We start from the raw sequence: 113,265 nt of genomic DNA, 5'->3' as shown, positions 1-113,265 counted from the left end.
GTTCGATCTGCTTGTTGGTCACGTCGGGGCTATGTTGGGTCGACACGACGATGGTGTCGATCCGGACCGGTTTCCCGTTCTTGTACTCCACGGTGACCTGGGATTTTCCATCGGGACGGACCCAAGGGAGGATGTTTTTCTTCCGGACTTCGGCTAGCCGCTTGGTGAGCCGATGGGCGAGGACGATCGGCATAGGCATGAGTTCGGAGGTCTCGTCGCTGGCAAAGCCAAACATCAGTCCCTGGTCGCCGGCGCCACCGGAATCCACGCCCATGGAAATGTCGCCGGACTGTTGGTGAATGGCAGTGAGGACGGAACAGGTATGGTAGTCGAAGCCCCAGGCGGCGTCGCAGTAGCCGACGTCTTTAATGACCTCGCGAATGATATCGGGAATCTCGACATAGGCTTTGGTGGAAATTTCACCCGCCACGAAGGCAATGCCGGTTGTGAGCATTGTTTCGCAGGCGACCCGGGCAAACTTATCTTTTGCGATGATCGCATCCAGGATTCCGTCGGAGATCTGGTCGGCGATCTTGTCGGGATGTCCTTCTGTCACAGACTCTGATGTGAACAGGTAGTTAGTTCTCATTGGCTCCTCAATGGTCGGTTGGCGATAACCCACGTATTACCATGGAATACTAGTATGAGCGCGCCTCCTTTGTCTATTTCTTTCATATCCTGGATATGTCTAGCGCGGCATCGCACAGGCTTGCTTGACACCCCTTTTCGGGCACTTGTAAGATCACCGCGCTTTGCAACTCTCGCCTCTTTTCTCTGCGACGCCATAAGGGCGCGTCTGGGATTGGCCTTCTCTCCCCGGGCCACGATCGTTCTTCTGTGTAAGGCCGCGTATCCAACGAGCGGTGACAGGCTGTGCCTCGTGATGAGAAAGGGATTGTCAATACGATGAATGGTCAGTCGGACGCGATTCCCGAACGACAGAGCCCCCGATCCCCCGCTCCAAGGCTGGGATGGGAGGAGTTCTCCCGCGAACTCGTCGAGTTCTTCGCCTCGATCAAGCTGGCGATGTTCCTGTTTCTGTTCATCGCCATCACTGCCACGATCGGGACGGTGATCCAACAGAACGAACGGCCGGAATCCTATATTCAAGAGTACGGAGAGAATACCTATCGGTGGTTTCTCCGGCTGGGGTTCATCGACGTCTATCACACCTGGTGGTTTACCAGTCTCCTCGGGCTCCTCTGCGTCAACTCGCTTACCTGTTTCTATAAGCGATTCCCCGGTGTTTGGCGGTCGATGAAACAAGACCGGGTCAGCGTATCGCTGGACTTTGTGAAGGGGATGAAGCAGCAGGCTGAGGTCTCGATCGCAAGCAGCAAGGAAGTCGTGTCCCAGCAGTTGGCCCAGCATTTTATCGAAAAGGGCTACAAGGTCCTGGCGAAAAATGACCCGGGTGAGGTGACGATCTATGCGACGAAAGGGGTCCTGGGACGCGTCGGCGCGCATATGGCGCATTTGAGTGCGACCGTGATTATCGTCGGTGGTCTGATCGGCACCTATTACGGTTTCCAGGAGTTCGGGGTCTGTCTCGAAGGGCAGACCTACCATATCCCGCGGGGCAACTTCGACATCAAGGTCGATAAATTCTGGATCGACTATCACGAGAACGGGTCCGTGAAGTCTTACAACAGTACTCTGACTGTTATTGACGGGGGCAAGTCGGCTGTTACCAAGACCATCTCGGTCAACGATCCCCTCGTCTACAAAGGCATTTGGTTCTATCAATCCAGTTACGGGGATTCCTGGGATCAGGTCGAGGTGGCGCGGGTCAACATTAAGGATAAAGCGACGGACAAGGTCCTCAAGACCGTCGATCTGGAGTGGCACAAGGAGCAGGCGGTTGCGGATCTCGATCTGAAGCTATCGATCACCGATTTCGTGGCGGACTTTGCCTTCAATTCGACGGAGAAGAAGGTATTTTCCAAGACCGTGGAACATGCGAATCCCGCGATTAGATTGGCGGTGAATGAGCGGAGCTCGGTCCAGTCGACGCCCTGGGTGTTCTATCAGTTCCCGGACCTCTTCGATATTAAAGAGTCGAAATACCAGTTCGAATTGGTGGCGTACAAGCCGAAGAAATTTACCGGTCTTCAGATCGCCAAGAATCCCGGAATCAATATCGTCTGGACCGGCTCGACCATGATCGTGGTGGGGATTACCCTCTCGTCCTTTATCTTCCACCGCCGGATCTGGATGAAGATCGTTCCGGCTCCGGAGGGGGTGACGGTCTATGTCGGCGGCACGACGCACAAGAGCCAGATCGACTTTCAGCGGGAGTTTCGAAAGCTGACGGAGAAGCTCCGCACCTTCTCGGCCTCTCCAGTGTAAGCCGTGACGCGATGAGGCTCTGGTTGAGTAGTCAAACTGCCGCTGTATTGAGTATGATGACAATTGGTACGTTGGCCTGAATCGATCGCGGAGGACACGATGGTCCGATCCCTGTTTCTGTTCGACATGACGTTTTGGCTCTATCTTGCCGCGCTGACCCTCTATATTGCCTATCTCTTTGCGCGCCGTCCGGCGATGGCCTTGGCTCCTGCCGGTCACTCAACGGATAACTTCGATGAACGCGACGGAGCCTGGGCTACGCAGTTGGGTCAGATCGCCACCTTGATTACGGTGTTCGGGTGGATTGTGAATACCGGTGCCCTGTTCACGCGAGCCTTCGAGCGGATGCAGACGTCAGGAACCTTTGCCCCCTGGTCCAATCAGTTCGAGGCGATGGCCTATGTGTCCTGGGCGATCATTCTGGGCTATGTGCTGTTGGAGTTGCGCTACAAGATCAAAGCCATCGGCGCCTTTGTGGTGGGCATCGGGTTCATTGCGATGGGTGCGGCGTCGCTGTTGCCCTATCGATATCAGACGGCCGAACCGCTCGTGCCGGCGTTGAATAGCTATTGGATTTATATCCATGTGTCGATCACGCTGACCAGCTATGCGGCATTTGCGATGGCCGGGGGCCTGGGCGTGATGTACCTCTTTAAGGAGCGGGCGGAACGACGGGGGAGCACCTCCCGCTTCTACGCCGCCTTTCCGGATCTCGAGACCATCGATGAGTTAGGTTATAAAGCCATTACGGTCGGTTTTCCCTTGCTGGCCTTCGGCATTATCCTTGGGGCGATGTGGGCCAACTATGCATGGGGCGGTTATTGGAGTTGGGATCCGAAAGAGACCTGGTCTCTGATCGTCTGGCTGATCTACGGAGCCTACATCCATGCCAGGATGACGCGCGGGTGGGAGGGGCACCGTGCCGCTGTCTATGCGATCTTCGGCTTCTTGATGGTCGTCTTTTGTTTTTGGGGTGTGAACTTCTTGCTCTCAGGCCTCCATGCCTATGCATAAGATTTCTGTGGTTGCCTCACATTCAGGTCACCATGACTGAACCATCGATCTCTACATCTTCTGTTGCCTCGCCTGCGTCAGGAGGCTCACGCCTCTTGATCGTCTTGGTCGGCGCCGCCATTCTCGCGGTGGTGTTCGGAATCGTGTGGATGCAGAGCGCTCAGTATGAGCTGTTGACGGTGGGGAAGCCGGCGCCTGACTTTGTCCTGACCGATCTGAACGACAAATCCCAGAAGCTCTCGGACTTTCGCGGCAAGGTGGTGTTTCTGAATTTTTGGGCGACCTGGTGCAAACCCTGCCGTGAAGAAATGCCTTCGATGGAAGTGCTCCATAAAAACTTCGAGAAGGACGGCCTGGTGGTTCTGGCGGTCAGCATCGATCGCGTGACGACGACTAAAGACATTCCTCCGTTCATCAAGGGCATGAATCTGACCTTCCCTGTCTTGATCGATTCCTGGGGAAAGACCGATAAGCCCTATAAACGTATGGGCGTACCGGAAACGTTTATCATCGACCAGCAGGGCGTCATTCGAGAGATTGTGATCGGGCCGCGGGACTGGACAAGACTCGATAGTCTGCAAGTGTTGACCAAGTTGCTCAATGTGACTCCCAAAGCCGCCGATGCTCAATCATTGGATGGTGGAGCGAGGAAGGGATGATGAGGTTGGTCATTGTTGGAATCGTGGCCATGCTGATGGTTACGCTGGTGGGGATCGGTGGGGCGGCAGCGCCGGATATTCTGCCGGTTGCTGAACGCAACGCCGTGAAGCTGGGTGAGCCAGCCCCGAACTTTCGCCTTCGAGATTTGAACGGCCAGATGGTTTCACTGTCTGACTTGCGTGGCAAAGTGGTGTTGTTGAATTTTTGGGCAACCTGGTGCGGCCCTTGCCGGGTGGAGATGCCGGCGATGGAAGAGCTCTACCGGACATTTTCACGGAATGATTTTGAAATTCTCGCTGTGTCTACCGATGCGCAAGGCGCATCGGTCACCAGGCCGTTTCAGCAAGAGAACCACCTGACGTTCCCCATCCTCCACGATGCCGATTATCGTGTAGGCTTGACCTATGGGGCCAGGAGTCTTCCTATGACCTTTATGGTCGACCGGCAAGGAATTGTCAGACACCAAATTTTTGGCGCGCGCGACTGGGCAGCGGCGGAGGCACATCAGCTGGTGCAGATGTTGATGAAGTCCTAGCAGGATGCTGAAACAGTCCGTCAGCATCGTTCTCGCATCGCTCAGAGGCTCAACGTACCACAAGGGTACGCCTCGCCTCTTCGCTCGCTGCGGCCTTGCTGAGCGGACTGTTTGAGCATCCTGCGTGGATTTCGCCTGTTGTTTCAAATAGGCAGATCAGTAAATTTTCGGCGCACTCATAGCGTATTTTCGTAGCCTGCTAGGAGCCTGTCAGACATTGTCGCAATCGATCACGAATATTTCTCTTGTGGCGGCCTTTTCGGCCGGCTTGCTGTCGTTTGTGTCGCCCTGCGTGCTTCCACTGGTTCCCTCGTACATTTCCTACATTACCGGGCTCTCCATCGAACAACTCACCGATTCGACGGTGCGATCGAAGTTTAAGAAATCCATCGTCGTCAATGCCCTGTTGTTTATCGCCGGATTTACCACTGTCTTCGTATCTTTTGGCGCCTCTGCCAGCTTCATCGGACAGGCGTTGATTACCTATCAAGATCACATTCGACGGATCGGCGGAATCCTGATCATCATCTTCGGTCTCTACTTATTGGGGATCTTGAATATCAGCTTTCTGAAGATGGAACATCGTTTCCAATTCAGAAGCCGGCCGGTTGGGTATGTGGGGTCGTTCTTGATCGGTATCGCGTTTGCCGCAGGCTGGACGCCCTGCGTCGGGCCGGTGCTCGGGACTATCTTATTGTATGCCAGCACCACTGATTCGTTGTTGAACGGGGTCTTGTTGCTGACGAGTTATTCGATGGGATTGGGATTGCCGTTGTTTCTTACGGCCCTGGGAGTCGATCGATTTCTCGCCTATTTCAAGCAGGCGCGCCTGTATTTGTGGGGAGTTTCGACCGTGAGTGGGGTGTTGCTCATCATCGTGGGCGTCATGATTTATGCCAATACCCTCACGATGATTACCGGATTTTTAGAACGGCAGGGAATTGGTTGGTACCTCGGTCAGTGATCAGAATGCCAGACTACCAACGTAGGGCAGACTGCGTCAGCGGAGCTCCTCTTCCAGCGTCGACTCCCGGTAATCTCAATCCAAATCTCAGCACTCAGAACTGAGGCCTCAGCACGCAGGGGTTAGACGGTCTTCTTCCAATGTCAACGCTGTCCAACGTCAACGTCTACGATGCCTTGGTTGTCGGTATGGGGCCGGCTGGCGCCACCGCTGCCTATCAGTTGAGTCGAGCCGGGCTGTCTGTCCTCGGACTCGATAAGGCGACGCATCCACGATACAAGGTTTGCGGTGGCGGGTTGTCGGCCAGGATAGACGGCATCCTGGAAGACGATTACAAGTCGGTCGTTGAGCAGACGATCTACGGCATACAGTTTTCTTACCGCGGCGCGGACCCCTTCTTCCTCGATTCCTCCAGCCCGATCGCTTACATGGTTATGCGTGACCGGTTCGACTGTTTCCTTGCGGAGAAAGCGAGGCGAGCGGGCACCGAGGTGCACGAAGACGAGCTGGTGATGTCTTGCCTGCAGCTTCCAGACGGCGTTGAAGTGACGACGGATCGTGGCCGGTATGTGGCGAAGGTTCTGATTGGGGCGGATGGGGCGAATAGCATGGTGGCGCAGCAGTTATTCCCGGGACGCCGGAGCCGCCGGATGGCGGCCTTGGAGAGTGAAGTCCCGATCGGAATCGCACCCCAGTATCCCGGCACCGGTCGTGCGCTCATCGATATCGGTGCGACGCCCGCAGGGTATGCCTGGATTTTTCCGAAGCAGGAACGGCTCTCCATCGGCGTGGGGGATCTTCGCGGAGGGCTCGCGAGTCCGAAGAAGGTGTTCGATCAGTTCGTGCAGCATGAGCAGGGATTGGCTTCATGGAAGGTTCCGCATCCGACCGGCCATCCACTCCCGGTCTTCAGTGAGTATGGCGAGGCCGATCGGGAGTCAGTCGGATTAGTGCGAGGCCGCGCCTTACTGGTGGGAGATGCGGGGCATCTGGTCGATCCCTTATTCGGCGAAGGCATTTATTACGCAGTACGGTCGGGGCAGCTGGCCGCAGAATCGATTCTGAACCAGGTCAAGGATTCGCGATATTCGCTGGCCGAGTACGAAGATGCCGTCAGGCATGAGATTTACGAGGAGTTTCTGGTGGCGGCTCGTGTGGCGAGTGTTGTCTATTCGTATCCGCGTTTCTGCCACCACCACCTGCCCCGTTATCAACACATCGTCATGCTCTATTACGACGTACTCCGTGGGCGTGAAACCTACCGTACGTTTTATGCCAAGGCGAAGAGTCTGATCAAATTATCCCTCAAGGACTTGCTCCTCGAAGCCGTTTCGTTCCGTTGAGCGCATCGTAGCGGACCGCATTTTCTGCTGTTGGATCACGAACGACAATCAAGAGATGTGGAAGTCTGCTGAGAGCGAAATGTTGATTGCTTCGATGCTGCTCGGATCAGCACCAAGCGCCGAGGCGGCAGGTCACAAACGATTGGCCTAACCCCAATGCCGAGGCAGAAGGAAGGCGGAAGGATCCGGTCGGGACAGAGGGGAGGAGTCCTGCCGCAAGGCTGAGTTGGTTTCCCGATGAAGCGGTGGTCGGTGAACTCACAGATGGCGCGGGCTCGGTTTGTTTCGCCAAAAGTGGAGCAGACTTTCCGTTGCCAATTTTCGCGAGCAAGCTCTTTCCCTCGCCTGCATGCACGTTGGCCGGGTACTTTTCTGCCAAGAGAGTTAGTTGTTCACTGGCCCAATCGTCTGCACCCAAGTCATGGTAGCTGAGCGCCAGGAAGTACAAGGCGTCTGGTGCGACCGACTTGTCGGGATACAGCTTCATGATTTGTTCGAAGCGATGTGCGGCGGCCAGATAGGAGCCCCGTCGATAATAGAATTGCCCCACGAAGAGATGCATCTGCGCGAGGAGATCGTGGCATTCCTGGATCTTCTGGAGTGCTTGTCCGTCGTACCGGCTGCCTTGAAAGTCTTTCCGCAGCCGATCAAAGGCTTCGATGGCTTTCTGGACTGGGTCCGGGTCGCGATCGATCCCCTTGGCCCGTTTCATCTGGCTTTCTCCGATCCGGAAGGCGGCATAGGAGGCGAGGGTATGGGTGCGATGGAGATCGAGGAAGTGGTTATATTCCACGATGGCTTCCGTGTATTCCTCTTTCTCGAAGAACGCTTCGCCTCGCTTCATGATGACGTTGGGGTCGTAATTTTTCTCGATCGTGTCGCCTAAGAAGATCTGCTCGTCGGTCCCGCTCAGGGCTTTCTTAGCCGTATCTTGGGGCTTGGGTGTACTGGAGCAGGCCGTGATGATGCAGAAAATGGCTGTGCAAAGGCCAAGAGCCGTTGCCAGCCGTGGTGCAATCGTGAAGCTGGGAAATGAGCGTATCATGACTGCTTCAAAATGTAGCAGGAGTGCGGGTTGAATGCAACGATTCGAGCATGCGAGTTGACCCCTGTGGCACCGAGACCTATAATCCCGCCATTCTTGCAGTGACCCGCACAGTACAGATACCTATGATACGGACAAGGATTATTGGGACGGGCTCGTACCTCCCTGAACGGGTGGTGACGAATCGCGAGGTGGGGGCGTCGTTGGGTATTGAGCCTGACGCGGTCTCTCGCCTGACAGGGATTCAGGAGCGTCGTTGGGCCGCGGCATCCCAAGCCTCCTCCGATCTTGCCGTGGAAGCCGCCAGGCAGGCGCTTGAGGCTGCAGGACTTCCGGTTTCTGACGTAGGGGCGATCGTGCTGTCGACGACCTCTCCCGACTCGGTTTTCCCCTCGACGGCGTGCCATGTTCAGCGGATGCTGGGTTGTCCCGCGATACCGGCATTCGATGTGGCGGCTTCCTGCTCAGGCTTTCTTTATGGACTCTCGATGGCCGATGCGATGATTCGGAGCGGTCAGATCAAGACCTGCTTGGTGGTCGCCGCCGAGGTAAAGTCTCGTTTCCTCGATCCTGCTGACGGCGATACAGTGCTGTTATTCGGCGATGGAGCCGGTGCGGTGGTGCTGCGGGGGGAACCGGAGGTGGGTCACCCGAGCCGGGGGCTTATGGGGCTCCGCCTCCATGCGGACGGTGCCCAGCATGGTTTGATTTCCATCCCCGCAGGTGGGTCGCGCCTGCCGACGACATTGGAAACGGTTGAGGCGAAGCGTCATACGTTGCGGATGCAAGGGGCACCGCTTTTTCGTTTGGCGGTCAAACGATTGGAGCAGGCCATCCTCGAGATCGTGAAAGAATGCGGTGTCGATATTCACGATCTCGCGCAGCTGGTCTTGCACCAAGCCAACGGGCGAATTATCAGCCAGCTGACGAAGCGGCTGGGAGTTTCGCCGGAACGAGTTTGTTCCGTGATCGGGCAGTATGGTAATACCTCGTCGGCATCAGTGCCGATCGCGCTCGACTACGCAGTCCGCTCTGGGAAGATTGTGCCCCACGACCTTGTCTTGCTGGGCAGTTTTGGCGGTGGTGTGACGTGGGCGGCCGGGTTGGTTCGCTGGTAAGGGCTGTCGATGTCTGGCGTGACGGCGTTGCCTGTGCCGTGAGAAACGCCGATTGTATCTGAACTGAGGAGCGTCGCGATGTTATTTGGATTGATCCCTCGAGAAGAAGCGTTCTTTGAGCTGTTCAAAAAGGCCGCACATAATATGATCGAGGGAAGCCGCCTTCTAAAGGTCATGATGGAGGATTTTCGGTCTCCCATCGAACAAGCCAAGGGGATTAAAGACGTTGAACATGTTGGAGATAGCATTACGCACGATATTGCGTTTCGATTGAACAAAACCTTTATTACGCCGATCGATCGGGAAGACATTCATGACCTTGCGAGCGCGCTCGACGATATTCTGGATGTGACGGAGGCGATCGCCGATCGCTTCGTGTTATACAAGGTCACGAAGCCGACGCCGATGGCGGTCAAGTTGGCCGATATTTTGTATCAGGCCTCTGTGGCCGTGGGGAGTGGCGTGGATCGCCTGGGGCTCGCGCATCCGGAGCTGAAAGAATGCAGCGTGCGGGTGAACAGCTTGGAAAACGAGGCCGACCGAGTGTCCCGCGATGCGATATCCGCCCTCTTTGAAAAAGAAACCGATCCGATTGCCGTGATCAAGTGGAAAGAGATTTACGAGAACTTCGAAGCGGGAACCGACCGTTGCGAAGACGTCGCGAATATTCTTGAGCGGATCGCGCTTAAACACCACTAAGCTGCAACGATGAGTAATATCACCAGGGCATTTTCAGCTCAGCACTCAGGACTCAGCACTCAGGACTCGGCACATAGCACTCAGCGTCGGCGGTGCCATGCCTGAATTGACCGGAATGTTGCTTCTTGTCGTGTTGTTGGCGCTCCTGTTCGATTTTTCGAACGGGTGGCATGACAGTGCCAATGCCATTGCGACGGTCGTCTCGACGAGAGTCGTGAGCCCGCTCGTGGCGGTCATGGCAGCCGGCGTCCTCAATGTCGCCGGGGCGTTCATGTCCACGGCGGTCGCCAAGATGGTGGGGTCTGGGATTGTGAACCCGACCATGGTCACTCAAGAAATGGTGGCGGCGGCGTTGGCCGGTGCGATCTTGTGGAATCTCTTCACGCTGTTGCTGGGATTGCCGACGAGCTCGTCCCACGCCTTGATCGGCGGACTGGTCGGGGCTGCAGTGACCCATGGCGGATGGGATATGGTGAAGTGGTCTGGGCTTCGTCCGGTAATGGAAGCCATGGTGCTTGCGCCGTTCTTTGGTTTTGCGATTGGGTTTACCTTGATGGTGCTCATCAGCTGGGTCTGCTTTCGTGTGACGCGAAGTGTGGCCACTCGACTATTCAAACGGCTGCAGCTCGTTTCTGCCTGCTTCATGGCGTTCAGTCACGGAGCCAACGATGCGCAGAAGGCCATGGGCATCATTACCTTGGCCTTGCTCTCTGCCGGGCAGATTCCTTCCGGCGAGGTGCCTGGTTGGGTGATCGGCGCCTGTGCGGTGGCGATGGGATTGGGGACGGCGGTGGGCGGCTGGCAGATCGTCCGTACGTTGGGAATGGGGATCGTGAAGCTGGAACCGGTGCATGGGTTTGCGGCAGAGACCGGTGCCGCGGCGGTGTTGCTCGTGACCGCGCACATCGGTCTGCCGGTGAGCACCACGCAGACCATTACGACGTCGGTCATGGGGGTCGGCGCGATCAAGCGACTTTCGGCGGTGCGCTGGGGCGTCACGACGAGAATTCTTTACGCCTGGGTGTTCACGCTTCCTGGCGCGGCGCTTCTCGCATCGCTCATCTATCTTCTCATGGTCAGGCTTCACTAGACCGGCTGATTGATCTGTTGGATTGGCAACCGGACGACAAAACGGCTGCCGGTCGGGGCATTGGCTTCGACCCATACCCGTCCCCCCAATCCCTCGACGATATGCTTCACGATTGCCAGGCCAAGGCCTGTGCCTCCCATCTCGCGCGAGCGTGCTTTATCCACTCGGTAAAATCGTTCGAAAACGCGGGGTCGATCCTGTTCAGGAATGCCGAGACCGGTATCGGTCACGCTCAGCTCCACGGCTGTGACAATCGTGGGCCGTTCGAGATCGTCAGCAACCGGGTGAGCCGCCACCGTAATGGTCCCGTTCCCTGGGGTATATTTGACCGCGTTATCGAGCAAGTTCGACAGGACTTGCATCAGCCGGTCCTCATCGCCGAGCACAGCTGGCAGATCCTGGGCTACAAAGGTGAGGAGCCGGTGCCCCTTCTTGTCCGCTAACGGCTTGATCATGGCCAGCGTCCGTTCAATGACCCGCTGGATCTGTAATGGTTCTCGTTTGAAGAGAATCTGTCCCGATTCGATCTTCGAGAGCTGGAGGAGGTCTTCCAGGATCAGGTTCAGCCGGTCGCTTTGCTTGAGAATAATCTCGAGAAATTTCGTGCTGGTCCCAGGATCGTCTTTGGCCCCGTCGAGTAAGGCTTCGATATAGCCCTTGATCGACGTAAGCGGAGTCCGTAGCTCGTGGGACACGTTCGCGACGAAATCTTTCCGGATATTCTCCAGGCGTCGTAACTCGGTAATGTCGTGAAAGACCAGCACGGCGCAGGCTTCATTCTCGCGATCGCAGGCCGTGACCGAGGCCTCGATATGGAGACAGCGGCCGCTGGGCTGTAAAAGGATTTCATCTTCCTCGTTGATGCGTTTCGTCAAGACTGTTGAGACGAGTGTGTCCAGTTGCGGATGTCGAAAGACATCGGAGCAATGGTGCCCCCGTGCATCCATTCGACTGACGTCGAACATTCGCTCCAGCGCCGGATTGACTTGCAGGACGCGGCCTCGGCAGTCCAGGACCATGACGCCCTCGACCATTGAGGTCAGCATGGCCAAGAGCTGGGCCCGGTCTTCGGACAGCTCGTCGATCTTGGCCCGCAGTTGGTCCGTCATCTGGTTGAGCGTATCGGCGAGGAGGCCGACTTCATCCCGTGATCCCGTCCTGATGCGGACTGTGTGGTCACCATTGGCGAGCTGCCGCGCGGCGATGGCAATATCGGACAGGGGTTTTGTGATGCTGCGCGCGAGCCCCACACTCAGCGCGACGGCAATCAAGAAGGCAATGCCAAAGGCAAGGGCCAAGTTCCGGTGTAACTTAGCCACCTCATGATCGAAGGTGGTCATCGGTAGTCCCAGCCGTAAGAAGCCGGAGGATTTCGTCTGGTTTGTGCTGCCGATGCCGATGGCCAGGTACAGGGTGCGTTCACCGGTGGTGTGACTTGTGCGCAGATCTGTTCCCCGTCCGGTGGCCACAGCTTGCTGAATTTCCGGACGCGCGAGATGGTTCTCCACCGTCGAGAGGTTACTGTCCGAGACGGCGCTGTCGGCCAGCACCCGGCCATCCAGCGCGACGACGGTTACGCGGGCGAAGGCCCTCGCACCGAGATCCCGAACGGCTGCCTGTAATTGCGGGGTCGAAGCCAGCGTCCCTGCTTGCGTCAAAAACGGCTGCAGCCCGTAGGCGACGAGGCTGGTTCGAGTCTCCAGTATCTGGACGGACTGAACGATCTCTTGTTGTTCAAGTGAGCGAACCGCCAATGTCCTGGCGATGAGAAGTCCACAGGAGAGGACCAGCAGGGTCCCGATAGTGACCTTCCATCGGATGGAGAGGGTCATGCCGAACCATCCAACTCTTTGAGCTTATAACCCAGGGATTTAACCGAAACAATCGCCTCGTTGAGCGAGGGAAGCTTCTGCTTGAGTCTTCGGATATGGACGTCGACGGTCCTCGTCGTGCCGTAGTAATCGTAGCCCCAGACGGTGTTGAGCAGGATGTCTCGGGTCAGGACTCTGCCGGGATTGCGCAGAAGATGTTCGAGTAGGCCGAATTCTTTTGCCGTGAGCGGGACTTCTGTCTTGTTCACGGTGACTTCGTGTCGCGCGAGGTCCATCACCAGATCGCCGTACTGGTATCTGGCCGGGCTCTCGTCCGGTTTACGGTCGAGCCGGCGAAGGAGAGCTTTAATACGGGCGACGAGTGTCTTCGGGCTGAAGGGTTTGGTCACGTAGTCGTCGGCCCCTAGTTCCAGCCCGACGACGGTATCCGATTCTTCGGCTTTGGCGGTCAACATGATGATGGGGAGCATGGCGGTTTCCGGAGCCGACCGCAGCCGTTTGCAGACCTCGAGGCCGTCGATTTCAGGCAGCATCAAGTCGAGGACGACTAGGTCGGGCTTCTCTTGTTTCGCGTACTGAAGACCTTCCGTGCCGGTTTTGGCTGCAACCGTTCGAAAGCCTTCTTTCTCCAAATAGAGTTTGACCAGTTGGAGAATGTCGTGCTCATCTTCAACGATGAGGATTTTTTTGCTGGCCGGGTTGGACATAGTGAGTCGCGTGAGCCTACGGGGGAGAAGGCATCCTGTCAAGACGGGAGGAGAAGAGGGATCGGGCCCATTGGGTTGACGGAACCCGCTGTGCTGACGTAAGGTGGGCGGCAGTCGTCTGCAAGTATATGGGCACGAATGTGGTCATGTACGTATGAAGGAAAGGTCGCCGTCATGAAGATCTATCTCACGAATCCACGCGGGTTTTGCGCCGGAGTCGACCGGGCGATCGATATCGTCGATCTCTCGCTCAAGAAGTATGGGGCACCGATCTACGTGCGGCACGAAATCGTCCATAGTCGGCATGTCGTGAACTCGCTTCGCGACAAGGGCGCCGTGTTTGTGGAGGAATTGGGGGAAGTGCCGGAAGGTTCGGTGGTGATTTTTAGTGCCCACGGTGTTGCCAAGTCGGTCTGGGACGAAGCGAATCGGCGGGGACTGCATGTGATCGATGCCACCTGTCCGTTGGTCATCAAAGTGCATAACGAGGTCAATCGCGACTATACGCAGGGGTACGATCTCATTCTGATCGGCCATGCCGGCCACCCAGAAGTGATCGGGACGCTCGGGCAGATTCCGGACAAGTTCCATCTGGTCTCTTCGGTAGAAGATGTCAAGAATCTGCAGGTCGATCAAACGCATGACCTTTCGTACGTGACACAAACGACGTTGAGTGTCGATGAATGCCGGGATATCGTCGGGGCGCTCCATGAACGGTTTCCGCATATCAAGGGACCTCACCAAGAAGATATCTGTTACGCGACACAGAATCGGCAGAATGCGGTGAAGGAGCTGTCCTTGCTGGTGGATGTCATCCTGGTCATCGGTTCTCCCAATAGTTCGAACTCCAACCGGTTGCGAGAGCTGGGGGAGCGGTGCGGGATTGCGTCCTACTTGATCGATGCCGCCTCCGACATCAACCCTGAATGGCTCGCCAATGTGAAAGCGATCGGGATTACGGCTGGCGCCTCGGCTCCGGAGGTCCTGGTTGAAGAGGTCGTGACCTACCTCAAGACTTTTGGGCCTGCCGAGGTCGAAGACCTGACGGTGATCGAAGAGGACGTTGAGTTTCTCCTCCCTAAGGAACTGATTACCATCGAGTCTTCCAACCGATCTGTCGAGGCGTAGGCGGGGTAATCGTTCCGCAGTCCCCTTGGCCCACTCCCTAAGCATTGTAGGTCCCTCTCTCCAGTCCTACCACCGGCAGTGTTTTTCTTTGATTTTTTCCGGTGGCCTGTGTTACAAAGCCGGGCATTCTTTCCCTGTGAGTTTTTTCGATACACGCTACCGAAGGAGTCGCCGATGTATTTGAAATCCCTTGAAATGGCGGGGTTTAAGTCGTTCGCGGAGGCCCGGATCGAATTTCCCGATGGCGTCACGGCTATTGTGGGGCCCAACGGAAGCGGAAAGAGTAATGTCGTCGATGCGATTCTCTGGGTACTCGGGGAACAGAGCACCAAGGCTCTGCGCAGCGAGAAGATGGAAGATGTGATTTTTAACGGGACCGAGATGCGCAAGCCTCTTGGCCTGGCCGAAGTATCCCTCGTGATCAGTGGCCTGGATCGGATCAATGTGGATCCCTTGTCCGGGCTTTCCAGCCAGCTGTCTGAATATCAGGAACTCATGATCACGCGCCGCCTGTACCGCAATGGCGACAGTGAATACCTCATCAATAAAACCGTCTGCCGGTTGAAGGATGTCCGGAGCATTCTGCTTGATACCAGGGCCGGGACCAAAGGGCACACGGTGATCGCCCAGGGGCAGATCGATCAGATTCTCAACGCCTCACCGCAAGACCGGCGCGAGTTGATCGAGGAAACCGCCGGGATCGTTCGTTATAAAAAGCAGAAGGCCGAAGCGTTACGCAAGTTGGATGCGACACAGCAGAATCTCTTGCGCGTGCGGGACATTATTGCCGAAGTGAAGAAGCAGTTGAATTCGCTTGAGCGTCAAGCCCGGCAGGCACGGTCCTATCAGACATTGCATCAGGAGGCCAAATCGCTGGAGATTCAGCTGCTCACGAATGAGTATCGCGTGCTTCGAACGACGATCGCGGAAGTCGAGGAGGAACTGCAACAGCTGGGGGATCGCGAGTCCGAACAGGTTGCCGGTTTGGCACGTTTGAGCGCAGAGCTTGAGCAGATCAAATTCGCGATGGCCACGGCGAGCGAGGCGATCGGGCAGCGGCGCGAGGAACTGTCGAAAGTTGAACAGCAACAGGCGCAGGCCTTGACGGCCGCAGAAGTCGAGCGTAATCGCGGTGAGCTCTATGTGCAGCAGCAGAGCCAGGGCGGGCAGGAGCTTGAGCGCCTCACCCAGGAGCAAACGCAGGGGACGGCGGAAATTGCGGCTCTGGAGGGTATGCTGGTCGCGCTCGAACGTGAATGTGCGGAGCGTGAGCAGGCTTTCGCGGCACTTGAGCAGGAGATGAAAGAGCTGGTTCATCAGCGTACTGCGGCCCTGGCAGAGGAAGAGCGAGGGCGCCGGGACGTCCTGAACCTGGCGGTATTGGTCGCCAATACCGAGCAGACACTGGTTCAATTGGCTGCTCGCATTCAAGAGGCGACGGACCGTGAGGTCCGTCTGGCCCGCGAGCGGGAAGACTTTCAGCTGCAGCATGTCACGACAACGGACAAGCGTGAGGCGCTCAAGCAGGCCTGCCAGGAGGCAGAGCAGTTGGTGGCCGATCTGCGTAGGCAGAAGCAGGGCGTCGAAGAGGAAAATGAGCGCGTCGCGGCCGAATTGGTCGAGGTCGATCAGTTGGTCCTTCGCCAGTCGGAAGAGTTGGCGGCGGTGGACTCTCATCTCCGGGCGTTGGAAGGTGTGCTGCAGGAAGATATGGGCTATGGGCGGCGCGGCGATGAAGAATCGACGGCGCTCAAAGCTTGCAGCGGAGTCCGCGATGCCATTGCCGAGTGGTTGGCTGTGCCTGCAGGATGGGATCGGGCTGTGGAAGCGATTTTAGGCGAGCGGGTCAGGGGCTGGTTCGTCGATAGTCCCGTCGCCGCTTGTGACGCGATTGAATTTCTCAAGGGGAAAGATCTCGGGCGGGGCACATTTATTCCCCAGCATCCTCGATGGACAGCTCGGGATGCAGGGGCTCAACAATGGTGGGCTGCTGTGCAGGGTCAGTCTGGTGTGGTGGGCCGTGCAGTCGATTTAATCCCTGTTCAGGGCGAACGTGAAGCGGCTCGCAACTATCTCTTCGACCGGATCGTATTTATCGAAACGCTCCAGGATGCGACAGCATTGTGGTCTCAGTTATCCATCGGGGCTCCCGATGGACCGGTTCTCGTCACCCGTGCAGGAGAAATCCTAGATGCGGCCGGGACGATTACCGGTGGACAGGTCAGTGCGACGGGAGGTGTGTTGCAACGGCGACGAGAGGTCTTGCAGCTGGATGCGCAGCGTCTGTCGCTGACGGGATCTGTCGACGAGGGCAAGCAGCGGCGGGAGCGATTGCTGGCGCAGGGGCAGGAGTTGCGCGAACAGGGCCGGCAACTCGTCGAGTCGCTTCGCGACGCAGAAATGCGCGGGCTCTCCTTGCAAAAAGATGAAGCAGGGCTTCAGCACGTGCTGGGCAATCTCTCCCAGCGAATCGATACGTTGATGAGTGATGCACAGCGAGGCTCGGCGGAGGTGGAGCGGCTCATGCATGACACGCGTTCCTCCGAAGCACAGCTCGCGCAGTGGATGGCAGAGAAGGCCGGCCAGGAAGGCGAGCTCACTCGTGTGCGTGAACGGGTGGGACAGATCGATCAGGACAAGCAGGGGCTTCAGGAGCGATTCACCGAGGCGCAGTTGGTCGCGCAGGATCTCAGGACGACTCGCGAGCACCATCGGCGCGACCTCCTCCGGATTGAGCAGGAGCAACAGGACGCGATCGCACGGATCGAGATCGTGACGCGCCATGTCGAAGGGCTGACGGTCTCGATCGAGCAGAGCCGAGCTGAACGGGAACATCAAGAAACGCGTTGTCGTGAGTTCGGCGAATCGGCCGCCCAGGTGAAGGCCCAGTTGGTCGAATTGCAAGAATCTCAGGCGGAGGATATGGCGGCGGCCCAGCAGCTCGATGCCGGGTTAGAGGAAGTTCGTCGTGCGGTGTCGTCTCTTCGTGAGTCCCGCTTGGCGGTGGAGGTCAAGAAAGCAGAAGTCCGGATGCAATTGGGGACGGTCGAGTCTACGCTCGCTGGTACGTACCAGGTCGATCTCGCGACGCTGCTTGATGCGCCGGTTGGGGAGATAACGGCCGAACAACTGTCGCTTGGCGAGGCGCCGATTCCGGAAGGCCGTTCAGCCGTGAATGAGATGGCGATGAGGGAGCAACTGCAGAAACTTCGCGAGAAACTCGATCGCCTGGGGCCGATTAATTTGGCCGCGATTCAGGAGCATCAAGAATTGGATCAGCGGTATCAATTTCTCACGACGCAGGAACAAGATCTCTCCACCTCAATCGGCTCGCTCAAGGAAATCATTCAGCGGATCAACCTCACCACGAAGGATATGTTTGCCAGCACCTTTGCCGAGCTCCAGCAGAAATTCAGCGAAGTGTTCGTGAAGTTCTTTCCTGGGGGCCGGGCCGAGCTGCAATTGGTCGAGGTCCCGGCGGATGAGACGACAGAGAACCGTGGGCAACAGGATCCCGGCGTCGACATCGTGGTGCAACCGCCGGGGAAACGCCTGAAGAGTATGACCATGCTCTCGGGTGGTGAGAAGACCTTAACGGCGATGGCCCTGCTCTTCGCGAGTTTTCTGATCAGGCCGACGCCGTTCTGTATCCTCGACGAAATCGATGCTCCGCTGGACGAAGAGAACATTGGGCGCTTTACCAGCGTCTTGCGGGAACTCTCCGCGAGTGCACAGTTCATGGTCATCACGCACAACAAGCGGACGATGGCCATTGCAGACTCCTTGTTCGGGGTCACGATGGAAGAACCGGGTATTTCAAAAATCGTGTCGGTGAGACTGGGGAACTTGCAACCGGTCTAAGCAGAACAAAGTAGCTAAAACATGCGTACTTCAGAGGACTTCCGCCTCTCTGTTTCTTGACTCGGGGTAGGGTGTCTGTTATATACCCACAACGGGTAGTACTACGGGCATACGGCTCGTAGTTCGAGCTCATACGGGGACGACGCGAGTCATTCGTATTGTCCCATCCACCAGCAGCTTTCCACAGAACAATATAATGAATCTGATTCGAGCGTTTCTGGATCGTCTATCGGATAGTCTCTTCGTCTCCGTGCCGGAGAAGTTGGGGATGGCGACTGAGTTGTCCAAGGCTCTACCGCTGCGTCTGGTGTCGGACAAACCCATGATTTCAACCCCAGTCGATCCTGCGATGCGCCGCCCACCCAGCCATTCCGTGAGTCCGGTGGATGCGCTCGACGACGCGGTTCGGCGGAGTCAAGCCTGGTTCTTGTCCAAACAAGATGCATCCGAAGGCTATTGGGTTGCGGAGCTTGAAGCCGATACGACCTTGACCTCTGAGTACATCATGTTGCGGCGGTTTCTCGATCGGGTCGATCCGGAGCGCGAACGCAAGGCGGTGCGTTACCTCCGCGCCATGCAATTGCCCGATGGTGGCTGGCCGATTTTCTACGGTGGCCCTTCGGAGATCAGCGCCTCGGTCAAAGCCTATTTCGCCTTGAAGTTGAGCGGTATTTCAGCCGAGGAGCCGTACATGCTCCGCGCCCGCGACTGTATTCATGCCAAAGGCGGCGTGGTCTGTGCGAATGTCTTCACGAAAATCACCCTGGCCTTGTTCGAACAGTACGATTGGGAAGGCCTTCCGAGTATGCCGCCGGAGATCATGCTCCTGCCGAAGCGGTTCTACTTCAGCATCTATGCGATTTCCTATTGGTCGCGTGCCGTCCTGATTCCCCTGTTGGTGGTGTTTGCGAATCAGCCCGTCTGCCGTATTCCCAAAGAGCAGGGGATCGACGAACTCTATGTCTTCCCCAGGGCGGAGATTCGCTATCGCGACGTGCCACCGTTCAATAAGGATCAACGGTGGTTCACCCCGCATAATTTCTTCGTCCAATTGGACGGGGTGCTCAAACTCTACGACCGGATGCCGCTGAGTTGGTTGCGCGAGAAGGCCTTGCATAGGGCGGCCACCTGGATGTTGGACCACATCAAGGGCAGTGGCGGGTTAGGGGCAATCTATCCGGCCATGGCGAACTCGATCGTGGCGCTTCGCTGCCTCGGGTATCAGGTCGACGATCCTTTGGTCCGGAAGGCATTCCAGGAAATTGAATCGCTGGAAGTCTATAGCATCGTGTCGATCGGCGATCAGCGCGTCGAAGCCCTACATCTCCAGCCGTGCCACTCTCCCATCTGGGACACGGCATTACTCATGAATGCTTTTATTGAAACTGGCATGCCGCAGGACCATCCCTCGCTCCAGAAAGCGGCTGCATACTTGGCTTCCCGCCAGACGAAAACGGTTGGAGATTGGAAGTTCTCGGCCCCCAACGCAGAACCGGGAGGTTGGTACTTCCAGTTTGAGAACGAGCTCTATCCCGATGTGGATGACTCGGCCGTTGTGTTGATGGCGTTGTCGAAAGTTCGAATGGCTCAGACGTCTGAACTGCAAGAGTCTATTCAACGGGGAACGAACTGGGTGCTCGCCATGCAAGGGTCCGATGGCGGCTGGGGCGCGTACGACAAGGATAATAATCGTATCGTGTTCAACTATATCCCCTTTGCCGATCACCATGCCTTGCTCGATCCGAGTACGTCAGACCTGACTGGACGTTGCCTCGAGATGCTTGCAGCGCTGGGCTACGATCAGACACACCCCGCTGTGGGGCCGGCTCTCCGGTTTCTGAGGCGAGAGCAGGAAGCCGATGGTAGTTGGTATGGCCGGTGGGGCGTCAATTACATCTATGGTACCTGGTCCGTTCTGGCAGGGCTGCGGGCGATCGGGGTGGATCTTTCGGAGCCCTATATTCAGCGTGCGGTCGCTTGGCTTGAGTCGAAACAGAATCCCGATGGCGGCTGGGGCGAGTCCTGTCATTCGTACGGCGACGATCCTGCGTGGAGCGGGAAGGGAGACAGCACCCCGTCTCAAACGGCTTGGGCCATCATGGGCCTGATGTCGGCCGGGATGACCGATGCCTTTAGCGTCGCTCGAGGTATCCAGTATCTGCTTCGCCATCAACTGAAGGATGGCTCGTGGGAAGAGGTTCGCCATACAGGCACCGGTTTCCCTCGGGTGTTTTATCTCCGCTATCATTGGTACTGCCAATATTTCCCGCTGTGGGCCTTGGCCATGTACCGGAACTTACGGACGCGCGGACACATGCGGGCTGATGAAGTGCGTGAGCAGGTCTTGGCATCCGGGTGCCATCGAGCCGACCGTTGATCGCTCCGCTGGCCTCCGCCATGTCGCGGGGTTGCCTCGCTGAGGATCGTTGATGTATCCCATCGCCATCTTTGTTGCGACTCGCTGGGAACTCCAGGCGGTTCAGCAGGCAATCGTCACGGATCGTGTTACGACCGTTGCCGGAGTCCGCTGCCGGATTGGGCAGCGTGGGCAGCGCACCTACTGGCTCATTCAAACCGGCGTCGGTCCCGCTGCGGCCAGCGCGGTTGCTGACGATGTGTTGAAGGCGCAGCCGATGTCGTTGGTCATTTCTACGGGTTTTGCCTGCGCGCTGATACCGGCTCAAGTAGGAGACCTCATCGTTGGAACCGCCGTGTCGTCCGTGCCGAGTGACGGAGCGGGTGCGATGGGGCATGACTCGATGTTGTGTGATGAGGCTGTGCGCTCAGGTCTTCTCGCCGTGGCACAGGATGCAGGGATGGTCGTGCGAGTGGGCAAGATTGTGTCCGGATCGACAGTGGTGTGGCAGTCCGAGGAGAAGCGCCGGCTGCGTCGTTTGACTGACGCGACGGGGCTCGATATGGAAAGCGCCGCGTTGGCATCGGTGGCTCGTAAACGGGGTGTACCGATGGCCATCGTGCGGACGGTTTCCGATCTCGTGGATGAAGATCTCCCTCTTGACTTCAACCTCTTTCTCAGGCCCACTGGCTGGATGAAAGGTATGTGGGCGCTCATCCGCCACCCCACTGGTTTCGCAGGGCTGAATCGGCTGCGAATACAGAGCCGAGTGGCAGCGGATCGATTGACCGAATGGTTTCAACTTTATGCGAAGTCAGACATCGAATCTTCTCGCTTGTCTAGGTAACTGATGACGAATGTGATTGAACAGCTGGGTGTGCGGGCCATCCTCCGTATACAGGAGATGGGTCGCATGTTGTTATTTGTGCTGTCGGCCTGTGCCTGGCTGGTGCGGCCTCCCTTTCGATTCCATCAAATTATGAAACAGCTCCACTTCATCGGGTATAAATCCGTGTTTGTCGTCGTGCTGACGGCGGGTTTTACGGGGATGGTGCTGGCGCTTCAAGGCTATTACAGCTTGCGGAAGTTCGGCTCCGAGGGGTTACTGGGTTCTGCGGTGGCGTTGAGCATGATCCGGGAGTTGGGCCCGGTGCTGGCGGCGTTGATGGTGACAGCGCGGGCCGGTTCAGCCATGACTGCCGAGATCGGCATCATGCGGATTACGGAGCAGATCGATGCGCTCGATACGATGGCGATCAACCCGATGCAATATCTGATCGCACCGAAATTGGTGGCGGGCGTGATCGGGGTGCCGTTGCTCGTGGCGATCTTCGATGTGGTCGGTATCTATGGCGGATCCCTCGTCGGAGTGGATTTGTTGGGCGTGAGCGAAGGGGCCTACTGGAACTCGATCGAATCGGCTGTGGAATGGAAAGATATCTACGGCGGTATTCTCAAATCGATCAGCTTCGGGCTGATCATCAGTTGGATCTGTTGCTATAAAGGATTCTACACGAGACAGAGTGCCGAGGGATTGGGGAGTGCCACGACGGAAGCCGTGGTCTTGTCGTCGGTGCTGATCCTCGTATGGGACTATTTTCTCACCTCGGTCTTGCTCTAAATACCCATGATCAAGCTCGTTGGCGTTGAAAAAAAGCTGGGCGGACAACCGGTGTTACAGGGCGTTGATCTCACGATCCCCGTCGGCAAGTTGACGACCATTATTGGCCGCAGTGGAGAGGGAAAGAGTGTGCTCCTCAAGCACATGATCGGGCTGATGCAGCCGGATCGCGGTGAGGTATGGGTCGGCGATGTGGAGATATCCAGGCTGTCGGGCACACGATTGAACGATGTGCGGAAGCGTTTTGCCATGCTGTTTCAGGGGGCCGCACTGTTTGATTCTCTTTCGGTCTTCGAGAACGTGGCCTTCCCGTTGCGTGAAAAATTGCGCATGAAGGGCTCGGCGGTGACCAAACGGGTTGAGGAAAAGCTCGGGGAAGTCGGGCTGGCGGGGATGGGACACAAGTTTCCTGCCGAGTTGAGCGGGGGTATGCGAAAGCGGGCAGGATTGGCACGGGCGTTGGTCATGGAGCCGGAAATCATTCTCTTCGATGAGCCCACGACCGGGCTGGATCCGTTGATGGCGAAATCGATTCACGACTTAATTGTCACGATGCAGCGGCGGTTCGGCTTTACGGCGGTGATGGTCAGCCATGAAATTCCGGAGATCTTCGGGATTTCCGATTGGGTAGCGATACTTCGGAAAGGCAAGATTGCATTGATGGCCCCGGCCGCTGAGTTCCAGCGGACCACCGATCCGGAGATTCACGAATTTATTTCAGTCGGTGGGACTGTGGCGTTGCCTGGATCGCTCGTTGGGTGAGAGGGGGAGTACTAAGGATGGAAAAAGCCAAGCTAGAGATGGTGGTCGGTGTGTTCGTGCTCGTCGGCATCTTGTGCCTCGGGTATCTGGCGGTCAAGCTCGGGAAACTCGAGTTGGTCAGCGGCGACGTCTACGAGGTCGACGCGCAGTTCAATACGGCCTCGGGGCTTAAGCCAGGCTCGACGGTCGAAATCGCCGGAGTCGAAGTCGGTCGGGTCCGCGGGATTGTGCTCAAAGAGGATCGCGCGATGGTGAAGTTGGCGGTCAATAACACCGTCAAGCTCTACACCGACACGATTGCCTCTATCAAAACGCGGGGCATCATCGGAGAGAAATTCCTCGCGCTGTCTCCGGGAGGGGGTGGCGATCCGCTCAAGCCGGGGGATACGATACGCGATACTGAATCGGGCCTCGATCTTGAGGAGTTGGTGAGTCAGTATGTGCATGGCAAAGTGAACTGATCATCCGATCGTAGAGAACAGGCGGGCATTTAGCAGGGGGGAGGAGTATCCATGGAGATCAAGGGGTCTGCCGGTCGATCAGCGCAGAGATGGAGTTGGGCCAGGGCCGCGAGTGGGATGGCCTGTCTACTGTTGTTGCTCAGCGTTGTGGCAGTCCAGCCGGCAGTCGCCGGCGGCGCGACTGAGGCCATGAAGAGCACCATCGACGAGGTGCTCAGGGTCATCCAGGACAAGGAGCTGAAACAACCGGCAAGAGCTGAAGAGCGCCGGAAGAGATTGGAGCAGGTTGTCGGGGACCGGTTCGATTATCCTGAAATGTCGAGACGGGCGCTCGGGGCTTCCTGGAATACGCTCGCCGATAAAGACAAACAAGAGTTCGTTGCCCTGTTCCAGACGCTCTTGACGAACTCCTATGCCGACAAGGTCGAGACCTATTCCGGTGAGGGGGTGCAGTACCTCAATGAACGGGTCGATAAGGAGTTTGCCGAGGTGCGGACGAAGGTGCTGACCGGTAAGACGGAAATTCCTCTCGATTACCGCTTGCTCAACAAGGGTGTGGAGTGGCGAGTCTACGATGTGGTGGTGGACGGCGTGAGTTTGGTGAGTAACTACCGTGGGCAGTTCACGAAAATTCTTCGCTCCTCAAGTTATGCCGACTTGATCGATCAGCTCCGCAAGAAGTCCGATAAGATTAAAGCCCCGTAGAGATTTCCAGGAACTCCATGACAAGCTTGCGCGGCTGTATCGCCGTTGCCCTCCTGTTTCTTGCGGCGAATGCCATCTCGTTGCCTGAGTCCGTACGAGCCGACGTTCAATACTTCCCGGTTCCGTCCGTGTCGACCAGCAAGAACGATGGGAACGATGTCGGGCTGATCACGCCGATATTGATTACAGATCCCGATGGGGAGTTGAAATATATCGTCGCGCCGATGGTCGTTCGCAACTCCATCGTGGGGACGCGCGGGGCGCTCAATCTGTTTCGGTACGAACCGGGTGGGCGTGAGATTCGTTTCATCGGCTCCTTCACGGAGCGGATCGAGCGGAAACTGGTCTTCAGTTATGCCGATCCAGCCTTCAGCCAGGGACGCTACTCCCTGAATTTCGGCGCCTCGTTTTTCAAAAATGCCACCTCTCGTTTTTTTGGGGTAGGAGAAGCGACCTCTGAGCCGCAACAGACGAACTATACGGCGCGTGAGGGGCGAGTGAATTGGCGATTCGGGGTCTATGCCAACGAAGTGACCCAGATTGCCGTCGGCCAGCGTGTCCGCGACGTGCGCTTGCAGAAGGGCGCCACCGATCTTCCCTTTACCGGTGACCGATTTTCGACGGTGGATGGCGTGCAGGGCGAGTCGATCATTCTCGGCCACCGGGCGACGTTCTATTACGATACACGCAATAATTTGGTCACGCCTACCGATGGGATGGCCGTGACGGCGTATGCCGAGGTCAATCAGAATATCCGCAACGGCGATCATCCCGTCTATTCCCGCTACGAAGTCGAGGTGAAGAAACTGTTCCCGAGCGAGTCGAAGCGCGCAATTCTCGTCGTGCGTGCGGACCTCCAGGCGACCATTGGGACACAGGTTCCGTTCTTCGAGCAAAGTTCATTGGGTGGGCAAAACAATTTGCGTGGATTCGGCGTCGACCGCTTCATCGACAAGCATCTCGTGTCGCTCAGTATCGAGGAGCGGATTCATTTGGCGAGGACGAGGGTTGCGGGCGTTATCGCGGATTTCGAAGTCGCGCCGTTTCTGGATACCGGACAGGTCTTCAATGATTATAAGGATGTCAGTTTTAAGAGTTATCGCATGACTCCTGGTGTCGGATTCCGCGGCATCGTGCGACCCAATGTCGTCGGGCGTGTCGATTACGGCTACAGCCGGGAAGGCGGCGCGATCTATGCTGGGTTGGATTTCCCCTACTAACCGTGACGGCCGTTGCGCAGGAGTTCGACTGCGTTGGCCGGTCTCCGGCGTCGAGAACGCGGATTTCATCACTGGTGGGTCGGAAGACTGTACGGCCTCGACGGTCCTCACTCATCGATTCGAGTCATGAGTGAGAGGGGAAGTGCGGAATGTCGGCTGGCTAACCGCTTGACAACATGGGGGTTCCATGTGAAAATCCGAACTGTTAACCTGTAAGCTGCTACGTTGCTTCGCCAGTGCGTATCCGACCCAGCTCGTTCTTACAGACCCATGCATTCATGCAAAGGAGCATCTGCTATGTCGATCTTGAAGACCATTCACAGCCCTGCTGATCTGAAACGGCTCTCACCGGCGCAGTTTCCTGTCTTGTGCCAGGAACTGCGGGAACAGATTATCGGCGTGGTCTCTAATGTCGGAGGGCACCTGGCCTCGAACCTCGGAGTGATTGAACTGACTGTCGCGTTGCACTATCTGCTCGATACGCCACAAGATAAAATCGTCTGGGACACCAGCAATCAAGCCTACGCACATAAGCTCCTTACCGGGCGCCGGGAGCAATTTCATACGCTCCGTCAGTACGGGGGAATGAGCGGCTTCACCAAGCGCGAGGAGAGTGTCTACGATACGTTCAATGCAGGCCATGCTGGTACCGGCGTGTCCGCCGCCTTTGGGCTGGTCGCTGCCCGTGAGCAATTGGCGCAGCATCACAAGGTCGTCTGTGTCGTCGGAGATGGCGCCATGACCGCCGGTATGACGCTGGAAGGTCTGCACCATGCTGGAGGGTTGGGGAAAGACTTCCTGGTCATTCTGAACGACAATCAAATGTCCATTTCGAAGAATGTCGGAGCCATTTCCTCATATTTGAACCGGACCTTCACCGGAGAGTTTTATACCAAGATGCGCGAGGAAACGGGGCAACTGTTGGGGAAGATTCCCCATATCGGGCAGGATATGCAGAAGTGGGCTCGCCGGGCAGAAGAATTGGCCAAGGGTGCGATCCTCCCCGGGCTGCTTTTTGAAGAGCTGGGGTTTAGATATGCCGGACCGATCGACGGCCATAACTTTGAGCATCTGCTTCCGACCTTGGATAATGTGTTGAAGATGAGGGGGCCCGTGTTGCTCCATGTCATCACGAAAAAGGGATTGGGCTATGAGCCTGCGGTGAACAATCCGGTTTGGTTCCATGCCTGTCCGCCTTTTGTGCGGGAAACCGGGGCACCGGCCAAGAAAGCGGCTCGACCGTCTTATACGCAGATCGCTATCGAATCATTAGTGAAGCTGGCCCGTCACGATAAGCGCATCGTCGCGATTACGGCTGCGATGTGTGAAGGGACCGGCCTGAATATCTTCGAGAAGGAATTTCCGGACCGAATTTATGATGTCGGTATTGCCGAACAACATGCGGTGACGTTTGCGGCTGGTCTTGCGACGCAGGGCCTCCGCCCGGTGGTGGCCATGTATTCCACTTTCTTGCAGCGGGCGTACGACCAGGTGGTGCACGATGTTGCGACCCAGAATCTTCCGGTGACTTTTTGCATCGATCGCGGCGGGTTAGTGGCGGAAGACGGGACGACGCACCACGGGGCGTTCGATTATGCGTTCCTGCGCCACATGCCGAACATGGTGGTCATGGCGCCGAAGGATGAAAATGAGTTGCAGCATATGCTGAAGACCTGCGTCCAGCATGACGGCCCCGCTTCGGTGCGGTATCCTCGAGGGCTGACCCTGGGCGTGACGATGGATCAGGAACCTAAGGCCTTGCCGATCGGGAAAGGTGAGCTCTTGCAGGAAGGCACAGATGTCGCAATCGTCGCGATCGGTGTGTCGGTCTGGCATGCGGTGACGGCCGCAAAACGGCTTGAAGCAGAAGGTATTTCAACAGCGGTCGTGAATGCGCGTTTTGTGAAGCCGTTGGATCAGGATTTGATCGTTGGGGTCGCGAAGAAAGTTCGCTATGTCGTGACCGTTGAAGAAGGCAGTAGAATGGGCGGGTTCGGTTCAGCAGTACTCGAAGCCCTGTCGGACGGCGGCGTGACGGATGTGAGAACGAAGGTTCTCGGGCTGCCTGATTGGTACATTGAGCAAGGACCACAAGACTTTCTGCGCGAGCGGTATGGGTTGACGGCGGAAGGTATCTATCAGAGCGTGAAGGAATTGATCGGTCAGGCGCAGGCTCCTGCGCGAGAGCAGCGCACGCTTGCCACATTGGCCGATCGGTTGCCGCATGGAGACGAGCAGGGAAGCTAAGCTAAGCTAAGCTAAGCTAAGAGGAAGACAGTAAAGAAGACACGATGCATATTACTAGACGGAAAACCAGGCAGATCACGGTTGGCAAGCTCAAGATCGGCGGAGATGCGCCCGTGTCCGTGCAGTCGATGTGTTCGACTGACACGCGAGATGTCGCAGCGACGATCGCGCAGATCCGCCAGCTAGAGGCTGCCGGTTGTGAAGTGATTCGTGTGGCCGTGCCGGACGACGAAGCGGCGGCAGTGCTGCCCAAGATCAAAGCGGCGATGACTGTGCCGTTGATCGCGGATATTCACTTCGACCATCGGCTGGCATTGAAAGCCGCCGAGGTCGTCGACTGCGTCAGAATCAACCCGGGCAACATCGGCGCCTGGTGGAAAGTCGAAGAGGTCATCAAGGCGGTGAACGAGCGGGGCATTCCCTTGCGCATCGGCGTGAACGGCGGGTCGCTTGAGCGGCCGTTGCTGGATAAGTACGGCTGGCCATCACCCGAAGCCTTGGCCGAATCGGCGCTCAACGCCGTCCATGCGTTAGAAGATGTTGGCTTTACGAATATGAAGGTGTCGTTGAAGGCATCCGATGTGCATCATGCCATTGACGCCTATTGGTTATTTGCCCACCAGTCCGACTATCCTCTGCACATCGGTATTACAGAGGCGGGAACGGCAATGACGGGGGCCGTCAAGTCGACCATGGGGCTTGGATACTTGCTCTCGCAGGGAATCGGCGACACGCTGCGCGTGTCGCTGGCTGCTGATCCGGTTGAAGAAGTCAAAGTAGGGTTCGAGATCTTGAAGTCGCTCGAACTGCGCCACCGAGGGATCAATGTCATCGCCTGCCCAACCTGTGGCCGAGTTGAGATCGATGTGGTGAAGCTGGCCAACGAATTGGAAAAGAAGCTCGGTCATATCACGACTCCGTTGAATGTGTCGGTCCTTGGCTGTGTCGTGAACGGGATTGGCGAGGGGAAGGAAGCGGATATCGGGATTGCCGGCGGTGAAGGCAAAGGCATCCTGTTCAAGAAGGGCAAGCTCGTTCGCAAGGTGCCCATCGAAGAGTTGATGGACACGCTGATTCAAGAGGTCGAGCTGATGGCCAAGGAAAAGGAAGCTGAAGGGAATGGGACGGTCGTGGTCCCTTCGAACGAAGGATGGGAATCGATGAGTTCGCAGTCGGATGAGCCTACCACGCTAGGAAAAGAAATCCCTGTGTTGCCCAACCGCTGATCATCTATCCGTCACGTCTACTCCGCATTTCTGAAATGGCAAGTTGAGATAGAGGAAGAGGGCCCGCTATAATGCGTGCGGGGCGCCGTACCCAAGTGGTTAAGGGAGCAGTCTGCAAAACTGCGATTCGGCGGTTCGAACCCGCCCGGCGCCTCCAAATTGACGACAGGGGATGAGAGTGTTACGATTTGTGCCGTTTCTTGCTCGCAAGTCCAGCTGCGGTTCGCAGTTGCTCACTACACAGACAGCATAAATTAGAAGGAGAGAGAGGAATGGCCGTTCCACTTTCCCAGATGTTTACAGTCACGAAGTACGTGCTCACCCAGAAGATCACCAGGGTGAAGCGGTATCCGCTTGTGTTGATGCTGGAGCCCTTATTTCGTTGTAATTTGGCTTGTGCCGGCTGCGGAAAGATTCAGTACCCGGACCACGTGCTGGATAAGCGGCTGACTCCGGAGCAATGCTGGGCAGCTGCCGAAGAATGTGGAGCCCCGATTGTCAGTATTCCAGGCGGAGAGCCGATGATCCATCCCGAGATGGCATCGATTGTTCGCGGGTTGGTTGCGCAGAAACGGTACGTGTATCTCTGTACCAATGCGATTCTGATGGAACGGAAACTCGATGAGTATGAGCCGTCGAAGTTTCTCACGTTCAGCGTCCACATGGACGGACTAAAAGATGAGCACGATTTGGCGGTGTGCCGTGACGGCGTCTATGACGTCGCGGTGAAGGCCATCAAGGCGGCGTTGAAGCGGGGGCATCGGGTGACCACCAATACGACGCTCTTTGACGATGCCAATCCTGAGCGTGTGCGCAAGTTTTTCGATGCGATGATGGAGCTCGGCGTCGAAGGCATGATGATCTCGCCTGGGTATAGCTATAATAAGGCGCCGGACCAACAGCATTTCTTGAAGCGAGAACGCACAAGGGAATTGTTTTCCCGTATTTTGGGGAGTCCGAAGCAGGGGTGGCAGTTTAATCAGTCACCGCTGTTCTTGGATTTCTTGATGGGGCGTCGGGAGTATGAATGCACGCCTTGGGGCAATCCGACCTATAACGTATTCGGTTGGCAGAAGCCCTGCTACTTACTTCAGGAAGGTTATGCGAAGACATTCCATGAACTGATGGACAGCACGGAATGGGATCACTACGGGACGGGGCGGAATGAGAAATGCGCCGATTGTATGGTGCATTGTGGCTATGAAGCGTCGGCAGTCGAAGATACCTTTGGCACGTTGTCCGGGTTTGGCCGGACTGTGAAGTTAACGATGCTCCCGACTTCGCGATGAACACGATATATTGCATGCTCTTGTGTGCCACCTATGGTACGTCAGGGCCCTTGTCATGACCGATACCAAGAACCATAGTGACGGTGTTGCGGCCTCGCTGGAAGGCCGTGTGTTTCAGCCGGCTTCTTTTGCTGAGCTGGCGGAAGCCGTGGAGCTGGCGTTCGACTATCGTGGCGATGTGACGGTCGTATTGAAGTCGGGGGAGTCGCTCAGCGGATATCTTTTCAATCGCCAGGTCAGTGGTTCCGATTCCTCTCTTGAAGTGTTTCCTTCTGATAGCTCTCCTGCTCGTCGCATCCGGTACGATCAGATCGCCTCCATTGCCTTCACCGGTGAGGACACGGCCACGGGGAAATCCTGGGAAACCTGGATCGCGAAGAAGGATTCTGAGCGACGGGCCGAAGTGGAACGTGTTGCCGCGGACGCACAAGCGCGTGGAATTCTCTAGTCTCTCTGCTTTCTAGCTCTATCTTTTTCCCGCTCGTTCTTCTATACAGACATATCTTAAATAGCCCGCTCCTGGCGCAGGGAATGGGGCTTGCTGGCTTGTTGAATTGGGCTGTCAATTCGTTGACAAAGAGTAGGGGCTATGTTAAAAGGGTCGGCCTCAAAATGGCCTGGCTCATTGCTGATCAGACTTTCTGCTGTGTGGGCCGGATGCAAGAGTTCGGCGACCGAAAAAGGCGTCAGTCCAGAGCTCATGAGGCGTAGACAGATCGCACAGAATGAATCGCGGTGGCGGGAGTGGATCCTGGCCATAGCCATGGTGGGCGGTCTCCCATCGGTCGTTTCTGCAACGCATGAAGCCGACCATCGATTTACAGTCGAAGGCTTTGTATGCGGGACGGATGGGAAGGGCAGCGCAAATATAGACGTGCTCGTGAAAGATACGAGAATCTCCTACGGCCAGATCGTGAAGACCGACGGAGATGGGTACTATAAGGCGGCGTTTCATCTCCATAACGATAATCTTGGCGATCCGTTGCTGGTTGAAGCCAGGGGGGAGCAGCGGGAGCAGAAGATTTCGTTTGACCCGAAGGATCTGGAGGCGGAGCGAAAAGTCCAGGTCAACTTTGGCGCCGGCTGTATACACGATAGGGAACGCGTCCCAATGTGGGTCTACGGAGGGTTGGGAGCCGTTGCTGCAGTAGCCGGTGGGTTCGTGGGGTTGAAGATGATTCGCTCATGGCGGAAGCGGGAACAGAAGCGAGGGACGTCTCAGGGCAAGCGTAAGAAATAGCCGAAGCGATCCGTGGGGCGGATTATGTGTCCCGCTGGATTAGTGGGTTGATGTTGGTAGGGGGTACGAGTGGCGTTAGAGGACTCGTTGGGATCAGCGCTTTTGCAGGGGAGATTATCCTCCCGGTGAAAGCGTTTTTTTTCGTCTTGGTGCGAAAGTGAAACGTTATCGATGTGGTTGCGAAAAAAGGAGTAGGGAACAGATATGAAACAGATGAAATTTGCGCAGTTAGCGGTGGTGTTGGGAGCGGGGCTCTTTCTGGCGGCGTGCGGTGGTGGAGAGAGTGAGGGGCCGGTCGTTCCGCCGCCTCCAGCGCCTGCCGAGTATGCAGATAAACATATGCCTGCCGGTTGGTGGACTGATGCCGCCAAGTTGGAAGAGGGGCGGAAGCTTTTCATCGGCGACACGAACCCCGATGTGAATTGCGCGAGTTGCCATGGCAAGGACGGCAAGCCGGTCAAGGCTGGCGCCCGTGACTTCCGTAAGGGCGATCGGATGGGCCTCTATTCAGATTCCGTGTGGTTCTGGAGAATTTCAGAAGGGGTGCCCAATACGAAGATGAAGGCCTGGAAGAGCAAGCTGTCGGATGAAGATCGCTGGAAGCTCGTCTTGTTTGAGCGGAACTTTGGGTTAGCCGGTAAAGCTTGGGACACCGAGAAGAAGTCCTGGGTTGATGCGGCGGGCGTGTCGGCTGCTCCTGCGGCTCCGGCCGCGGCTCCCGCAGCGGCACCAGCTGCAGCTCCCGCTGCTCCGGCACCGGCAGGCAAGTAAGCTGATATCAATCTAGTGAGGAGGGGCGGCGAAACATCATGAAAACGTGGCAGCGCAGTCTCATGGCGGCATTCGCGCTTCTGGCGTTGTTCGGAGGCGTGGCGTATGCCCAAGCTCCTGGCGCGTCACCCGTGGAGTTCCCTTATACGGGGAATCGGACCGCGGTATGGATCGTCGCCCAGCTTCACATCCTGTTTGCGGGATTCATTCTCGGTGCCCCAATCTTTGTCGTGATCTCGGAATGGTTGGGGTATCGAAAGCAGGATCCACGGTACGATCGTTTAGCCAAAGAGGTCACGAAGGTTACGGTCATTCTCTACAGCATGACCGCCCTCACCGGGGGCCTCTTTATATTCGTGCTGCTCGCGACCTACCCACAGTTCACGACGTGGCTGATCAATCACTTCTATCTGCTATTCGCGGTGATCTACCCGTTGCTGTTCATCAGCGAGACCATCTTGCTGTACATGTATTTCTACACCTGGGATTCCTGGAAGGGCGAAAAGAAGGCCCGTCATATCGCCCTTGGGGTGCTCTTGAATTTGATCGGCACGATCACGCTGTTCGTCATCGATGGTCCGACCTCGTTTATGAATACGCCGGTGAAGGCCGAGGGTATCTCGCCGCAAGAGTTCCTCGCGACCGCGAGTTTGTGGGACAAGATCTTCAACTATAGCTGGATGCCGCTCAATCTCCACCGCCTCGTCGGTAACGTGACGTTCGGCGGGTTTGTCGCCGGTCTGATCGCCGCCTACATGTTCATGGGAGCGAAGAAGGACGAGGAGCGAGCCTACTACGATTGGATGGGATTTGTCGGCAACCTGATCGGTGTGGGCGCGTTGCTGTTCCTGCCGTTCATGGGCTATCTGTTGGCCTACGAGCTCTGCGATTACGATGCGTCGATCTGTCCGTATATGATGGCCGACCAGCTCTCGATGTTTTTCGAAATGCAGGGCGCGATGATCGGCCTCATCTTCCTGGCGAGTAATTACTATATCTGGCTCAGCATGAAGCGGATCGAGGGAGTCGAAAAGGTTCGGATGACGATCCTGGCTCCTGTCGTGATGGTCTTGCTGCCCTTAGTGATGACCAAGGTGATGACGGATTATCCGGTTCCTGATCCGACCTCGCTGGCCTTCCTGCTTCCGCTGTTGTTGGCCCCGTTCACCGTAGGCCGGTTCATCCCGCTGACGGTATCTGCGCGGACCGTGATCAAGGTCGGATTCTTGATGGTCGTCGTCGGCGATGCTATCTGGCTCACGCCCCATGGCTTCGTGCCGACAGGGGCCAAGCTGGTGGCGGAGTTGGAGTTGCCGTCAGATTGGAACTTCCTGGCGTTGATGCCGGCGAAGAATTCAGCCGCATTTACGTTGGTCTTCGTCACGGTCGTCAATTACGTCATTTATAACCGGGCCATCAGTCAGGGCACGATTGTTTGGGGCAAGATCGATTTTGCCTCCCAGTTTGTCTTGATCTTCCTGGCCTTCAGCGCAATTTGGACGATGGGTCTGATGGGTGCGGTTCGCTCGTTGCTGCGGAAGTATTACCACACCTACAATCTGTTGCCGGACTTCACCGCGGAATCCTTCACGCCGACGTTGTCCTATTCCGCCTGGTGGATTACCGGGATTACAGTCGTCTTTTACGCCGTCGTCAGTTTCGCGATTATCGTGACCCTTCGGCCTTCCGATTCGAAGGGGCATGCACCTGAGGGTAGTCCAGTCCCTGCCGGGAGTAAGTAACCAGGGTGCGGAACGCCTACTGAAGGAAAGAGGATCTGTATGGGGAATGTGATTAAGAAGCTGATGATCGGTTTGGTGGTGGGCGGCGCACTGGTCGGTGCGACGCGAGCCCTCGAGTTCCCTGTCATCTTCCAGATGATGTTCTTCGCATATGCGATGCTGGGAGCGGTCGTGTTCATGATCCTGGATGCGCCGGCACTTACTCCGATGAGCGGACTGAAGTCCGTCATCGTGTTGGTGGTGTTCTATATCGTGCTCTGCACGGTGTACATTTCCGGTGCCTCGATGTGGCCGCAGTACGATCCGGAAGATGAGAAGGGAAAGATCGCCAAGATCTTGAAGCCCAAGTTTGCAGCGACTCAACAGGGGAAAGCTGAGGAGTTGATCGCGCGGGCGAAGGCCCTCGATGAGCAAGTAAAAGCCTTAACGGTGCGCCTCAAGGCAGTAGGTGGAGACCAGGCGACAAAAGACCAGCCGGCTGGAGCTTCCGGATCGACCCCGGCAACATCCGGTGCGGCAACCGGAGATTTCATGAAGCTGGGTGAGGAGCAGTGGCAATTACAGGAATGTTATAACTGCCACAAGTTGAAGGGGGAAGGCGGGAAGAAGCGCGGCCCTGAACTCGATAACATCGCCACCTATCTCTCTGTCGACGACATCAAGCAGAAGATCCTCGATCCCAAGAGTTTCATGGCGGAAGGATTCGAGAAGGAGTACGAGAAGGGCAAGATGCCGGACAAGTACAAGGACTTGATGGAGGAGAAGGACGTCGTGGCGCTCGCCTCCTGGCTCGGGACATTCAAGAATACATCGGTGAATACGCCAAAGCCGATTAAGAAGAAGTAGCATGCAGCCTAAACTGAAATCCAAAGTCCGCTGTGCGGATCAAGAAGTCGGTGACGTGACGAAGATCATCATGGATCCGCTGACCCGTGAGATCAGCCATCTCGTGGTGTCGTTGAACGGTGCGGGCGAGCGGCAAGTCGCGATGGGCCTGGTGCAGACCGTCACGGACGAGGTGGTGCAGCTGCGGTCGTCTGCCTCTGAAGTGAGTGCATTGCCGCCGTTCAAGCGTGATGAGTATGTCACGCTGCATGAGGTGGAGATTCCGCACATTGAAGACCATCTTCATGTCTCGCCTGGTGAAGTCCTGGTGCCGTTTCCCGAGTTGGAGAAGAGCGTCAAGCGGCGGACTTTCTTTGCAAACCTGACCCACGTGATCGGATTGTTTATTGGATTGCCGTTGGCCTTCCCCGTATTGAAGTACTTGATGAAGCCGATGTATGCCCCGTTCGACAACGGATGGCTCAAGATCGGTAACATCGGGAAGATCAAGGCAGACGATGCGGGGACGCAGTTCAAGTTCAAGCGCAAGGTCAAAGAGGCCTATCTGCCTGAAGCCGAGATCGAGAAGAATGTGTGGATCTTAAAAGCGACGCCGGCAGTCCTCGAAAAGGTATACCAGGGAAAAGATATGGAGTTCCGGGACGGCACCGGAAAGACGATCTGGACCAATAAGAAGGACGTGCCCTACATCGCCTTTTCAGGTAAATGTCCTCACCTTGGATGTGGATTTAAATGGCGGCAGCATAAAGTGCTGGGACAAGTCTTCTTGTGTCCCTGCCATTTAAGCATCTATGATGCGGCCGGCACGGTCTTGGACGGTCCTGCTCCCCGTCCCCTCGACCCATTGCCTATCCAGGTGTCCGCGAGCGGTGAGGTGCAAATTATCGATATGGAATTCAAAGCCGGGACGAAGTCCCAAACGCGGATTGTCTAGATGAGCCACACCCCTTCTCCTAGCGCACCAACCACGATCCTTGAAAAAGTGATCGATTTTGTCGATGAACGGGTCGGCCTGAAGCTCCTGGCCGCCAAGATGCTCAATGAGCCGGTCCCTGGCGGCTCTCGTTGGGCCTATGTCTTCGGGTCGGTGCTGTTGTTTATCTTCATCATGCAGGCGGTCACGGGCGTGCTGCTGATGTTCTACTACGTCCCCACCGCCGACCATGCCTACGCCAGTACCCAATACATTCTGCATGACGTGGACTACGGCTGGTTCCTGCTGAGCTACCATTTCTGGGGTTCCACGGCCATGGTGGTCTGTGTGTTTGCGCATATTTCCCAAGTCTTTCTCTGGGGCGCCTACAAGAAACCCCGTGAGCTGGTCTGGCTGGTCGGGCTCGGTCTCTTCGGTATCGTCATGGGGTTCGGTTTCACTGGTTATTTGCTGCCGTGGGATCAGCGAGCCTATTGGGCCACGACGGTCGGTGTAGAAATTCTCGACAAGACGCCGCTGCTCGGCGACTTCATGGCGCGATTCCTCAAGGGAGGCGCAACTCCCGGCCAAATGACGCTGAGCCGGTTCTTCGTCATCCACGTGATGGTGCTCCCTGCAGCCCTGATGGGGCTGGCCGGGCTGCATTTGTTCCTCTTTAGATCGGCCGGACCGGCTGGTCCATTCCGGGGCACTCCGGAAGAACTGAAGGCGAAGACCGACTACTTTTTCCCACGGCAGATTTGGAAAGACATCGTCGGCATGGCGGCGGTTTTTGCCTGTATCTGCGCCTTGGCCTTCTGGGAGCCTGTGGTCTTATTGGAAGAGGCGACGCCTGATCCGGGCGATTATCATCCGGAGCCGGAGTGGTACTTCCTCTTCCTGTTCCAGTTGCTGCGACTTAAGATGTTCTCGGGCGAGATGGGCCAAATGCTCGGCGCCATGGTGTTGCCGGGAGCGTTTATGGCGCTGTTAGCCGCCTTGCCCTTCTTCGACCGCGATCCCGAACGGAATATTTTCAAGCGCCCCATCGCCCTGATCGGATGGGTGGTGGTCATGGCTGCGATCTTGATCTTCACGATCTCTGCCATTATCAACCGAGAGTTTTTGGACTAGCGGCCTCTCGCAGAACGGACTCTGTTTGTTATGAGCGACGAACGCGAATCAATGTCTCCTACGAAGCTCGGGTTCGGCATTCTTTGGCCTGCCTTCTGGACCGGCTTGCCGATCAAGCTTGCCTTCGTCCTGCTCTTTCTAGCGCTGGGGATGGTGCATTTTGAAACGAGAATAGGTCTCGCATTCCTGATGCTGCTGACGAGCCCGGTCACCGTCTTTGCGCTTCCGACGATTACGCTGGGATTGGAATCCCATCTCGGTGAAGGCGTCGGCATTGCGTTGCTGTTTTTGTTGTCGATCCCGATCGACATCTGGGCGCTCGGGGTTGTGGGGCGGACATTTTTCCTCGAACGGCTGCGGCGTGAACCGCCAGAGGGATTGGGGCTGACGCTCTGGTGGAAATGTGCATTGGTCGGGGGGATCTTCTTGCCGATCCTCTGGATCGCAGTGAGCGCGACCACCGAAAACGCCATTGCGATCAGCCATTCGTTATTCGAAATGGAGATGCTGAAGGGCGTTCCCGTCGCGGAGAAAATCAGCATAGAACTGACTTTGTGGGGCGGGGTGGCCTCAGGGGTTTTGATCGCATTGTTAGTCGTCGGCCTTTCGCTGGTCGGACGGATGATTCGTGGCACGGTGGAGTCGGCTGGGCCTGCGTCGGAAAACTATCAAGGGTTGATTACTCGCTGGGACCTGATGCGGGTGCCGGCGGATCAAGGATTGATGCTGACGGCCTTGACCGGCGGGGCCGTGATCCTGTCGCTCCTTTTCTGGTCTTCCCTCCCGGTATTCACGCCACACCCGCACGACTGTTGTAAAAAGCCCGAAGTCAAAGCCGTCCCTGCGTTTAAACCGCTTGAGACGCTCAATAAAGATGAGAAGATGCTGGCGCAGCTGACAGCGCAGGTTGAGTTGCTGGAGAAACAGCAGGCGGAAGCCGAACTGGAAAAAGACAAGAGTAAGGGCAAGGCAGGCAAAGATGCAGTGAAAGCGCCGGCGGCAACCGCACCGGCTCCGCCTGCCGCCAAGAAACCGTAACGTGGGAGATGATGAGGTGAGGGGCATGCAACAACAGGGTGGATGGATTCAGAGACTTCTCCAGGCCGGCCGCGGTCATGGGGGGATGTTCTCAGCGCTGTTGTGGGCCGTGGGCCTGCTCAGCCTTCCCGCGCTGGCCTTTGGCGCAGATGTCGCACCGGCCGCCGCGACCGAGTATCGCGACATTCCCTACATCGGCAGCCGCAACCTCGTCTGGGTTGTCGCGCAGTTGCATTTGCTGCTCGCAGGGTTCGTCTTGGGTGTTCCGATTTTCGCCTGGTTGTGCGAAGTCGTGGCCTGGAAGACGGGCGAAAAGCGCTATGACAAACTTGCGAAAGAGTTCACCAAGCTCCTGACATCCGCCTATGCCACGACGGCGCTCTTCGGCGGCATTCTCTTGTTCCTGCTGATCTCGTTCTATCCCAAGTTGATGAACTATCTGACGGATATTTTCTTCCCGTCTTTCATCGTCTATTGTCTCCTCTTCCTGGTGGAGACCGCCACGCTGTATCTCTATTGGTATGGCTGGGATGCGATGCAAGACGGCCACAAGAAGACGTTCCACATTTTCCTCGGCTTCATGCTGAACTTCTTCGCGTTCTTCATCATGATTGTGCCGAACTCCTGGGCGACCTTCCAGGCCAGTCCGGTTGTGCTCGCCGAAGGCTCCGATATCGCCAGGGCCTGGGCTGCGACCTGGAATCCAACCTGGTGGCCGGTAAACATTCACCGTTTGATTGCGAACGTGGTGCTGGGCGGTTACATCTGCGGCGCCTACGCCGGGATTCGCTATCTCTCTGCCAGAAACGCAGAAGAGCGCGATCACTACGATTGGATGGGCTACGTCGGAAATTTCATCGGGGTGTTCGGTCTCTTGCCGCTTCCCTTTGCCGGCTACTGGCTCATGCGCGAAATTTATCAGTACAACCAGCAGATGGGCATTACGCTGATGGGAGGCTTCCTCTCCTGGCTGTTCATTCTGCAGGCCATGCTCATCGGAGTGCTGTTTCTCGGATCGAACTATTATTTCTGGCTGGGAATCACCTATCGTATTCCAGGCTCTGAGTTGAAGTATCGGAAGTCGATGTTGTCGATGTTGATTATCCTGCTGCTCTGCCTCGGCGTCTGGATGACGCCCCACTCGCTCGTGGCGAGTTTGGAAGAAGCGAGAAAAATGGGAGGAACCCACCATCCGCTGCTTGGCGTGTTCGGCGTCATGTCGGCGAAGATGACGGTCTCGAACCTCATGATTCTCGTCACGTTCATGAGCTTTATCATGTATTGGCGCGCGGGCAAGGAAGAGACCGCCGGATGGGCAAAGGCCGCGAAAGCGCTGATGAGTGCGTTGCTGGTCCTCGCTGGTATCGCGGTCGTCGTCCTGGGCGTCTGGGGCTACTTTGTGCCGGCCATTATTCGGATCAATTACTTCTCAACGTCTCAGGTCATGATCGTGCTCTTCGTCATGTTGACGATCACGCCATTAACCGCGCTGCTGCTGAAGAGCGCGAAGACCACGACGGAAATGGTCTGGGGCAAGATGCCTCCGCGGGCCGGGTACGCGCTGGTCCTCAATGCGATCATGGTCATCCTCCTGATGACATTGATGGGATATGCCAGGTCGTCATCGCGCGTCCATTGGCATGTGTATGGTGTGCTTCGGGATTCCTCGCAATATGCATTTTCACCGGCGCTGGGTTATGCAGCCGGGATTATGGCCTTGAACACCTTCTTGTTCTGCATGATTGTCGCGTTCATCTTCTGGGTAGCCACGATGAGCGATAAGGCGAAGGCATCGCACAGTTAAGTAAGGCGATCGATTTCGCAAGAGGAGTCTTATGAGCGAAGTTGTCAAATTGCAGTTGATTGGGCTGACGGTAGTCGGATGCGGGGCTCTGATCCTCCTCCTGGTCCGCGCCCAATTCGTGCGGGTCATTGGATTTGTCGCGATCGTACTCGGTCTCTTTACGCTCGTCGCCTTGTCGGTGCCGCAGATGGCGTCGTTGCCCCCGGTGGAAGAGAAGTTCGACATCGCCACGGTCAAAACGCCGACCGATATGGCGACCATCGGACAGAAGATTTTCTTCAGCAAGGGCCAATGCGCGCTCTGCCATACCATCGGCCCGAGCGAGTCCGCCCGATGCCCTGATCTCAAGGGAATCGGGGCCAAGTTGAGCCGTGAATTTCTGTTTGAAAGCTTGACGCAACCGCAGGCCTATATCTATCTCGACTACCGCCATGGCGGCCAGCCGAAGGAATATCCAGCCAGGATGCCCTACATCAATAAGAACCCGATCGGGCTTTCCAAAAATGAAATTCTATCGGTCATCGCATTCCTGCAACAGATGAGCGGGGAGCCGATTTCCGTGAATGTGGCTGAACTCGAAGTGCCGGGACAGGCGCCTGCCGCTCCGGTGAAGGTCGCTCAATCCGGTCCAGTGGCCGTGGCGCAAGCGCACTGAGGAGGAACGTATGGGGGGCTCGTTGCTTAAGCCGGTCATATTGATTGGGATCGTCTATGCGATCTTGAAGTTTGTGGTGCCCAATATCCCTGGTTCGGCGCCGCTGCCGGCCAGTCTCATCTTTCTGTATCTGATGTTGACGACATCGGGCATTGTCATTTTCGCCACGTTGAGCGGAGAGTCGAAGGATGCGTTCTGGAATCCGATTCAACGGTTTCTGACAGGAGAGAATATCGGCGGGTTACAAGTATTGCGGTACGGCGTGCTGCTGCTGTTTCCCTTGATGGTCGGCTGGCAAACCTATAGCAGCACCGCAACCAGCGATGCGCCGCCATCGGAAAACCGAACGATTCACCCGGCTCCGCCAGGGGAATACACCGGCTTGTCGAATCCCGTTCCCAAGACACCGGACACCATCCAGCAGGGGAAGGGCTTCTATGCCGCGTTCTGCTCTCCTTGCCATGGTGGAAACTTCGATGGGAAGGGGCCGGCAGCCAGAGGATTCAATCCTCCCCCCGCCAACTTCTCCGATCCGACGACCATCGCCATGCTGCAAGAGAGCTATCTCTTCTGGCGCATCAAGAAGGGTGGCGTCGGTCTCCCGATTGAAGGCATGCCATGGAAGTCCGCGATGCCTCGCTGGGAAGTCGAGCTTCCTGACGAATGGATCTGGAAAATTATCATGGGCGAGTACGATGGCGCGCATCAAGCGCCGAGGACCTGGGAGTAGACGGGAGTAGGCGTGCCTGCCTTCTGTGCTCGCACACCGCGCACGTTGAGAAGGTGACCGGTGAATGCGCGCAGTGGAAGGCCCACCGCTGCACCCTCTGAGACGTGAGTAGAGAGAGGACGGAACTTATGACACAGAGACTGAACTACATCGTTCCGACGGTTGCGGTCGGTGCATGGCTTGCCATGGGATTGCTGGCTGTGCAGCCTGGCTCTGCCGAGGAAAAGTCCGCGGCCACCGTTCAGGCTGAATCAACCTTGCAAAGTGTTTCGGTCAGCGCCCCGATGGTGAAGGGCGCTCTGCCGGTCGATGACCCGAATGCGGCGGTGTGGAGCAGCGCCACGCTGGCGCGATTCCCGATGTCGCCGCAAGTCCATTGGCCGAACCGTATTTTGGAAGCGACGGTCAGAGACCTGAACGTGCGTGCCTTACATGACGGAACGAACGTCGCCATTCTCTTAGAGTATACGGACCCAACGGAAGATCCGGACGATGCCGCGGCGATTGAGTTTATGGTGGGCGACAAGAAAGCTCACTTTGCGCATGGCCAGCCGATGGCGCAGGTGGAAGGCGGCCCGGTCAATATCTGGTTCTGGAAGAACAAAGACGGCAAAGCGCTGGACATGAATGCCAAGGGTTTTGGCACGCTGAAAGTTCAGACGCATCAGGACGTGAAGGCCAAAGGCGCCTACGCGAACGGAACCTGGAAGGTGGTCTTTACGAGGCCCCTCGCCACGGAACATCCGGATGAAGATACGCAGATCGCCACAGGCGGATTCATCAATATCTCCTTTGCCGTCTGGGACGGTAAGAAGGACGCGAGCGGCGAACTGAAGGAGAAGGGCTCACAAAAGGCGGTCTCCTCCTGGTGGTATTTCCGCGCAGAGGCACCGCCGGATTATTCCGGTTATTACTATGCGCTCCTCGCCGTGGGCTTGGCTCTCGGATTTCAGTTCGTACTGATCCGCAAGCTAAAGAAAGGGCAATCAGCATGAAGGCGGCTCGCCTACAAGTATTAGGAATGGTGGGGGGACTGGTTGGCGTCTGGGCCATGGTGATCGGGGGCTGTGCCAACGAGCAGCAGCAGAAGGGCAAGGAACTCTACAGTCACTACTGCATGCATTGTCACGGCGAGAACGGCCGCCAGAACGAGGGCTTCAATTGGTCCTCGATGCCGGATCCGAAGCCGAAAGATTTGTCGAACAAGTCGGAGATGGGAACCTTCAAGGACGAAGACATTTTCAATACTGTCTCACGCGACATGAAAGATACGAGTCCCGGTGGCGACAAGATCGGCGACGACGATTTCGCCGTGCCGACCATGCCGACCTTCAAGTACACCCTCTCCGAGGATGAAATCTGGGCCATCGTGGGTTATGTCCGAGGCCTCCACGGCATGAAGCTGGAGTTTAAAGTCGAGGAACGGAAGAACGAGTTAGCTGCGCTGCTCCAAACGGCCCAAGGCAAGTCCGATCAGGCCAAGCAGGCCTATGACGCCGCGGAGAAGAAGGCGAGCGACGAAGCGGAGAAGAAGAGCGCAGAATTGAAGAAAGACGTCGATGCCGACGAATCCTCCTATGCCAAGGAATTGGCTGCCATGGTGCAGGCCAAAAAAGAACTCGACGCGGCCCAGGCTGCGCTGAATAACTTCTCCACGAGACCAGGCAAAGGCCTGAATATCGCCCGCCCGGATCTCACGACGAAGCCCGAGCAGGTTGCCGAATTGGTCGAATTGGGCAAGCGGCTCTATTCGAATAAGTATGGCTGCAACGGTTGCCATAGTCTCGGTGAAGAGGGTGGCAAAGTGGGGCCGGCACTCGACCGAGCAGGATTCAGATTGAATGGGACCTGGATCTATCGGTGGGTCAAGAACCCGCAGGCCATGAAAGCCGAAACCAGGATGCCGGCACTCGGGTTGAGCGATGCCGATGCCAAAGCCGTGACGATGTACCTCGGGACCTTGCGTGCGCCGAAGCCGGATGCTCCGATCGAAAAGCCGGCAGGCTGATCGTGGTCGACCACAAGATGCTCAAAAAGGCTGTCTAGAAAGGCCGCAGCGAGTGAAGTCCTGAGGCGTACCCGTAGGGTACGTTGAGGGGCTGAGCGAAGCGAGAACGACGCTAGCGGACTTTTTCAGCATTCTTGTTAGAGCAGAAATCCCGCGACCATTGCAGCCCCAATAGCGGCTCCTACCCACACATGTTGTTGAAACATGCGGAAGGCGATAGGGGCCGGTATGGCCCCTCTGAGCTGCAGGGCTTGCCTCCCACACCACATTCCCATGGCCATGAGCAGGGCATAGTAGACCCAGCCGATGTGGGCCAGCCAGCCTGCGAGTCCCAATAGCAGCAGCATCGCGCCGAAGGCCGTGCCGACGGCGATCCACGTGGACGAACCGAACAACAACGCCGAGGATTTCACGCCGATTCGGCGATCGTCCACGACATCTTGCAAGGCGTAGATCGTATCGTACCCGATTGCCCAGCAGACCGTCGCCGCGAAGAGGCACCAGGCAGGCCCTTCAATCGTTCCTCGCGAGGCGGCCCAGGCCATGACTGTGCCCCAGCCGAAGGCGATCCCCAGCATGGCTTGCGGCACGTGAATGACACGTTTCGCAAAGGGGTAGAGGGCGGCTAACAGGACGGCAATGGGGCTTAAGAGGATCGTGAAGGGGTCGAGCAGTAACACGAGTATGCCGGCTAAGGAGAGAAAGAGGGCGAGGACCAGCAGGGCATGGGCGACGCTCAGTTCACCGGACGCGAGGGGCCGTATCAACGTGCGCGCTACGTGCCGGTCGAAAGACCGATCGGCCAGATCGTTCAGCACCACTCCGGCACTGCGCATCACGAAGGAGCCGGCCACAAAAATCGCGAATAACCGGAGCGGAGGCAGACCGCGAGCCGCCAAGACTAGCGACCAGAGCGTGGGGAACATGAGCAGCCAGGTCCCGGTTTGGTTCTGGAGGCGAACGAGTCTGGTGATGGCCGACCAGGAGAGCCGTGGCGTTAACAGGGACGATTCCGGTGCCGATGAAGAAGATTCGGTCATGCGGGAGAACTTAGCCGAGGGGGGTGGGGCTGTCAACGAGGGGGGGAGGGAGTGGCCAGGTGCCCTTCTTGCTCGCAGAACGCGCACGATGAAACTGTGCTCGTTCGATGCGCGCAGTCAAGGGCAACCTTGGCCACTCCCTTGATGAGAGGCGATGAGATTGAAAGACTCTCGCCAGGTTACGGGCAGGCTTCGGCGAGCCAGTAGCTGGTTGTGCTGATTGGATGCTTTTCTGTATAAGAATGATGGTGCAAGTCATTGATTCCGCGCATTCCTCCTTTCTGTTTCGCACAGCCTCATGGGTTGTCGCAGGACTTTGTGTTGGGGCGTTGACGAGCTGCGGGCTCTTCTCCAGCCGAAACGGCGAGACGATCGGCTATTATCTCCCCTTGACCGTCCAGCTTCGTTCTGATCCCAGTATCGCTGCGTCGCAGCTCACCTATCAGGATGCTTGTGGCCAGCAGCAATCCTTGCCGCTGGGCGGTCCTTTGCAAGAACAGCTCACACGAAAAACAGGCCGCGTCTTTGAAAAAGTGCTGACGGGTTCGACCGTATCCTCCGCGATCGCGGACGGGTATGTCGATGCATCGATCGGTCTGGCCCATGTCGATCTGGCGATCGTTCGAAAGGCCGACAAGAGTTATCCTGCGATGGTCTCTGTGGGATTGGATTTTGCCTATACGTCTGCAGACGGGACGGTCCTCTATAGCAAGAAGATTCAAAGCATCGGACGTGGAGAGGTGGAAGTCAGCGCCTCCTCCTGTGACGTGAAGGGGCTCGAGAAGATTGCCCAGGAGGCCTTGAGCCTCGTTACAGACGGGATGGCCAAGCAACTCGGGACATCGACGAAGATTGTCGATGCCGCTGAAGCCCGCAAGGCTGGTGGCGCGAAGGTGACGGTGGCGACCGTCCCGCCTCCCTCTCCGATTGCAACCGGGGGAGTACCTGCTACGGTGAAGCAGCCCGTCGCGCCGCAGTCGGCGGCAGCGGTGCCGGCGCCGGTTCAAACGGATGAGCCGGCTACGATCATATTTCGTGCGATTGTTCGCGATGAAAATCGCAATCAGGTGCTGCATGCCGGTGAAGCCATCGCGATCGAAATCGAAGTGAAAAACGAAGGGCCGGGGATGGCACGGGCCATGGAGCTGTCGGTGACCGCGACGCCACCCTTAGTCGAGCAGATTCCCGGTCTGATCTCCGTCGGCGATCTGCAGCCAGGCGAAGTCAAACGCCTGACGTTGGACGGCAAAGTCGGCGAGGTCACAGCCGCCGTGCAGGCGGAGCTCACGCTGATGTTGCGGGCCGGAGCTCCCTCGGTCCAGCTGCCCTCTGCCAAAAAGTTTCTCGTGGCGATGAAGCCTGCCTCTGCGCCGGGGGCTCAGTCTCTGCCGGTCGATGTCGATCAGCTGCCGAAACGGACAGGTTTGCTCAAACAACCGAAGGCTGTCGGTCTCGTTGTCGGCGTGGGGCAGTTCCGTGAGAGCAGCATCGCCCGGGTCAAGTATGCGACGCGGGATGCGGAGCAGGCCGCCACCTACCTGAGATCGATCGGAGGGATTCCTCACGCGCGCGTGCGTACGCTGCTCGATAGTCATGCCCTCAAGAGCGACCTGGCCGAAGCCCTGGAGGAATGGCTGCCTAAACTGGTCGATCCCACCACCGTGGTCTATATTTCGGTCACGGGCCGGGGAGTGGTCGATCCGATTACCGGCGCTGTGTCGATGCTGTTGTTCGACAGTATGGCCACAACCGGGACACGCCTCTATTCGCTGCGCCGGCTGCAGGAATCCTTGGAGAAGTTGCCGATTCAGCGGGCCCTGGTGATGCTCGACCTCTCGCTTGAGTCGGCGTCCGGCACGGAGTCGGCAGCCATGGCCGTTCCCCTGTGGGGCCAGGAGGGGGTGGTCAAAGACAAGATCATGTGGATGATCGGCAACCGGGGACTTCAAGAATCCCATAGTTATGACCCGGGCCAACATGGGCTGTTTGCCTATCAATGGCTCAAGGGCCTGGGCGGGGCCGCAGATCTCGATAAGGACGGGACGATCCTGGCAGGCGAACTCTGCGCCTATACCAAGGGGCAGGTCCTCAAGATATCTCAAGAGCAGTACGGCAAGGAGCAGGAGCCCCTCTGTCTTCCAGGGCCTGGCCAGGGGGCCATGGTCAGGCTGCAGCCTCTGGCTCGGTTCAAATAACGGCCATGAAAGGTCGAATTTCTCGCCTATCGTCTGTCGTTGAACGAAAAACCTCTTGAGGCTGAGAAAAAACCCGTGTAAGTTGTGGCTTCTCTCGCGAGGGCCGGCGTAGCTCAGTTGGTAGAGCAGCTGTTTCGTAAACAGCAGGTCGTCCGTTCAATCCGGATCGCCGGCTCCACACCTCGCGTTCGTATGTCATGGCGATCGATCACAACTCGGCTGATTGGTACGTGGTCCGTCGATGCGTCACCTCTTGTGAGCCGATATCTCTCCCTATGAAAATAGGAATTCAGGCATTCACGTTGCTCTGCGGTCTGCTGCTGTCAGGCTGCCTCTCCCCCATTACGCTGAATCGAGCTGTGACGGCCTATGATCAGGCGGTCACAGATGCCATCTCAAAGCAGTTGCTCATCAACATCGCTCGCGCCCATCAGCATCAACCGATTCACTTCACCGGCGTCTCGAACATCGCCGCGACGTTCGACTTTCGTGTCAGCGCCGGCGCCACTCCGGCCCTGACGGGAGAGTCCAGCAAAGCGCTCATGCCGATCTTCGGCGGCAGCGTGGCGGAAAACCCCACGATCAGTATCGTGCCGATCGAAGGGGAAGAATTCACCAAGCGGCTTTTGACCCCCTTTCAGGAAACCAAGTTCACGCTCTTGCTCCGGCAGCGATTCGACATCGATCTGTTGCTCAGGCTGATGGCGCAGGAATTGCGGATTGCAGAGAATGGCCAGGAAGTCGCCTATCGCAATACGCCGGCCGATCGGCCTGGCTACGAGATGTTCCGTCGCGTGGTGACGCATCTTTCGGCCATTCAAGACCAGAACCAGCTCTATGCCGAACCGCTCGTCTACAATCGGACCTGGACGATTCCCGCCAACTCCGTCACAGCCGAAGGCTTCCAATCGTTACAAAAAGAATATCTCGTGACCTACAGCCAGAAAGACAATACCTACACCATTCGAAAACAAATCACGGGACGCATTCTTATCACCAACTATGACCCCGACACGCTCTCACCGGAGGAACGGGCCCGGTTGATCGACGAAACGGAAGAAGGGCACCTCAACGATGTCTCTTTCGACATCCGTCCGGGGCACGTGGGCGGGGAATATCCCATCAAGGGAGATTTCCGGCTGAGAAGCTTCAATACCATTCTCAACTTTCTCGGCCGATCGCTGGGAGAAGACCCAGAATATCCCGTCGAGAAAGATTCTCGGACCCCCGAGGTTCACGAAAATCCCGTCCATACCATGGAACTTTTGTTGACGGATGGCGCTCCCTCGGATGCCGACCTGTCGATTCAGTCCCACGGAAAATATTACGCGGTGAACACGACGGGGCCATTGGCGCGCTGGAATCGCGAGGCTTTCCAATTGTTATACCTCCTGTTCCAAATGACCGTCAGCGAGGTGCCGCGCGTCGGCGTGCCGAGTATCACCATTGCGAAATAATGTCGTCACCACGTTGGGCAACAGCCTGGGCTGATTACAGAGGGCTCCCGGCTGGTTCCTGCCACAGTGCGGGAACGCCGAAATACCCATTCAGAACGTTTCTTCCTCTGCCATCACCACATAGCGGAGCGGTCCGCCTGGGCTGATTGCATCGAAGGGATAACAGGTCACCAGCGCGAGTTGCGGCGCGTCTGTGTCCTGCCGGATCGACGCGGTGGCCACATCCACGACGGCCCTGCTTCTGACGCGATACCGATGCGGCTGTTGGTTCTTGGTCGAGAGCATAATCTCGTCGCCTACCTTCAATCGCTGCAAAAATCGAAAATGCGTATCGCGATGGCCGGTGAGAATTGTCGTCCCTCTCGAACCGGGAGCGGCGCTCGATTCCAAATAGCCTGGTCCAAATGCCAGGGTTCGCCCGTAGGCGCCGTTCAACACAATGAGATCGATATCCTTCGATGGAACCGTGAGCCGGGCCAGAGGCCAGGTATCGGCCCAGGGCCAGGGTGTCACATGTTCTTGGCCTGCTACCGTACCGGCCCAAGCCCGTTGCAACAGGACTTGGGCCAGTTCAGCCTTGAGGTAGATCCAAGCGCCGTTTCCCGTCTGCCACAGACCGAGCAGGACCAAGGCGAGAGCCAGGAGAGGCATCGCCTTGATCTTGATGCCTGGTCCAATCACGCGACCACTTTCTGTCGTTGCCAGAGCAGGCCCGCTATCGCCAGCAACAACAGCCCGAACAGTAATTGGATCTGTCCACTCGTCCCGGTTTTCGGCAGGCCGAGCATCGCCTGAGAATCCTGTCCATCCGGTAGATTGGTCTTCATCGCATGGCCGATCAGGCTCTTGTCGATGGGACGAACCGGTGTGACGTCGACCGCGACCAGGCTGCTGTACTGGCTCACAAGATGATGGGGCAGCGCCACATCGAGCACCGCCTGGCGTAGGGTTGCATCATCCTGGCCGGAGCGTTCGTGATCCATCAGCGCGGCGATCTTCTGCCTCGCCCAATAGACCGACAGCCCCTCGCGCGATGGGCTCTGTGTCAGCGACAGTGTCACCTTCCAGGGCGTCGACCCTTCCTTGCCTTGGATCGTCACCTCGTCCGGCAGCGACCTGGTCTTAATCGCCACCACGACCGGCTCGCCGTCATAGAGATCCGGAATGCGGGAGGGGAAGAGTTCGGCGCCATCCAGGCCGGTGCCTTCTAGCCGAATCTCCGTCAGGACCGGATGTTCCAGCTTGCGGAAGAGCGCATCCATTTTGTCCTTCACCTCGTTCACATTGCCGATGTGGGTGAAGGTTCCCCTGCCGAACTCAGAGGCCTTCCGCATGAAGTGGCTGTTGGGTGCCGAGCCGATGCCGATGGTAAAGAGCCGGCGAGGACCCAGCCGTTGTCTGATCAATTCGAAGAGTTCGGTTTCGTTGCCCACTTGCCCGTCGGTGAGAAAGATCACTTGCTGAATCCGTTGCAGGTCGGCCGGGGCTTTCAAGGCCTGAGTCAATGCCGGCAGCATTTCCGTTCCGCCGTTGGCCACGAGGCGGTCGACGAACTTCATGGCCTTCCGCATCGTCGCAGTCGTTACCGGTTGCGGGGAGGGGAAGAGCGCATGAACGATGCTGTTGAATTCGATCACGTTGAAGGTGTCGCGTGCGGTCAGACGAGGGAGCGCCATCAGCAATGCGGCGCGGGCTTGCTCGATCGAGGTGCCGGACATCGAGCCGGACGTGTCGATGATAAAGATCGTTTCACGCGGCAGGCCGACCGGTGCCTTTCCGACCGTGGCTGGCGGCATCATCATCATGAAGGCGTAGGTCTCTCCCTGCTGTTGCTGGGTAAAGAGGGCCGCGGTGGGATTCTGTCCGGGAGCCGGTTGCCAGGTCAGCTGAAAGTCCCGGTCGGCCGGGACGGTATCCTGGCGGAGCGTCACGTGCCGCCGTCCGTCTGATTCAGGAATGATGAGAATCGGATGCGACGCCGATTCCAGCCTGCCGAGCGGAAACCCTGGCGCCAGATCGACCGAGAGACTGACTGGGTTGATCGAGCCGTAGGCCGGATGTTCGACCAGCGGCGTGACGCGCGAGGCGTCCGGCACACGGTCTGTATCCAGCGCCATACCCTGACCGGCCTGGGGTTGATCCTCGACGAGGATCGGTGTCCCTGGGATGTAGCGGGGTCCGACGACCAGGGGAAATCGGAGTGAAAAGGTGCCCTGGTCGAATCGAACCGTTTCCTGATATTCGATTTGAATCGTGATGCTGTCGCGCGGCGCGATGTTCGCGATGGATGTGGTGAAGATGTTGGGCCGCTCCTGCTCGACCAGGCTCGCCCGTTTCCCTTCCTGTTTGGCCTGCTCATAGACCTTCTTGGCTTCGCCCCGTTCTTTGATCTGGCCTTCGATGGTGCGTTCGCCGACCTTCATGCGCAGGTGATCGACGGCGGCGGTCTCCGGCAAGGGAAACACATAGATGCCTTCTGCCCAGTCCTTGCCGGGGTTCGTAAATTCCTGTGTGACGATAGCCCGTGCGATCACGCCGGTCACCGTGATCTGCACGTCGGTCTTCAGGCTGGGCGCCGGGATGAAGCGTCCGGCCTGACCGCTGCGAAAGAGCAGCATGCCCTGCTTCACGTCGCTCAGGCCGATGGTCCCTTCAAGCGGGGTCGGTTCCTCGCCGCAGGCATGCAGAATCGGGAGCCCGCCGGCCCAGGAGAAGAGGGTGAAGAACAGCGTAATCCAGATGCTCAGGATGTGGCTGGTTGTGTGGGGTCTGTCACTCGGGGTCCAGGTGGTCATAGGTGCCTCGTGATTCGTCGGGAATGGTGGTGATGCTCGTCGCCGACCGGCCCTGGCGGAGACTGTCGTCTCCGCCAGGGGCACAGGCTGCTCCGGTTAGCTGCCGGAGGCTTGGTCGATGAGGGGAATGGAGGGATCGGTTCCGCTGGGTTCGCCAGTGGAGGGAAGGAGGCTCTCCGGGGTCTGGGTGGCAACGGTCGGCACGATCATATGTGCCTGCCCGATCTTCCGCATCTCCAAGTGCACCCGTCGATTCATATTGCGGCAGACGTCGCTCGCATCGACACAGAGCACGCCTTCTTCACCCAGGCTTACCGTCTTGATCTGGTTCTCGGCGACGCCCGCGCTCACGAGTTCAGTCTTCACTGTTTCAGCCCGCTTCATGCCCAGCTTCTTGTTGTAGCTGGCGGAACCCTGTTGGTCCGTATAGCCCTGGATCAGCAGGCCCCAGTCCCCATTCTTCTTGAGGATGTCGGCCTGCGCTGCGAGGATCGACTTGGCCTCGTCCGTCAGACCCTTCCGCCCGACTTCAAAGTAGAGATCCGTATGGACGGTGTCGGCGGTTCCGGTGGCGGCCATCTTGGTGATCGGTTCGCTGAGGGGGTTGGGTGGGTTCTGGTTCTTGAGCAGGCTGGTGACCTGGGTATCGGTCAGTTGGTCGTTTTGGCCGGTCGATGAGACGGCCAGGTCTTGGGAGTAGAACCAGAAGGCGGCGATGACGATGGCCAGGCTGAAGACCAGCCCGCCGAGCACATAGACCTCCTTCATGTCCTTATTCGGCCCCACGATGGCGGGAGAGATATTGCCTGACGATATGGACGAGGGCTTTTGCATGATGGCACTCCTTCTTGGGTAACGGTTATGGGTCATGGGTCAATGGTTATTGGGCTTCGAGTGTTTCGGGATGTCGCATCGTTCTGAATCCACCTCCTTTCCCATCCGCGATCGACTCGCCCGTTGGCCAGATGCTTGAGCAACCGGAATGCCGAATGTGGGAACGGGAGAACCTTGACGAGAAGTGAGGGAAATTCAGGGATTCGGAAGAAAGGGGGGGAGGTCGTGTGATGCGGGGACGGTTAAACCAGCAGGGGATGCGGGGAGGGACCCGCACGTAGGGGAAGGGGGCAGACTGGTCGTCCTCCTGCTCGCGGAACGCGCACGATCAGAATGTGCTCGTTCGATGCGCGCACTAGAGGATCGACCAGGCCACCCCCCCCGAGGAGGAAGGTGGGCGATATTGAAAGAATAGGGAGTGGACCTGTTGGTCCCCTGTGCTCGCGCAACGCGCGGCCTGAGAAGGGGAGGCGCAAGGGCGTGAGGAGCTTTCTTTGCTCCCGGAGCGCGCGCCCTCGGAAGGGCCTCGCTCGACGGCCGCAGTCAAAATCTCCTCACGCCCTTGCGTAGCTGAGCATTGAGCGAGAGAAGAAAATACGAATGGATGCGCGCCATAGAAGGAAAGGGGAGCCGCTAGGCGGTAGTGGGCCGGTTTGAGGTGTAGAATATGACTGGTTCGTATCTGCTATCCTCGAAGTCACCATAGGATTAGATGAAAAGGAGGCGGGGAATTGGCTGAGTGGGTGACGTATAAAAATCATCAGATTAAGGCATGCTCCCAACATCTCGGAGATGACCGGTGGATGCCCAAGGCGCTCGTATGGCTTTCAATGGGCGGCCGAGCGCCAATGAAAACCCTCCAGGGTGAGTCGCATGAGGTCAGCAATTCGGAAAGCAAGGCGAATGTGATTGCGCTTGTGAAAGCCAAGAAGTGGGTCGATCAGCATCAATAGGGTGAACCTGATTCACTCCTCCATCAGACCATCCTTCTTGTTCGCAGACCCCCCACGATAAACTGGCCGGATTAAGACCCTTGCTGAACCTTTGGGCCCGGAGCAGAGGAGGGGATGGAGGCTGATGATCTTCTGTGCTCGCGCAACGCGCGCCCTGAGAAGGGCCTCGTTGGACGCGCGCAGTGGAAGATCACACAGCCCCCATCCTAAGAGATAATAAGCTAGCTTGGAGGGAGGGGGGGGCCGCCAGGCCATCCTTCTTGCTCGCGGAACGCGCGGTCGAGGACTCCCCTCGTTCGACGCGCGCAGTGAAGGACAGTCTGGCGACTTCCCTGGCGAGACGGGAAGATCTCTGGTTATGAATAGGGCCTCGCTCGACGGCCGCAGTCAAAAGCTCCTCACGCCCTTGCTTGCTGAGCAAGGAACAGCGAGCACGAGTGGACGCGCGAAGTATGCCATTAACCAGACGTGGTAAAGTGGGCCATGTCCATCCTGCCGTTCACTCCTTGCCCCGCCACTGGAGACGCATTCATTGGTCGGCAAGGGCTTGTCAGGAACCTGCGTGGGCGCATCGCGAGGGGCGAATCGCTGGCGGTGATCGGCGGGCCGAAGCTGGGGAAGACCTCGCTGGTTCGCACCGCCTTGAAGGGACTGTCGGACCGCACAGTGGTCGAGGTGGATTGTGGCATATATCCGTCACTCCGGTTCGATGTGCTGCCCGGATCGATCGTGGTCCTGGACAATCTGGACGATGCCGACGGCCAGGCGATTGCACCATTACTCGCGCGCCTGTCGGCGGAGGGAACAGCCGGCCTCGTCGTAACCGGTGGCCGCCGACTACGGACGCTGCTGGGCCATTCCGGGACAGAGGTCGGCCTGAATTTTCGCCTGTTTCCCCTGTCAGTCCTGCTCGATGGGGAGACGCGACGACTGATCGGCAAAGACACGAGTCCTCACCTGGCCGCCTGGACGGGGAACCACCCCTACCTGACGAAGCTGCTTCTCCACTATGGGAGCGATGCCGTCGCGGTGGGTCGGTGTCAGTGGGAGCCATTCGTGCAGCGTCTGGCGGCGGAAATCGGCGAAGGCCCCGAGCGGCGGCTGTTGTGCTACCTGATCGAGTGCGGGAAGCCCGTGAATCCCATCAAGGCCCAATCCGACACCGGAATCCGAGACATCAAGGCGGTCGCGGACACACTCACCTACCTGGGCGTCATCAGTCGCTGGATTCGGAATGAAGAGGCAACGATCTTCGCTGGTTGTCGGCTGCTCAACAACTACATCACCGCGGTCTGAATTGGCGACGATAGGTAGCAACCAGGCTGCCCTTCTTGCTCGCAGATCGCGCACACAAAACGGATGGGAAGGGTGACCCGTTGATCTCCTGTGCTCGCGCAACGCGCGGCCTCAGAAGGGAATGGGGAAGCCGCCAGACCATCCTTCTTGCTCGCGGAACCCCCACGATGAAGCTGTGGTCGTTCGACGCGCGCAGTGAAGGACAGTCTGGCGACTCCCCCGCGGTGGAGATAGACGACCTGTAGATGTATGAATAAGTGCCTAAGGCTACGATTGAGCGTACGTGTGAATTGACCAGATTGAGGCAAGAGCATACACTCAAAACGCGGAGAATATTTAGATGTCAGTATGCAGTCTGTCTGGGCGTACTATGCAGGTCAGAATACTCAATAGATAGCTTGCACGATGAAGAGCCCATGGACTCTGCTCGCGATAGTTTCGGCATTACCGGGCGCCTATCTATCCTTCAGACGGTCGTTCATACGGGATCTCAAAGATCAGATGGTCGATCACCGCAACCCCGCAGGTGTGGGCGTGACTACTGTGTCGCGCACCTATAAATTTCTGGCCTACATCTTCATAGGAAACGAAAATCGGTGGCTCGAGCTATTTGATCCAACCTCTGAAACTAATCAAACGAAAGCAAAAACAGACAAAGGCGACGCCTTTCGCATCTTTGCGTGGTTTGTTTTGGCCTTTGCGTTCTCTTTTACGGCTTGGTGGTGTCGGTAGGCGGCTTAATCTTCAAACCTTTGGAGGTCATGTGAACCAAGCACATCTATTCCTGAGCCCAGTATTGGCGCTTTTACTCTCGGCATGCGCGGGGGCTACGCCACAGCAGAGCGTAGAAGGGCTTGATTTGTCCAAGAAAGAGCCCTCCTGCGTACGAGGATGCTCGACTACCTATTCCGCATGTATTCAAAAAGCTGGCATTACGGACAATCGGTTGATAGCAAATGACATCTTAAGAGCATGTGGCGGCGCGCTCAAAATATGCGCGGATACCTGCCCACCGATCCAGTGATTTCTCCGTCAAAAGTGCAAGCTGCCCCCACCTGGACCGAATGCCCTGATACGGACGATTAACGAGGACATTCTGGTTTTTTGCGGTAGGTGAGGATTAAGTTCGGCTGGAGTGGAAACAAAGGTGTCAACTTTATGTTCTGAAAATGGATCAGCCTCAGTGAGCACGTACCGGTGAGCTAATTATATTATCGCCCCTGTTAGGTAGAAGATGGACAGTCACCTGAATTGTTTTGCCCCGTACGAGAGGGCCGTCGAGTTGCCTGAGAACCAGTTGACGCGGACGCTACTTGTGGTGCTGTTCACTTCAGCGCCGCTCATCAGCGCGTTCGGCAGATGCGGTTCCGCAGCTTACTATGGAGTAACATTATGGAATTCATTTTAGACGCCATTGACAGCGCCTCACGACAGGGACAGTGCTTCCCGGCGGTGGTGACGGCCCTGACCGTTCCAGACATCGCCGGTGCCCTGGATTCGCCAGGGGCGGGGTCTCAGGCCCGCTACGTCAGCTGGATCGACGGTTGGTTTTCGCCAAGATTTCCAACGTATGTGGAGCACCACATAGATGGGGTCGCCCTTTACGCGCTCCGATGCAAGCTGTTGCACGAAGGGCTGAGTGATCCGTCGCAGGCACGCGCCGCGAGCAAGTCCGCAGCGGCTTTGCACAAGCGGCTTATCGCGTTCAACGTCGGGCCTCAAATCTCAATGCATTTGTGTACAAGCTCAGACGCAGCTGGTGACAGTTGGACAATTCTGCGAGCCGAGACCTTCTGCTCTGACGTCACTTCCGCTGCGAGAGACTGGATTGCGGCCAGAAAGTCTGACCCCGCTGCGATGCAAGTGCTCAAGACCTTGGTGGACATTCGAATGGACGTTCCGGGTCTATCGCGTGGCATTCCAGTAATCTGTGCCGTGATATGAATGCAAACGACCAAGGTACCCGTAAGCGCTGCCCAAAATGCAAAGAGTGGGGCCGTGCTTGACTTTGCATCTGAGGCAAAATAATAGGGACATTCTGAGGGCGAAACAAAGGGGGTCAGAACCCCTAGTTTTCTAGCGAAGGCCGGATGGTGTCCCTGTCCGCTCGATGGGATGTGAGCCCATTCAGGAAAGGCTGTTATGCCGACCCGCATAAGCACCCGCGATATAGCGAGGTAGAGTGTTGGAGCCAACGTGGAGAACACAGCACCTGATTAGCCGCCTAGGCTTTGCGGCGGCGTTGGTTGTGACGATGGTCGCCGTGGGTCAGCTGCTTCACGTCGCAGGCGGAGGTCAGGCGAGGTTGCAGCGCATTCCGACGCAGTTCATCGCGGCGTTGGGTGAGCCAGGAGCGACCTCCGGGAGCGGCGCGCAGTCGTGGGGTCTGTGGCGTCTGGACCCTGGCCCTCGAGGAGTGAATCTGAACAACTATGATCGGTTGAAGAATGCCGGTGGAGTTGCCCTAGCGGGCTGGAGATTCGACGGCGCAGACTGGTGGCTGGAGGAACATGGCTTGATCATGGAGCAGCCGGACTTTCCGGTCCCTCCTCGCAAATACCTGGTCACGGGTAACCGCGCGGTGACGGCTGTTCTGACCATTTATCCCGCCGACAAAAATGGTGATATGCGCTGGGAGCTCGATAACGGCGCGACGCTCTACGATGTGACGCACCTAGCCTGCCGCTCAGCGCGCTATAGACCGGCGGCGGGTGATGGATCCTGTTCGCCAGCAAACGTGCAGAAGACTGCGTTTCCAGTTGCTCCCGGAGGAGCGATGCCTCCGGTCCAGGGCTGCAAGAAGCAAGACTATTCGGTGCTCCTCGTGATCGGTGTGGGTGGGGAGAACTGAACGCCGGTGGCGCCGATAAGATTCGTCTCGTATAGCCGAAGGAAAACAACAGGGGCAGACTTCTTTGTTTTAGATCCCTGGCTTGTTTATGCCTTGTAGTGCTAGATCTCGCTCGAAAGGCCGGCGGCTGTCGTCGGCCGGTAAAGGCCAACATGTCTCTTCCAGGTAGGCCCGTTGATTTTCCAATTTGGAGGGGCCGCCGTGGTCTTGTCAACACGGGGATCTGTGGCGTTCTGGGTCTTCTGCTTGCTTTTGGTCTTGCGGAGTTCGTCGAGCGCAGCGTTGTTGTCCCTGGATGTGCGGGCTATGGTCAGAGCCACGGCATGACGTACATGGACTATAAGATCTACACGAACAGCAAGCACGAGAGCGGCGCATGTATGTTCAGAACAGACGACGGACATATGGAAGACGTCTCCTTCCGCGAGGCACTTTCCTTTTTCGCGGACCTGTGGTTGGGCATCGCCTTCAAACTCGAATTGACCGTCCCCTCGTTCATTTTGCTGCTCGGTTTGGCGCGATCGATCCCGTATTTCATCGAGGCACGCCGCGAAAGGCTGCGCATTCCCGCAAGTCACATACCAACCCAATAGGGGACAAGCTTCAAGCTGGGGAGAAAATAAAGGGGGCAGACCTCTTAGACTTTGACCATGAGCAGCCACCACTATACAAAATTAGTTCATGAGGGGCGATACGCCGCTGAGGTTGAAGTGGACTTAATTGACACGGATACCGGATGGTCTCCGTACCTCTCGCTATCGGACGCGCAGAAACTGGATGATGTGCGCAAAGCGTTGCGAGGTGGAGATTTGAAACGAGCGAGTCAACTGGCACGGGTGTTTCAGCTTCTGCCTGTGAATGTCTAAGCGACAGGCAAAACAAATTGAAACAAAGGGGTCAGACCCCTTAAACATAAGCTGCTCCTCATTCATCACTCATCGTTCATCGCTCACCCCTCAGCGTTATCCGCTGAGGAACAGGGTTGTCTTGACCTAGAGCGTACGACGATATTATGATCGATCGTGAATTGGTAGGGAGGTCCATCATGGCCATGACGACGATTTCGCCGAAATTCCAAATTGTGATTCCCAAAGAAGTGCGGGAGAAGCTCCATCTTGCCCCAAGCCAGCGGTTGCAGATTGTGGAAAAGGGCGGAGTCATCACCCTGGTGCCGGAAGTCCCGTTGAAGTCGCTTAAGGGTGCGCTCAAGGGCATGTCTAAAACGGATCTTCGGGAGAAGAAGGACCGATTGTGAAGGTCTTGCTGGATTCCAGCGGATGGATTGAATTCTTCACGGGCGGACCACTCGCCGAAAAATATGCGCCCTATCTCACCTCTCGGTATCAGCTCATCACGCCGACCATCGTGCTGTATGAGGTCTACAAAAAGATCAAGCGGGAGCGAGGGGAGGAGACGGCGTTATTGTTCGCGGGACGGCTCAGTGCCACCCAGGTGGTTCAATTGACAGAGTCGATTGCCCTCCTCGCTGCCGATGTGAGCTTGAAGCATGGTTTAGCGATGGCCGACGCAATTGTATATGCAACCGCCCGGGACCAAGAGGCTGAGGTGGTCACAGGCGATGCAGATCTGAAGGATTTGCCTGGAGTGGTCTACGTCAAGTAGCTGTCCGAGGCAGCCCTCTATTCTAGCGGCAATAGGATATGAAAAGAGGCCCAGAGTCTTTTCTTAATTCGTAGGATGCTCAAAAAGTTCGTTCAGCAAGGCCGCAGCGAGTGAAGGGCCGAGGCGTACCCGTAGGGTACGTTGAGGGTCTGAACGATGCGAGAACGAAGCTGGCGGACTTTTTCAGCATCCGACCAAAGGAGTAACGTCATGGCAAACGAATCGACGCGCCGGGCTTGGCGCGAGTTGGGGTTTTTCTGCGGTAAAAACGATGCGGCGAAGGAATGGCGCATTGTCGGATCGGTGGCGGGGTTGCGGAAGTTCGCGGCTGAAATCCGGGCCTACGGGTCCAATCCGGCGAACGATCGGCTGTCGGAATATGCCCAGTTCGGACCGGCGATGAATCTCGAAATCGGCACCTCGCATCAACCGGAAATTACCGAGCAGTGGATCGGTGGCCCAGTGGCGGATCTGCTCCGCCTCGCGACCTTCATTGAGCGGAGCGTGCAAGCCAATGTGGTCGGGAAGTCCGTGGCCCTGCGCTCGAATTTCTCGCCCATGGCACCCTATGAACTGATCCTGGACGTGCGCGACGACGCCTTCGATCCTGCCTCCGCCGACCCAACCTGCCAGTGAACGGGGGGATGGGGAAAGGGGCCTGGTGGTAGATATACGACAGAATTTTCAGTAAACTTACCTCCCAACCTTGAGATCTGTCAGTATCTAGGCTACGGATCTGCTCAGGAGATTTTCATTATGGCTGAACTCGCAGAACGTATTACCGTCAATCCTGCACAGTGCGGAGGGCGGCCCTGTATCCGTGGCATGCGGATTCGGGTCATCGACGTCCTGGACCTGCTTGCCACAGGACTCACTCAGCAGCAAGTCCTCAAGGAACTGCCGGATCTCGAAGCGGAAGACATCTCGGCCTGCCTTCGCTTTGCCAGTAGTCGGCTCAATCACCCAATCCTCGCTGCGTGAAGATCTGGCTCGACGCGCAGATTTCTCCTGATATCGCTCAATGGTTTCGTGCGACATACGGCGTTGAGGCCTTGCCGGTCAAGGACTTGGGATTGCGCGACGCAACGGATCGCAACATCTTTCTTGCCGCGCGCAAGGCGCAAGCCGTGGTGCTGACGAAAGACCGCGATCTGGTCGATCTTGCTGCCCAGCTCGGCTCACCACCGCAGATTCTGTGGGTCACTTGCGGGAACACATCGAATGCGAAGCTGAAGGAGATACTCACGCAGGCTTGGCCTTCAGCAGTCATTCTTCTCGTGGCAGGCGAAGCAGTCATTGAAATCAGTGACATAACGGTCTAATCGAGCCGCTATGAAGATCCTGTCTGTTACACACAACAATCGTAAAAGATCGTTCCTGGTGAAGGCATCGAGGAAGCTGTTCCAGCTTCCCTACTCGAAAGTCGAGCCTCAACCCAGTGCCGCCGATCCGATTGCCCGGGTCTTTGTCGATAAAGAGCTTGGGAGCGAAGGGTTTACCTATGTATTGGAGTCGGGCAAGGAAGGAACGGTCCACGGTGAGCAGGTGTTGGAATACAACCAGGACCCGCACTACTTGTGGGATACGCTGCTGTATAAGCTGACGATCGAGGCACAGAAGCGGGTCGAGGCGAGTCCCCTGTCGAAGCGTGAAATGATCAGACGGCTTGGAACTTCAGCCACGCAGTTCTATCGTCTGCTGGATCAGACGAACTACCGCAAGTCGGTCGACCAACTCTTGTCCTTGCTGCATGTTCTGGATTGCGAGGTCGATCTTTTGGTGCGAGCCAAGACCGCTTCAGGAAAAGCAGCATGAGGAGGGACTGGACGTCGAGTGCAAGACGGCCGGCACGCAAGCGCACAACAAAGGCCTGAGCACGAGAGTGTGATCCTGTCGATGGGGGGTGGGCTCGCGGACTAAAAAGCCTGAGGCTCGGGGTTTCGATCGCAGTTCGGATTGCCGCGATAGGAAAACAGTAGGTCTAGATTGTTCAGCCGGGTAATTTCGAGAGGTGTAAGCCCGTGAGGTGGAACGTCATAGGCGTTTGCATACCGCTTCCTGCCCAACATAATCCACTCCCGATAGAGCCCGCAGATTTCAGTCTGAGCCTCAGCCGATCCCTGCGGCCAGGGCCCGCTCGGTCTTGCTTCGACACCCTTCCCTGTATAGGTTCGCTCGTAGACTAACGGAGGCGGTTGGATGTCGAGGGGGCGGCAATCGGACCGCTGCGGGCTTTCAGTATAGGTATCGCCGTCGACATTGGGGCAGGCGTAGACCTCAGCCGAGGATTCGTTCGGTGTCAGGAGTAGGAGTAGGAATAGGAATAGGAGAAAGAGGACATACATAGAAGGCGCCAATCTTTACCTGCCCAGGAATCCCGATGGCTTCGTTCTAGTTTAGCACCATGTGGTCAGTTGGCTTTCTGTGCGTAGGCCTGTTTGACCAATGCTTCGACCGACTTGAAATGCCGATCCGGCAGATTTTTGAAGCGTCTCTTGCAGTCGGCCAGTGCCTCCTCCACCGTCGCGAATGGCTGGATGGTGGCTAGGAGGTGCTCATAGTAGTCCATCAGCTTGAGTTCGACCGTTCTTGTGAGAGAGGGGTCGCCAGCCAACGTGGCCGCTGCCTGGGCCTTGTCGCCCTGTGTGTCGACCAGTGCCTGGAAGCAGAGGCCCTTGAGCCGCTGTGTGACCGTGCTCCTGTCCCACCCAAGGGCCTTGGCTGTTGCCTGCATGTCGAAGCCATTGAGGCGGAGGCAATCGAGCACGGCTGCATCGCCGGCGGGCTCCGGCAATATTTTGGGTGTGCGCGCGCGATCTGACGATGTGGTGGCTGTCGCCGGCTGCAATCGAAGATCGTCTTTTGTCAGCAGGGGCCGCTCGGCGAGCGCGACTGCCTGTTCGAGACATTGGCGGAGTTCTCGGACATTGCCTGTCCACTCATGCTGTAGCAGCGCGTCGAGCGCGTCCTGCGTGAGCTTCGGGGCTTCCCGCCCCAGCTGCTGGGCTTGGCCGGTCAGGTAATGTTCGGCCAGCAGGCCGATATCGTCTTTTCGGTCATGCAATAGCGGGAGCCGAAACACTAAACCCTTCAGCCTGAAGTACAGATCCTCCCGGAACCAGCCCTCGGACACGCCTCGCTGCAGATCGCGATTCGTTGCCGCGACTACGCGGACATCGACGGTCGTCGGGGTCGTCGCGCCGACGCGATAGAAGGTTTTTTCTTGGAGCACACGAAGCAACTTGCCTTGATGTTCCAGGCGCAGATCGCCGATCTCATCGAGAAAGAGCGTGCCGTGATGCGCCAGCTCGAAGTACCCGCGCCGATCCATCGTCGCGCCGGTGAAGCTGCCGCGCACATGGCCGAACAGTTCGCTCTCAAAGAGCTCCGGTGAGATGGCCGCCATGTTGACGGCGATGAAGGGTTTGCCGGATCTTGGACTCAGCAGATGGATCGCGCGCGCGAAGAGTTCTTTGCCTGTGCCTGCCTCGCCCAGCAAGAGCGCGGGCAACTGAGACTTGGCGCCTTTCTTCAGATCGCGGAAGAGCCCGAGCAGGTGATGGTTCTGCGTGACGATGCCGAGTCTGCGGCATTCGTCGCGCAGTTGTTCCAACTCTGTATCCCCCAGCTTGGTGCTGCTCTCGGTGACGGCGCGCAGCCCCGCCAACTCGCGACCCAAGTCCTCTAGTTGTTGTCTGGCTGCTTCTTCCTGCGCCTGCACATCGGCCAATTCTGTTCGCAACGTTTCTGCGGAGCGTGAGAGATCTTGCTGTAGGCCGGTCGACTGGGCGACGGCGGCTCGTGCCTGGTCCAGATCTTCTTGCAGCGCCTCGGCCCGGTTCTCACGCAGGACCAGGGCCTCGCGGACTGCCACGGCTTCCTGCTGGACGCGAAGCATGTCACGTTCGAGCAGGACCATCCGTTGACCTGCCGTGAGGTGAGTCCAGACGGTGGCGCCGACGAACACGAGGGCCAAGGCGCTGAGCGGCAGGGCCAGGGGAAGCACCAGATGCGCGAGGGCCAATGCCGCCACCAGCAGGCATCCGTAGGCGAGGACGACGGCTCCTGCGAAGAGGAAGGACCGTGATCCACCTGTATGCAGCAGAAACCAGGCCACGAGGCTTGCGAGCAAGAGGGTGACGAAGCTGCTGCTTGCCAAGCCAAGCCGGCAGACCCGGTTGTCGGTCAGGAGCATGTTGAGCAGATGGAGGTGGATCGTAGATCCGGAGACGGACTGGCCCGTCGGCAAGAGCCATGTGGCCGCCGGTGCTGGATCGGGGAGGAAGACGACGACTTTGTTTGTGAACCAGCTCTCGAGCCGTTCATCTTGATGGGATTCCAGGGCTTCCCAGAGGGAGGCGAACGACAGGGTGGGCAGGTTGCCCAAGGAGCCGTCTCCTGCATAGTTCACGAGGGCCATAGTGCCGGTCTGGCTCGTCTGGGGCTGCGTCAGTGTATATAGTGCCAGTCCGAATGCTGGAACAGACGCTGTGCCCAGTTCTGTAAACAGAGGCACTATACGTGTGACGTGGTCCTGGCTTGGGGAGACCAGGAGGTGGCTGAGGGCCATCGCCTCCGAGGCGAGCGGCGACTCGGGCTCATAGGGATAGACGACAGGCCCCGCAGTTCTGGTAGCTTCCAGGAGCAACGCATCGCTGGCGGCGCCGCCGAGCTGTGCCTGGCTGGGTTGCGCGATGCGATGGTCCAGGCCGATCGCTTTCGCTCCGCTGTTATGTGCTGCAGTGATGAAGCGGGCGAGGACCGCCCGATCCCATGGGCCGGTTCCGAATTTCGTTTCGCTGGCTTGATCGCGCGTGATGAGGAGGAGAGAGGAACTGACCGGGACTGGCGCGCGGTGCCGGAGCCAGGTGTCGTAGGCCGTCCAATCCAACGCGGTGAATGTCGCAGGAGCGAGGGCCCCGAGGCTGAGCACCAGAACCGTCGCACCCAATCCCATGGCGCCGGCTTGGAGCCAAACTGATTGGAGAAAGAGGCGCCATGTTTGAGAGAAGTCTGACATGCGGCTATGGCTGCAAGGAGAGTTCGTCCATCACCGCCTTGACGTCCTGCTTCGGTAAACCCCGAACGGCTGTGATCGCTTTCTGTCTGTCGGGTTTCATGCCGAGGCCCTTGCCATAGATACGAGCCAGAATTTTCTTGGCAGGCCCAAATCCCTCGCCGGCCGTGGCCTCGAAGCAGGCCAGAATTTTCTTGTCGAAGGGAGGCAGGGATGGTTCCCAGCCCGCTTCATAGAGTCGGGCGAGTTCGGTCTGCGCCATGTCGCTGAGGGCATAACATTCTTGGAGCAGTACCGGGACGGCATGGTCCGTTCGATTCTGCTTCAGCAACGTTGTCCCTAGGGTTTCGCTGTCGCCGTTGCGTGCGAGGTCGGGAAAGTTCTCCCAGATCTTTTCCCGATAACCTTGAAAGGCCTTCAAGGCTTCAAGGCGGCTCTGTTCCGGTTGGACCGGCGAGAGGGCTTGGCGGCGAAGGATGGACAAGGTGGATGCCGCCGGCTGATGTCCGAATTCCGCCGCGTTGGTCCACCAATAGACGGCGAGCGTTCCGCTCTTGGTCACTCCCTGGCCTGCACGATAGGCATTGCCAAGAAAAAACTGCGCCTGCGGGATGCCGCTCGCGGCCGCTTCTTCCATGAATTGCGCGGACTCCTGGTCGCGTTTGGCTAACTTGAGCACGAGTGCCAGGCGGTAGCGGGCGTCGGGAAAGGAGGGCTGCAGCTCCAGCGCTTGCTGGTAGGACTGAATCGCTCCTTTGATATTGCCGGTGGTGTAGTAGGCGGTGCCGAGATTGTAGTGGGCTTGCGTCAATTCCGGATTGAGTCTGGCCGCTTCCTTCAATTCCATTACCGATGCGCGCCAGTCTTGTTTGGCCATCAAGGCCCTGCCGAGCTGGAGATGCCCCAGGGCATGGTCGGGCTTCAGCGCAATAGCGATGCGGCATTCGTCGATCGCGGTATCCAGATCGCCGATCCGATAGAGCGCCTCGGCTAACTTGAGCCGGTCGTCAGCGCTCTGCGGAGACAGGCGGACGATTTCGCGCAGTTCCCCTAGCAGACTGACGGCATCGTCTCGTTCGTGAGGCTGCAATTCTGGAAGCTGGAGAGGCGGTGCTGCCGAGGGTGGTTCCGTCGAAGCCTGTGGCGTCTGATTGTCAGGCGTCTCCGCCAACGACGAATCGATTGAGTGAAGCCAGGCGCAGGATGCAAGGAAGAGGATCGCGAGAACCAATCGGCGCTTCATTGAATCGTGTGGCCCTCCAGCTGCGGTGACGAGGCCGATAGTATAACGTATTGGGATGAGTGGGAACAGCTCCCGGCCTGCAGCCTGCGACGACTTCTGACAGCATCTGCAACTGTTCTAGTATGCACATCTCTGCAGTGGCGTAGTAGTTTGTCAACTACCTGCTAGGGGAGATCCGGCGTGGGCAGGTCCGGTGAGCGTCTGAGCTCTGTCTGAATCCGATGGATCTGCTGCTGCAAGTCGGGTGGCGTCAATGGTGCGACGTCATGCGTGATTCGCCAGACCGGCTCAAGCGGGGCCGGGTCGGTATGCAGTCGGGGAATCACATGCCAGTGGATGTGGGGAAGTTGATTGCCGAGGAGTTCGTAATTGATCTTCTTGGCCTCATAGACCTGCGCGACAACTTTGGCGATGAGGTTCACTTCCTCCATCAGCATAATTCGTTCCGTGGGAGCCAGGTGAAATAACTCTGTTGCATGGCGTTTGAAGACGATGACGGTCCAGCCAGGAAAGAATTGATCCTGATGCAGATAGGCCTTGGCGAGGCCGAGATCGGCGATGAAATTGTCTTCTCTGGGCCAGGTGCCTTGGCAGGCTTTGCACGTAGGGTCGGTCATGGCTGGCTGGCCTTACGCCATTCCTCTTCTGTGACCACGCCCTTTTTGATCAACAGCTGAATCAGCTTGTCGACGGAATTGCGGCTGGCTGTTGTCGGACTCGTTCCCGGCTGGGACGAGGCAGCCTGGGGTTGTTTGGGTTCTGGCGGCGGTCGTTTGAGTCCGAACACCTTGAACGAGGGGGTGAAGACGATCATGTAATCTTTATTGCGGAGGCGTACGCTGGCCGGGAGGCTTAGACCATGGGGCAGCAGGTCAGGCGCCGACCCAGCCGGGATTTGGAAATAGGGTTTCCCGTCCTGCGTTTCTCCATCCTGCCCCAGGACGTCCATGCGGCTCAGGATGGTATCGCTGTTTAAGTTTTCCCGGGATTCTCCACCGATGTTCGTCACCTTGTCGAGGACGATAAACAGGGAATCGCTGATGAGTGTATCGGCAGAGAGGTTCTTGACGCTCACATCGTAGCGGTACTCGCTGTTGAAGTTATCCCGTCCCTTGAGGGTAATGACGACGGCGGCTTTGTCGGTGACATCCGTGAGTTGATCCAGCGGGCTGGCGTGGCATGCCGGCGCCAGTGGCCAGGATAGACTGAGGAGAATCGCTGCCACTGTCAGCTGCCAGACTGCCCTGTGTCTCGACATGGTTGCTTCCCCGGATTGCGCGACGCGACGCGCGCGTGCCTGGGTTGAGCATAACAAAGATCGCGGCGTTGGGCGAGCCTTTGTTGCCCTGCGCGCCTTGACAGGCTCTTTCCACGAACGCTATCCTCGCAAGAGTATCCGTTGCGCTCAACCCTTCCACGTCACCACACATGACATCTATTTCACGACGCGCTCCGCTCTTGGTTCCCCGCGCTCTTGTCACGCCGCTCATGGCGCTCTACGACTACCCGCATCCGCTTCACCCTGGCCGGATCATTCGCGGGTACGATCGGCCGCATGCCATTCGAACGGCGCGGATGTGCGCCGCGGTCGCTGCGGCTCTGGGCCATGGGCCTGAGCGGGTCCGCCAGTATCAGATCGCCTGTTTGCTACATGATCTGGGCCGTGCCGGGCTCGATCGCCAACTCTTCGGGAGGATCTGGTCCTGGGCCAAGGAACGAGGGATTCCGACGAGACCTCGGGAATGGAGAGCGGTCCATCAATACACGTCCTACGGACGAGAGACGGAGGCCTTTCTCCGTTGTTATGGACAGGATCTTGAAGCCGACGGCATCCCGATGACCGCTTGGGCGAAGGAGCAGGTCGAGATGCGGTTGGGTTATGCGCGGCGGCTGGCCCGCCGGCTGCGTCTGGTTCGGCCTGCCATCAAGCGGATGGGGATCACGTGGGTGCCGTGGATGCAGCAGGTGATGCTCTATTATTACTACCCTGAGAAACTGGCGGTGGCCAAACCCTGGGTGCGGCAGTTGGCGGAGATTCTCGTCGCCTGCGAGCAATTTGAAGCCTACAGCAATCAGCGGCGCGGCAGGGATTATTATGTGCGGAACAAGGAAACGTTGATCGATGCCTTTGCCTATTTGGAGACGTTGCGGGCGGAGGGCATTTTGAGCAGCGCGGTGATGGAGGCGTTACGCCGGTTGACGGCGCAAGGCGAGTTCGATGCAATTCTGGAGGAGGCTCGCGGCTGTGCCTTCACGAGTGGCGAGCGACGAGCCCTCCGGGCGATGGAGGCATAATATGGCGGTGAAAACGGTCTCCTTGCGTCTCCCCATGCAGGGGAACAGCCAGGTCGAAAATATGACGAAAGCCGTGGCTGACGCCCTCGCCGGCACGAAGCTGCTGGCCGGGATCGTGACGGTATTTGTGAAGCACACAACGGCGTCGGTGATGATCATTGAAGATGAACCGGGGATCAGGGCCGATACCAAAGCATTCTGGGATCGGGCGGTGCCGGCCGATCCAGCCTGGCAGCACAATACGAGAAATGCCGGGGAGGACAACGGGCACAGTCATCTGCGAGGTCAGCTCCAAGGGCCGTCGGTCACCATTCCCTTCCTCGACGGGGCAATGTTGCTGGGGACATGGCAACAGGTCGTCCTCGTCGATTTTGATACCAAGCCTCGCACCAGGGAACTCATTATCCAGATCATGGGTGAATGATGGCGATGCAGGGGCGAGTCTTGATCTCGGGAATCTTGCTCGTCAGCCTCTGGCCTGCCCTGTCGATGGCGGAGTGGGGGAAGCCGCTGGGCGGGTCCTACGACGGGCCTGAAGGCAAGCCGCGCGTGGTAACACCCTTGCCCGCCGAGTTGGGCGCGGATGAGCGGGCCACCATGGCCGTGTTCGAGCGGGCGACCAAATCCGTGGTCTTTATCGCCAACACCGCGATTCAACGAGACCCCTGGTCGTTTAATCTTTTTGAAACCCCACAAGGTTCCGGAACGGGATTCGTCTGGAATAAGCAGGGGCACATCGTCACCAATTTTCATGTCGTCTACGGGGCGAATTCGATCACGGTGACCTTGGCAGACCGGACGGAGCATAAGGCCACGCTCATCGGCGCCGACCCCGATCACGATGTGGCGGTGCTGCAGATTCGTGCACCGGAAGAGACGCTGTCGCCCCTCACCGTCGGGATGTCGCAGGATTTACGTGTCGGACAGAAAGTCTTGGCGATCGGGAATCCGTTCGGCCTCGATCATACGCTGACGACCGGCGTCGTGAGTGCGCTGGGTCGAACGATCAAGTCCTTGACGAATCGGACGATCGAAGGCGTCATTCAGACCGATGCCGCCATCAACCCTGGCAACTCCGGCGGGCCGCTCCTCGATAGCGCCGGGCGGTTGATCGGCGTGAACACCCAGATTATGAGCCCCAGCGGGGCCTTCGCGGGAATCGGCTTTGCGGTGCCGGTCGACACGGTCAATCGGATCGTGCCGGAGTTGATCAAGCATGGCAAACTCATCCGCCCGGGGCTTGGAGTTTCGCTCATTCCCGATGCGATGGCGAAGCGGTGGGGCATCAAGGGGCTGATTATCGGGAAGGTGTCGCGTGGAAGCGGAGCGGAGCTGGCCGGGCTGAAGGGGGCGCGTGAAACCGCCACCGGACGGGTGGAATTGGGCGACATCATCACGGCAGTCGACGGCAAGCCAGTTGCAACTTTGGACGAACTGATGGATGTCATGGAACGGCACAAAGTCAACGACCAGGTGACGGTTGAGATCCTACGGGGAACCAATCGGGAACGCGTCTCCGTGACCCTCCAAGCCGTCAATTGAGCGGCAGTGATAAGCGGTAATCCGAACGGCGGCTATGCTAGGATCATGAATCTGTTCGGTATGGAGGACCACTGATGAGCGATCGCCGATCGAGTAAGCCACAGGACCCGGAGCCCAACGGGAAGACAGGGGATGTTGCGAGTCCCGCGAAGGGTGTGGGATCCGATCCACTTGAACTCTTAGAAGAATGTCTCGCTTTATTTCCCGAGAGTGATCCCCGCCAGAAGATTCTCTACAAACTGCGCCATACCATGATCCTTGGGCAAGCGGCGCAGCAGCAACGGGACGTCGAGCTGAAAAAAGTGGCCGACGTCATCGCCAAGCTGACGGCACCGGCCAATCGTGTCGGTACCCTGCTTGAAGTGCCTGGTGAAGGCCTCGCGCGCATCCTGGTGGGAGGCGCGGAGTATTATGCGTCGGTCGACCCGCGGGTGCAGGCTGCCGAATTGAAGATCGGTGCTCAGATATTGGTCAACGATGCCTATGCGGTGATCAAGGTCTTGGGGTATGACCGCAATGGGCCGGTGTTCAAAGTGGCGGAAGTCCTGGGGGACGGGCGGCTTCGTTTTGAGCATGAGATGGGGCGGCAGGTCTTGATCCTTCAGCGGTCGAGCGACCTTGCCGGTGTGGACTTGAAGGCCGGCGATGAAGTACGCATCGATCCCAGCCTCCATGTGGCGATTGAAAAGATGGAGGATCGGAAAGCCACGTCTCACCTCCTCGACGAAGTGCCCACTGTGACCTGGGAGCAGATCGGCGGACAAACGGAAGCCATTGCGGCCATTAAAAAGGCCATCGAATATCCCCTGCTCCATGCGGACACCTTTCAGCGGTTCAAGTTTACGCAACCGAAGGGTTTTTTATTGTATGGCCCGCCCGGCTGCGGAAAGACCCTGATCGGGCAGGCGGCCGCCGCCAGTCTTTCGAAGCTGGTGGGAGCGTCGACCCAGGCGACAGCCGGTGCGAAGGGGGACAAGCCGCCGGTGACTCGCGGGGCGTTCCTCCATATCAAGGGGCCTGAGATTCTGAATATGTGGTTGGGAGAATCGGAGCGGATGGTCCGCGATCTCTTCGCCCAGGCCCGTGCCCGCCGGAAAGAAGGGGCCTTGCCCTTTATTTTCATCGACGAGGCGGAATCGGTGCTCGGCACGAGACGGGCGTCTCGCTCATTCAATATTTCCAGCACCCTGGTGCCGATGTTCTGTTCTGAGATGGACGGGATCGAGTCGCTGCACGATGTGGTGATCATTCTGGCGTCGAATCGCCCGGATCTCATCGATCCGGCCGTGCTGCGGCCTGGGCGTATCGACCGCAAGATTAAGGTGAGCCGCCCGAATCGTGAGTCTGCGGGCGCGATTCTGAACGTGTACCTGACGGATGATCTGCCGCTGGATCGGCAATGGGTAGATCAACATGGCGGGGACCGCAAGAAGGCCTCTGCCGACCTTGTCGAGCATGCGCTCTCAGCGGTGTTCTCGCGCAACGATGAGAATCGGCTGCTGTCGATCAGACTCCGAAGCGGACAGAATAAGGTCCTCTATCGGAGCGATCTGGTCAGCGGGGCGATCCTGGCTTCGATCGTTCAGCGGGCCAAGGAACAGGCGATCGAGCGGGTGATTGCGGCAGGCGGGTCAGACCAGGGGGGCATGACGCTGGACGATCTGGTGAATTCCGTGCATGCAGAATTCCGGGAGGGTGAGATGTTGCCGCCCGACGATGCGGCGGAAGAATGGCTGAAGCTCCTCGATCACCATCCGGAGCAAGTCGTAGGAGTCTCTTCGTTCCGGAGAGGGCGGCAGGCAGAAGAGAAGTTGGTGGGACAGATTATTTAAGTGGGCAGATGGCAGGGGGCTCTCTTTGCTCCCAGAGCGCGCACGATCAGCATGTGCTCGCTCGATGGGCGCAGTCGAGAGCACCCCAGCCATCTGCCGTCAATCTGTCCTTGAGACGGAGTGGGTGACGGAAACGAAGATGCGACTGTACGGGATCGAAACAGAATACGGGATTACCAGGGAAGATCAGGATGCGGTCGATCCGGTGGTGGAATCGATGGAGCTGGTCCGGGCCCATTTGACAGCTTCATTCGAGCGGCGCTGGGATTATGGCGGCGAAGATCCGCACGAGGATGCGCGGGGGTTTCGGGTTCTTGGTCTACAGCAGGATAAAGAAGAAGACGAGTTCGCCAAGGTCGATGCCCATCGGCCTTTTTCGTTTCATGAGATGAAGAGCGATCTGGTGCTTCCGAACGGCGCACGCTTCTACAACGACCATACACATCCTGAATATTCCACGCCTGAATGCCGAACGGTGAGAACGCTCCTTGCCCACGACCGTGCCGGAGAGCGGATTGTCCAGCGGGCGGCGGAGCGGCGCAATCAGGTGCTCGGCGGGTCCCCCGTGCAGCTCTATAAAAATAATACGGATTTTCACGGGCATAGTTATGGCTGTCATGACAACTATCTTGTCTCACGCGCGATTCCCTTTCCCTCACTGACTGCAGGGATGTTGCCGTTTCTGGTGAGTCGGCAGGTCATTGCCGGAGCGGGCAAGGTTGGCGTGGAAGGCCAAGAAAGCGGGTTTGTACCGGGCCAGTACCAGTTGTCTCAGCGGGCCGACTTCATGGAGACGGATTTGAGCGTCGATACGATGCACAACCGGCCGATTCTGAATACGAGGGACGAACCGCATGCGGTGCGGGAGAAATATCGGAGGCTCCATCTCATCATCGGCGATGCCAACATGTGCGAGTACAGCACGGCGCTGAAAGTCGGGACGACGCAATTGGCGTTGGAGTTGATCGCGCGCAACGCGGCGCCGGCGCTTGAATTGGAACATCCGGTCACCGCGGTCAAGCAGTTATCTCGCGATCAGAACCTCAAGGCGACGGTGCGTCAGCGAAATGGCCGCACCATCACAGGCCTCGAGATTCAAGAGCAGTATTATCTCGCGGCGGAGAAGCATTTGGCCGGTACCGATGCAGAGACCGATTGGGTCCTGTCCGAATGGGCCGACACGCTCCGGCTCCTTGCAGGCGATCGACGGCAATTGGTGGGGAAGCTCGATTGGGTCACCAAACTCTGGCTCTTGGAAACCTTTATGCAGGAAGAGCGGATTGGATGGGACGATCCCTGGCTGGCGAGTTTGGACTTGGAGTACCATAATGTGAATCCTGAGCGCGGGCTCTTTCTCGGGCTTGAGGCAGAGGGGAAGGTCTGGCGGATGACGTCGGAACAGGACGTTGAATCGGCCTTGGTCGCTGGCCCGATCGATACCAGAGGGGGGATTCGCGGCCTCTGCATCAGACGGTTTCCGGATCAAATCAAATCGATGCAGTGGGAGCGGATCCGGTTCAGCGGGGGCTTGCTTCCGCGGACGTTGGAAATGGGCGACCTCTTTGAGCCACAGGCGGTGCAGGCTTGCGCACAGATCTTCGAGCAGGCGGTGTCCCCGATGGATGCGTTGAACGCATGGAATAGAGAAATGGAGTCCCGATCATGAACTACAGCTCAATGCCGGAACGTCGTGAAGGGCCGGGCAGCCCGATGCCGAAGGCGCCGAGTCCGTCCGAAGAGGGTGGCGGGCCGAAACGGCCGGAGACCGGGTCGCCGGACAAGGATAATCTGCTCAAGCGCATGCGCAAGGTCGATCCGAAGCAGGCTGAGCGGTATCGGCAACGGACAGGAGAATAAAGACGTTAGGGGTAAAGGGGTTAGGCGTGAGGGGGTAGATTCAGAGGTCTGATCGCCTGACGCTTCACGTTTCACGCTTCACGAGGGGTTTTCACGATGGGGATGCAAGGGGATTTTCTTCAGCTGTTGAAGGAACAGGGCTACACGCTGGGCGTACCGGCATCGGTGGGGACCGGTCATGCGCTGACGAATGCCACGACGATTTTGGCGTTTAAGTATCGCGATGGCGTCCTGGTGGCCGGCGATCGCCGCGCAACCGCCGGCAATATGGTGATGTACGATCGGACGGACAAGGTGTTGGAGATCGACCGGCACAGTGTGATGGCGATTGCTGGTGTGCCTGCGACTGCCTATGAAATGGTGCGGGTCCTGGAACATTCCTTCAAATATTACCGGCGAACGCAGCTGCAGGAATTGAGTTTCGACGGCAAATTGCGAGCGATCTCCAAACTCTTAAAGGATAATGTGCCGGCGGCCTTGGCCGGGACTGGCGCGGTGGTTCCGGTGTTTGCCGGCTACGATTTTGAGCAGGGCTCTGCCAAGATCTATTTCTACGATATCCTGGGGGCGGAGTTTGAAGGCGTTGAGTATGCGGTGTCCGGCTCCGGTTCTCCGACGATTCGAGGCATTTTGCACTACCTGAATACCTGGGGCGATCAGCCCCTCAATCGGCTCCCTGAAGAACTGGCCATGGTGCAGGCGCTACGATTGCTCACGAGCGCGGCAGAGTTCGACTCGGCGACCGGCGGTGTCAATCGGGAGGCGAGTCTCTACCCTGTGATCAAGTTGATTACCGGGGCCGGCGTGCAGACGGTGCCGGACGCGACCTTGAAACCCCTCTATGAATCACAGGTGGTGCGTTATGTATGAAGAGCCCTATCGCTGGGTCGAAGCCGTCGGCAATCGACGGCAGTATCTCGACGAGCAGTTTAAGCAGGGGAGCCCGGTTGTCGCGCTGACCTATGATGGAGGCATTCTCCTGACGACGGTGAGCAAAGGGACCGCAAAGCTCTATGAGATCTATGACCGATTGGCATTAGGTGGAATGGGGCATCCCACGGATTTGGAAAAGCTTCGTTTCAGCTTGCTGGAAATGGCGCATGTCGAAGGCTTTAACCGTTCGCCGTCAGACGTGACGGGATCGAGGCTGGTGAAATACGGCATCGCCCCTGTCATTAAGCAGGCGTTTGAAGAAGTGTATAAGGCGCCGTTCATCGTGCGTATTCTCGTCGCCGAGTTGGGGGTGAAGCCGGAGAAGGATGCGCTCCTGACGATCAACTACGATGGCACGTTTGAAGAATCGACCGGTTGTGCGGTCTTGGCGGCCACTCCAGCTGCCCAGACGAAGATGACGGCCTATCTGAAGGAGCAGACGCCTGCCACGCTGTCGTTGGAGCAGGCATTGGATCTGGCATTGCGAGCCTGGGCCATTGGCTCCCTCGCGCATCAACAGGAAGAGACGGATCAACAGACTGAGTCCGATCCATCTGCCGGCAAAGCTGGTGCAGTGACCGCTCCGGTCCCTAGTGCCGACGTGCTGATGGCGCATGTGCGTGGTATTGCCGGAGGACGGACCCTTGAATGTGCCGTTCTTGAGCGCCAGGCTCCTGGTACGTCCAAGTATCGGGCGCTCAAGCAGACGGATCTCTCACGGCTCCTGCCGAAGGGGCTTCAATCAGTCGTGGCAAACTGAGATGTTGAACCGTATTTTCGGACTTGAAACCGAATACGGACTCTTGGTGAACCAAGAGCAGCCCGATCACACGCCGACCTGGTTCGCCCACAAGATTCGAGACCATCTGTTTCACGTCCAACGGCGTGGGGTGCTGGATCTGCACCATCGTGGGCATGATGAGCCGCCCGGTAACGGAGGGTTTCTCACCAATGCCGGGCGCATGTACCTCGACATGGGACATCTGGAATGGGCCTCGCCGGAATGTGAATCGCTCGGCGATGTCGTGGCTGCCGACCGCGCCGGCGATCAGTTGCTGCAGGCTGCCGTGGAAGACCTCGGTCTGGCGGATCAGGTGTCGTTGATCAAAAACAATGTGGACCATGAAACCGATGCGACCTTCGGGTCGCACGAGAACTATCTCGTGTCGAGACGGTTCCCCTTTACCAGGCGTGGCCTTGGGCCTCTGGTCACTTTCCTCGTCACCAGACAGATTTTTACGGGAGCCGGGCGTGTCGGAACAGCTGGCCCACAGGACGCCTGGGTTCAGATGGACCGGCTCATCGTGCCGCGGGGAGCGAATCAGCGCCATGGGCAGCATCCTGCCATGCCGTTTCAGATTTCTCAGCGCGCCGATTACATCGTGAACGATTTCTTCGAATGGGTGCAGCAGAATCGTGCCATTGTGAATACGAGAGATGAACCGCTGGCAGACCCGAATCAATATCGCCGTATTCATCTCCTCCTCGGCGATTCCAATATGGCGGAGGTGGCGACGGCTTTGAAGTTGGGGACGACAGGGCTGGTTCTGCAATTGATCGAAGAGGGCCATGCGCCGATCGACCTGGAGCTCCATGAACCGGTTGAAACCATGCAGGAGCTGTCACAGGATCAGGACCGGCAATGGATCGTGCGGCTGCAATCGGGGAAGTCGATCTCCGCCATCGACATTCAGGAGGCCTTTCTCGCAGCGGCGCAAGCCCACTACCGTGGGCAGGACGGCGAAACCGATTGGGTGCTTGATCAATGGGAGGCAGTTTTACAGGATCTTCGCGGGGATTACACCAAGTTAGTCGGCCGGGTCGATTGGGCCTCGAAGCTCTGGCTGCTTGAAACATTCCGGGAGGCGGAGCAGTTGACCTGGGCAGACCCGGCGTTGAAGAGCCTCGATCTGGAATATCACAATCTCCATCAAGGCAAGGGGCTCTACTTTGGCCTTATGGAGGAAGGTCGGGTTCCGCGACTCACCACTGACAAGGCGATTGCCTTGGCCATGGACCATCCGCCCCGCAATACCAGAGCCTTTGGGCGCGGCGAACTCGTTCGGCATTTGCTGGCTAGTGGATCGCCAGATGAACCGGCCGATTCCAGGCCGGAAGAGCGATTTTCCCCATCCTATGTAATTAACTGGTCGATCTTCCAATTGCGCGGGCAGGCGCCTTTCCCCATGCCGGATCCCTTCAAAACCTACGTCCAGGAAGTCCGGACGCATCTGCAATCGGTGTAGTCTGATTGGGCCTGCGCGCCTTCTCTAGTTCGTCACAGAACAGATTGAATAGATGGATAAGTTGTCGAGGTGCTATGCTTCTCTATGACGTATATCCGCTAGGCTGATGCTATGGGAGTGATTGAGGGAGGGCAGCATGAAGGCACGTAAGTGGATGATGGAATACGGAGTGGCGATGGCGCTGACGTTTTTGTTCGCCGTGATCCTGGGGCATATCCCGCTTTTTCGTGAGACCACCGTAGAGAAACTGCGTGCCTCAGATCTGGTGCAATGTATCGGATATGGCAGTGTACTGGTGATTGCCTGGCTCGGGGCCCGTCAATTGACCTCAGAGCCACCGGATGAGTGGACGTGGCTCATACCCTACCGGGCATTAATTCTACCGGTGACGACCCTCGCAATTGTGTCGATGGCCTACGGTGTATTGCTCTACGTCTGTGATCCGTTTCTCAGCAAGTCAGGAAAAGGGATCTATAACTGGATGTTTATCGCCGGCATTATGGCGACCAGTGCCTGGCTCATTGTGACGTGGGTTAGGAAGTGCGCACATCAGGTCGCTGAGCAGGAGTCCCGACGATTGAGCAAGCAAGCCGCCTAGCTTCTCTTCATTATGCCGGCTACCTCGTTGGACGAGGCAGCCGGGCAGCTCCTGCTCCGGACAGTCCTATCGATTCGACAATTCTGTTTTCTGCCCAGAATCGGTCTTCATCCTGCCGGTATTGCTGAACGAATCCGCAATGGCCGCCATAGTAGGGTGCAGCCAGTTGAATGCTCTGGTTCTGATGGATAGCCGGGAACGAAAACATCGAGTAGGGAATGAACGGATCGTCTTGTGCCGTGACGATGATGGTTGGCACGGCGATCTTTCCTAATACATGCCGTGAGCCGGCCAGATTGTAGTAGTCAGCTCCACTCGCATAGCCTCCGTCTTGGGCGGTGTAACGGTCGTCGAAGTCGCTGATGGTGCGGATGCGATCGAGTCCGGTGAGGTTCCACTTTCCTGGAAAGAGCTCTGCTTTGCGCCTCATGCGCGCTTTGAGCTTGGTCAAGAAGTGGTAGTGGTAGATCCAGTTTCTTGGCTCTTCCAATGCCTTGGCACATTGCGCCGGATCGATATTCGGGCACACGGCGATCGCGCCGGCCAACGCTGTTTCCGACGAGCCGAATTCTCCGGCTGCTTTGAGGACGAGATTTCCTCCCATCGAATAGCCGACAAGCCAGATGCGATCGAGTCCATCCACGTGCGCCAATTCATGAACGACGGCTCGAAAGTCCTGGCTCAAGCCGCTGTTGTAGAGCGTCGGCGTGAGGTGTTCGGTCCCGCCACATGTTCGTTGGTTCATGCGGATGACATTGAAGCCTGCACGATAGGCTTTTGCCGCAATCCCATGCATATAGTGCGACTCGCTACTGCCTTCAAGTCCGTGCACGAGTACGATGGTCTGGCAATTGGTTCTGGCTGTCTGCCAGTGGCAGAAGCCGAGTACTTGGGTATGAGGCTGGGTGGTGAAGAGTCGCGACTCAGTCGGTATTCCGGCAAGAAGCGCTCGGCGAGACCAGTAACCTGGCAGAACGGTCATGAGATATGAATTGTGGAGGAGGGCTGCCGGTGTGAATATTCGCCAGTCAGGCTCCATGGTGGCCATCATCGATGAAAGTCCAAGTCGCTCCGCAGAATGAATTATCGGAACACGGTAAGCTGAAAATAGCATCAGTCCCACTGAAGACGACAAAGGCCTTCGAGAGAGGTCTCGAAGGCCTTGAGATTGTGGCTCCCCGGGCAGGAGTCGAACCTGCGACCAGCCGGTTAACAGCCGGCTGCTCTACCACTGAGCTACCGGGGAACGAGACAGTCCGTCATCGGGCTGCGTATTCTAGCAAAAGATTTCTGTTGGGGGGAGATTTTTTTCTATCAGGGCAATTGATTGATTGTGTGCTGTCGGCTAAACGTCAAAATCCTCAGTTTCATCTTCATTTGAGGTCGCATCGGTCCGTCCAGCCGCAACGGATGCGTAGTGAATGGCCCAGGTGAGATAGAGGTTCCCGCTATCGCGCATGGTATCGGCAGCCTTGATGAGTGTCTGCGCTAAATCAGGATCCTTCCCGCTGGCATGAATGTCGGCTGCCCGCCGTTCGAGTACTTTCGGGTACTCATGAATGAGACCTGAGATCTCTCGAATGAGCTCATCGATGACATTATCTTCTGTTTCCATCTGTTCTCCCTTAGAGCGGCACCAACAAAAAACCCCATAGCGCAGGCGCCATGGGGTCTTGCGCGGGAGACCCGCTACGAACAACTGTTAGCCTTGGTAGGCCTGCCCAAGAGCTGCTGATTCACCCTTATTGGACATCAGCTGCCCGGTGGCGCTGACCGCCTGCATGCTGATGGCATTATGTTTGGCCGCGTCGCAGACGACCACGCAGAGCTCACAGCCCTTGCAGCGGTCAATCATCACTTCGGCTACCATCTTGCTTGGATTAAGGTCGAGGCAATTGGCCTCCGGACAATACATGATGCAGAGGCGGCATCCCTTTTTGGCCACGCATTTTTCATCGATGACTTGCGCTACGTTATACATGCGAGCTGGTTCCTTCTCTCTCGTTAAGCGGCGACGGCAGGATTACCGACTCGCAGCTCATACTTATTCTCTTCGGCCCATTTACTGGCGATTTCATAGGCCGCCTGCACGGTTGCCAAGTTCTTAGCCAGCAACATTTCTTTCTTGGCGAACTTTTTCTTGATCGCTTCATCCAAGGAGGCGGTTCCACCGGAGGCGACGAACTTCTTGCCGAACCGTTCCTGCAAGGCGCCGTCCAGGGATTCCATCGAGACGCACTTGGTGATGCCAGCGACCGATCCGATCATCGCCATATTGGTCGAGAGCTCGGTGCCGGCCACTTCAATCGCGAGCTCGGTTCCCGCAATGTAAAATACTTTCACATTGAGATCCTTGAGCCGTTCAATGTCATCGGCTGACAGCAACTCCTGGTCGGAGTTGATGACGACGAGGCCGCCTTCCTTCACGCCTGAGTAGAAAGGCATGGTGTAGCTCTTTCCCATGGTGATGACCTGGGGATGAAAGACCTGGATGACGTCAGGAAATACCAATTCACCACGGTCATAGATTCGTTCAATGCCGATCCGGCAATAACTTTCGGCTGGCGCCATACGCTTCTCGGCGCCGAAGAAGGGATTAGAGATCGAAAACTTGCCGTCGCGGTTGGCGGCCATGGCCAGGACATGCGCGGCAGTGACGGCGCCCTGTCCGCCCAATCCCGACATCCGAATATTCAGTCGTTTCTTGATCATGGTCGTCTCTCCTCCAGAATCAGATTAGGCTCCCTGAGAGGCCAGCTGCTTGGCTGCGGCCTTCTTTTCCTTGTCCTTGGCGGCCATCTCTGCCAGGAGTTGCTTGGCTGGCTCACTGATGTACTCTTTGTAGGCGAACCGCTCGGTCGGCTTTTCAGAATCCCGCATTTCCTGGAGACCTTCCATGCTGTTCTTCCCGATTTCGAGAATGCATGGCGTATAGAGCTGGAGGTAGGTCGGTCCAATTTCCCGCGAGATCATGACTGCGTTCCGGACTACCTTCTCAATGAGTGACGGTTTGCTGACGGTGCATTGCACCACGTAATGGCAGCCTGATTCACGGGCGATTTCCGGCAGACGGACTTTGTCGAAGAGTTTGCCGACCGGCGCCATCTTGGCGACGAAGCCCTTCTGCATCAGACCGCTCTCCTGGCCGCCTGTGTTGGCGTACAGTTCGTTGTCGAAGCAAATCGTGGTGAATTTTTCCTGGCGGAACCAGGCTTGTAAGGTCATGTCGAGGCCGATATCGACGGTGGCGCCGTCGCCGGCCAGCACGACCACGTCTTTCGTCCGGCCAGGGAAGCGGACACTGAGGGCGCGCTTCAAGCCGGAGGCGATGGCGTTCTGGTTGCCGAAGAGGGAGTGGATGTTGTGTACGGCCACCATGGGGAACACCAAGCTGGTACAGCCGGTGGAGCCGACCATGACGGTGTCTTCGGGGTTAGGCAAGGAGGCTAGGATGTAGCGGAAGGCCATGGATTCCGGGCAGCCGGCGCAGAGAGAATGCTGCTCGATCAGTTCCTTGCTGTTGCCGATATCCTTCCAGCCCCGGTCTTCTTTGCCGTAGGTCGCACTCTTAACCAGGTCTTGATAGTCGGACGGCATGATGTCGTACAGGTCTTCAGAAATTTTGATACGTTCCTTGCTCATGATGGCCTCCTCAATACGTGCGTCTTATTCAGGGCGTTTAGTGCTTGCTTGTCTCGATCCAATCAGCCGCGACTGGCCATCGACACGGTACGTATGCCAAGCAGGGTCTTGATTTCGGAAACGATGATTTCCGGTGGCATCGTCATGCCGCCGCAGACGCGCGGGCCTGCATGCACCCGTTCGCTGTTGGGGATGGTGGCCTTGATTTCCTTGGCCAGCCATCCGGTCACATTGAACTCCGGGACGATGATGTGTTTGGCGTTCTTCGTAGCTTCACGGATTTCTTCGCCCGGCCATGGCCGCAAGACTTTGACCTTGACCAGACCGCAACGGATGCCCTCGTCTTCGAGGAGGCGGATGGCCTCTCGGCCCTGCGAGACTGCTGTGCCAGAGGCGACGATGATGACCTCGGCGTCAGTATTTTCTGTTTCAATCAACCCGTTTAGCCATTTGATTGTATGTTTGCGGGACCGTTCCACTGCCGCCCAGACTTCTTGTTGCCAGGATGCGTGGGTGGCGTAGCTGATGTAGTTGCTCTTCATGACAAACGGATCGCGCATCATCCGGACTGGTGGACATTCCATGTCCATGCAGGGCACGGGCGAGCGGTAGGGGTCGTAGGGAGGCAGGCACATGTCGGCCGGAGTCAGATTGACCACGTCCTTGGTGTGCGTGACGAAGAATCCGTCGCAGCACAGTGCCAAGGGAAGGTGCACATCCGGCTCTTCCGAGACCATGTAGCCCTTGAGAATCCAATCGAAGAAGTCCTGCGCGGTTTCCGCATGCCAGACGAGCATGCCGGTATTCAATAGATAGGCGATTTCGAGTGTGTCGGGCTGAATCGAGAGCGGCGAATTGATGCCGCGGCAGGTGACGATCATCTGGATCGGCAACCGTGCGCCGGACCACATCGGAAAATTCTCCATCGCGCGCATCGTACCGGGGCCCGCGGTCGTCGTGAAGACGCGCGCGCCGCCGAAGGCCGCTCCTGCGCATTGCGACATGACGGCGAACTCGCTCTCGCCGCGGAAGTAATCACCGATGTACCCCTCGGCAAAGAGTTCGCCGATCAAGGCGGCTGCTTCGCTCTGCGGTGTAATCGGGTAGGCAATCATTACGTCGCAGCTGGCCCGCCGAAGCGCTTCCTTGATGACTTCACTGCCCGTATAGAACGACGGCGTACGGGGCGCGTCGTTCATCATTTTCCAGGTGTCGGTAAAGGTCTGCCCTTTTTTATTTTTCGTGCCGATGACTGAGTGTGTGTCTGCCATGGATCAGCCTCCTTTCACTCTCTCCAGAACTTCAAACGGCTTAGTTTGAGGCTCCGCTCTTTGCTGATGTCAGCCGTGGTTGGACTGTCCCTTTCAACTTTCTCACCCACTCGGCCAGTTTCATGATCTTTTCGACCGACGCGTCGCGGAAGGACAGCATCGCATCTTCATGGCCGGCCTGAGCGCACATCGCAATCGTGTAACAGGATGTACCGCCTCGAATGATCTTGAGCGCCAAATTTGCCTGATGGCAATGGACCCCGACGAACATGCAGCAATCGATTTTATTGTGCCAAATGGTCAGATTCGGGTGGTTGGGATTGATCTCGACTTCAGGATTGATCTTGGGATATTTGGGGCGGTAGTCCGGCATCGGAATCAGCATGGGCGTCTGCCCTGGCTGCACACATTCCTTGAGCGTATTGTACAAGTGACGGATGGCGGTTGCCTTTTTGGCAGCTTTCTCGTTCCATGCCCACAGAACTAAGGGGCCAGGGAAGATCGTCGGCACTTTGGCCATGAGGAATTGTTTCGCCGCTTCCTCGTATGCCTTTTCCTCTGGGACGATCACACCGTTGATGTGGGCTTCCCCAGGGTTCGGCAAGCAAATGCCCATGCTCGCAGCCGATGGAGGAAGGAAATGTTCCGGGCCTGGAAGGACGCGATACTGAGTCATTACGGCTTACTCTCCGGCAAGGGGTTAAAGAACGAGAAACACAAGTTTTTCGATGATCTGGATCTTCCTCACTCTAAGCTTTTTCTATGTCACCTGCAACCTCGCAGAAGGCCCACCGTCGTGAAATTTCGGGCCATCTAACGAGAGAGGCTTAGGTCTTTTGTCCTGAGCTGCTGGCTTGCCCGCAGGTAGCTAGTCGTGCCCGTTGAAACGCGCATATTATAGAGATGTGGATTTCGCCCTGTCAAACTAATCGACATGGCTTCAGTAGCTATGGATTTGCTATCTGCTCGTGAATAATAGGTGCGTATTCAACAGGTTGCAAGGTGTCATGGTAATTGCTCGCAGGCAGGGTTTGACCCGAGAACGCAGGCCCGCTCAAGGTCATCTTTGGCGAGTCGCCCCTGTAGGCGTTCTCGATATAGTTTTGCCCTGTTGACGAGGGCCGCAGCATTGGTGGGATCGACCCGAATAACAGTGGACAGATCTTCAATTGCCCGCTCAGGCTGATTCAGCTTGATGTAGATCTCGCTTCGAAGCGCATAGGCCTCCTTTTGATAGGGGATCCAGCTTTCAGGCGTTTGGGCATTAATTAACTTCTTCAGTGTGGCCAATGCCTGCTGCCATGATTTGGTTTCTGCCTGGCGGCGCGCTTGCGTCGTGTATGCGCCGATGAGTCGCTGGCGGGCGATATCGGCAAACGGATCGAGCTCAAGAACTTGTTCGTAGGCAGCAGTCGCCTCGTCCCATTGCTTCAACCACGTGAATGTATCTCCCTTCCCAACCCATGCCCATACATTTTTCTCATCGAGTGTGATTGCGCGATCAAAGTCTAGCTTGGCTTTATCCAGATAGTCTGAGTAGTCTGAGGGCTGAGTCTGTTGAGAAAAGGCCAGCGAGACCAGTCGGAGATAGGTTTGGCCTCGTACGATCAGTGGATCGACGTAACGGTCATCGAGCGTGGCGGCGTCGGTGCTGAGCTGAATTTTGTCTCGTAGGTTGTGTGTGTGGAGCGCGGTTTCCAGCAACGCGCGCGCGCGTTGCTGTGAGGCAGACTTTCCGCCCGGCTCAATGGCCAACATTCGGACACCGATCGGCTGCTGTTGAAGCGCTTGCAGTTGGGAGCGTAATTGGTGGTTTTCCTGCTGGAGCTGGCGAAAGTGTTGTGCGAGTTGCTGATCGGATTGCAGTCGCCGTACGGCCTCCGCGAGACTGCTTATATTGACCGTGGCGCGAATGCGTACAAAGAAGACGGGGCGATCCCGTTCGAAGGAGCGTCGGGATTCGAGAATTTCTGTTTCCGTGATGGCTGCGGCGATTGTTCTGATTTCCAGGGAGCTGGCTTGCGCGCTTCTTCCTCCAGATTCTTTTTCCACATCGTGGAATGTGGACTCGAGATAGATGCCCGCTTCCTCCACGGCCTTTCGCTGGGCTCGCTGGAGGACTTTTTCTTCTGCAACGGCCAAGGTATCGCCGTCAGCCATGACGTACTGGCTGTCGGCGACGACGATTTTCGTAGCGGCACCCATTGCCGGAGCTCCCCATAGAATGAGTGAGAAGATGAGAGGGCAGAGCAGTTGCTGGTGCAGTTTCATTAGACAACTATACCGCTCGATTGGTGAAGGGGCAACGCAACGAAAGCAGGGGCAGGTATCTATGGGGAGTTAGGGACACGACGCGTGGCTCGCAGGCCTAGGGTTAGCGCGCTTTCGGGAAGACTTGAACGAATGGATGGACTTCGACCCGTTCAAATACACCATGGACGGTATAGGGGTCTTCGCGGGCGAATTGCTGTGCATCTTCCAGCGAGTCCGCCTCAATGACGATCAGGCTCCCGGTTTTATCCGTGAGCGGACCGGCCAACACAACCCGGCCTTGCGCGTCGAGGGGCTCCATCTTGGCGAGATGCGCAGGGCGATGGATTTTTCGCTTGGCCTCCCCGTCGGGACCGTCGAATCCGAGAATAACGAATTTCATCTTGATACCTCGACGGCACTATAAAATGTTGAGTTCAGGCAAGATCCTCGATGGGACAGCGATCTTTGTAGCCGGTGGTCGTTTCATGCCACCAGCGAACTTCTTGCTCTCCGAGCTTCCAGCAGAGATAGACCACTCGACCGTCACGAAGATGGGGGAAGTCACAGAGGCCAAGGTCCAGGTCCTTCACCAGGATGCCAAGCTCCTGGATCGCCTGAAGATTCGTACTGACTTGCTGAAGACCGGAGATGTACAGATGCCCGACAGTGCTGCCCCCGCCATATTCAGCTCTTGCGCTAGCTTTCTGAATTTCATCCTTTGTTCGAGCCAGGACAGCCTTGGCCTGCTGGATTGATATCAGCTTGGAGTTCAGCTGGGGAATGAGGTGATTAGCCTCGGATAATGTAAATGTTCGCTCGTGCTGTTCCTGTTCGTCGTCATGTGCCATGGTGTACCTCTAAAGGAAGTTCCTCATGTATCACACCATTCTTTTGGGCTGCAACTGCAAGGCTGGCGTAGTCGTATCATCGGATTCTGGGGGGGGGATTTCGGCTGGACTGGGCATATGAGGGAAAGAGGGTTGGTGAAAATAGAAAGTGATTCATGTTGACAAGGCACATCGCTCACGTTATCCTTAGATCAATATCTCAGCTCGGATCAGCGTTCTCTCCACACAAGAAGACTTCCGGGGCGCATCTCGAAACAAGCCACAATCGTTCAGGCCATAGAGACATTCAGCTCGGCATGAGTTTCCCCTTGCGACAATATCCGCAGATATGAGACAGAGCCGTACCCTGATTAGCGACGGGTGTAAGCGAGTAAGTCCTTCACGGGTCACCCTCTTTAGTTAATACACACAACATACGATCGATCATCGAAGACATTGCCATTCATTCGGTTTCTGGACAATTTCCCATGGTTCACCATGTGCGAGCGCTGCCGATGACGACGCAGCTGAGGGCTTGAGAGGATACTCATGACACAAACGAAGGGGGAGGTTATGCATCTCGCGGAGCTGAAGCAGAAATCTATCGCCGATCTCAATGAGGTGGCGCGCGATCTAAAGATCGATGGCGCACCGAATCTGCGAAAGCAGGAATTGATTTTCGCGATTCTGCAGGCGCAAACCGCGAATAATGGCGTAGTCTTTGGCGAGGGCGTGCTCGAAACGCTCCCCGACGGATTCGGATTTCTGCGTGCTCCCGATTCGAACTATCTCCCAGGCCCCGACGATATTTACATATCCCCCTCTCAAATCCGGCGTTTCAATTTGCGCACCGGCGACACCGTCTCCGGCCAGATCAGACCGCCGAAGGAGAGCGAGCGGTATTTCGCGTTGCTGAAGGTCGAGAAGGTCAACTTCGAAGATCCAGAAGTGTCCCGCGACAAGATCCTCTTCGATAACCTGACGCCGCTCTATCCCGAAGAGCGTCTGAACCTTGAGTTTGATCGTGAAGAATATTGCACCCGCGTGATGGAGCTCACGACCCCGATCGGCAAAGGTCAGCGTGGGCTGATCGTTGCGGCTCCCCGAACCGGCAAAACGATGATGCTGCAGGCCATCGCCAGGGCCATTCTGAAGAACCATAAAGAAGTGACCTTGATCGTGTTGCTCATCGACGAACGGCCGGAAGAAGTCACCGACTGGCAGAGACAGGTCAAGGCCGAAGTCATCAGCTCCACCTTCGATGAGCCGGCTCAGCGCCATGCACAGGTGGCTGAAATGGTGCTCGAAAAGGCCAAGCGGCTGGTCGAACATAAAAAAGATGTCGTGGTGCTGCTGGATAGCATCACCCGTCTCGCTCGTGCATACAATACGATTGCCCCGCCAAGCGGCAAGGTACTGTCGGGAGGATTGGATTCGAACGCCCTCCAACGCCCGAAGCGGTTCTTCGGCGCGGCCCGCAACATCGAAAACGGGGGCAGTCTGACCATCATGGCGACGGCGCTGGTCGATACCGGAAGCCGGATGGACGACGTTATCTTTGAAGAATTCAAAGGAACGGGCAACATGGAAGTCCATCTCGATCGCCGCCTGGCCGACAAGCGGCTCTTCCCGGCCATCGATATCAGCCAGTCCGGGACGAGAAAAGAAGAATTGCTGGTGGACAAGGATCGCCTCAACAAGATGTGGATCTTGCGCAAGGTGCTGAGTCCGCTTGGAACGATGGAAGCTATGGAGTTTCTGATGGACAAGCTGCACGGCACCAAGACCAATCAGGAGTTTCTCCAATCGATGAACCGGTAACATCCGACTTGTAACTAGTCGCCGAGACAGGGTACAGTAGCTGGCCTTCGAATGGGCGAAGGTCGAAGATTTTGACGTCAGGGGAGTGGGAACTATGAAGAAGGGTATTCATCCCGTGTATCGGGAAGTCGGGGTGCATTGCGCCTGCGGCAACAAATATAAGACCCGATCGACGGGCGGCGATATCAATGTCGATATCTGTTCAAACTGCCATCCGTTTTTCACGGGGACGCAGAAAATTATCGATACCGAAGGACGGGTCGAACGATTCAAGAAGAAGTACGCCAAGAAAGAGAAGTAGCTCAAGACGTGATCATACGAGGGACCCTGCTTCGCTTGAGGGGCAGGGTCCCTTTGTTTTTGTGCATCAGGGGTGGAGTGCGAACTTTAAGGGAAACGGGGCCATGGAAGCCGTCTTACTGAAGAAATGGGAAGTGTTGGCCACTCGATTCGATGAGTTGACAAATCAGCTCATGGACCCGTCCTTGATGAGCCAACCCTCGCAGCTCCACAAAGTCAATAAAGAGCGGACGGATATCGAGCCGGCTGCCAAGCTGCTCGTCACCTATCGGGACAACGCCAGGCAGTTGGAGGAAGCGGTTCAAATCCTTGCGGACCCCACGGCCGGAACCGAGATGCATAAGATGGCGATGGAAGAGAGTGCGCAGCTCGAACGTCAGCAGGCTGAAATCGAGCAGCAGGCCCAAGAGTTTCTCATTCCCAAAGATCCGCGAGACGAAAAAAGTCTGCTTTTCGAAATTCGTGCCGGAACCGGTGGTGATGAGGCGGCGCTTTTTGCCGGGGTCTTGTTTCGCATGTACAGTAAATATGCCGAGAGCAAGGGCTTTAAGGTCGATGTGGTCGAAGCCACAGAAATCGGTGGCGGAGGCTACAAGGGAGTCGTTGCGCTGATTGAAGGTAAGGGAGCGTACAGTCATTTCAAGTTCGAGGCCGGGGTTCACCGGGTGCAGCGTGTCCCCGTGACCGAGGCGAGCGGCCGGATTCATACCTCGACCGTCACCGTTGCGGTGATGCCCGAAGTGGACGAGGTCGATGTTCAGATCGATCCCATGGATCTTCGAATCGACACCTTCTGTTCGTCCGGTGCCGGAGGCCAGAGCGTCAACACGACAAAGTCGGCCGTGCGGATCACCCATATTCCAACCGGAGTGGTGGTGAGTTGTCAGGACGAACGGTCGCAACTGAAGAACCGCACAAAGGCGATGCGGACTCTGCGAGCCAGAATCGTCGAGGCGGAGCGGGAGAAGCAAGATGCGGAAACCGCGCAGAACCGCAAGGCCCAGGTGGGCACGGGCGAGCGGAGCGAAAAGATCCGCACCTATAATTTCCCGCAGAACCGGGTGACCGATCATCGCGTCGGTGTGACCTTGCATAAGTTGGAGCAGGTGCTCGAAGGCGACCTCGACGAATTCGTTCAGGCGTTGAAAGCGCAGCGCCAGCAAGAAGTGGGGGTTGCGTAATGATGGATGCGGTCGCTCCTCTCCCTCAGTCGGTCAGCCAGGCCACGCTTGGCGAGGTCATCGTCGAGGCGCGCCGGCTGCTGGAGCTGGCGGGCATCGAGACTGCGGAGCAGGAAGCTCTGTGGATGATGGCGCACGTGCTCCATCTTTCCACGCATCATGTTGTGACCGACCGAGACCGACTCCTCTCCTCTTCCGAGCTATTGGCCGCGAGAAGCGTAATCACGCGGCGGGTTAGCCGCGAGCCCCTGCAATATATTTTGGGGACCCAGGAGTTCTGCGGGCTGGAGTTTACTGTCAATCCAGCGGTGCTCATCCCGAGACCCGAGACTCAGTTGCTGGTTGAATATGTTACGCAACGGATTTGTGCCGATCGGTCGGCCACCATCGTCGATGTCTGCACGGGATCCGGGTGCATCGCCGTGGCGATTGCACGGATGAGACCTCATGCGAGGGTCATCGCGACCGATCTCTCCGGCCCTGCGCTCAATGTGGCCAGGCAGAATGCTATTCGGCTTGGAGTCAGCGAGCGGATCACCTGGTTGGAAGGCGACTTGCTGGGACCATTGGTGGAGCAAGAGCTGGAAGGGCAGGTTGACGTTATTGTCTCGAACCCTCCCTATATTCCTGAGCTAGATTGGGCAACGCTTCAGTCGGAGGTGCGGTTGTTCGAGCCACGAGGTGCACTGGTGGCAGGGCCTCAGGGGACGGAATTGCACGAACGGTTATTACAAGAATCCGGTCGATACCTGTCTCTTGGCGGTGCCGTAATCATGGAAATTGGGGCCGGCCAGGCTCGTGCGATGCGCCGGATTGTCGAGCAGATGCCAGGCTACAGATTTCACCGGCTGGTCCTGGATGAAGCGGGGCTTGAGCGGGTGGTGATTGTGGAGCGAGTGGGAGCCTAGGACAAGATGGATCGGACAGTCATCACCGGCGGAATACCGCTTCGAGGAGAGGTGCAGATCAGCGGGGCGAAGAATGCCGCGTTGCCGATCTTGGCCTCCACCATTCTTGGCGGCGGCGAGTGCGTGATTACCAATGTGCCCCGCGTGGTAGATGTTGTCACCATGGGGAAGCTGTTGGGTATCCTGGGCGCAAAGGTTCACCATGAGGGGAACCGTGCGGTTATCGATGCGGGGATAATCAGCTCGACCCAAGCCCCCTACGACCTTGTCAAAACCATGCGGGCCTCCGTGCTGGTCTTGGGGCCGCTGTTGGCACGATGGGGCGAAGCGACGGTGTCGATGCCCGGTGGTTGTGCGATCGGGTCACGGCCCGTCAATCTCCATCTTGCCGGACTGGCCAAAATGGGTGCAGAAGTTTCGATGGAACATGGGTATATTCGCGCTACCGCGAAGCGGTTGACTGGCGCACATATTTACTGTGACACGCCGACGGTGACTGGAACGGAAAATCTGATGATGGCCGCGACGCTGGCCCAGGGGACCACGGTCATTGAGAACGCGGCGAAAGAACCCGAGATCGTGGACCTTGCGAATTTTCTTGTGAAGCGAGGGGCTCGCATCGTCGGTGCCGGAACGGATGTCATCACGATCGAAGGAGTCCGTGAGTTGCACGGGAGCGATCACGACGTCATCCCAGACCGCATCGAAACTGGCACGTATCTCGTCGCCGGGGCTATCACGCGGGGCGCGGTTACAGTCAATCGATGCTGTCCTGGCCACTTGGATGCCCTGTTGATGAAACTACGGGAATCCGGCGTCGAGATGCAGGTGGGGCAGGACCGGATTCATCTCAATGCGGCTTCGCGGCTCAAAGGCATCGACATCCGGACGTTGCCCTATCCAGGGTTCCCTACTGATATGCAGGCGCAGATGGTGGCCTTGATGACGGCGGCCGAGGGCACGAGCGTGATTACGGAGACGGTCTTTGAGAGCCGCTTCATGCATGTCGAGGAGTTGCGGCGGATGGGCGCCGATATTAAGGTCGAGGGCAACCGGGCGGTGGTGACCGGGCCGACCAGGCTCACCGGGGCGCCGGTGATGGCCTCCGATCTTCGTGCGAGCGCCGGCTTATTCTTGGCTGGGCTTGCGGCGGAAGGCACCACGGAGATTCTCCGGGTCTACCATCTGGATCGTGGGTATGAGCGGATGGAAGAGAAACTGCGTGGATTGGGTGCGACGATCACCCGTCACAAAGAAGGGGCGGCTCCGGTCGAGACGCGCTGACATCATGCTGACAATTGCCTTGTCGAAGGGGAAAATGTTGGACCTCACGCTGGACGTGTTTCGTCGTGCGGGCTACGCCATGGGCAGTCTTTCCACCGAGAGTCGCCGGCTCGTGTTCCCCTGTCCGGAGATCGGCATGACCTTTCTCATTGTGCGGCCGACCGATGTGCCGACCTATGTCGAATATGGCGCCGCGGATGTCGGAATTGTCGGAAAAGATGTGTTGATGGAGCAAGATAGCGACGTATATGAGCCATTGGATTTAGGATTCGGAGCGTGTAGAATCGCCGTCGCTGCGCTTGAGGGACAGGCCTCACGGGATCGGCTGTCCTCGAAAATTCGGGTCGCGACCAAGTATCCGAAGATTACCGAGCGGTATTTCAATCAGCGCGGCGTGCCGGTCGAAATTATCAAGTTGTACGGGTCGATTGAGCTGGCGCCCTTGGTCGGCCTGGCCGATCGGATCGTCGATCTGGTCGAGACCGGCAATACGTTGAAGGCGCATAATCTCGTCGAAGTGGAGTGTATTGCGCAGTCTACGGCTCGGCTGGTCGTCAATCGAGCGAGTCTGAAGCTGAAGCATACGGTGGTCACAGAGCTGATTCAAAAGCTCCGGGCCGTCAGTTGCACATCAACCGGGCCTCGAACAGCCGCTCCGCGCAAGCCTTCGCGTGGAGCCCGTCGAACGGTCAAACGGACGAGTACATGAAGATCGTGGCTTCCACCGAGCGAGCCTTTCTCCCCGCACTCAAAAAAGTCACGTCGCGTGCCCGTGTGCAAGGGGCTGCCGTCGAAAAGACGGTCAAATCGATCTTGCAAGCCGTGGAACGGGGCGGCGATAAGGCCGTCCTCCGCTATACGAAACAGTTCGACCGCGTCTCCATGAAAGCCACGGAGCTGCGAGTCACCCCCGAAGAAATCAAAGAGGCCTACTTCCACATCCGAAAAGAAGAGGGCGACGCACTCCGGTTTGCGGCCCAGCGAATTACGTCGTTTCATGAGCGCCAGCGCATCAAGACCTGGATGTATCAGGACAACGAGGCGACGCTTGGGCAGGTGATCACGCCGGTCGATGCGGTAGGGGTCTATGTGCCGGGCGGCAAGGCCGTCTATCCCTCATCGGTGTTGATGTGCGCGATTCCAGCCAAGGTGGCGGGCGTCTCTCGCGTGGTGATGTGTACGCCGCCGCAAAAAGGCCCGATCAATCCCTATTTGCTGGTCGCCGCCGATATTGCCGGCGTGACGGAGATCTATCGCGTCGGGGGCGTGCAAGCCGTCGGTGCGATGGCGTACGGGACCAAGACGATCCAACGTGTCGACAAAATCGTGGGGCCCGGGAATATTTATGTGGCGACGGCCAAGCGGCTCCTCTTTGGCACGGTCGGGATCGATATGGTGGCCGGTCCGAGCGAACTGCTCGTCGTCGCAGATGACGACGCCAAGGCGGCGCATGTCGCGGCCGATCTCCTCTGTGAAGCGGAGCATGACGAAGATGCGCAGGTCTATCTCGTGACCACATCGGCGCAGTTGGCGAAGGACGTGGTGCGACTCATCGGCAGCCAGCTGAAGGGGTTGCAACGGGAAAAGATTGCCGCCAAGTCCATTGCGCGCCATTCGGTGGCGTTTGTGGTCACGACCATGGACGAAGCCATCGATGTGGCCAACGAGATTGCCCCGGAACATTTGACCCTCTCGGTGGATGAGCCGTTCGACTATTTAGAGAAAATCCGTCACGCGGGGGCGCTCTTCTTGGGTCGATATACTCCCCCGTCGGTGGCGGATTACGTGGCCGGTCCAAATCACGTGTTGCCGACCGGCGGGACGGCGCGTTTCTTTTCGGCCCTTTCTGTCCACGACTACCTCAAAGTGAGCAATATCGTTCACTACACGAAAGAGGAGCTGAGCAAGGTGAAGGATCATCTCGTTCGGTTGGCACACATCGAAGGGTTCGACGCCCACGCGAAATCAGCCCAAAGCAGGTTTTCATGAAAAAGAACGGATCGGCACCCAGGCAGGCATCAATTCATCGCGCGACCAAAGAAACGGATATCCATGTCGACTGGCGGTTGGATGGCAGCGGGCAAGGGAAGATCGAGACCGGCATCCGGTTTTTCGACCATATGCTGGAACTGTTGTCCAAGCACGGGTTTTTCGATCTGACGGTCAAGGCCAAGGGCGACATCGACATCGATGAACACCATACGGTGGAAGATGTCGGCATCGTAATGGGCAAGGCCCTGCATCAGGCATTGGGGGAGAAGGGCGGGATCAAACGGTTCGGTTTTGCTTCGCTCCCGCTGGATGAAACGCTGGCTCAGATCACGGTGGATCTCAGTGGCAGGCCCTATCTTGTCTATAACGTGAATCTGCCCGATCGGAAGATCAAGACGTTCGACCTCGGCCTCTTCGAAGACTTCTTTCAGGCGTTTGTCACCCACGGTGGGCTCAACTTGCATGTGAATCTGATGTACGGGCGCAACCCGCACCACATCATGGAAGCGATTTTCAAAGGCCTCGCCAAGGCGTTGGATCAAGCGACGATGCCGGAAGAGCGGTTGGCAGGAAAGGTGCTGTCGACGAAGGGCATGTTGTAGATCCCGTCGGTTTGATAAAGCTAAACGGCTCAAGGGGACAGGCCATAAGTTGCCTGTCCCCTTTTTATTTTCATAGAGAGGAGTGGCAGGACAAGCCTGGTTGCGGTATGGTTACGTCCTTTCCACCAGTGGGTATGTTCTATGATTGCGATAATCGACTACGGCATGGGCAATCTCCGCAGTGTCTCCAAGGCTTTCGAGGCAGTGGGGCATGAGGCGGTAGTTACGCGTGATCTGGGCGTGATCGGGAATGCGAGCCATGTCGTATTGCCCGGTGTCGGCGCATTTGGCGATTGTATGGCCAACATCGAGCGTTATGGGCTTGCGGAACCGATTCGCGCAGCGATTCAATCGGGTAAACCATTTTTGGGTATCTGTTTGGGACTCCAATTGTTGTTTGAAGAAAGTGAGGAGTTTGGCACGCACAAGGGTCTCGGCATTATCCCCGGCAAGGTTAGGCGGTTTGCTGCCGACCAGGGGTTGAAGGTGCCGCACATGGGTTGGAACAACGTCATGATGGAGCGGCCCTGCCCCCTGTTCGAGGGGATTCCCGATGGATCGTACTGGTATTTTGTGCATTCATTTTATGTCGACCCTTCTGACAAGGCCGTTGCGGCGACGAAGACGGATTACGGGACGACATTTGTATCGAGTATCTGGCGGGACAATGTCGTGGCCTGCCAATTCCATCCTGAAAAGAGCCAGGCGGTCGGGTTACGGCTGATCAAAAATTTTGGAGCCTGGGCATGAGTATGATGCGCAACAAGGGATGGTCGGTGGCCTTGGCGGGACTGGCTCTGTTGACGGTCGGTGGCTGTAGTGGATCCAAAGTCACGACGAAATCGTCTGCGGAGTTGCCTCGGTATCAGATTCGTACAGTCGCCTTGATCCCGTTCACCACGCTCGCGACACCACAAGTAAGGGATGTTGTCGATCAGGGCTTCTCCGCGCCTCAGGGGGCTCGCCGTTCTGATATGACGCTCGCGGTACCACCGAATACTGAACAGCTCATTCGGCAAACAGTCACCGTGCCGGCTGGCGCTGGGGCGACAGTCACACAGCTACTCTGGAGCCGGTTGAAGTCTCGGCAGGGTGTGACCGTACTTGCGCCGAGTGAGGCAGCAAAAGTGCTGGCGTCTCAGGCGACGCCTCAATCTGCCACTGGACAGGCACTGGCGATGACTGTGGCGAAACGGCTCACGGTCGATGCGTCGCTGATCGGTCAAGTGTTGGTGTATCAGGAACGGGTTGGTGGTCGCTTTGGTGCCAGTCCCCCAGCCACAGTGGGGTTTGAAGCGAAGGTCATCGCCGCCGACGGGCAAATCCTGTGGGAAGGGAATTATTACGAGAAGCAGCGGCCGATGACGGAGGACTTCGTGGGCTTTATTCAGCGGCATGGAGTGTTTGTCACAGCGGAGGAATTGGCGATCTACGGGGTCGACCATCTGCTTCGTGAATTTCCGTTTGGAACGGCAGAAGAACGTTAACAGGAGACGGTTGTGTCTATGCTCATTATTCCCGCGATCGATTTAAAAGATGGCCGTTGCGTGCGGTTGCGTCAGGGCGATATGGCGGCTGAAACGGTGTATTCAGACGACGTGCCGGCTGTTGCAAGGCAATGGCAGCAAGGCGGTGCGACGCTGATCCATGTGGTGGATCTGAACGGAGCGGTGGAGGGTGAGCCGCGCAATCTTTCCCAGATCGAGGCGATCATTCGCACCGTGAGCGTGAAGGTACAGGTTGGGGGAGGGATCCGGTCGATTGAAACCGTGCGTCGTTATCTCGGCGCAGGTGTGAGCAGGGTGGTGCTTGGGACTGCGGCATTGACCGATCGGTCTTTCTTGGAGAAGGCCTGCCTGGAGTTTCCTTGTCAGATTCTCTTGGGACTGGATGCGCGGGATGGGAAGGTGGCCGTCAAGGGCTGGACATCGGTATCGGAGACGAAGGCGACCGATTTGCTCAAGGAGTTGGCGGGCCATGCCTTGGGGGCTGTGATTTATACGGACATTGCCCGCGATGGTATGTTGGCTGGACCGAATCTGGTGGCGTTGCGGGAAGTGGTTGAGTTGTCCTCCTTCCCGGTCATCGCGTCCGGGGGGATTTCTCGCATTGAAGACGTGCGAGCAGTACAGGCGCTCGGACCACGAGTTGAAGGGGCGATTGTCGGGAAAGCGCTTTACGATGGCAAGTTAGATTATCGGGCCGCTCTCGCGGCTCTTGGGGCTGAGTAGGGCTACGCGTGAGGAATTCTTTACTGACAGTTTCGTTTCACGTTTCACGTTTCACGCTTCACGGGTTGGTATGTTGACCAAACGGATTATTCCCTGTCTCGATGTCAAAGACGGTCGCGTCGTCAAAGGCGTGAGCTTTGTGAATTTGCGCGATGCGGGAGATCCGGTCGAAGTGGCCACGGCCTACGATCGCGAAGGCGCAGATGAACTCTGTTTCCTCGATATCACGGCCTCCCATGAGAATCGCAAAACGATCATCGATGTGGTCGAACGGACGGCGGCGCGGGTGTTTATGCCGTTGACCGTTGGCGGAGGCGTGCGAACGCTTGAGGATATCCGTGCCCTGTTGAATGCTGGCGCTGATAAGGTGAGTATTAATACGGCGGCAGTTCAACGGCCAGAATTTGTGAAGGAAGCGGCGGAGCGATTCGGGACACAATGTATCGTCGTGGCGATCGATGCCAAGCATCGTACCGCGCCGGTAGCAGGGTGGGAAGTCTTCACCCATGGCGGTCGTAAGTCGACCGGCTTCGATGTCGTTGAATGGGCGAAGAGGATGGCCCAGTATGGGGCCGGTGAGATCTTACTTACGAGTATGGATCAAGATGGGCAGCAGCAGGGGTATGACCTCGCGCTCACGTCCGCAGTATCGGAGACCGTCTCGATTCCGGTGATTGCGTCGGGCGGTGTGGGAAATTTGGAGCACCTCTATGATGGATTCGTCAGAGGCAAGGCGGATGCGGTCCTGGCCGCGTCGATTTTCCATTTCCGCACTCACACGATTCAGGAAGCGAAAGCCTATCTTCGTCAGAAGGGAGTTGCGGTTCGATAATGGATGTTGAACGATTGAAATTCGATACGCAGGGGCTCATTCCGGCAGTCGTGCAGGATTGGCGAGATGGCACGGTCCTGATGGTGGCCTACATGAACCAGGAGGCGCTGCAAAAGACCCTCGACACGAAGTCGGTGCATTTCTGGAGTCGGTCGCGTAAGGCGTTATGGGAGAAGGGTGAGACCTCGGGGCACAAGCTGCAGCTCAAGGATCTATTTTTCGATTGTGACGGCGATGCCCTGCTCGTGAAGGTCGAGCCAGTCGGTCCGACCTGCCATACGGGTGAGCGGGCCTGTTTCTTTTCCCGTCTGGATTCTCCTGAGACGAAAACGTCTGAGTCCTGGGGGGGAATTCTGGAGCGCCTCTACCAGATGATCGAAGAGCGGAAGCGTCAGCCCTCAAGCGAATCGTATACTTCCAAACTGCTGCAAGGCGGAGTCGATCGTATTTTGAAGAAAGTCGTCGAGGAAGCCGGGGAAGTGGCAATTGCCGGCAAGGGTGGGAGGAAGGACGAAATCGTCTATGAAACGGCGGATCTGTTATTCCATACATTGGTAGCTTTGGGGCACCACGGCATCACGCCGCAGGAAATCTATCAAGAGTTGGCGACTCGGTTCGGTAAGTCTGGCTTGAGAAAGGAGCCAACTTCATGAGCGAATGCCTCTTTTGCAAGATTGTGGCGAGAACCATTCCTGCCGCACTTGTGTACGAGGACGATCTGGTGGTCGCGTTCGAGGATATCAATCCCCAGGCTCCGACGCATACGCTCGTCATTCCCAGAAAACATGTGACCTCGATTGCTGAACTGCAAGACTCAAACATCGAGCTGCTCGGGCGCTTGATGCTGGCCGGTAACAAGGTCGCGAAACTGAAGGGGATTACCGAGTCCGGGTACCGATTGGTCGTCAATACCGGTGCGCATGGCGGACAGAGTGTGTTTCATCTGCATCTTCATGTGTTAGGCGGGCGCCATCTTGCCTGGCCTCCCGGCTAGCCTGTTCCCACCACGTTGACAGATTTCTTTCCCGTCTGCTACCCTGAACGGTCTATTTTACGACCACTTACGTTTACTGTCCTCACCGGTGTCAGGTGGGGGAATAGGAGCTGCGACTCCCGTGGGCCGAGGTCTGATTTCTGAAGACGTAATCAATCAAGTCAGAGATCGGGTCGATATCGCGGAGGTGGTTGGCCATCACGTGAGTTTGACCCGGGCCGGCCAGAACATGAAAGGTCTCTGTCCCTTCCATCAGGAAAAATCGCCCTCCTTTACGGTGAGCCCGTCTCGCCAGATTTTTCATTGTTTCGGCTGTGGTGCGGGCGGCAACGTGTTTGCGTTTTTGATGCGGATCACCGGCGCGAATTTTCCCGAGACGGTCCGTGACCTTGGGCAGAAGTTTGGAATTGTCGTGCCCGAGAGCGGGCCGAATGCCGGGCCTCAGGCCGCACAGATGAGCCGTCTCGAGCCACTGAACCGGGCAGTGACGGCATGGTTTCAGCAGAATTTACGAAATGGATCGGCTGGCGCGACGGCGCGGGATTACCTGGCGAGCCGAGGCATTCAGGCTGGGACAATCGAGCGGTTTGAAATTGGCTATGCGCCGTCTGAGTGGGACGGGCTTATTAAGGCGCTGAGTCAACAGGGTTTTGCGCAGAGTGATTTAGCCGCTGCGGGATTGACGGTGGCGAGAGAGCAGGCGTCCGGGTCCTATGACCGGTTTCGCGCCCGTGTGATGTTCCCCATTACGGATCTGCGCAAGCGGGTTGTCGGTTTTGGTGGTCGCATTCTTGGCGAGGGGACCCCGAAATACCTGAACTCTCCGGATACTCCCTTGTTCAAGAAGGGGCAGACACTCTACGCGTTAGACCTTGCGCGTGAAGCCGTAGCCAGGCTAAAGACGGTGATCGTCGTGGAAGGGTATTTTGATGCGGTCGCCCTTCATCAAGCCGGATTGACCCATACGGTTGCGACGCTGGGAACCGCACTGACGGCGGAGCACATTCAGGTATTAAGACGGTTTGCTTCGAAGGTCGTCCTATTATTCGATCCGGATCAGGCCGGGGTTCGTGCTGCATTGCGGGGGCTCGATCTGTTCGTGAATAGTGGGCTTGGCGTGAAAGTTGTCTCGTTGCCGGCAGGCGAGGACCCCGATACGTATGTGAGGAAGGAAGGGCCGGAGGCGTTTGCACGGCTGGAAGAGCAGTCTCCGAGCCTCCTGGATTTTGCGCTCGAACATAGTTTGAGTACGACCGATTCCAGTACGATCGAAGGGCGAATCCGCAGCGTGGACGATGTGCTGCGGATTCTGCAAAAGAGTGAGCACCCGATCGAACGAGAGGAACGGATTCGTGTGGTGGCCGAGCGATTGGGGATTAGTCAGCAACGATTGATCGAGCGGTATCCAGCGCTGGTACAGTCGGAAGGCCGCCGACCGGCGACGGCTCAACCGGCCAGTCCCTCACCGGCGACATTCAAGGGTGTGAGCGAAGAGCGAGATTTGGTGTATTTGCTATTGCACGGGCATTTGACCGCTGCCGATGTGCAACGGCTGCGGCCCGAGGCCTTTTCGGTTCCGGCCTGTCGAATCCTCGTCGAGGCGGCGTTGACCCATCTCGATCGGGATGGCCGAGTTGGACTCAGGTTGCTGCTCGATGCGGTGGCCGATCATCCGGATTGCGGGTCGCTGGCGACTGAGTTGTCTGTGCGGGAAGACCATTTTGACGATGTGCCGGCCCACGTTGCGGGCTGTTTAGAGACCTTGGAGCGGAAGCGGGCCGAGGCCGCGTTTCGAGATTTGACTGCGCAACTCAAAGCCGCCGAACGGGAGGGCCGTGGAGAGGATGCGCGGATACTGAATGCACAAGTGAATGAATTGAGCATGCAAAAGGCCAATCGGCCTGCAACCGGGATATTGTCCTTAGTGAAGGAGTAGTCATGGCGAAACAAGAGTTACTCGGCGAAGTAAAAAAGCTAATCGCGATCGGAAAAGAGAAAGGCTTTTTGACCTACGACGAGTTGAATAGCACGTTGCCTGCAGAAGTGGTGTCTTCCGAGCAATTCGGCAGCATCATGACGATGTTTGGCGAAATGGATATCGAGATCGTCGATGCGCCGGAGGGGGAGCGGATTAAAAAGGCCCGGGATGCCGAGGAGTTGAGCGATGACGCCGAGGGGGCCGACTCCGGATCCGGTGCCGGGGATGAGAACGAAAAGGAAGAAAAAGATGAGAAGGACGAGAAGGAAATCGATTTAACTCCAGGCGCACTCAGCCGGACAGACGATCCGGTTCGACTCTATCTCAAAGAGATGGGCAGTGTGGCGCTCTTGAGCCGTGAGGGGGAAATCGAGATCGCCAAACGCATCGAAGAGGGGAAGAACAACATTGCGTCGGTCATCTATGGGATGCCGATGACGATCGAGTTCGTTCTCGCGCTGCGCGATCAGCTGAAGAACGGGACTATCGATGTGCGCGAGATCGTCCCGATCGTCGAGACCGAGGAAGAAATCGAGGAAGAGCAAATCCAGCGGGACTACGAAGAGCTTCGAGTCAAGACCCTCGAAGGGCTGAACTCCGTCCGGAAAATCTCGACCTCGCTGAAGAGTCTCTATGAAGTGGCGCGGACGGCCAACAGCGATCCAGCGAAACAGAAGAAGATCAAGAAGCAGATCGATACGATTCGCGATCAGGTCGTGGAGAAGATGGAGTCCGTCAACCTGCATGGCGTGTTGAAGGATCGGATGGTGCAGCGTGTGCGGGAGTTGGCGATTCAGATTCGCACGGCGGAGCGTGAGATCGTCAGTTGTCAGCGTCGGCTTGGGATCAGCGGAGAGGCCGGAGCGGAGGCCCTGAAAAAGCTGTGCCGCGACCGGAAAGATTTTCTCGCGGTCAAACGCAAGACGAGCTGTACCGAGGAAGCGCTTGAGGACATTAAAAACGTCTATCAGGCGGCGAAGGGCCGGATTCGAACGCTCGAGACCGAAGAGGCTCTCGTGTCCGCGGAAGAGATTAAGGATGCAGTTAAGCATCTGGACGTGGCGGAGGAAAAGGTCAAGCGCGGGAAAGCCGAGCTGGTGGAGGCGAATCTTCGTCTCGTGGTCAGCATCGCCAAGAAGTATACGAACCGCGGTCTCCAGTTCCTCGACTTGATCCAGGAAGGCAATATCGGCCTGATGAAGGCGGTCGATAAATTCGAGTACAAACGCGGCTACAAGTTCAGCACCTATGCGACATGGTGGATCCGCCAGGCGATTACTCGTGCGATCGCCGATCAAGCCAGGACGATCCGTATCCCCGTGCATATGATCGAGACGATCAATAAGTTGATTCGGACCTCTCGCCATCTGGTTCAGAAGCTTGGTCGTGAACCGACGCCGGAAGAAATTGCCGACCGCATGGATTTGCCCCTGGACAAAGTGCGGAAGATCTTGAAGATCGCGCGTGAACCGATATCGCTGGAGACCCCGATCGGAGAGGAAGAGGACAGCCATTTGGGCGATTTTATCGAGGACAAGAAGGCCGTGTCTCCTCTGGAGGCGGCGATTCGGTATGACCTCCAGCGCCAGATCAATAGTGCGCTAGAGACACTCACGCCTCGTGAAGAGAAGGTCTTGCGGAAGCGGTTCGGTATCGGCGAAGCCACCGACCATACCCTCGAAGAGGTTGGTCAGGATTTCGAAGTCACCCGCGAACGTATCCGGCAGATCGAGGCCAAGGCCTTGCGTAAGCTGCGCCACCCGAGTCGGAGCAAGAAGCTTCGCAGCTTCGTGGAAACACTCTGATGCCATGTGGGGGGTCCGAGTGATTTGACTCCGCTCCCTGTGCAGCCTAGAATCACCCGTTGTTGTCTGCGGGGCAGGCGCGACAGAGTCATCCGCCTGATCGGGCCCATAGCTCAGGTGGTTAGAGCGGCTGACTCATAATCAGCTGGTCCTAGGTTCAAGTCCTAGTGGGCCCACCAGCAGGGGCATAGAACTCAATAGATTGAGACCGTTGTGCAGAACAACAGTTAGAGGAGTGCGTTGAACCATAATCTTTCCCCCCTGATCGCGCTGCAAAAGTTGGATCTCCGAATCATGGAGATCAATAATCAACGTCGAAAGATTCCTGAACGACTCAACGCGGTTGAAACCCCGCTTCGAGAGGCCAAGCAGCTTCTCCAGGAGACCAATGCCGCGCTAGAGACTGTGGTCAAAGAGCGGCGGTCGCATGAAAAGGATCTCGAGGTTCACGAAGCCCATACTGAAAAGATGAAATCGCGGCTGTCTGAGCTGAAATCCAACAAGGAATATCAGGCTCATCTGTTTGAGATCGAGGTGGCCAACAAGAAGAAAGGCGACTTCGAAGAGAAAATTCTGCTCTGTATGGAGAAAGTCGAGCAGCTGCAGCAGACCGCCAAAGAAGCGCAAGAGAAGCTGGCCGTCGTCGAGAGGGTCTTTACTCAAGAGAAAAAGATCTCTGACGAATTAGAGAAAAAGATCGCAGCTGAGCTAGCGGATCTTGAAGGACAGCAGCAAGCCCATTCCGCTCATGTCGAGAAGGGGCTGCTCAGGCGGTATACGGCGATCAAGACGGCGGGGAAGGATCAAGCCCTCGCTGAGATTAAAGATGGAACCTGCTCCGGGTGCCGCTTGCAACTCGCCCCGCAACTGATTTCAGAAGTGAAGCGCTCGCAAGACCTTCAGACCTGCCCCTATTGTCGTCGGATGCTCTACTGGGATGGGCAAATTCCTGAGGTGGCACATCCGGGGCCCGATCCCGACAAGAGCTCCATCCTTGAGATCGGCGAGTCGGTTTAGTCCGTTTTCCCCAGTACCGACTGAGTCGTTTTAAAGTGCAGCTTCGCGACCGACCCTAAGCGCTCTTCCCCATGCTTCTTCACAATCATCCGTCCGGCCAGTTCAACGGCGGGTGATGCGCCTTTCGGCAGCGTCGTACCGATCTCGTCCGAGAGCCGTTTCAATCGGAGCAGGAATTCGGCACGGGCGAGGATCGAGGCCGCAGCCACGGCCAGATCGGACTCAGCTTTATGCCGTTGCTCGAGTAGGATGGTGCGCCCTTTCTCTTGGAGCACATTCAGAATCAGTCGCTCGTCGCCAAACTGGTCTGCAATCGCGCGGCTGCAGGAAACCTTTTCCAGTAATGTCTCCAGCGCTTTCGCATGGCCCCAGGCCAGCAGGCGATTCAAATTCCGGATTTTCGCATAGAGTTCGTTGTATCGTTGTGGGCCGATCGCGATAATGCTGTGGGGGCAAATCATCCGGATATCGGGAGCCATGTCGAGGATACGTCCGTCGGAGATCTTCTTGCTGTCCCGAACGTTCATGAGGGCTAGTTCGGCCTGCGTCGTCGCGTCGACGAAGACAGCGGCAATGACGAGAGGACCAAAATAATCTCCCTTGCCGGACTCATCGATACCGATCCGCTCTATCTTGGCTGTTGCTGTTGTCGTGGCCACAGGCTTGTCACTCAAGTAGAGATTTTCATTGCGGCGCGGTAATCTAACAGAGCCTCAAGGGACGGTCAATTTTTACACTCGTAGACGACGGGTGATTTTTAGGAGGAAGTGCGATGCAGGCATGGACGTCCTTCTTGCACAGAGGATTGTTGGTGGTGGCGGGATTCGGACTGCTGGCGGTCAGCGGATGCGAGACGAATCCCTATACGGGTCGGTCACAGTTGCTGATCACATCCGTGCCACAAGAAATGCAGATGGGCGCGCAGGCCTATAGTCAGGTGAAGACCGACCCCAAGCTTCGACAGTCGCAAGATCCTCGAGAGATTGAGCCAGTGAAGCGGGTAGCTGCACGAATTATTGAGGCTGCGAAACGTTCAAAATATGCTGAAATGGCCCAGCAGTTTCAGTGGGAAGTGATCGTCATCAAAGACGATAAAACCATGAATGCCTTCGCATTACCCGGAGGCAAGATTGCGGTTTATACAGGAATTTTCCCAGTGGCACGGACTGAGGCTGGATTGGCAGCGGTCATGGGACATGAAGTTGTGCATGCGCTTGCCCGTCACGGGGCCGAACGGATGAGCCAGGGGCAATTGACGAATGCGGCCTTACAGGTGGCTGGAGCCGCGGCAGGAGCGGCTGGCGGCGGCGGGATGATGTCTCAAGCCGCAATGGCGGCGCTTGGTGCGGGTGCCCAGGTAGGAGTCTTGTTGCCGTTCAGTCGGAAGCATGAATCGGAAGCGGACTACATCGGAATTCTCCTTGCTGCCGATGCGGGGTACGATCCACGTGAGTCCGTGTCCCTTTGGGAGCGGATGGCGCAGTTGTCGGGCGGTGGTGGTCCTTCAGAGTTCATGTCGACTCATCCGAGTAATGAGACCAGAATCGATCAGCTGAAACAGTGGATGCCGGAGGCGATGGGGATTTTCCAATCGAAACAGGCTGCGCAGGCCTTGGCATTGCCGACGCTGCGCTAATTCAGTCTTCTGGCAGGACACGTTTGCTTCGGATGGCAGGAGCATAAGGGTACGGACTTGCATCCGTGGTGTCCCCTTTCTATACTCTGATCGCGCGAGGGAGAAGACCGGGTGATCGCTTGGGGCGGCAACGCTCTTAGAGGAAAGTCCGGACTTCATGGGCAGGGCGCTGGGTAACTCCCAGGCGGAGCGATCCGACACCAGCACCACAGAGAACAAACCGCCGATGGCCAAGGCGATGAGGTGCAAATCTTGTCGCTGAGGATCAGGTAAGGGTGAAACGGCGGGGTAAGAGCCCACCGCGGTGGTGGTAACATCACTGGCACGGTAAGCGTCGCCCGATGCAAGGCCAAATAGGAAGACATCTGTCGGCTTTCCTCGGAGAGTCGGCGACCGGCTGGCCCGGCCGAGGTCTTCGGGTAGGTCGCTTGAGGTTCGAGGCAACTCGGATCCCAGAGAAATGATCACCCCCGCTTGGGACCACATCCCAGACGGGACAGAATCCGGCTTATAGGTCTTCTCCACCGCGCTTTTTTTATCGCTCGACGGAGCTCCCCCTCTGTCACTTTCCCTGAGAAGTGTTCGACCTCGTCGATGAGGACGACGGGAACTCTCGATCCATAACGTTCCGTCAAAGCGCTATCGCCCTCAACGTCCACTTTTTTTGTGGTGATGTTCAGCTCTGCCTGGAGATGCACTGCGATACGGAAGATGACATGGCAGAGATGGCAGTCTTCACGAGAGAGAATGGTCACATGGACTGGCATGTTCATGGAGTGACGACTCAGGGCCAACAGCATGTGCTGGATGATTTGAACGATATCATGTGGGGAGGGAGACTGTCAGCGAGCAGTGGGCGTGGTATGCCGCACTATTGACGCGATGAAATATGTGATGCTAGGATCATACATCTTTATCCCTGATTTTTCAGAACGTTCTGAGTTATCATGGGATTCGTGTCCGGTCTATTTAGGATAAGCCGCAACGCCGCCTATCGTGCCGATTCCTCCGTTCGGTTTTCACCGGCGGGATGGATGGAGGTTCTATCATGAAGCTCACAGGTGCTGAAATCCTCATCGAATGCCTCAAGCGGGAAGGCGTGAAAACGGTTTTTGCGCTTCCCGGTGGTGTCGTATTGAAGATTTTCGACATGCTTCACCAGCAGAAAGATATTGAGGTGGTCCTCACTCGTCATGAACAGGGTGCGGGCCATATGGCGGAAGGCTATGCTAAGGCAACAGGTAAGGCTGGGGTCTGTCTTGTGACCTCAGGGCCAGGCATGACCAATGTCATCACGGCGTTGGCTGATGCCTACATGGATTCGGTGCCGATGGTCTGCTTTACCGGGCAAGTGCCGACGAGCCTGATTGGGAATGACGCATTCCAAGAAGCGGACAATATCGGCTTGAGCCGTCCTTGCACCAAGTACAACTTTCTCGTGAAGAATGTCGCCGATTTGGCGACGACGATCAAAGAAGCGTTCTACATTGCGACGACAGGGCGTCCAGGTCCGGTGCTCGTCGACATTCCCAAAGACGTATCGATGGACAAGGCGGAATTTACCTATCCGAGTTCCGTCTCAATCCGCAGTTATAACCCCGTCTATGAAGGCAATAAGTGGCAGATTAAGCAAGCGGCTGAGGCCATGACGAAGGCGAAGAAGCCGATCCTGTACGTCGGTGGCGGCGTCATCTTCTCGGGTGCATCACAAGAGTTACTGGAGTTGGCTGAGCTGACCCATATGCCGGTCGACATGACCTTGATGGGTCTCGGGGCTTTCCCTGGCGAGCACCCTCAGTCCCTGGGTATGTTGGGCATGCATGGCACCTATTGTGCGAATATGGCGATGCATTATTCCGATCTGGTTGTGGCCATTGGGGCACGGTTTGATGATCGTGTGACGGGAAAGGTTTCTGAGTTTTGCCCGCATGCCAAGGTCATCCACATCGATATCGATCCGACCTCGATTCGGAAGAATGTGAATGTCGATATCCCGATCGTTGGCGATTGTAAGACCGTGCTTCGCGAGTTACTCCAGATTCTTCGTGCCACGGTGAACGGCGATCAACGCGAATTGCGCAAGCCTTGGTGGAATCAGCTTCGTGAATGGCAACAGGCCAATCCTCTTGCCTATCAACAGGCCGCTGATGGTCCGACCAAACCGCAGTACGTGATCAAGCGGCTCTATGAACTGACAAAAGATCTGGACCCGATTGTGTCGACTGATGTGGGGCAACATCAGATGTGGGCCGCCCAGTATTTTAAGTTGGCCAAGCCGAACCGCTGGTTGACTTCGGGGGGGCTTGGGACCATGGGGTTCGGGTTTCCTGCCGCCATGGGGGCGCAGGCGGCATTCCCAGGCCGGTTGGTGCTCTGTATCGCTGGCGACGGCAGTATCCAGATGAATATGCAGGAAATGGCGACAGCCGTCGTGCATAAGTTGCCGGTGAAGATTATCGTGCTCAATAACCGGTTTCATGGAATGGTCCGTCAATGGCAGGATCTTTTCTACGAAGGACGGTATGCGTCGAGCGATCTGGAAACAACGCCGGACTTTGTGAAGTTGGCGGAAGCCTACGGAGCTGTCGGTCTTCGGGCCAGTAAGCCTTCTGAAATCGATGATGTCTTGAAGGCAGCGATTGCCGTGAACAAGCCGGTGATCGTCGATGTGCCGACGTATCGATATGAGAACGTCTATCCGATGATCCCCGCCGGCGGTTGTAATCATGAGATGCTCCTGGAAGATCCTCCAGCCTTGAAAAGTAAGCAGGCAGGATCCGGGCAAGTGACGCCGAAGGATTCGGACACGATCCTCACGGCCTAAACGGTGTCGGAGTACAGATTGGGTATGGAACACATTATTTCGATAACGGTAGAGAATAAGTTTGGCTCGCTGTCTCGCGTCGCCGGCTTGTTCAGCGGTCGTGGGTTCAACATCGAAAGTCTCTCCGTGGCGCCGACGCTCGATCCGTCCATGTCGCAGATGACCATCGTCACCTCCGGAGACGATCGGATCATCGAACAGATCGTGAAACAGCTCAACAAACTGATCGACGTCATCAAGGTCGTGGATTTGAATGAGAGCGATTTTGTCTCGCGGGAGACTGCACTCATCAAAGTGCATACGCGGCCGGAAGATCGCGCAGAAGCGTTACGGATTGCCGATATTTTCCGGGCCAATGTCATCGACTCCACACCGGCAACCTACACGATTGAAGTGACCGGGGATCCTCACAAGATCGAAGCGATCATCAACCTGCTGCAACCACTCGGCATCAAAGAGCTCACCAGGACCGGACGGGTCGCGGTCGCCCGTGAGTCGATTCGCTCGACGAGCCTGCAGACGAAAAAAGTTGCCCGCGAATAGGCGTCACCTCGGACCCAATCGTCCCATCAGTTTCCTGATACGACTATTACCCAAGGAGTGAGCGATGAAGATTTACTACGATAAAGATGCCGATATTCAACAGATCAAGAACAAGAAAGTCGCCGTGATCGGGTACGGGAGCCAGGGACACGCCCATGCGCTCAACATGAAGGAGAGCGGTGTGAGTGTGGTCATCGGGTTGCGCGAAGGCGCTTCCTGGAAGAAGGCGGAGCAAAGCGGGCTAAAAGTCATGCCGGTGGCCGATGCCGTGAAGGCATCCGATGTCGTGATGATTCTTGCGCCGGACGAAGCGCAGGCGGCCATCTACCGGCAGGATATTGCCCCGAATCTGAAACCGGGCTCTTATCTCGCGTTCGGCCATGGCTTCAACATTCATTTCGGACAGATCGTGCCACCGGCTACAACCAATGTATTCATGGTCGCGCCCAAAGGGCCTGGCCATCTTGTTCGATCGGAATATGCAAAAGGCAGTGGGGTGCCCTGCTTGCTCGCGATCCATCAGGACCCAAGTGGAATGACCAAACAGATTGGCCTTGCCTATGCCAGCGCCATCGGGGGCGGGCGGGCAGGTGTGATCGAAACAAATTTTCGAGAGGAAACCGAGACGGACCTATTCGGCGAGCAAGTGGTGCTCTGCGGGGGGCTGACCTCTCTGATTCAGGCCGGGTATGAAACGTTGGTGGAAGCCGGGTATTCGCCTGAAATGGCCTATTTCGAGTGCCTGCATGAAGTGAAATTGATCGTGGACCTGATCCACCAGGGCGGGATTGCCAACATGCGCTATTCCATCAGCACGACGGCCAAGTTTGGAGATATTACCCGCGGCCCCAGGATTGTGACGGAGCAGACGAAGCAGGAGATGAAGAAGATTTTAGGCGAAATCCAGGATGGCAAGTTTGCCAGAGAATGGATCCTGGAGAACCAGGCCAACCGTCCGGTCTACAATGCATTGCTGGCGAAGGGTGAAGCCCATCCGATCGAAGAGGTCGGGGGACGGCTGCGGGCGATGATGCCCTGGCTGAAGAAAGACCAACTGGTCGATAAAAACAAAAACTAAGAAAGAATTGAGGTCTTTGTGGCAGATCGTGCCGTCGGCATCCCGTTTGCCAAAGAAGGAATTCCCTTCATCGGGGCTGCTGTTGGCGTTACACTGCTAGCAGGAATGCTTGGTTGGGCTTTCATCGCGGTGGGTGGGGCGATTCTGACGCTGTTTGTCGCCTGGTTTTTCCGCAACCCCCATCGAGTGATCCCTCAGGGGCCTCGTCTCCTCGTGGCATCCGGTGACGGAAAAGTCATCGCCATCGAAGAGGAGTTCGAACCTCGATTCATCAAGGATCGCAGCATCCGCGTCACCATCTTCTTGAACGTATTCGATGTGCATATTAATCGGATTCCCTGCGAAGGGGTCGTCGAGGAGGTGCAGTATCAGCCGGGTTTGTTTCTCGTGGCCAGCAGACCTGATGCCACGTTGCGAAACGAACAAAATGCGTTAATGATTCGGACGGCTCAGGGCGCAAAGGTGCTTTGTGTGCAGGTGGCCGGATTAATTGCCAGGCGGATTGTCTGTTGGATTTCAGCCGGGGATCGGGCCATACTCGGTGAGCGGTTTGGGCTGATTCGATTCGGATCGCGGATGGATACGTTTCTTCCTCTCGGGACGGTTCTGAAAGTTGCAGTCGGCGATCGAGTCAAAGGTGGCCAAACCATCTTGGGAGAATTGCCATGAAAACTACTGCGCTGCGTCAATCATTCGGCAGAGATGGGAAACGGCGTAAGGCCGCCATGCACCTGATTCCGAATCTGTTCACGACAGGGAATCTGCTCTGCGGTGTCTTTTCGATATTATCGGTGTTCAATGCGAACTACATGGTCGCAGCCGTCGCCATTCTGGTGGCTATGATCTTCGACGTGCTTGATGGAAAGTCGGCGCGGTTAACGAACAGCACCAGCCATTTCGGTCTCGAATACGACTCGTTGTCAGACGTGGTGTCGTTCGGAGTCGCCCCCGGCCTCTTGATTTACTCTTGGGCCCTGAGCGGACAGGGGACATTTGGTATTGCGGTGATGTTTGCCTATGTCGCGATGGGGGCAGTTCGGTTGGCTCGATTTAATTCGACTGTCGCTACGTCGGACGGCAAGTATTTTACCGGGCTCGCCATTCCTGCGGCGGCGGGGGTCGTGGCTTCACTCGTGATTTTCGATCACTATAGCGTCAGGATTGGTACGGAAGTGAAGCCTCTTCTGGTCCTGATTGTGACCCTGACTCTTTCATTCTTGATGGTCAGCACCATTAAGTATCGAAGCTTTAAAGATCTGAAGTTTCGCGGCGGGCGGCACATTACGTATCTCGTGTGGGGAATTCTCGCACTCATGCTCGTCGCCGCCTGGCCCCCGGTCATGTTGTTTGTCATATTCGCCGGGTATGCCTTGCTCGGTCCGGCAGAACGGCTCGTCGGGCTTGTTGCAAAAATGTCCGGGAAGCGTTCACCGGCCAAGACCGAGCAGTCAGTCTGAATTGAATTGTTCGTGGCTGCGACGAGGAGTAGTACGCGATTCGCATAGCAGTGAGAGAGCTGGTGAATGGTGCAAACCAGCCTGTGCGGCGCCGAACTCGCCTCTGAGCCAGAATCCGTGAAACCCGAGTAATGGATTCCGTTTCGCCCCCGTGACCGGGCGCAATGAAGGGTCGTGAGCAGCGAGCGCGTTGTTCATGGCTAAATCAGGGTGGTACCACGGAGCTTCTCAAGCCTCCGTCCCTGGGCGTAGGGATGGAGGTTTTTTTATTTGAGATTGCTGAAAATGCTTTCCCTCAGCGTTCTCGGTCGCGTGCCTCCCTGCGACGTACCCTACGGGTACGCCTCAGTCGTCCCGCTTCCTGCGGCCTTGCGGGAAAAGTATTTTGAGCAATCTCACCAGAGAAGAGAGGTGAAGTCATGACCAGGATAATCAAAATTTTCGATACGACCTTGCGTGACGGAGAGCAATCTCCCGGCGCCAGCATGAATGTAGAAGAGAAGATCATGGTGGCGAAGCAGCTGGCGCGGTTAGGGGTCGATATCATCGAAGCCGGATTTGCATACAGTTCGCCCGGAGATTTTGAAGCGGTGCGGCGGATCGCGCAGGAGGTGGAGGGGCCGACGATTTGTAGCTTGGCGCGAGCACGCCCAGAGGATATCGATCGAGCCTGGGAGGCCTTAAAGGGGGCGCCAAAGGTCCGCATTCATACGTTTCTCTCGACGTCGGATATTCACTTGAAACATCAGTTTCGCATGACGCGAGACGAGGCGAAGAAGCGCGCGGTGGAGATGGTACAACGAGCGAGGGGCTATGTCGACGATGTGGAGTTTTCTCCTATGGATGCCAGTCGCTCCGATCCCGCCTATCTCTATGAGGTCATTGAAGCGGTGATTGCCGCAGGAGCCGGGACGATCAATATTCCCGATACGGTCGGTTATGCGGTGCCACAAGAGTTTGGACGGCTTATTCGAGGTATTCGCGAGCAGGTGTCCAACAGTGCGAAGGCGGTGATCTCAGTCCATTGCCACAACGACCTCGGCCTTGCAGTGGGGAATAGTTTGGCTGCGGTGTTCGAAGGAGCGGGCCAGGTCGAGTGCACGATCAATGGGATCGGTGAGCGGGCAGGGAATACGGCGTTGGAAGAAATCGTCATGGGACTCAGGACCAGGAAAGACTTCTATCAAGCCGACACGAAGATTCATACCGAAGAGATTTCGAAGACCAGCCGATTGGTCAGCAAGATCACCGGCATGGTGGTGCAGCCGAATAAGGCGATCGTCGGGGCGAATGCCTTTGCCCATACGTCCGGCATTCACCAGGACGGGCTGCTGAAGGACAAGACGACCTATGAAATTATGAAGCCGGAGACGATCGGGCTGGTCGAGGGCAAGATGGTCATGGGGAAGCTTTCAGGACGGCATGCGTTTCGCCAGAGACTGGTAGAGCTGGGCTATACGCTCTCGGACGAAGAGGTGAACCACGCGTTCGAGCGGTTCAAGAAGCTGGCCGACCAGAAGAAGGAGATCTACGAAGAGGATCTCGAAGTGATTGTCTCCGAAGAGTTGATCAAAATGGCCGATCGGATCACCTTGAAGTCGTTCCATGCGGCCAGCGGAACGGATCAAGTACCGACCGCGACGGTCGAACTTGAGATCGACGGACGAACGATCGTTCAGACGGGGACAGGCGATGGGCCCGTGGATGCCGTCTATCGGACCATTGCCGCGATCACGCAGACGAAGAGCACGCTCCTCATGTATGTCGTGAAGGCGATCACGGGGGGGACCGATGCTCAGGGTGAAGTCTCGGTCAAGGTTCAAGAGGATGGGCGCACCGTATCGGGCCATGGAGCGGATACAGACATCATCATGGCGTCCGCCCGTGCCTATCTCAACGCGTTGAACAAGCTATTGTATTTGGCGGGAAAGCAGGCGCAGGGCGAGCAGAAGGTGAACTTGATTTAAGGAAAGTGGCCACGGTAAAGTCACCGGCTCCGGCCTGGAGGCGGGACTTTTTCGTTGGCTGTGAGGTGCGCGGTGGTTCATGTCACCCTGGGGGATCGGCCGGAGTTTCTGGCCGGCGATCACACCGTCCTCCGCGAGCTTCTGCATCCGGCGAAGCAGCCGCTCACACTTGGGTATAGCCTGGCGCATGGAACCTTGGCTCCAGGCGGTCGGTCGAAATGGCACAGGCTGACCTCGTCCGAGGTCTACTACATCATCGCCGGTCGAGGAATATTGACGGTGGACGATTCGGCTGTCGCAGTTGAAGCCGGCGCCACTGTGTATGTGCCTCCAGGGGCTAGGCAGTCGTTAGAGAATAGTGGATCCACTGCCATCGAGTTTCTTTGCCTGGTCGATCCCGCTTGGCGGCTAGAGGATGAAGAAGTTCTGGAATAGAGGCTGATGCGTTCATCACGCGTAACGAGGGAGAGTGCTCTGTGAAGGCGAAGATTGCGGTATTAGCTGGCGATGGAGTAGGCCGAGAGATCGTTCCTGAAGCCGTGAAGGTGCTGAAGGCCATAGCTGAGAAGTTCCAGCATCAGTTCGAGTTCGTGTCCGGCGATGTCGGTGGCCAGGCCATCGACAAAGTCGGCGTCCCGCTTCCACAGGAGACGTTGACTCTGGCCAAACAGAGCGATGCCGTCTTGCTCGGTGCAGTCGGCGGCCCCAAGTGGGAAGGGCTGGAATACAGTTTGCGGCCGGAACGCGCGCTGCTGGGTTTGCGGGAACACCTGGGCCTCTATGCGAATTTGCGGCCGGCGAAGTTGTACCCGATGTTGGCCGATGCCTCCACGCTCAAACGCGAGGTCATCGAGGGCATCGACATCCTCGTCATCCGGGAACTGACGGGCGGCATTTATTTCGGGAAGCCGAAAGGTATCGAGAAGCTGCCGAACGGGAGCGAACGAGGGTTCAACACCGAGGTCTATACGACTGAAGAAATCGCGCGCATCGCGAAAGTGGCGTTCGAAGCGGCGAGAAAACGTCGGAGCAAAGTGATGTCCGTTGACAAAGCGAACGTGCTGGAGTCGTCCGAACTCTGGCGTCGAGTCGTCATCGAGACCCATAAGGGTTATCAGGATGTGGAGCTGAGCCATATCTATGTCGACAACGCCGCGATGCAGCTTGTCCGCAACCCGCGTCAGTTCGATGTGATGCTCTGCAATAATATCTTCGGCGATATTCTGAGCGATGAAGCGGCCATGTTAACCGGCTCCATCGGCATGTTGCCGTCGGCCAGTATCGGTGCGCAGGTCGGGCTGTTCGAACCGATTCACGGCAGCGCGCCGGACATTGCCGGAAAGAATGTCGCGAATCCCATCGCGACGATTGCCTCGGCGGCCATGATGCTGTCGTATGGGTTCAGGCTGGATCAGGAAGCGGCAGCCATCGAGCAGGCGATCGTGAAAACTCTCGAACTTGGTTATCGCACCAAAGATATTCATAGCCAGGGGACCCGTCTCGTCAGTACGACGGAAATGGGTGAGGCGATCTTGCGAAACCTGAACTAGCCAGGCTTGTGGACTCGATGACTGTACACCTCAACGTTGGATTGATTCGAACCCTCGCCGGCACCGGAGAGCCTGGCTGGTCCGGTGACGGAGCCGCGGCCCTCGCGGCCTGCCTCAATGAACCCAAGAGTCTGACTCTCGATGGAGAGGGGAACTTGTTCATTGCCGACTCTGAGAATCATGTCATTCGGAGGATCGACAGAAAGACCGGCTGCATCAGGACGGTTGCGGGCTGCGTCCAGGGCGTTGGACCGGAGGCTGCGCCAGTTCCGCCCCCTCCAGCAGCGGAAGGATCGAGCGCCGATCCTTTTGCCGAAAGCGACGCCGTCCATTCGCATGCGTTCACGCAACAGACCGACTTGAGCGGGACCGTTCGGTATGTCGTGGCTGGCACGGCGCAGGCAAAACGTTTCAGCGGAGACGGCGGCCCGGCCGATCACGCCCTGTTGAATTTTCCGACAGCGGTGGTGGTCGATCGGAGAGGGCATCTCTATATTGCCGATACGCTGAACCATCGAGTGCGGCGTGTGGATGCGGTGACGGGTGTGATCACGACGGTCGCGGGCCTTGGACAACCTCGATATTCCGGAGACGGGGGATTAGCCGTGGAGGCCGGCTTGAATGAACCGGTTGCCTTGGCCGTGAGTGATGCAGGCTACCTCTACATTGCCGATCAGAATAATAATCGCGTGAGGGCGGTCGATCTCGCGACCGGAGTGATTCGTACGGTCGCGGGGATGGGAACGGCTGCGTACAATGGAGACGGCATGGCTGCCACCGAAACCGGTCTGGCCGGTCCCGGCGGGTTGGCGCTGACGGCAGATGGCACGTTAGTCATTGCCGATAGCTTTAGTGGAAGGATTCGAGCGGTCGATCTCGGCACTGGCCTCATCAGCACCGTGGCGGGTGACGGTGGAGAGTATAAGTATCAGGGGCCGGATGAGCCGCCCAGCCGCAGTCTGTCACGGCCATCCGGAATCGTGTTGGACGAAGCGGGGAACCTGTTTTTTACCGATTCGGACAACCATCTGGTCCGCCGATGGGATCGCGCGACCGGACGTATTACGCGCATTGCCGGTGTTGGTGTGGCAAGCTATGGGGGCGACGATCGCGCGGCTCTCGACGCCAGCTTGAGTTACCCGTTTGGAATCGTGATGGCTCGTGCGGGGTATCTGTTCGTGGCCGATACGTTCAATCATCGTATTCGCGAGATCGCGCTGTAGGCAGGATCGAGGCTCAGAATGAAAAAGAAACAATCAGGGTATGTGGTGGCGATTGTCGGTGCGACCGGGGCAGTCGGGACTGAAATGATCGAGGTGCTAGAGGAGCGAGAGTTTCCCGTCTCACGGCTGGTCCCTCTTGCATCGGCTCGTTCTGCCGGCGGCACGGTGACATTCCAAGAGAAGGAGATCCCGATTGAAGTCTTGACGAAGGATTCGTTTGCCGGCGTGGACATCGCGCTCTTTTCTGCCGGGGCGGAGCTCAGCCGAGAGTTCGCGCCGATTGCGGTGAAGGCCGGTGCGGTGGTGATCGATAACAGCGCAGCCTGGCG

109 protein-coding genes, 4 tRNA genes, 1 other RNA gene and 1 pseudogene (2 of these 115 running past the window's edge) are annotated in these 113,265 nt (G+C 57.2%); 90 read left to right on the top strand and 25 right to left on the bottom strand.

What is annotated here, in order from left to right; genetic code table 11:
• On the bottom strand, window positions 1-589 hold the 5' portion of the coding sequence (gene metK, locus Q7U76_02980) for a methionine adenosyltransferase (GenBank protein ID MDO8355338.1). 560 nt of this gene lie to the left of the window's left edge; the window shows 589 of its 1,149 coding nt (coding positions 1-589); it begins with the start codon at window positions 587-589; its stop codon lies beyond the left edge, outside the window.
• A gap of 317 nt (window positions 590-906) precedes the next feature.
• Between metK and Q7U76_02975 the strand changes: the two genes are divergently transcribed.
• The 6 genes from Q7U76_02975 (at window position 907) to Q7U76_02950 (ending at window position 6,865) form a co-directional block, all read left to right on the top strand.
• The gene (locus Q7U76_02975; GenBank protein ID MDO8355337.1) at window positions 907-2,349 is read left to right on the top strand and encodes a cytochrome c biogenesis protein ResB; all 1,443 of its coding nucleotides are present in this window, start codon (window positions 907-909) and stop codon (window positions 2,347-2,349) included.
• 99 nt (window positions 2,350-2,448) lie between these two features.
• A complete protein-coding gene (ccsB, locus tag Q7U76_02970) occupies window positions 2,449-3,363 on the top strand; it encodes a c-type cytochrome biogenesis protein CcsB (protein ID MDO8355336.1) in 915 nt (304 codons plus the stop codon).
• A gap of 95 nt (window positions 3,364-3,458) precedes the next feature.
• Entirely contained in the window at window positions 3,459-4,022 is a 564-nt protein-coding gene (locus tag Q7U76_02965; GenBank protein ID MDO8355335.1) for a TlpA disulfide reductase family protein, read from the top strand.
• Window positions 4,022-4,558: a TlpA disulfide reductase family protein gene (locus Q7U76_02960; protein MDO8355334.1), complete on the top strand. Its 537-nt coding sequence runs from the start codon at window positions 4,022-4,024 to the stop codon at window positions 4,556-4,558. The genes Q7U76_02965 and Q7U76_02960 overlap by 1 nt, the downstream gene beginning before the upstream one ends.
• A 217-nt stretch (window positions 4,559-4,775) precedes the next feature.
• Entirely contained in the window at window positions 4,776-5,522 is a 747-nt protein-coding gene (locus Q7U76_02955; GenBank protein MDO8355333.1) for a cytochrome c biogenesis CcdA family protein, read from the top strand.
• Window positions 5,523-5,662: 140 nt separating this feature from the next.
• The gene (locus Q7U76_02950) at window positions 5,663-6,865 is read left to right on the top strand and encodes a geranylgeranyl reductase family protein (GenBank protein ID MDO8355332.1); all 1,203 of its coding nucleotides are present in this window, start codon (window positions 5,663-5,665) and stop codon (window positions 6,863-6,865) included.
• A 106-nt stretch (window positions 6,866-6,971) separates the two neighbouring features.
• Here the strand turns inward: Q7U76_02950 and bamD are convergent, their stop codons facing one another.
• Window positions 6,972-7,910: an outer membrane protein assembly factor BamD gene (gene bamD, locus Q7U76_02945; protein ID MDO8355331.1), complete on the bottom strand. Its 939-nt coding sequence runs from the start codon at window positions 7,908-7,910 to the stop codon at window positions 6,972-6,974.
• 50 nt (window positions 7,911-7,960) lie between these two features.
• Between bamD and Q7U76_02940 the strand changes: the two genes are divergently transcribed.
• The 3 genes from Q7U76_02940 to Q7U76_02930 all read left to right on the top strand — a co-directional run bounded on the left by Q7U76_02940 (window position 7,961) and on the right by Q7U76_02930 (window position 10,817).
• Entirely contained in the window at window positions 7,961-9,028 is a 1,068-nt protein-coding gene (locus tag Q7U76_02940; protein MDO8355330.1) for a beta-ketoacyl-ACP synthase III, read from the top strand.
• A 78-nt stretch (window positions 9,029-9,106) separates the two neighbouring features.
• Entirely contained in the window at window positions 9,107-9,727 is a 621-nt protein-coding gene (locus Q7U76_02935) for a DUF47 family protein (GenBank protein ID MDO8355329.1), read from the top strand.
• 97 nt (window positions 9,728-9,824) lie between these two features.
• A complete protein-coding gene (locus Q7U76_02930) occupies window positions 9,825-10,817 on the top strand; it encodes an inorganic phosphate transporter (GenBank protein ID MDO8355328.1) in 993 nt (330 codons plus the stop codon).
• Here Q7U76_02930 and Q7U76_02925 read toward each other — a convergent pair.
• Both Q7U76_02925 and Q7U76_02920 read right to left on the bottom strand, forming a co-directional pair.
• Window positions 10,814-12,649 carry an ATP-binding protein gene (locus Q7U76_02925; GenBank protein MDO8355327.1) on the bottom strand — a complete coding sequence of 612 codons (1,836 nt, stop codon included), beginning with the start codon at window positions 12,647-12,649 and terminating at the stop codon, window positions 10,814-10,816. The two genes, Q7U76_02930 and Q7U76_02925, sit on opposite strands and share 4 nt — an antisense overlap.
• The gene (locus Q7U76_02920) at window positions 12,646-13,356 is read right to left on the bottom strand and encodes a response regulator transcription factor (protein ID MDO8355326.1); all 711 of its coding nucleotides are present in this window, start codon (window positions 13,354-13,356) and stop codon (window positions 12,646-12,648) included. The genes Q7U76_02925 and Q7U76_02920 overlap by 4 nt, the downstream gene beginning before the upstream one ends.
• A 174-nt stretch (window positions 13,357-13,530) precedes the next feature.
• Here Q7U76_02920 and ispH point away from each other — a divergent pair, with 174 nt between their 5' ends.
• The 26 genes and pseudogenes from ispH (at window position 13,531) to Q7U76_02790 (ending at window position 43,113) form a co-directional block, all read left to right on the top strand.
• The gene (gene ispH / locus Q7U76_02915; GenBank protein MDO8355325.1) at window positions 13,531-14,484 is read left to right on the top strand and encodes a 4-hydroxy-3-methylbut-2-enyl diphosphate reductase; all 954 of its coding nucleotides are present in this window, start codon (window positions 13,531-13,533) and stop codon (window positions 14,482-14,484) included.
• A gap of 174 nt (window positions 14,485-14,658) precedes the next feature.
• The gene (gene smc / locus Q7U76_02910; protein ID MDO8355324.1) at window positions 14,659-18,345 is read left to right on the top strand and encodes a chromosome segregation protein SMC; all 3,687 of its coding nucleotides are present in this window, start codon (window positions 14,659-14,661) and stop codon (window positions 18,343-18,345) included.
• A 196-nt stretch (window positions 18,346-18,541) separates the two neighbouring features.
• The gene (gene shc, locus Q7U76_02905; GenBank protein MDO8355323.1) at window positions 18,542-20,722 is read left to right on the top strand and encodes a squalene--hopene cyclase; all 2,181 of its coding nucleotides are present in this window, start codon (window positions 18,542-18,544) and stop codon (window positions 20,720-20,722) included.
• Window positions 20,723-20,774: 52 nt separating this feature from the next.
• Complete coding sequence (locus Q7U76_02900) at window positions 20,775-21,548, top strand: hypothetical protein (GenBank protein MDO8355322.1); 774 nt, start codon at window positions 20,775-20,777, stop codon at window positions 21,546-21,548.
• 3 nt (window positions 21,549-21,551) lie between these two features.
• Window positions 21,552-22,322 (top strand): ABC transporter permease, encoded by a 771-nt coding sequence (locus Q7U76_02895; GenBank protein ID MDO8355321.1) that lies wholly within the window; start codon window positions 21,552-21,554, stop codon window positions 22,320-22,322.
• 6 nt (window positions 22,323-22,328) lie between these two features.
• Window positions 22,329-23,084 carry an ATP-binding cassette domain-containing protein gene (locus tag Q7U76_02890; GenBank protein MDO8355320.1) on the top strand — a complete coding sequence of 252 codons (756 nt, stop codon included), beginning with the start codon at window positions 22,329-22,331 and terminating at the stop codon, window positions 23,082-23,084.
• A gap of 17 nt (window positions 23,085-23,101) precedes the next feature.
• Window positions 23,102-23,545: an outer membrane lipid asymmetry maintenance protein MlaD gene (gene mlaD, locus Q7U76_02885; GenBank protein ID MDO8355319.1), complete on the top strand. Its 444-nt coding sequence runs from the start codon at window positions 23,102-23,104 to the stop codon at window positions 23,543-23,545.
• A gap of 51 nt (window positions 23,546-23,596) precedes the next feature.
• On the top strand, window positions 23,597-24,250 hold the full coding sequence (locus Q7U76_02880) for an ABC transporter substrate-binding protein (protein MDO8355318.1): 654 nt from the start codon (window positions 23,597-23,599) through the stop codon (window positions 24,248-24,250).
• A gap of 17 nt (window positions 24,251-24,267) precedes the next feature.
• A complete protein-coding gene (locus tag Q7U76_02875; GenBank protein ID MDO8355317.1) occupies window positions 24,268-25,470 on the top strand; it encodes a BamA/TamA family outer membrane protein in 1,203 nt (400 codons plus the stop codon).
• 297 nt (window positions 25,471-25,767) lie between these two features.
• Window positions 25,768-27,717 (top strand): 1-deoxy-D-xylulose-5-phosphate synthase, encoded by a 1,950-nt coding sequence (gene dxs / locus Q7U76_02870; GenBank protein ID MDO8355316.1) that lies wholly within the window; start codon window positions 25,768-25,770, stop codon window positions 27,715-27,717.
• A gap of 41 nt (window positions 27,718-27,758) precedes the next feature.
• Window positions 27,759-28,943, top strand: a pseudogene (gene ispG / locus Q7U76_02865) (flavodoxin-dependent (E)-4-hydroxy-3-methylbut-2-enyl-diphosphate synthase).
• Between the two features lie 81 nt (window positions 28,944-29,024).
• Window positions 29,025-29,100 (top strand) — tRNA-Cys (locus Q7U76_02860).
• A gap of 115 nt (window positions 29,101-29,215) precedes the next feature.
• A complete protein-coding gene (gene hpnH, locus Q7U76_02855) occupies window positions 29,216-30,232 on the top strand; it encodes an adenosyl-hopene transferase HpnH (GenBank protein ID MDO8355315.1) in 1,017 nt (338 codons plus the stop codon).
• A 55-nt stretch (window positions 30,233-30,287) separates the two neighbouring features.
• Window positions 30,288-30,680: a hypothetical protein gene (locus Q7U76_02850; protein MDO8355314.1), complete on the top strand. Its 393-nt coding sequence runs from the start codon at window positions 30,288-30,290 to the stop codon at window positions 30,678-30,680.
• Window positions 30,681-30,932: 252 nt separating this feature from the next.
• Window positions 30,933-31,472, top strand: coding sequence for a hypothetical protein (locus Q7U76_02845; protein ID MDO8355313.1), 540 nt, complete (start codon window positions 30,933-30,935; stop codon window positions 31,470-31,472).
• 204 nt (window positions 31,473-31,676) lie between these two features.
• Window positions 31,677-32,243 carry a c-type cytochrome gene (locus Q7U76_02840; GenBank protein ID MDO8355312.1) on the top strand — a complete coding sequence of 189 codons (567 nt, stop codon included), beginning with the start codon at window positions 31,677-31,679 and terminating at the stop codon, window positions 32,241-32,243.
• A gap of 38 nt (window positions 32,244-32,281) precedes the next feature.
• Window positions 32,282-33,985: a cytochrome ubiquinol oxidase subunit I gene (locus tag Q7U76_02835; GenBank protein ID MDO8355311.1), complete on the top strand. Its 1,704-nt coding sequence runs from the start codon at window positions 32,282-32,284 to the stop codon at window positions 33,983-33,985.
• 39 nt (window positions 33,986-34,024) lie between these two features.
• Window positions 34,025-34,831, top strand: a complete 807-nt coding sequence (locus tag Q7U76_02830) for a cytochrome c (GenBank protein MDO8355310.1) — start codon at window positions 34,025-34,027, stop codon at window positions 34,829-34,831.
• A 1-nt stretch (window position 34,832) separates the two neighbouring features.
• Window positions 34,833-35,765, top strand: a complete 933-nt coding sequence (locus Q7U76_02825) for a ubiquinol-cytochrome c reductase iron-sulfur subunit (GenBank protein MDO8355309.1) — start codon at window positions 34,833-34,835, stop codon at window positions 35,763-35,765.
• Window positions 35,766-36,878, top strand: a complete 1,113-nt coding sequence (locus Q7U76_02820; GenBank protein ID MDO8355308.1) for a cytochrome bc complex cytochrome b subunit — start codon at window positions 35,766-35,768, stop codon at window positions 36,876-36,878.
• 30 nt (window positions 36,879-36,908) lie between these two features.
• Window positions 36,909-37,916, top strand: coding sequence for a hypothetical protein (locus Q7U76_02815; protein ID MDO8355307.1), 1,008 nt, complete (start codon window positions 36,909-36,911; stop codon window positions 37,914-37,916).
• A gap of 25 nt (window positions 37,917-37,941) precedes the next feature.
• A complete protein-coding gene (locus Q7U76_02810; GenBank protein MDO8355306.1) occupies window positions 37,942-39,720 on the top strand; it encodes a cytochrome ubiquinol oxidase subunit I in 1,779 nt (592 codons plus the stop codon).
• A gap of 31 nt (window positions 39,721-39,751) precedes the next feature.
• Window positions 39,752-40,375, top strand: coding sequence for a cytochrome c (locus Q7U76_02805; GenBank protein ID MDO8355305.1), 624 nt, complete (start codon window positions 39,752-39,754; stop codon window positions 40,373-40,375).
• Between the two features lie 10 nt (window positions 40,376-40,385).
• Window positions 40,386-41,105: a cytochrome c gene (locus tag Q7U76_02800; protein ID MDO8355304.1), complete on the top strand. Its 720-nt coding sequence runs from the start codon at window positions 40,386-40,388 to the stop codon at window positions 41,103-41,105.
• 128 nt (window positions 41,106-41,233) lie between these two features.
• Window positions 41,234-42,100, top strand: coding sequence for an ethylbenzene dehydrogenase-related protein (locus Q7U76_02795; GenBank protein ID MDO8355303.1), 867 nt, complete (start codon window positions 41,234-41,236; stop codon window positions 42,098-42,100).
• Window positions 42,097-43,113: a c-type cytochrome gene (locus tag Q7U76_02790; GenBank protein ID MDO8355302.1), complete on the top strand. Its 1,017-nt coding sequence runs from the start codon at window positions 42,097-42,099 to the stop codon at window positions 43,111-43,113. Before Q7U76_02795 ends, Q7U76_02790 begins: the two co-directional genes overlap by 4 nt.
• Window positions 43,114-43,250: 137 nt before the next feature.
• Here Q7U76_02790 and ubiA read toward each other — a convergent pair whose 3' ends face one another.
• The gene (gene ubiA, locus Q7U76_02785; GenBank protein ID MDO8355301.1) at window positions 43,251-44,153 is read right to left on the bottom strand and encodes a 4-hydroxybenzoate octaprenyltransferase; all 903 of its coding nucleotides are present in this window, start codon (window positions 44,151-44,153) and stop codon (window positions 43,251-43,253) included.
• 242 nt (window positions 44,154-44,395) lie between these two features.
• Here ubiA and Q7U76_02780 point away from each other — a divergent pair, with 242 nt between their 5' ends.
• From Q7U76_02780 to Q7U76_02770, 3 genes are all read left to right on the top strand, one after another.
• The gene (locus Q7U76_02780; protein MDO8355300.1) at window positions 44,396-46,348 is read left to right on the top strand and encodes a hypothetical protein; all 1,953 of its coding nucleotides are present in this window, start codon (window positions 44,396-44,398) and stop codon (window positions 46,346-46,348) included.
• 102 nt (window positions 46,349-46,450) lie between these two features.
• Window positions 46,451-46,526: transfer RNA gene (locus Q7U76_02775), tRNA-Thr, on the top strand.
• A 97-nt stretch (window positions 46,527-46,623) separates the two neighbouring features.
• On the top strand, window positions 46,624-47,805 hold the full coding sequence (locus tag Q7U76_02770) for a hypothetical protein (protein ID MDO8355299.1): 1,182 nt from the start codon (window positions 46,624-46,626) through the stop codon (window positions 47,803-47,805).
• A 90-nt stretch (window positions 47,806-47,895) separates the two neighbouring features.
• On the opposite strand, the gene Q7U76_02765 is transcribed toward Q7U76_02770, so the two are convergent.
• The 3 genes from Q7U76_02765 to Q7U76_02755 all read right to left on the bottom strand — a co-directional run bounded on the left by Q7U76_02765 (window position 47,896) and on the right by Q7U76_02755 (window position 51,434).
• Window positions 47,896-48,486, bottom strand: coding sequence for a class GN sortase (locus Q7U76_02765; protein ID MDO8355298.1), 591 nt, complete (start codon window positions 48,484-48,486; stop codon window positions 47,896-47,898).
• Window positions 48,483-50,600 carry a marine proteobacterial sortase target protein gene (locus Q7U76_02760; protein ID MDO8355297.1) on the bottom strand — a complete coding sequence of 706 codons (2,118 nt, stop codon included), beginning with the start codon at window positions 50,598-50,600 and terminating at the stop codon, window positions 48,483-48,485. Before Q7U76_02760 ends, Q7U76_02765 begins: the two co-directional genes overlap by 4 nt.
• A 96-nt stretch (window positions 50,601-50,696) precedes the next feature.
• On the bottom strand, window positions 50,697-51,434 hold the full coding sequence (locus Q7U76_02755; protein MDO8355296.1) for an OmpA family protein: 738 nt from the start codon (window positions 51,432-51,434) through the stop codon (window positions 50,697-50,699).
• A 1,421-nt stretch (window positions 51,435-52,855) separates the two neighbouring features.
• On the opposite strand from Q7U76_02755, the gene Q7U76_02750 reads away from it, so the two are divergent.
• The 12 genes from Q7U76_02750 to Q7U76_02695 all read left to right on the top strand — a co-directional run bounded on the left by Q7U76_02750 (window position 52,856) and on the right by Q7U76_02695 (window position 59,972).
• Window positions 52,856-53,683, top strand: coding sequence for a hypothetical protein (locus tag Q7U76_02750; protein MDO8355295.1), 828 nt, complete (start codon window positions 52,856-52,858; stop codon window positions 53,681-53,683).
• Window positions 53,684-54,088: 405 nt separating this feature from the next.
• A complete protein-coding gene (locus tag Q7U76_02745; GenBank protein ID MDO8355294.1) occupies window positions 54,089-54,415 on the top strand; it encodes a hypothetical protein in 327 nt (108 codons plus the stop codon).
• Window positions 54,416-55,075: 660 nt separating this feature from the next.
• The gene (locus tag Q7U76_02740; protein MDO8355293.1) at window positions 55,076-55,627 is read left to right on the top strand and encodes a hypothetical protein; all 552 of its coding nucleotides are present in this window, start codon (window positions 55,076-55,078) and stop codon (window positions 55,625-55,627) included.
• Between the two features lie 238 nt (window positions 55,628-55,865).
• Entirely contained in the window at window positions 55,866-56,534 is a 669-nt protein-coding gene (locus Q7U76_02735) for a hypothetical protein (protein ID MDO8355292.1), read from the top strand.
• A 332-nt stretch (window positions 56,535-56,866) separates the two neighbouring features.
• A complete protein-coding gene (locus tag Q7U76_02730; GenBank protein ID MDO8355291.1) occupies window positions 56,867-57,127 on the top strand; it encodes a hypothetical protein in 261 nt (86 codons plus the stop codon).
• A 57-nt stretch (window positions 57,128-57,184) separates the two neighbouring features.
• Entirely contained in the window at window positions 57,185-57,400 is a 216-nt protein-coding gene (locus Q7U76_02725; GenBank protein ID MDO8355290.1) for a hypothetical protein, read from the top strand.
• A 179-nt stretch (window positions 57,401-57,579) separates the two neighbouring features.
• Window positions 57,580-57,789 carry an AbrB/MazE/SpoVT family DNA-binding domain-containing protein gene (locus Q7U76_02720; GenBank protein ID MDO8355289.1) on the top strand — a complete coding sequence of 70 codons (210 nt, stop codon included), beginning with the start codon at window positions 57,580-57,582 and terminating at the stop codon, window positions 57,787-57,789.
• On the top strand, window positions 57,786-58,157 hold the full coding sequence (locus tag Q7U76_02715) for a type II toxin-antitoxin system VapC family toxin (protein MDO8355288.1): 372 nt from the start codon (window positions 57,786-57,788) through the stop codon (window positions 58,155-58,157). The genes Q7U76_02720 and Q7U76_02715 overlap by 4 nt, the downstream gene beginning before the upstream one ends.
• 210 nt (window positions 58,158-58,367) lie before the next feature.
• Window positions 58,368-58,793 (top strand): hypothetical protein, encoded by a 426-nt coding sequence (locus Q7U76_02710; GenBank protein MDO8355287.1) that lies wholly within the window; start codon window positions 58,368-58,370, stop codon window positions 58,791-58,793.
• Window positions 58,794-58,913: 120 nt separating this feature from the next.
• Complete coding sequence (locus Q7U76_02705; protein MDO8355286.1) at window positions 58,914-59,138, top strand: DUF433 domain-containing protein; 225 nt, start codon at window positions 58,914-58,916, stop codon at window positions 59,136-59,138.
• Window positions 59,135-59,479 (top strand): DUF5615 family PIN-like protein, encoded by a 345-nt coding sequence (locus Q7U76_02700; protein MDO8355285.1) that lies wholly within the window; start codon window positions 59,135-59,137, stop codon window positions 59,477-59,479. Before Q7U76_02705 ends, Q7U76_02700 begins: the two co-directional genes overlap by 4 nt.
• A 10-nt stretch (window positions 59,480-59,489) precedes the next feature.
• Window positions 59,490-59,972 carry a helix-turn-helix domain-containing protein gene (locus Q7U76_02695; protein ID MDO8355284.1) on the top strand — a complete coding sequence of 161 codons (483 nt, stop codon included), beginning with the start codon at window positions 59,490-59,492 and terminating at the stop codon, window positions 59,970-59,972.
• Window positions 59,973-60,073: 101 nt separating this feature from the next.
• On the opposite strand, the gene Q7U76_02690 is transcribed toward Q7U76_02695, so the two are convergent.
• The 5 genes from Q7U76_02690 to Q7U76_02670 all read right to left on the bottom strand — a co-directional run bounded on the left by Q7U76_02690 (window position 60,074) and on the right by Q7U76_02670 (window position 65,675).
• Window positions 60,074-60,502 (bottom strand): hypothetical protein, encoded by a 429-nt coding sequence (locus Q7U76_02690; protein ID MDO8355283.1) that lies wholly within the window; start codon window positions 60,500-60,502, stop codon window positions 60,074-60,076.
• 65 nt (window positions 60,503-60,567) lie between these two features.
• Entirely contained in the window at window positions 60,568-63,177 is a 2,610-nt protein-coding gene (locus tag Q7U76_02685; protein ID MDO8355282.1) for a sigma 54-interacting transcriptional regulator, read from the bottom strand.
• A 4-nt stretch (window positions 63,178-63,181) separates the two neighbouring features.
• A complete protein-coding gene (locus tag Q7U76_02680) occupies window positions 63,182-64,417 on the bottom strand; it encodes a tetratricopeptide repeat protein (protein ID MDO8355281.1) in 1,236 nt (411 codons plus the stop codon).
• Window positions 64,418-64,581: 164 nt separating this feature from the next.
• Window positions 64,582-65,034, bottom strand: coding sequence for an HIT family protein (locus tag Q7U76_02675; GenBank protein MDO8355280.1), 453 nt, complete (start codon window positions 65,032-65,034; stop codon window positions 64,582-64,584).
• Window positions 65,031-65,675 (bottom strand): hypothetical protein, encoded by a 645-nt coding sequence (locus Q7U76_02670; protein ID MDO8355279.1) that lies wholly within the window; start codon window positions 65,673-65,675, stop codon window positions 65,031-65,033. The genes Q7U76_02675 and Q7U76_02670 overlap by 4 nt, the downstream gene beginning before the upstream one ends.
• 170 nt (window positions 65,676-65,845) lie before the next feature.
• Between Q7U76_02670 and Q7U76_02665 the strand changes: the two genes are divergently transcribed.
• From Q7U76_02665 to Q7U76_02620, 10 genes are all read left to right on the top strand, one after another.
• Window positions 65,846-66,712 (top strand): hypothetical protein, encoded by an 867-nt coding sequence (locus Q7U76_02665; protein MDO8355278.1) that lies wholly within the window; start codon window positions 65,846-65,848, stop codon window positions 66,710-66,712.
• A 1-nt stretch (window position 66,713) separates the two neighbouring features.
• Window positions 66,714-67,136 carry a secondary thiamine-phosphate synthase enzyme YjbQ gene (locus tag Q7U76_02660; protein ID MDO8355277.1) on the top strand — a complete coding sequence of 141 codons (423 nt, stop codon included), beginning with the start codon at window positions 66,714-66,716 and terminating at the stop codon, window positions 67,134-67,136.
• Window positions 67,133-68,254 (top strand): trypsin-like peptidase domain-containing protein, encoded by a 1,122-nt coding sequence (locus Q7U76_02655; GenBank protein MDO8355276.1) that lies wholly within the window; start codon window positions 67,133-67,135, stop codon window positions 68,252-68,254. Before Q7U76_02660 ends, Q7U76_02655 begins: the two co-directional genes overlap by 4 nt.
• Window positions 68,255-68,328: 74 nt before the next feature.
• Window positions 68,329-70,086 carry an AAA family ATPase gene (locus Q7U76_02650; protein ID MDO8355275.1) on the top strand — a complete coding sequence of 586 codons (1,758 nt, stop codon included), beginning with the start codon at window positions 68,329-68,331 and terminating at the stop codon, window positions 70,084-70,086.
• 64 nt (window positions 70,087-70,150) lie between these two features.
• Window positions 70,151-71,752, top strand: a complete 1,602-nt coding sequence (locus tag Q7U76_02645) for a proteasome accessory factor PafA2 family protein (protein MDO8355274.1) — start codon at window positions 70,151-70,153, stop codon at window positions 71,750-71,752.
• Window positions 71,749-71,943, top strand: coding sequence for a ubiquitin-like protein UBact (locus Q7U76_02640; protein MDO8355273.1), 195 nt, complete (start codon window positions 71,749-71,751; stop codon window positions 71,941-71,943). The genes Q7U76_02645 and Q7U76_02640 overlap by 4 nt, the downstream gene beginning before the upstream one ends.
• A gap of 96 nt (window positions 71,944-72,039) precedes the next feature.
• A complete protein-coding gene (locus Q7U76_02635; GenBank protein MDO8355272.1) occupies window positions 72,040-72,813 on the top strand; it encodes a proteasome subunit alpha in 774 nt (257 codons plus the stop codon).
• On the top strand, window positions 72,806-73,636 hold the full coding sequence (locus Q7U76_02630; GenBank protein MDO8355271.1) for a proteasome subunit alpha: 831 nt from the start codon (window positions 72,806-72,808) through the stop codon (window positions 73,634-73,636). The genes Q7U76_02635 and Q7U76_02630 overlap by 8 nt, the downstream gene beginning before the upstream one ends.
• Window position 73,637: 1 nt before the next feature.
• Window positions 73,638-75,122, top strand: a complete 1,485-nt coding sequence (locus Q7U76_02625; GenBank protein MDO8355270.1) for a proteasome accessory factor PafA2 family protein — start codon at window positions 73,638-73,640, stop codon at window positions 75,120-75,122.
• A gap of 136 nt (window positions 75,123-75,258) precedes the next feature.
• Window positions 75,259-75,720 carry a hypothetical protein gene (locus Q7U76_02620; protein MDO8355269.1) on the top strand — a complete coding sequence of 154 codons (462 nt, stop codon included), beginning with the start codon at window positions 75,259-75,261 and terminating at the stop codon, window positions 75,718-75,720.
• A 19-nt stretch (window positions 75,721-75,739) separates the two neighbouring features.
• Here the strand turns inward: Q7U76_02620 and Q7U76_02615 are convergent, their stop codons facing one another.
• From Q7U76_02615 to Q7U76_02565, 11 genes are all read right to left on the bottom strand, one after another.
• Window positions 75,740-76,702, bottom strand: a complete 963-nt coding sequence (locus Q7U76_02615) for an alpha/beta fold hydrolase (GenBank protein ID MDO8355268.1) — start codon at window positions 76,700-76,702, stop codon at window positions 75,740-75,742.
• 189 nt (window positions 76,703-76,891) lie between these two features.
• Window positions 76,892-76,966: transfer RNA gene (locus tag Q7U76_02610), tRNA-Asn, on the bottom strand.
• A 99-nt stretch (window positions 76,967-77,065) separates the two neighbouring features.
• Window positions 77,066-77,335 carry a hypothetical protein gene (locus Q7U76_02605; GenBank protein ID MDO8355267.1) on the bottom strand — a complete coding sequence of 90 codons (270 nt, stop codon included), beginning with the start codon at window positions 77,333-77,335 and terminating at the stop codon, window positions 77,066-77,068.
• Between the two features lie 87 nt (window positions 77,336-77,422).
• Window positions 77,423-77,701, bottom strand: a complete 279-nt coding sequence (locus Q7U76_02600; protein ID MDO8355266.1) for a pyruvate ferredoxin oxidoreductase — start codon at window positions 77,699-77,701, stop codon at window positions 77,423-77,425.
• Window positions 77,702-77,724: 23 nt separating this feature from the next.
• Window positions 77,725-78,432: a 2-oxoacid:acceptor oxidoreductase family protein gene (locus Q7U76_02595; GenBank protein ID MDO8355265.1), complete on the bottom strand. Its 708-nt coding sequence runs from the start codon at window positions 78,430-78,432 to the stop codon at window positions 77,725-77,727.
• 24 nt (window positions 78,433-78,456) lie between these two features.
• Window positions 78,457-79,362: a thiamine pyrophosphate-dependent enzyme gene (locus Q7U76_02590; protein MDO8355264.1), complete on the bottom strand. Its 906-nt coding sequence runs from the start codon at window positions 79,360-79,362 to the stop codon at window positions 78,457-78,459.
• A 62-nt stretch (window positions 79,363-79,424) separates the two neighbouring features.
• Window positions 79,425-80,633 carry a transketolase C-terminal domain-containing protein gene (locus tag Q7U76_02585; protein MDO8355263.1) on the bottom strand — a complete coding sequence of 403 codons (1,209 nt, stop codon included), beginning with the start codon at window positions 80,631-80,633 and terminating at the stop codon, window positions 79,425-79,427.
• A gap of 40 nt (window positions 80,634-80,673) precedes the next feature.
• On the bottom strand, window positions 80,674-81,309 hold the full coding sequence (locus Q7U76_02580; protein MDO8355262.1) for a carbon monoxide dehydrogenase beta subunit family protein: 636 nt from the start codon (window positions 81,307-81,309) through the stop codon (window positions 80,674-80,676).
• Between the two features lie 329 nt (window positions 81,310-81,638).
• Window positions 81,639-82,904 carry a hypothetical protein gene (locus tag Q7U76_02575; protein MDO8355261.1) on the bottom strand — a complete coding sequence of 422 codons (1,266 nt, stop codon included), beginning with the start codon at window positions 82,902-82,904 and terminating at the stop codon, window positions 81,639-81,641.
• Window positions 82,905-83,007: 103 nt separating this feature from the next.
• Window positions 83,008-83,286: a YciI family protein gene (locus Q7U76_02570; protein ID MDO8355260.1), complete on the bottom strand. Its 279-nt coding sequence runs from the start codon at window positions 83,284-83,286 to the stop codon at window positions 83,008-83,010.
• Window positions 83,287-83,320: 34 nt separating this feature from the next.
• Window positions 83,321-83,734, bottom strand: a complete 414-nt coding sequence (locus Q7U76_02565) for a DUF2203 domain-containing protein (protein MDO8355259.1) — start codon at window positions 83,732-83,734, stop codon at window positions 83,321-83,323.
• A 552-nt stretch (window positions 83,735-84,286) separates the two neighbouring features.
• On the opposite strand from Q7U76_02565, the gene rho reads away from it, so the two are divergent.
• The 18 genes from rho to Q7U76_02475 all read left to right on the top strand — a co-directional run bounded on the left by rho (window position 84,287) and on the right by Q7U76_02475 (window position 100,658).
• A complete protein-coding gene (gene rho / locus Q7U76_02560; GenBank protein ID MDO8355258.1) occupies window positions 84,287-85,534 on the top strand; it encodes a transcription termination factor Rho in 1,248 nt (415 codons plus the stop codon).
• Between the two features lie 94 nt (window positions 85,535-85,628).
• A complete protein-coding gene (gene rpmE / locus Q7U76_02555; GenBank protein ID MDO8355257.1) occupies window positions 85,629-85,835 on the top strand; it encodes a 50S ribosomal protein L31 in 207 nt (68 codons plus the stop codon).
• A 103-nt stretch (window positions 85,836-85,938) separates the two neighbouring features.
• Window positions 85,939-87,015, top strand: coding sequence for a peptide chain release factor 1 (prfA, locus tag Q7U76_02550; GenBank protein MDO8355256.1), 1,077 nt, complete (start codon window positions 85,939-85,941; stop codon window positions 87,013-87,015).
• Window positions 87,015-87,923: a peptide chain release factor N(5)-glutamine methyltransferase gene (prmC, locus tag Q7U76_02545; GenBank protein ID MDO8355255.1), complete on the top strand. Its 909-nt coding sequence runs from the start codon at window positions 87,015-87,017 to the stop codon at window positions 87,921-87,923. The genes prfA and prmC overlap by 1 nt, the downstream gene beginning before the upstream one ends.
• A gap of 6 nt (window positions 87,924-87,929) precedes the next feature.
• Complete coding sequence (gene murA / locus Q7U76_02540; GenBank protein MDO8355254.1) at window positions 87,930-89,207, top strand: UDP-N-acetylglucosamine 1-carboxyvinyltransferase; 1,278 nt, start codon at window positions 87,930-87,932, stop codon at window positions 89,205-89,207.
• Between the two features lie 4 nt (window positions 89,208-89,211).
• A complete protein-coding gene (hisG, locus tag Q7U76_02535) occupies window positions 89,212-89,916 on the top strand; it encodes an ATP phosphoribosyltransferase (GenBank protein MDO8355253.1) in 705 nt (234 codons plus the stop codon).
• Window positions 89,913-91,196, top strand: coding sequence for a histidinol dehydrogenase (gene hisD / locus Q7U76_02530; protein MDO8355252.1), 1,284 nt, complete (start codon window positions 89,913-89,915; stop codon window positions 91,194-91,196). Before hisG ends, hisD begins: the two co-directional genes overlap by 4 nt.
• Window positions 91,193-91,801: an imidazoleglycerol-phosphate dehydratase HisB gene (gene hisB, locus Q7U76_02525; GenBank protein ID MDO8355251.1), complete on the top strand. Its 609-nt coding sequence runs from the start codon at window positions 91,193-91,195 to the stop codon at window positions 91,799-91,801. Before hisD ends, hisB begins: the two co-directional genes overlap by 4 nt.
• A gap of 141 nt (window positions 91,802-91,942) precedes the next feature.
• Window positions 91,943-92,551 carry an imidazole glycerol phosphate synthase subunit HisH gene (hisH, locus tag Q7U76_02520; GenBank protein MDO8355250.1) on the top strand — a complete coding sequence of 203 codons (609 nt, stop codon included), beginning with the start codon at window positions 91,943-91,945 and terminating at the stop codon, window positions 92,549-92,551.
• Window positions 92,548-93,288 carry a hypothetical protein gene (locus Q7U76_02515; GenBank protein ID MDO8355249.1) on the top strand — a complete coding sequence of 247 codons (741 nt, stop codon included), beginning with the start codon at window positions 92,548-92,550 and terminating at the stop codon, window positions 93,286-93,288. The genes hisH and Q7U76_02515 overlap by 4 nt, the downstream gene beginning before the upstream one ends.
• 18 nt (window positions 93,289-93,306) lie before the next feature.
• Window positions 93,307-94,032: a 1-(5-phosphoribosyl)-5-[(5-phosphoribosylamino)methylideneamino]imidazole-4-carboxamide isomerase gene (hisA, locus tag Q7U76_02510; protein ID MDO8355248.1), complete on the top strand. Its 726-nt coding sequence runs from the start codon at window positions 93,307-93,309 to the stop codon at window positions 94,030-94,032.
• Between the two features lie 70 nt (window positions 94,033-94,102).
• The gene (gene hisF, locus Q7U76_02505) at window positions 94,103-94,864 is read left to right on the top strand and encodes an imidazole glycerol phosphate synthase subunit HisF (GenBank protein MDO8355247.1); all 762 of its coding nucleotides are present in this window, start codon (window positions 94,103-94,105) and stop codon (window positions 94,862-94,864) included.
• A complete protein-coding gene (hisIE, locus tag Q7U76_02500) occupies window positions 94,864-95,517 on the top strand; it encodes a bifunctional phosphoribosyl-AMP cyclohydrolase/phosphoribosyl-ATP diphosphatase HisIE (protein ID MDO8355246.1) in 654 nt (217 codons plus the stop codon). The genes hisF and hisIE overlap by 1 nt, the downstream gene beginning before the upstream one ends.
• The gene (locus tag Q7U76_02495; protein ID MDO8355245.1) at window positions 95,514-95,858 is read left to right on the top strand and encodes a histidine triad nucleotide-binding protein; all 345 of its coding nucleotides are present in this window, start codon (window positions 95,514-95,516) and stop codon (window positions 95,856-95,858) included. Before hisIE ends, Q7U76_02495 begins: the two co-directional genes overlap by 4 nt.
• Before the next feature lie 121 nt (window positions 95,859-95,979).
• Window positions 95,980-97,794, top strand: a complete 1,815-nt coding sequence (gene dnaG, locus Q7U76_02490) for a DNA primase (protein ID MDO8355244.1) — start codon at window positions 95,980-95,982, stop codon at window positions 97,792-97,794.
• A 2-nt stretch (window positions 97,795-97,796) separates the two neighbouring features.
• The gene (gene rpoD, locus Q7U76_02485; protein ID MDO8355243.1) at window positions 97,797-99,641 is read left to right on the top strand and encodes an RNA polymerase sigma factor RpoD; all 1,845 of its coding nucleotides are present in this window, start codon (window positions 97,797-97,799) and stop codon (window positions 99,639-99,641) included.
• A gap of 102 nt (window positions 99,642-99,743) precedes the next feature.
• Window positions 99,744-99,820, top strand: a tRNA-Ile gene (locus Q7U76_02480).
• Between the two features lie 61 nt (window positions 99,821-99,881).
• Window positions 99,882-100,658 carry a C4-type zinc ribbon domain-containing protein gene (locus Q7U76_02475; protein ID MDO8355242.1) on the top strand — a complete coding sequence of 259 codons (777 nt, stop codon included), beginning with the start codon at window positions 99,882-99,884 and terminating at the stop codon, window positions 100,656-100,658.
• Here Q7U76_02475 and rnhC read toward each other — a convergent pair.
• Window positions 100,655-101,317: a ribonuclease HIII gene (gene rnhC / locus Q7U76_02470; protein ID MDO8355241.1), complete on the bottom strand. Its 663-nt coding sequence runs from the start codon at window positions 101,315-101,317 to the stop codon at window positions 100,655-100,657. The two genes, Q7U76_02475 and rnhC, sit on opposite strands and share 4 nt — an antisense overlap.
• Window positions 101,318-101,430: 113 nt before the next feature.
• Here rnhC and Q7U76_02465 point away from each other — a divergent pair, with 113 nt between their 5' ends.
• The 12 genes from Q7U76_02465 to Q7U76_02410 all read left to right on the top strand — a co-directional run.
• Window positions 101,431-102,294: a M48 family metalloprotease gene (locus Q7U76_02465; GenBank protein ID MDO8355240.1), complete on the top strand. Its 864-nt coding sequence runs from the start codon at window positions 101,431-101,433 to the stop codon at window positions 102,292-102,294.
• A gap of 99 nt (window positions 102,295-102,393) precedes the next feature.
• Window positions 102,394-102,821: RNase P RNA component class A (gene rnpB, locus Q7U76_02460), an RNA gene on the top strand.
• A gap of 521 nt (window positions 102,822-103,342) precedes the next feature.
• A complete protein-coding gene (gene ilvB, locus Q7U76_02455; protein ID MDO8355239.1) occupies window positions 103,343-105,118 on the top strand; it encodes a biosynthetic-type acetolactate synthase large subunit in 1,776 nt (591 codons plus the stop codon).
• Between the two features lie 24 nt (window positions 105,119-105,142).
• On the top strand, window positions 105,143-105,661 hold the full coding sequence (ilvN, locus tag Q7U76_02450; GenBank protein ID MDO8355238.1) for an acetolactate synthase small subunit: 519 nt from the start codon (window positions 105,143-105,145) through the stop codon (window positions 105,659-105,661).
• Window positions 105,662-105,725: 64 nt separating this feature from the next.
• Window positions 105,726-106,739 (top strand): ketol-acid reductoisomerase, encoded by a 1,014-nt coding sequence (ilvC, locus tag Q7U76_02445; GenBank protein MDO8355237.1) that lies wholly within the window; start codon window positions 105,726-105,728, stop codon window positions 106,737-106,739.
• A gap of 18 nt (window positions 106,740-106,757) precedes the next feature.
• On the top strand, window positions 106,758-107,408 hold the full coding sequence (locus tag Q7U76_02440) for a phosphatidylserine decarboxylase family protein (protein ID MDO8355236.1): 651 nt from the start codon (window positions 106,758-106,760) through the stop codon (window positions 107,406-107,408).
• The gene (gene pssA, locus Q7U76_02435; GenBank protein MDO8355235.1) at window positions 107,405-108,196 is read left to right on the top strand and encodes a CDP-diacylglycerol--serine O-phosphatidyltransferase; all 792 of its coding nucleotides are present in this window, start codon (window positions 107,405-107,407) and stop codon (window positions 108,194-108,196) included. The genes Q7U76_02440 and pssA overlap by 4 nt, the downstream gene beginning before the upstream one ends.
• Before the next feature lie 419 nt (window positions 108,197-108,615).
• Window positions 108,616-110,163 (top strand): 2-isopropylmalate synthase, encoded by a 1,548-nt coding sequence (locus tag Q7U76_02430; GenBank protein ID MDO8355234.1) that lies wholly within the window; start codon window positions 108,616-108,618, stop codon window positions 110,161-110,163.
• Window positions 110,164-110,235: 72 nt separating this feature from the next.
• Complete coding sequence (locus Q7U76_02425) at window positions 110,236-110,598, top strand: cupin domain-containing protein (protein ID MDO8355233.1); 363 nt, start codon at window positions 110,236-110,238, stop codon at window positions 110,596-110,598.
• A 41-nt stretch (window positions 110,599-110,639) separates the two neighbouring features.
• Window positions 110,640-111,713, top strand: a complete 1,074-nt coding sequence (leuB, locus tag Q7U76_02420; GenBank protein ID MDO8355232.1) for a 3-isopropylmalate dehydrogenase — start codon at window positions 110,640-110,642, stop codon at window positions 111,711-111,713.
• A gap of 17 nt (window positions 111,714-111,730) precedes the next feature.
• On the top strand, window positions 111,731-112,936 hold the full coding sequence (locus Q7U76_02415; GenBank protein MDO8355231.1) for an SMP-30/gluconolactonase/LRE family protein: 1,206 nt from the start codon (window positions 111,731-111,733) through the stop codon (window positions 112,934-112,936).
• Between the two features lie 18 nt (window positions 112,937-112,954).
• Window positions 112,955-113,265: the beginning of an aspartate-semialdehyde dehydrogenase gene (locus Q7U76_02410; GenBank protein ID MDO8355230.1), read on the top strand. It continues 706 nt past the right edge of the window; only the first 311 of its 1,017 coding nucleotides appear in the window; it begins with the start codon at window positions 112,955-112,957; the stop codon falls past the right edge of the window.

It is taken from the genome of Nitrospirota bacterium, from assembly GCA_030645475.1.
In the GTDB taxonomy this organism is placed as follows: domain Bacteria; phylum Nitrospirota; class Nitrospiria; order Nitrospirales; family Nitrospiraceae; genus Palsa-1315.
The sequence above is the reverse complement of the archived record's forward strand: the minus strand, read 5'-3'. Positions and strand labels throughout refer to the sequence as shown.

What these genes read in the sequence shown, in the direction of transcription:
- Q7U76_02975 (MDO8355337.1), top strand. Translation starts at nt 907, where the DNA reads ATGAATGGTCAGTCGGACGCGATTCCCGAACGACAGAGCCCCCGATCC.
- ccsB (MDO8355336.1), top strand. Translation starts at nt 2,449, where the DNA reads ATGGTCCGATCCCTGTTTCTGTTCGACATGACGTTTTGGCTCTATCTT.
- Q7U76_02960 (MDO8355334.1), top strand. Translation starts at nt 4,022, where the DNA reads ATGAGGTTGGTCATTGTTGGAATCGTGGCCATGCTGATGGTTACGCTG.
- Q7U76_02950 (MDO8355332.1), top strand. Translation starts at nt 5,663, where the DNA reads ATGTCAACGCTGTCCAACGTCAACGTCTACGATGCCTTGGTTGTCGGT.
- bamD (MDO8355331.1), bottom strand. Translation starts at nt 7,910, where the DNA reads ATGATACGCTCATTTCCCAGCTTCACGATTGCACCACGGCTGGCAACG.
- Q7U76_02940 (MDO8355330.1), top strand. Translation starts at nt 7,961, where the DNA reads ATGCGAGTTGACCCCTGTGGCACCGAGACCTATAATCCCGCCATTCTT.
- Q7U76_02935 (MDO8355329.1), top strand. Translation starts at nt 9,107, where the DNA reads ATGTTATTTGGATTGATCCCTCGAGAAGAAGCGTTCTTTGAGCTGTTC.
- Q7U76_02930 (MDO8355328.1), top strand. Translation starts at nt 9,825, where the DNA reads ATGCCTGAATTGACCGGAATGTTGCTTCTTGTCGTGTTGTTGGCGCTC.
- Q7U76_02925 (MDO8355327.1), bottom strand. Translation starts at nt 12,649, where the DNA reads ATGACCCTCTCCATCCGATGGAAGGTCACTATCGGGACCCTGCTGGTC.
- Q7U76_02920 (MDO8355326.1), bottom strand. Translation starts at nt 13,356, where the DNA reads ATGTCCAACCCGGCCAGCAAAAAAATCCTCATCGTTGAAGATGAGCAC.
- ispH (MDO8355325.1), top strand. Translation starts at nt 13,531, where the DNA reads ATGAAGATCTATCTCACGAATCCACGCGGGTTTTGCGCCGGAGTCGAC.
- smc (MDO8355324.1), top strand. Translation starts at nt 14,659, where the DNA reads ATGTATTTGAAATCCCTTGAAATGGCGGGGTTTAAGTCGTTCGCGGAG.
- shc (MDO8355323.1), top strand. Translation starts at nt 18,542, where the DNA reads ATGAATCTGATTCGAGCGTTTCTGGATCGTCTATCGGATAGTCTCTTC.
- Q7U76_02900 (MDO8355322.1), top strand. Translation starts at nt 20,775, where the DNA reads ATGTATCCCATCGCCATCTTTGTTGCGACTCGCTGGGAACTCCAGGCG.
- Q7U76_02895 (MDO8355321.1), top strand. Translation starts at nt 21,552, where the DNA reads ATGACGAATGTGATTGAACAGCTGGGTGTGCGGGCCATCCTCCGTATA.
- Q7U76_02890 (MDO8355320.1), top strand. Translation starts at nt 22,329, where the DNA reads ATGATCAAGCTCGTTGGCGTTGAAAAAAAGCTGGGCGGACAACCGGTG.
- mlaD (MDO8355319.1), top strand. Translation starts at nt 23,102, where the DNA reads ATGGAAAAAGCCAAGCTAGAGATGGTGGTCGGTGTGTTCGTGCTCGTC.
- Q7U76_02880 (MDO8355318.1), top strand. Translation starts at nt 23,597, where the DNA reads ATGGAGATCAAGGGGTCTGCCGGTCGATCAGCGCAGAGATGGAGTTGG.
- Q7U76_02875 (MDO8355317.1), top strand. Translation starts at nt 24,268, where the DNA reads ATGACAAGCTTGCGCGGCTGTATCGCCGTTGCCCTCCTGTTTCTTGCG.
- dxs (MDO8355316.1), top strand. Translation starts at nt 25,768, where the DNA reads ATGTCGATCTTGAAGACCATTCACAGCCCTGCTGATCTGAAACGGCTC.
- hpnH (MDO8355315.1), top strand. Translation starts at nt 29,216, where the DNA reads ATGGCCGTTCCACTTTCCCAGATGTTTACAGTCACGAAGTACGTGCTC.
- Q7U76_02850 (MDO8355314.1), top strand. Translation starts at nt 30,288, where the DNA reads ATGACCGATACCAAGAACCATAGTGACGGTGTTGCGGCCTCGCTGGAA.
- Q7U76_02845 (MDO8355313.1), top strand. Translation starts at nt 30,933, where the DNA reads ATGAGGCGTAGACAGATCGCACAGAATGAATCGCGGTGGCGGGAGTGG.
- Q7U76_02840 (MDO8355312.1), top strand. Translation starts at nt 31,677, where the DNA reads ATGAAACAGATGAAATTTGCGCAGTTAGCGGTGGTGTTGGGAGCGGGG.
- Q7U76_02835 (MDO8355311.1), top strand. Translation starts at nt 32,282, where the DNA reads ATGAAAACGTGGCAGCGCAGTCTCATGGCGGCATTCGCGCTTCTGGCG.
- Q7U76_02830 (MDO8355310.1), top strand. Translation starts at nt 34,025, where the DNA reads ATGGGGAATGTGATTAAGAAGCTGATGATCGGTTTGGTGGTGGGCGGC.
- Q7U76_02825 (MDO8355309.1), top strand. Translation starts at nt 34,833, where the DNA reads ATGCAGCCTAAACTGAAATCCAAAGTCCGCTGTGCGGATCAAGAAGTC.
- Q7U76_02820 (MDO8355308.1), top strand. Translation starts at nt 35,766, where the DNA reads ATGAGCCACACCCCTTCTCCTAGCGCACCAACCACGATCCTTGAAAAA.
- Q7U76_02815 (MDO8355307.1), top strand. Translation starts at nt 36,909, where the DNA reads ATGAGCGACGAACGCGAATCAATGTCTCCTACGAAGCTCGGGTTCGGC.
- Q7U76_02810 (MDO8355306.1), top strand. Translation starts at nt 37,942, where the DNA reads ATGCAACAACAGGGTGGATGGATTCAGAGACTTCTCCAGGCCGGCCGC.
- Q7U76_02805 (MDO8355305.1), top strand. Translation starts at nt 39,752, where the DNA reads ATGAGCGAAGTTGTCAAATTGCAGTTGATTGGGCTGACGGTAGTCGGA.
- Q7U76_02800 (MDO8355304.1), top strand. Translation starts at nt 40,386, where the DNA reads ATGGGGGGCTCGTTGCTTAAGCCGGTCATATTGATTGGGATCGTCTAT.
- Q7U76_02795 (MDO8355303.1), top strand. Translation starts at nt 41,234, where the DNA reads ATGACACAGAGACTGAACTACATCGTTCCGACGGTTGCGGTCGGTGCA.
- Q7U76_02790 (MDO8355302.1), top strand. Translation starts at nt 42,097, where the DNA reads ATGAAGGCGGCTCGCCTACAAGTATTAGGAATGGTGGGGGGACTGGTT.
- ubiA (MDO8355301.1), bottom strand. Translation starts at nt 44,153, where the DNA reads ATGACCGAATCTTCTTCATCGGCACCGGAATCGTCCCTGTTAACGCCA.
- Q7U76_02780 (MDO8355300.1), top strand. Translation starts at nt 44,396, where the DNA reads ATGATGGTGCAAGTCATTGATTCCGCGCATTCCTCCTTTCTGTTTCGC.
- Q7U76_02770 (MDO8355299.1), top strand. Translation starts at nt 46,624, where the DNA reads ATGAAAATAGGAATTCAGGCATTCACGTTGCTCTGCGGTCTGCTGCTG.
- Q7U76_02760 (MDO8355297.1), bottom strand. Translation starts at nt 50,600, where the DNA reads ATGACCACCTGGACCCCGAGTGACAGACCCCACACAACCAGCCACATC.
- Q7U76_02755 (MDO8355296.1), bottom strand. Translation starts at nt 51,434, where the DNA reads ATGCAAAAGCCCTCGTCCATATCGTCAGGCAATATCTCTCCCGCCATC.
- Q7U76_02745 (MDO8355294.1), top strand. Translation starts at nt 54,089, where the DNA reads ATGAAGAGCCCATGGACTCTGCTCGCGATAGTTTCGGCATTACCGGGC.
- Q7U76_02740 (MDO8355293.1), top strand. Translation starts at nt 55,076, where the DNA reads ATGGAATTCATTTTAGACGCCATTGACAGCGCCTCACGACAGGGACAG.
- Q7U76_02730 (MDO8355291.1), top strand. Translation starts at nt 56,867, where the DNA reads ATGGACTATAAGATCTACACGAACAGCAAGCACGAGAGCGGCGCATGT.
- Q7U76_02725 (MDO8355290.1), top strand. Translation starts at nt 57,185, where the DNA reads ATGAGCAGCCACCACTATACAAAATTAGTTCATGAGGGGCGATACGCC.
- Q7U76_02720 (MDO8355289.1), top strand. Translation starts at nt 57,580, where the DNA reads ATGGCCATGACGACGATTTCGCCGAAATTCCAAATTGTGATTCCCAAA.
- Q7U76_02710 (MDO8355287.1), top strand. Translation starts at nt 58,368, where the DNA reads ATGGCAAACGAATCGACGCGCCGGGCTTGGCGCGAGTTGGGGTTTTTC.
- Q7U76_02705 (MDO8355286.1), top strand. Translation starts at nt 58,914, where the DNA reads ATGGCTGAACTCGCAGAACGTATTACCGTCAATCCTGCACAGTGCGGA.
- Q7U76_02695 (MDO8355284.1), top strand. Translation starts at nt 59,490, where the DNA reads ATGAAGATCCTGTCTGTTACACACAACAATCGTAAAAGATCGTTCCTG.
- Q7U76_02690 (MDO8355283.1), bottom strand. Translation starts at nt 60,502, where the DNA reads ATGTATGTCCTCTTTCTCCTATTCCTATTCCTACTCCTACTCCTGACA.
- Q7U76_02685 (MDO8355282.1), bottom strand. Translation starts at nt 63,177, where the DNA reads ATGTCAGACTTCTCTCAAACATGGCGCCTCTTTCTCCAATCAGTTTGG.
- Q7U76_02680 (MDO8355281.1), bottom strand. Translation starts at nt 64,417, where the DNA reads ATGAAGCGCCGATTGGTTCTCGCGATCCTCTTCCTTGCATCCTGCGCC.
- Q7U76_02675 (MDO8355280.1), bottom strand. Translation starts at nt 65,034, where the DNA reads ATGACCGACCCTACGTGCAAAGCCTGCCAAGGCACCTGGCCCAGAGAA.
- Q7U76_02670 (MDO8355279.1), bottom strand. Translation starts at nt 65,675, where the DNA reads ATGTCGAGACACAGGGCAGTCTGGCAGCTGACAGTGGCAGCGATTCTC.
- Q7U76_02665 (MDO8355278.1), top strand. Translation starts at nt 65,846, where the DNA reads ATGACATCTATTTCACGACGCGCTCCGCTCTTGGTTCCCCGCGCTCTT.
- Q7U76_02660 (MDO8355277.1), top strand. Translation starts at nt 66,714, where the DNA reads ATGGCGGTGAAAACGGTCTCCTTGCGTCTCCCCATGCAGGGGAACAGC.
- Q7U76_02655 (MDO8355276.1), top strand. Translation starts at nt 67,133, where the DNA reads ATGATGGCGATGCAGGGGCGAGTCTTGATCTCGGGAATCTTGCTCGTC.
- Q7U76_02650 (MDO8355275.1), top strand. Translation starts at nt 68,329, where the DNA reads ATGAGCGATCGCCGATCGAGTAAGCCACAGGACCCGGAGCCCAACGGG.
- Q7U76_02645 (MDO8355274.1), top strand. Translation starts at nt 70,151, where the DNA reads ATGGGCGCAGTCGAGAGCACCCCAGCCATCTGCCGTCAATCTGTCCTT.
- Q7U76_02640 (MDO8355273.1), top strand. Translation starts at nt 71,749, where the DNA reads ATGAACTACAGCTCAATGCCGGAACGTCGTGAAGGGCCGGGCAGCCCG.
- Q7U76_02635 (MDO8355272.1), top strand. Translation starts at nt 72,040, where the DNA reads ATGGGGATGCAAGGGGATTTTCTTCAGCTGTTGAAGGAACAGGGCTAC.
- Q7U76_02630 (MDO8355271.1), top strand. Translation starts at nt 72,806, where the DNA reads ATGTATGAAGAGCCCTATCGCTGGGTCGAAGCCGTCGGCAATCGACGG.
- Q7U76_02625 (MDO8355270.1), top strand. Translation starts at nt 73,638, where the DNA reads ATGTTGAACCGTATTTTCGGACTTGAAACCGAATACGGACTCTTGGTG.
- Q7U76_02620 (MDO8355269.1), top strand. Translation starts at nt 75,259, where the DNA reads ATGAAGGCACGTAAGTGGATGATGGAATACGGAGTGGCGATGGCGCTG.
- Q7U76_02615 (MDO8355268.1), bottom strand. Translation starts at nt 76,702, where the DNA reads ATGACCGTTCTGCCAGGTTACTGGTCTCGCCGAGCGCTTCTTGCCGGA.
- Q7U76_02605 (MDO8355267.1), bottom strand. Translation starts at nt 77,335, where the DNA reads ATGGAAACAGAAGATAATGTCATCGATGAGCTCATTCGAGAGATCTCA.
- Q7U76_02600 (MDO8355266.1), bottom strand. Translation starts at nt 77,701, where the DNA reads ATGTATAACGTAGCGCAAGTCATCGATGAAAAATGCGTGGCCAAAAAG.
- Q7U76_02595 (MDO8355265.1), bottom strand. Translation starts at nt 78,432, where the DNA reads ATGATCAAGAAACGACTGAATATTCGGATGTCGGGATTGGGCGGACAG.
- Q7U76_02590 (MDO8355264.1), bottom strand. Translation starts at nt 79,362, where the DNA reads ATGAGCAAGGAACGTATCAAAATTTCTGAAGACCTGTACGACATCATG.
- Q7U76_02585 (MDO8355263.1), bottom strand. Translation starts at nt 80,633, where the DNA reads ATGGCAGACACACACTCAGTCATCGGCACGAAAAATAAAAAAGGGCAG.
- Q7U76_02580 (MDO8355262.1), bottom strand. Translation starts at nt 81,309, where the DNA reads ATGACTCAGTATCGCGTCCTTCCAGGCCCGGAACATTTCCTTCCTCCA.
- Q7U76_02575 (MDO8355261.1), bottom strand. Translation starts at nt 82,904, where the DNA reads ATGAAACTGCACCAGCAACTGCTCTGCCCTCTCATCTTCTCACTCATT.
- Q7U76_02570 (MDO8355260.1), bottom strand. Translation starts at nt 83,286, where the DNA reads ATGAAATTCGTTATTCTCGGATTCGACGGTCCCGACGGGGAGGCCAAG.
- Q7U76_02565 (MDO8355259.1), bottom strand. Translation starts at nt 83,734, where the DNA reads ATGGCACATGACGACGAACAGGAACAGCACGAGCGAACATTTACATTA.
- rho (MDO8355258.1), top strand. Translation starts at nt 84,287, where the DNA reads ATGCATCTCGCGGAGCTGAAGCAGAAATCTATCGCCGATCTCAATGAG.
- rpmE (MDO8355257.1), top strand. Translation starts at nt 85,629, where the DNA reads ATGAAGAAGGGTATTCATCCCGTGTATCGGGAAGTCGGGGTGCATTGC.
- prfA (MDO8355256.1), top strand. Translation starts at nt 85,939, where the DNA reads ATGGAAGCCGTCTTACTGAAGAAATGGGAAGTGTTGGCCACTCGATTC.
- prmC (MDO8355255.1), top strand. Translation starts at nt 87,015, where the DNA reads ATGATGGATGCGGTCGCTCCTCTCCCTCAGTCGGTCAGCCAGGCCACG.
- murA (MDO8355254.1), top strand. Translation starts at nt 87,930, where the DNA reads ATGGATCGGACAGTCATCACCGGCGGAATACCGCTTCGAGGAGAGGTG.
- hisG (MDO8355253.1), top strand. Translation starts at nt 89,212, where the DNA reads ATGCTGACAATTGCCTTGTCGAAGGGGAAAATGTTGGACCTCACGCTG.
- hisD (MDO8355252.1), top strand. Translation starts at nt 89,913, where the DNA reads ATGAAGATCGTGGCTTCCACCGAGCGAGCCTTTCTCCCCGCACTCAAA.
- hisB (MDO8355251.1), top strand. Translation starts at nt 91,193, where the DNA reads ATGAAAAAGAACGGATCGGCACCCAGGCAGGCATCAATTCATCGCGCG.
- hisH (MDO8355250.1), top strand. Translation starts at nt 91,943, where the DNA reads ATGATTGCGATAATCGACTACGGCATGGGCAATCTCCGCAGTGTCTCC.
- Q7U76_02515 (MDO8355249.1), top strand. Translation starts at nt 92,548, where the DNA reads ATGAGTATGATGCGCAACAAGGGATGGTCGGTGGCCTTGGCGGGACTG.
- hisA (MDO8355248.1), top strand. Translation starts at nt 93,307, where the DNA reads ATGCTCATTATTCCCGCGATCGATTTAAAAGATGGCCGTTGCGTGCGG.
- hisF (MDO8355247.1), top strand. Translation starts at nt 94,103, where the DNA reads ATGTTGACCAAACGGATTATTCCCTGTCTCGATGTCAAAGACGGTCGC.
- hisIE (MDO8355246.1), top strand. Translation starts at nt 94,864, where the DNA reads ATGGATGTTGAACGATTGAAATTCGATACGCAGGGGCTCATTCCGGCA.
- Q7U76_02495 (MDO8355245.1), top strand. Translation starts at nt 95,514, where the DNA reads ATGAGCGAATGCCTCTTTTGCAAGATTGTGGCGAGAACCATTCCTGCC.
- rpoD (MDO8355243.1), top strand. Translation starts at nt 97,797, where the DNA reads ATGGCGAAACAAGAGTTACTCGGCGAAGTAAAAAAGCTAATCGCGATC.
- Q7U76_02465 (MDO8355240.1), top strand. Translation starts at nt 101,431, where the DNA reads ATGCAGGCATGGACGTCCTTCTTGCACAGAGGATTGTTGGTGGTGGCG.
- ilvB (MDO8355239.1), top strand. Translation starts at nt 103,343, where the DNA reads ATGAAGCTCACAGGTGCTGAAATCCTCATCGAATGCCTCAAGCGGGAA.
- ilvN (MDO8355238.1), top strand. Translation starts at nt 105,143, where the DNA reads ATGGAACACATTATTTCGATAACGGTAGAGAATAAGTTTGGCTCGCTG.
- ilvC (MDO8355237.1), top strand. Translation starts at nt 105,726, where the DNA reads ATGAAGATTTACTACGATAAAGATGCCGATATTCAACAGATCAAGAAC.
- pssA (MDO8355235.1), top strand. Translation starts at nt 107,405, where the DNA reads ATGAAAACTACTGCGCTGCGTCAATCATTCGGCAGAGATGGGAAACGG.
- Q7U76_02430 (MDO8355234.1), top strand. Translation starts at nt 108,616, where the DNA reads ATGACCAGGATAATCAAAATTTTCGATACGACCTTGCGTGACGGAGAG.
- Q7U76_02415 (MDO8355231.1), top strand. Translation starts at nt 111,731, where the DNA reads ATGACTGTACACCTCAACGTTGGATTGATTCGAACCCTCGCCGGCACC.